We start from the raw sequence: 109,001 nt of genomic DNA on the forward strand, positions 1-109,001 counted from the left end.
CAATCGTGCCGATGTTGACGTGCGGCTTATTACGCTCAAACTTTTCCTTTGCCATTCCTCAGGCGCCCTTTTTGCAATTTGGGGGACCCTTGGTCCCGTGGTTACATCTGCGCGCGCGAGATATTTGGTTCAGGGGGGAAAATCAAGCACATCCTGAGGGAAATGCATCCATCACGCCGGATTTTGTGTGACAGCTTCAGTTTCAAGCGGCTGGATCAAGCTGGGACGCTTGTCAAACCAGCCATCATCCTTGTGCTCTTCGGCCAGCCACTCCTCAACCCGGTCGGCAACCTTCAAGGCCAGACCGTTCATCTGTTCTTCTCGGGTGCGCGCATTTCCTGATCCTGTAAGGGCGCTTTCACCGGTGGTATCTTCGAGCACCTGAAATTGCTTGCCTTTAGCAAGGAACTCTTTCTTTTCAACGTCATAGACGTTTACCAGAACGATGGCGGTGCTTTTGGGGTTGTAAATCACAGGAATTCCCGGAGGTGCCAACATGTAGCCCTCGAGACTGATGCCAATGTCGTATTCCTGTGAACCTTCATACCGGCCAAGCCTGATGTCCACTGCATTCTGGATCGCTTTGGTCCATTCATCCGGCGTAGCATCCCGCGAAACCGGTCCCTGAACGGCCTTTTCCGCAAAGGCATAATTCACGCGTAGCTTGAATTCACCCAGCGACTCGGGGTCTTCATAAACCTGCGTTTGGGTGCATGCGCCCATCAGGGCCAACCCGGTGATCAGTGTCAGAATGCGCAGCATGTCTCTCGTCTCGATAGGCCTGTTTTCTTTGGATGTAGCGCACCGATACGGGTTGTGCCAAGCCGTATCGGCAGATTTTCACCAAGCGGACAGCATATCACGAGAACTTGTAATCCCTCGGAAAGCCATAAGGTGCTTTTTTCCCAACACCCGCACGCTTGGCCAACCATTGGGACATATCCGCCTCGTGCCGGGTTTTGTCGCCGCCCATGGACCATTTCAGGCCCTCTTCCCAGTTGAAGGTGGTGATATCGGATAACCCACCATCCAATTCCAGTGTGCCCTGCCGCCCACGCGCCATGTTGTACTTCTGCAAGCGGACACCCTTACCACGGGTCATCTCGGGCAGTTCCTCTGTCGGGAACACTAGGAATTTCCCGTTCTGCGAGACAACAGCAACATGATCGCCCTCAACCGGCTTACAGATCATCGCCGTCTCGTCTCCTTTGACGTTCAGCACCTGTTTGCCATTCCGGGTCTGCGCCAGAACGTCATCTTCCGGCACCATAAAGCCGTTGCCCGCATCCGAGGCCACAAGCAGCTTGCGCCCCGGTTTGTGGATCAGGATGTCGATAATCTGCGCCTCGTTCGGCAGGTCGACCATCAGACGTAGCGGTTCGCCCATGCCACGCCCGCCAGGCAGGTTAGCGGCGCTGACGGTATAGAATCGGCCATTTGACGAAAAGACCAGAAGGCGGTCCGTAGTTTCCGCGTGGAAAATGAAACGCGGGCCGTCACCATCTTTGAACTTCAACTCGCGCTTCAGATCGATATGGCCGGTCATTGCCCTGATCCAACCCATCTGAGAGCAGACGACCGTGATCGGTTCCTTGTCGATCATCGCCTCAAGCGGCACTTCCTCGACCTGACCTGCCTCGGCAAATTGTGTCCGGCGCGCGCCGCCTTCATAGTCTTTGCCGAAGGTCTTCTTGGTCTCTTTGAGTTGCTCAGCGATCTTGGCCCATTGCAAGGCGGGATCAGCCAGCAGGTCTTCGAGATTGGCGCGTTCCAGCATCAGCTCGTCGCGTTCGCGGACTAGCTCCATCTCCTCCAGACGGCGTAAGCTACGCAGGCGCATGTTGAGGATGGCGTCGACCTGAACTTCGGACAACTCACCCTCACCCGGTTTGGGCGAGATATAGTCGGACTCATCGGTTGCGCGGACGTGATCGATGCCCCAATCTTCGCGCATCAGAGCGGCCTTGGGGTCGTCGTCGTAGCGGATGATATCGATCACCCGGTCGAGGTTCAGGAAGGCGACGATAAAGCCCTCCAATACCTCAAGGCGGTGGTCGATCTTGGCCATACGGTGACGCGACCGCCTGATCAGCACCTCTTGCCGGTGGTCAAGGAACGCGCGCAGCACTTCCTTCATCGAACAGACCTTAGGCGTCACCCCGTCGATCAGCACGTTCATGTTGAGGCTGAAGCGCACCTCAAGGTCCGAGTTGCGATAGAGCATGCCCATCAGCACCTCGGGGTCCACGTTCTTAGAACGTGGTTCAAGGATCAGGCGGATGTCATCAGCGGATTCGTCGCGGACATCGGCGAGGATCGGGATCTTCTTGGTCTGGATCAGTTCCGCGATCTTTTCGATCAGCTTGGATTTCTGAACCTGATAGGGAATCTCGGTGACGATGATCTGCCACTGGCCACGCCCCAGATCTTCAACCTCGTATTTACAGCGCAGCCGGAAGGATCCACGCCCGGTGCGGTAGGCCTGTGCGATATTTTCGGGCGGCTCGACAATGACGCCGCCGGTCGGAAAATCCGGGCCGGGAACATAATTCAATAGCGTATCGTCACGCGCATCCGGCGTCTTGATCAGATGCAGACAAGCGTCGCACAACTCAGAAATATTATGCGGCGGGATATTAGTCGCCATGCCCACCGCGATGCCGCTTGCGCCATTGGCCAGTAGATTCGGGAACTGTGCGGGCAACACGACCGGTTCGGTCAGTGTGCCGTCATAGTTGTCGCGGAAATCGACAGCGTCTTCGTTCAACCCTTCCAACAGGGCTTCGGCAACGATGGTCATCCGCGCCTCGGTGTATCGAGAGGCCGCCGGATTATCGCCGTCGATATTGCCAAAATTCCCCTGCCCGTCGACCAGTGGATATCGGACGTTGAAGTCCTGTGCCAAGCGCGCCATTGCGTCGTAAATCGCCGCGTCGCCATGAGGGTGATAGTTACCCATCACGTCGCCAGAGATTTTCGCTGACTTACGGAAACCGCCCGTCGCACTGAGTCGCAACTCGCGCATCGCGTAGAGGATTCGCCGGTGAACCGGCTTCAATCCATCGCGCGCATCTGGCAAAGCGCGGTGCATGATGGTGGAAAGCGCGTAGGTCAGGTAGCGCTCGCCAATTGCGCGGCGCAGCGGCTCGGCTACCTCGCCCCCATTGTCAGGGGTCTCCATATTGGGGTCGTCGATCGTATCGTTCATACATGATGTGATACGACGCAAGCGCGCGCGGGTAAAGCAATCGGCGCATAATTTGCTGGGGACAAGTCGGGCTTTTTGCAACAGGGGGAGGCAAGTATCGGATTTCCCCCGCTTTTCGACTCGAAGCTGAATCTATGGTAGGCTTTCGAACATTAAGACTGCTGCCTTTTATTGATGTTACGATTGCCAGGGGGTGCGCCATGAAGCGTGTTATTGTTATCACTTTCGCCATGCTTGGCTGGAGCTTCTATGTGATGAGCGGGGGCCCGGATTTCGAACCGCGCGGCACCCGCACCGAGCAACCGGTTCGCGTTGCCTCTGTGCCAGAACATGAGCCTGCATCCGACCACGCACCTCGGGCTAAAGACGACCACGCACCTCGGGCTGAAGACCTTGTGACCAACGTTGCCGCGCGCATTGTACAGGCGCGCGCTCAGCCCGAGCCACAAGTAGAGGAGGATGCCGCGGTCGTCCTGTCACAAGTCACCAACGATCCGCTGTCTCAGTTCTCTGCATTTGACGAGAACGGCGTCAGCTTTACTCTGGCTTCGCTTGAAGACGGAGCCGCCGGACTGTTGCAGGTCGAGGCCGAGGTGCAGGATGACATCACACCTGTGAATCAGGTCATCGAGCCCGAGAAAGATATCCGCGAAATCTCGGGCACGCGGGTCAATATGCGCGATGGGCCCGGAACGATTTACCCCATCATCGCCAAAGCCAAACTTGGCCAGCGCGTTGAGGTTCTCAGCGATTCCGGCACCGGCTGGCTGCGGTTGCGGTTATACCCTGATCAGCGGGTGGGTTGGATTTCTGCCTCACTGGTTCGGAAACCAACAAACTGACGCAACTGTGTCATTGTCCTGACCTAAAGCTCGCCATAGCTATGGGCGAAGTACACAGGCGGGGGCAATATGCAGAAATCGATTCTGATCACAGGCTGCTCATCCGGGATAGGTCTGGACGCGGCGCACGGGATGCGCGCGCGCGGTTGGCGCGTTTTTGCCTCATGCCGTCAACAGCGTGACTGTGATCGGCTACGGGCACAGGGTTTCGACAGCCCGCTGATCGACTATACCGATTCCGATAGCATTACCTCAGGCCTGCAGCAGGTTTTGGACGCGACCGGTGGCACGCTGGATGCGTTGTTCAACAATGGCGCTCACGGCCTTCCCGGCGCGGTTGAAGATGTCCCAATCGAAGGGCTTCGCCTAATTTTCGAGACCAACGTATTTGGCTGGCACGAACTGACCCGGCAAGTGATTCCCGTGATGCGGGCTCAGGGCCATGGGCGCATCGTGCAGAACTCATCAGTGTTGGGACTGGTCGCGTTTCCCTGGCGCGGGGCATACGTCGCCACCAAATACGCCATCGAAGGCCTGACCGATACCTTGCGCCTAGAGCTACGAGACACCGACATCAAGGTCATCCTGATCGAACCAGGCCCGGTCACCTCGAAGATCCGTGTGAACGCGATCCCTGTCTTCGAACGCTTTATTGACTGGAAAAGCTCAGCCCTGCGACAGAGATACGAGGATACGCTGCTGAAACGCCTCTACGAATCCTCCGGACCTGACAAGTTCGAACTGCCTGCCTCGGCTGTTACCGCCAAATTGGCGCATGCGGTTGAATCCAAGCGCCCACGTCCGCGATACTATGTGACGACGCCCACCTATATCGCCGGATATCTGCGCCGTATTCTGCCTACCCGGGCCATTGATCGCATCCTCTCGGACATATGAGGCGAAATTACCTGTTCGCTTTTGCCGCTATCAACGCTAGATGACGGCTCAACAACTGAACAAACACGGACGGTGAGCTATGGACCTGACGATGGTCATACTGCTTCTGGCCATGGCGGCGGTCGTCGTCGTGCTGGTGATGGGCATTGCCAATTTTGGAAAACCCGGCAAAGAAGCCGCGCTGAAAAGCAACAAGCTGATGCGCCTGCGTATCCTGTTTCAGTTCATTGCGGTGCTGCTGATCGTACTTTACGTCTATCTGCGTGGGCAGGGAGGGTAAGGCATGGTCGTTCTCAACAAGATTTACACGCGCACCGGCGATGATGGGAAAACCGCTCTGGGCAATGGTGAGCGCGTTGCCAAATATTCCGGGCGTGTCGCGGCCTATGGCACTGTGGATGAGCTTAATTCCTTTGTCGGCGTGGCACGGACCGAAGCAGACGGAGAAGTCGAAGCCGCCCTGTCCCGTATCCAGAATGACCTGTTTGATCTGGGTGCCGATTTCTGCCGCCCCGACATGGATAAGGATGCCGAGGCCGACTACCCGCCCCTGCGTATCGTTTCCGCTCAGATCGACCGGCTTGAAGCCGAGATCGATGCGATGAATGAAGCGCTCCAGCCCTTGCGCAGTTTCATCCTGCCCGGTGGCTCACGTTTGGCCGCGCATCTGCATGTGTGCAGAACAGTTTCGCGCAGGGCCGAGCGGTTGGCGGTTGAGCTGACAAACATGGAGCCGGTCAATGAGGTGGCTGTCAAATACCTCAACCGCCTGAGCGATTGGTTCTTTGTCGCCGCGCGCTGTGCCAACAACGGCGGGCACGATGATGTGCTCTGGATTCCCGGCGCAAACCGGTGATCGCGCCTGCCGTCGGGAAACTAAATTTCGTTTCTGGTCCAAAAAATGACAAAACGCGACGTCTCGAAACCATGACGTGACGATTTTGCTCTGTCGCAGAACATCACGACCCGCTATCTAAGCCAGCGAGAGCATTGGTGGAGTCGCTGCGCGGCTTGCCGTTTTTGTAAGGAGCATACGCAAAAATGAAGGTACTCGTGCCTGTCAAGCGCGTGATTGACTACAACGTGAAAGTTCGTGTGAAAGCGGATGGCAGCGGCGTTGATCTCGCCAATGTAAAAATGTCGATGAACCCGTTCGACGAAATTGCCGTGGAAGAGGCGATCCGCCTGAAAGAGGCGGGCAAGGCCGATGAGGTTGTTGCCGTTTCGATCGGTGTGAAACAGTCGCAGGAAACCCTGCGGACCGCACTGGCCATGGGCGCCGACCGTGCCATTCTGGTTGTCGCGGCGGATGACGTGCATCAGGACATCGAACCGCTTGCAGTTGCCAAGATCCTCGCCAAAGTGGTCGAAGAAGAGCAGCCCGGCATCGTTCTGGCGGGCAAGCAGGCGATCGACAATGACATGAACGCCACTGGTCAGATGCTGTCGGCCCTGCTGGGCTGGAGCCAAGGCACTTTCGCATCCGAGCTGGACATCGAAGGCGACACTGCCAAGATCACCCGTGAGGTTGACGGCGGTCTGCAGACCATCTCCGTCAAAATGCCAACCATCGTGACCGTCGACCTGCGCCTGAACGAGCCGCGCTACGCGTCGCTGCCGAACATCATGAAGGCGAAGAAAAAGCCGCTGGATGAAAAAACCGCCGCCGATTATGGCGTCGACGTCACTCCGCGTCTGGAAATCGTCAAGACCGAAGAGCCGCCGGCACGTGCTGCTGGTATCATCGTGGGCTCGGTTGATGAGCTGGTCGAGAAACTCAAAGAAGCGGGGGCTGTGTAATGGCTGTTCTTCTTCTCGCAGAGGTTAACAATGGTGAGCTGTCGGTTGACGCCACCGCCAAGACCGTAGCGGCTGTCAAATCGCTGGGCGACATCACCGTTCTGGCCGCAGGTGGTTCTGCCGCTGCTGCTAGTGAGGCCGCTGCCAAGATCGATGGCGTATCCAAGGTTCTAGTGGCCGAAGACGCCTCGCTGGGTCATCGCCTGGCGGAATCGACCGCAGCCCTGATCGTGGGTCTGGCCGATGGGTACGAGCATATCGTTGCCCCTGCCACCACCGACGCCAAGAACGTGATGCCGCGCGTTGCAGCCCTGCTGGACGTGATGGTGATCTCGGACGCGTCCGGCGTGGTCGATGCCACCACTTTCGAGCGTCCGATCTATGCGGGTAACGCGATCCAGACCGTGAAATCGAACGACGCCAAGAAAGTCGTGACCATCCGGACCGCCAGCTTCGATGCGGCGGGCGAAGGTGGTTCGGCGGCGGTCGAGACCATCTCGGTCGGCGAAAACCCCGGCCTGTCGTCGTGGGTCGAGGACAAGGTTGCTGAAAGCGACCGTCCTGAACTGACTTCGGCTGGTGTTGTTGTTTCAGGTGGCCGTGGTGTTGGCTCGGAAGACGACTTCAAACTGATCGAAGGCCTGGCCGATAAGCTGGGAGCCGCCGTTGGTGCCTCACGCGCCGCAGTTGACTCGGGCTACGCCCCGAACGACTGGCAGGTGGGTCAGACCGGCAAGGTTGTTGCCCCTGACCTTTACGTTGCAGTCGGCATCTCGGGTGCGATCCAGCACCTGGCGGGCATGAAGGACTCCAAGGTCATCGTTGCGATCAACAAGGACGAAGAAGCGCCGATCTTCCAGGTCGCAGACTTCGGTCTGGTCGCAGACCTGTTCCAGGCCGTGCCGGAACTCACCGAAAAACTCGGCTGATTTCCGACAAAGATTTTTCGACGAAAAATCTTAGAAGGTCCGCCACTGGCGGGCCTTTGCTGTTTATACGCCCAGGTCGTTGATCACTTGGGCAAGTGAGACAGCGATATTGCGATGTGTGGCTGGGCCGATCATATGCTCGGCAATCGGTTGTTGCAGTGTGCCAAACAACATGTCTTCAAGCTCATTCGATACGCCGGATACCTGAACCTGCAAGGACAAAATATCCGTACAATGGGGCCTCAAAGGCTCAATCATCTCGGGGTTGATTGCAAAGCCGTCACCCGGTGTCGAATCCAAATCGCTTCTCTCCACTTGCAGATGCAAAAGCAGGACGGGCGGGCCTACTTCTGCAAGAAACTTGCCGAGCTTTTCGATCCAGACATTGCGCAACTCTTGTTCCACAAGTTCAATACGGGCATCCGAGCGTGCCGACAGGCGGGTCAGCAAGTGCTGTACAAAATGGACATCCGTAAAATCTTCTTCGGGATACAGCGCAACCAGATCGGTATTTGGCGCAACGAAACGGTCATTGCGTCGTGGGTGCACCCGGTAGAATCGGTTCGATAGCCCCAGCATTCCGGGTAACTGCAGGACGCAGATATCAGATCGGTTTGCGATCTCCAGTAGCCCTTTGTCCTGCGTCAACGCTTCGACACCGCAGAACAGGCTGCCAAGGTTGAGGCATCGACGATCCAGACGACGTTCCAACTCATTGGGAAAGGGGGTTTCCACGAAACGGCCAAAAGTCTCTTCGCCCCCCAAACATGCCACATAGGGGTTGTTCAACGCCCTTTGGGGGCCCCTGAAACGTAGTTTCGAATTTTCATATTCGCACGTCGTTTCCGCGGAATGGACCGCATTGATCGATTGATAGCTCATCACACTCACCCAAATATTCACCCGACCGCCATTTTGCCGCCGCAAGTCTTGAGAAAATCCTAATGCGCGCATTTGAAGCGAAATTGACTGTCCCCGTCCCCTTGCCGCCCATAGGGAACTGCCGATAATGTCGCCATATTCTGCGAACAAGGGCATCGAACAAATGGACGTAAAATCAGTCGGAGTGATCGGCGCTGGACAGATGGGCAACGGGATTGCTCATGTTATGGCGTTGGCAGAGTATGATGTTCTACTGAACGATGTCAGCCAGGACGCGCTAAACAGCGCGATGGCAACCATTGAAACCAACCTGGCGCGTCAAGCGTCGCGCGGCAAAATCTCGGATGATGCAGTGAAATCCGCGTTGGGTCGGATCACGACGACGCTGAATCTGCCGGATTTGGGGCAGACCGATCTTGTAATCGAAGCCGCGACCGAGCGGGAAACGGTGAAACAGGCAATCTTTGAAGACCTGTTGCCGCACCTACAGCCACATACGATCCTGACATCGAACACTTCGTCGATCTCAATTACCCGGCTGGCCAGCCGCACCGACCGGCCCGAACGTTTCATGGGATTCCACTTCATGAACCCGGTCCCTGTGATGCAGCTCGTCGAGTTGATCCGGGGCATCGCCACCGATGAAGCAACCTTTAATTCCTGTAAAGCCGTAGTGGACCGGCTTGGCAAAACCTCAGCCAGCGCCGAAGATTTTCCGGCCTTTATCGTGAATCGCATTCTGATGCCCATGATCAATGAGGCGGTTTACACATTGTATGAAGGTGTCGGGAATGTGCAGTCCATTGACCAATCGATGAAACTAGGCGCAAACCACCCTATGGGCCCATTGGAACTGGCGGACTTCATCGGCTTGGATACCTGTCTGGCGATCATGAACGTGTTACATGACGGACTGGCAGACACCAAGTATCGTCCCTGCCCGCTGTTGACGAAATATGTCGAGGCCGGATGGCTGGGACGCAAAACCGAACGCGGGTTTTATGATTATCGAGGCGAGGTTCCGGTACCCACACGGTAGAATCTGAGAGGGCCAGCCCTCTCTTGAGCCTATGGCTCAATTCACTCCCGAGATATTTGTGGCCAGATGAAGGGGCGGATCAGGATTTGAGCGTCTTGCCCAGCGCCATGGTGTGATCACGGAGCCATGCCATGAAACCGCGGGGGTCGCGTTCCAGCAGGTCCATGTCTTTATCCGAAATCGGGTCACCGATCACCGGAGACTGGGGCCTGTTGCAGGATCGGACGATTTCGTGCAGCAGTAGGCCCTGGCGCAGGATGGGCGATATCCGGTTGGCAATTTGATACCAGCGCGAGTTGCTGCCGGGGAAGAAGATCGGCACGACCTTGGCACCCGACCTACGGATCATCTTCGCGGTGAAGACATTCCACTCCCGCTCGATGGCTGGTCCGAACCAATCATCCGAAGACATCACAACACCTGACGGGAATAACGCGACAACGCCCCCATCTGCCAGATGTTTCATCGTCTTGCTGCGCATCTCGAGCATCTTGGCCTGCGCTTCAGGATCATGCGGGAACGGCACCGGGATCATGAATGAGGTCGCAGCTTCATCCAACCCAGTCAGGACTGAGCGGGTCAGGATGCGATAGTCACTGCGGACCCGGCCGATGAGTTCAGCGAAGATCATGCCATCAACCATGCCGTGCGGATGGTTCGCGACGACCACTACGGGGCCTTCTTTTGGGATGCGGGCGATCTGTTCGGCTGGGGTTGTCAGCTCGATACCCATGGTCTTGAGCGCACCGCCCCAGAACTTCTGACCTCGATAGCGTTCGTTCTGCTTCTCGAACTTGTTGACCATGCGCAAGATGGTCAGCTTGCCTGTGCACCATTCGATGGCGCGAATGGCCGTAGACGTCCAGGCATCGTCAAACGAGTTGGCGTAGGTCAGGGTTCTGCGGTCGTAGATTTCACCCTGATCGGTGTCGTGATCCACTACAGGACCTGTCTTGGTATCGTGCGTGGTTTCCGCCAATTGCCTTGTCTTTCCGTCCTTGGTGTCGTGGCTGTCAGAACCCTTCGCCGAACTTATCGTTCACCAATGTTTCCAAAGCCTCTGCCAACGCCTCAGCATCCGGGCCGGACGTCTCGACGTCAATAGTGCTTCCGCGCGACGCTGCCAACATCAAAAGGCCCATGATACTGTCGCCCGAGGCAGAAAGCCCGTCTCGTGACACCTCGGCGCGCGCATCAAAGCCTTCGACCACCTCGACCAGCTTGGCAGAAGCGCGGGCGTGAAGGCCCTTTTCATTGATAATTTTCAAACTCTTGGTCGTCATATGAATCTATCCGGTGTCAATCCAATGTCACATTTTGCGCATTGATGTACTTTCGTCCAGCTTCCAAAGCCAAACGCACGGCCTCGGCCAGTGGCAAGTGGCGACTTTTGGCCAGTTTGATCAGCATGGGAAGGTTGGCCCCGTAAAGGATTCGCCGGTCTTGTGGCGCACATGCGCGCAGACTCAGATTCGAGGGGCTGCCGCCGAACAGATCGGTCACCACAACGACGCCATCGCCCATATCGACCTCGTCCGCCGCGCGGCAGATTTCAACTTGTTTCGCTTCGCGATCATGGTCGGCTTCTATCGGGATGGCCACCAGTCCGGGTTGCTTTCCAACCACATGCTGCGTGGCCGCAAGATACTCCTGAGCCAACCCACCATGTGCAACAATAACGATCCCGATCACTCCGGCCTCACATTCAACGCGCGTCGTTCCATTTCGCGATGCCTAATTGCCACCTGCTGCCCCCCTTCTGCAAGGGCCTTTGCAACTGCTTCAGCCACCGCGACCGAGCGGTGCTGCCCTCCGGTGCACCCAAATGCAACTGAAAGGTGCGCTTTGCCTTCCTCACGGAAGGCCGGAAGCAGTTCGATCAGCAGGTCGACCACCCGGTCAAAGAAGACGCCATAGTTTGCATCTGATTGAACATAGGCCGCCACATCCGAGTTTCGACCATCCGCATCCCGCAGTTCAGGCCGCCAGTATGGATTGGCCAGAAACCGGCAATCGAACACCATGTCCAAACCGCGCGGCAAGCCCCGCTTGTACGAGAAGGATTCGATCGACACCGCCAGATGCCGCCCGCCCTTTGGGGCGAACCAGCGTTCGACCTCTTCCCGCAGCTGATGCACATTCAACGCGCTGGTGTCGATCAGCGTGTCGGCAAACTCGCGAATTGGGGCTAACAGTTCCTTTTCCTGACAAATGCCGGTTTCCGGGCTGGCATCAGTCGCAACCGGGTGACGGCGGCGGGTCTCCGAGAAGCGACGCAGCAGCACCTCGTCCCGGCAATCCAGATAGAGGATCGTCAGGTCGACATTCTCCATCCGGCCCAGTTTGGCGGCAAGTTCGATAAACCCGGTGGTTGAAAAATCGCGGTTGCGCGCGTCGATACCCAAAGCCATTGGGCGCGCAGGCTCCGAATTGTCGACGAGGCGAGCCAGCAACCCCATCGGCAGGTTGTCAATCGCCTCGAACCCCAGATCTTCAAGCACATGAATTGCGGTCGATCGCCCTGCACCGGAAGGACCTGTTATCAGAACGACGCGCTGTTGTGCTGTCATGTATTCGGCCATTCCGGGGCTACGCGCCCCATTTTCACAAGTTGAATAAGTCCTGCAGCCAAATTGGGCACGCCAGCCCCCCGAAGCAAGGGAACAGTTTGCTTCAACACAAGAATTTCAGCGGGTTCAGGTAATCGCGCGGGCTCGGGTTGGTCCATATCCACAACAAATGCCAATCGGACCGGCCTCGCGGCTTCAGCTCGCAGTAACCCGATGCCGCGCGCTTCAATTAGGCCGCGGATCTGCGGAAGTCCAGCTGCCATCACGTGATCGGCCTGTCCAGTCAATTCGACCCGGTCATCCGCGACAAGCTGCGCCCCAAGCGCCATCATCTGTAGCGCCAAAGAAGATTTGCCCGTACCCGAGGCGCCAATGATCAATAAGCCCTTTTCCTGAACCGCAATACAGGTCCCATGAATGCAGGCCGACCCTTGATCCGCTATCTCAGAAAGTGGGGTGGTGCTCATAACTTAGACGGGAAGCCCGACAACAAACCGTGCACCTAGCGGGTCCGAGGTGATATCGGCTTCGGTCGGACGGATGTTTTCTGCCCAGATCACACCACCATGCGCCTCGACGATTTGTTTCGAAATCGCCAATCCAAGGCCCGAATTGTTGCCGAAATGCTCTTCGGGGCGTTCGGAGTAGAAACGCTTGAAGATCTTGGTCAGCGCCTGATCAGGAATGCCGGGACCGGTGTCTTCAACCACCACGAGCACGCGGTTGTCACGACGGCGGACCCAGACCCGGATGGCGTCTTTGTCCTCGCAGAACGAAATCGCATTGGTGATCAGGTTGACAAAGACCTGCGCCAGACGCGCCTCGAGCCCGTTGACCACGATGGGGTCCGAGGGAAGGTCTGTGATATATTCGATGCCTTTCGAACGGGCATCTTCACCCAGAAACTGGCTTATGTTCCCAAGCAGATTGAGCAGATCAAAGGGCTGCTCTTCTTCTTTCACCAGTTCCGCGTCCAGCCGCGATGCGTTCGAGATATCGCTGACCAGTCGATCCAATCGCCGCACATCATGCTCAATCACGCCCAATAGCTTTTCGCGCTGATCATCGCGTTTGACCATGCGCATGGTGCCCACGGCGGATTGCAGGCTCGCCAGTGGGTTCTTGATCTCATGCGCGACATCGGCCGCAAATTGTTCGTTCGCGTCAATGCGGTTATAAAGCGCCGTGACCATCCCGCGCAAAGCCTGGCTCAGACGGCCGATTTCATCCGGACGCGCACTGAGATCCGGGATGCGGATACGTCCGGGGTTCACTCCGGCTCCGCGGTCCTTGCCCATCTCGGCAGCGGCGGCCAGATCAGCAAGAGGATTGGCAATCGTTGAGGCCAAAACGAGGCTCAGACCGATCGAGACCAGCAGTGCCACCACAAACATCTGCAGGATCCGCTCTTGCTCCTTGCGGGCCAGCGCATCGATCTCGCCCGCCGGGCCCGCCATAGCAACGGCACCCACAGGCGTATCGTCCAATAGGATCGGGGCCACGGCGACAATCACCGTCTTGCCTTTATCGTCGTGCACGGCCTGTACTTGCAATCCGCCGTTCAGCGCCTGCGGGATCATTTCCTGCACCCGTTGCGCCAGCGTCGGAGCCTCGCTTTCGGAAGAACCGCTAAAGACCGCAGACACACCATTCCAAACCGCATTCAATGCGTCGCTGATCAAAGTGCTTCCAGTGGCGCTGTCGGCGTCCTGATGCAAAAGGCTGGGCAATTTGTCGGCCATGGACGCCCCGCGTGTCCAACCGATCAGAGTGCCCGTGCCGTCATAAACAAAAACCTCGCCGCCTTCGGGCAAGCTGAGACCCGCTAGCGTATCACGGACATCCAATGTGCCTGCACCATTGGCAGAGGGTTGACGCAGCTGGGTTTCAAAAACGTTGCTGACAAGTTGCGCATCACCGACCAGGTTCTGCGCGGTTTGTTGAACCCGTTCTTTTCGCGTGTCGTCCAGATACAGCAGCCCTGCCACCAAAATGACAAGGGCAATGAGGTTGAAGGTGATGATCCTGCGCGCCAGGGGCGAATAGCGCATAGAAAACAGGTTTCGTCGCGAACGCTTGGCCTGTAGCTCGGCAGCATCAGGGTCTTGGGGGATGACCCAGTCATCCCCAAGAACGACGTCTGCGTCGTGCACTTGGTTGGCTTGTTCAGTATCGCGCACGAGACCCCTTCGGCTTGATAAAACGGCCGCGCCTATTCTTCGTTATAACGATACCCGATACCGTACAGCGTTTCTATCGCCGAAAACTCGGGATCGGCTGCGCGCATCTTCTTACGCAGTCGCTTGATATGACTGTCAATGGTGCGGTCATCCACGTAGACCTGATCATCATAAGCCACATCCATCAGCTGATCGCGACTTTTGACAAAGCCCGGACGTTGCGCCAAGGCCTGCAGCAGCAGAAACTCGGTAACTGTCAGCGAGACATCATTGCCTTTCCAGCTGACTGCGTGGCGCAGCGGGTCCATCCGCAGCTCGCCCCGCTCCATCACTTTTGTATCGCCCGAGGCCGCGTTGGTCACATCGCCATCGACCGCTTCCTGACGGCGCAACAAGGCGCGAATCCGTTCGACCAGCAGCCGCTGAGAGAATGGTTTTTTGACGTAGTCATCTGCACCCATGCGCAGACCCAGAACCTCGTCAATCTCGTCATCTTTGGAGGTCAGAAAAATCACGGGCATCTGGGTTTTCTGCCGCAGCCTTTGCAGAAGATCCATGCCGTCCATCCGCGGCATCTTGATATCCAGTACGGCCATGTCTGGCAGCTTTTTGTTGAAAGCGTCCAGCGCAGCCTGACCATCGTTGTATGTTTCGACCTCAAACCCTTCGGCTTCGAGTGTCATGGACACGGACGTCAGGATATTTCTGTCGTCGTCCACCAGTGCAATCTTTGACATCGGGTTCACCCCTATTCCTGCTCACTCGCGCAATAATACGCTTTTTTGTAAGGCATTGTTGGCGGTTTTGAGCCACCGAATCAACTCGTAACCTCGAATCGTGCCATTCTTGCGGCAGGTATGCGGCAAATTTGCCTTGCTGCGCCCAAATAGCTGCCTTGATTTACGGCAGACAAATCGTGATGGCGCTAAACCTCAACTTGGTTGCGCTAACTACCCCCAACCCTCCTGTTCATGTCCCAAAATACCGTGATAAGAGGCGCTTGACCGCCGGCTCTTTCCGGTATCCGCCCCAATGGTGCACCCGGCCCAAGGCCCTCGCGCCGCCACAGGAGAAGACACACATGACATCTGGACGGGTTAACCCGCAATTCCGCCTCGAAGATCAGGGCATCGAGGGTCTGGGCAATGTCTATTACAACTTCATGGAACCGGCGCTGATCGAAGAAGCGCTGAAGCGCGGCGAAGGCACCCTTGGCAATGGCGGCGCCTTTCTGGTCACCACCGGCAAATTCACTGGCCGCTCGCCCAAGGACAAGCATGTCGTCAAGACAGACAGTGTTGCTGACAGCATCTGGTGGGAAAACAACGCCGCCATGAGCCCTGAAGGTTTTGACGCGCTCTATGAAGATATGCTGACCCATATGAAAGGCCGCGACTACTTCGTGCAGGACCTCGTGGGTGGGGCTGACCCCAGCTACTCGATCAATGTGCGCATGGTAACCGAGCTGGCGTGGCACAACCTGTTCATCCGTCACCTGCTGCGCCGCCCGGATCGTGAGGATCTGGATGATTTCACGGCTGACTTTACTATCATCAACTGTCCCAGCTTCCAGGCGGACCCCAAAAAGCATGGCTGCCGCAGCGAAACGGTGATTGCACTGAACTTTGACCGCAAGCTGATCCTGATCGGCGGCACCGAATACGCCGGCGAGAACAAGAAGTCCGTCTTCACCCTGCTGAACTACATGCTGCCCGAAAAAGGCGTGATGCCGATGCACTGTTCGGCCAACCACGCGGTAGGCAACCCGGTCGACACTGCCGTATTCTTCGGCCTTTCCGGCACCGGCAAGACCACCCTGTCTGCTGACCCGTCGCGCACCCTGATCGGTGATGACGAACACGGTTGGTCGGATCGAGGCACCTTCAACTTTGAAGGTGGTTGCTATGCCAAGACCATCAACCTGAACGCCGAGGCCGAACCAGAAATCTACGCCACCACCTCGAAATTTGGCACCGTGATCGAGAACATGGTTTTTGATCCCGAGACCAAAGAGCTGGATTTCAACGACGACTCTCTGACTGCGAATATGCGCTGCGCCTACCCGTTGGAATACATCTCCAACGCGTCGAAAACTGCATTGGGCGGGCATCCTAAGAACATCATCATGTTGACCTGCGATGCGTTCGGCGTTTTGCCTCCGATCGCTCGGTTGACGCCTGCGCAGGCGATGTATCACTTCCTTTCCGGCTTTACCTCGAAGGTCGCCGGGACCGAACGTGGCGTGACCGAACCGCAGCCCACCTTCTCGACCTGCTTTGGCGCGCCCTTTATGCCACGCCGCCCCGAGGCTTATGGCAACCTTCTACGCGATAAGATTGCTCAGCATGGTGCGACCTGCTGGTTGGTCAACACCGGCTGGACTGGAGGTGCCTACGGCGTGGGCAGTCGCATGCCAATCAAGGCCACCCGCGCGCTGCTGACGGCTGCGCTGGAAGGATCACTGACTGATGCGGAATTCCGCAAGGACGCCAATTTCGGCTTCGATGTGCCGGTCTCTGTCCCTGGTGTGCCCGAGGTCTTGCTGGATCCGCGCCGCACCTGGGACGATCAGGAAGCGTTCGACAGACAGGCGGAAAAGCTGGTGCACATGTTCGCGGAAAACTTCGAGCAGTACCTGCCCTTCATCGACGAAGACATCAAAGCTGTCGCGATCGGTTGATCGAATTCAGGGGCCATCATGGCCCCTGACCCACCAAAGCTTACGCTTCGGCACCTTGTGTGCACACAGACAAGTTCATTGCGATAACGTGCAACATGCGCTATCGCAATTTACCCAAGACGCTTCGAAGCCCGGCGTCCTTTGGCAGCGGCTTCTGTTAAATTTGAACATCGGGCGATCCGGGCTAGCTTACTCACATCATGTCTCGGGCCGTTCAACAAGGTAATGATTATTTCTACACGGGGATGGGTGTCGGCGTGATGTGTTCAAAAGGTCAGCCTTTCGAACTGCCTCGGTCCGTCACGGAAACTATAGGCAAGTAATGACTGAAATCTCAAAACTCACCGAACTGCGCAAACTGATGCAAAGCATGGAGCGCACTCTTGGGCTGGAAGAACTCTCACCGGTTGAGCGCGACATCTACTATGCCGCCGAAGAACTGTCGAAAGATGATCGCGAAGTACGCACCTTTGGTCTGATCGAACACACGCTGGTCAAAAGCGTATCTCGCCCGACATTTTTCCGCGCGCTGAAATCTCTGGTTCAAAAGGGTTATCTGTCGCAAAGCGGTAGCGCCAATCGCGGACGGTATCTGGTTCATGCGCCCAGGTGATCGCCACCCCAGATCTGTAATCGGCTGACCTCGTGCGCAGATGGGCCTCTGAAACATTCTATGCCTCTTTGGCCTATGTCGCTGCATCGTTCCTAACATTCCAGGTGCTGATGCCGCTTCAGAACGTGTTTTTTCCCGCATACCCCAGCTATGCCAGCTTATTGTTCCTGCCGCACGGCGTGCGGGTTCTGTCGGCTTGGTTATTGGGATGGAGGGCGATATTCGCACTGTTGCCCGGCGTTGCCATCGTCTTTGCCCTTGTGGGCGGTTGGGATGTTCTTCTGCCCAGCAGATTGCTGGCGATCACTATCGCGGTCACCACAGTTCCAGCGGTTTTTTATGTCTGCAAGGCGTTGGGCTGGGATTTGTTTCCGCGCGTCGATCGGAAGCCATGCTGGCTGTGCGTGATGGGCGTTGGAATCATCACATCGGTATTGGTGTCCGTTCTCACCAACATGGCCTTCGGCAGCGCAACGGCCGAGTATATCGCCTATCTGATCGGTGATATCTCAGGTCTTTTTTTCCTAATGTTGGGCCTCTATTTCGCCTTTCGATTTGCTGAAAGACGCAATTAACCCAAAAGACCCCTGCGCAGCAGGTTCAGCCCTGCAATCAGCAGTACAAGCAGAGTGAGTTTGCGGAACTGTGCCTGATCGATACGATCCTGCAGAAACTGACCCCCGCGCATTCCCACCAAGGCAGGGATAATCAGCAGCGCTGAGAACACCGCTGTGTCAGTCCTTAGAATACCCGAACCCAGATGCGCCACAATAAGCGCCACGGCGCCCAGACCGTATATCACGCCCTGTACCCGCATCTGATCCTTCTTCGGTGTATTCAAGGCTGTCAGATAGGCCACGGTTGGTGGTCCCCACACGCCCGAGATGCCGCCGACAGCACCGGCCACCGCACCCACCATAGCCTCAACCCGCATTGAGGGCGCTTGCAGCGTCAGTTTCAGCCCCAGTAGTTGCATCAGAGCGAAGAACGAAACTGGTGCGCCTAAGATCAGCAGAAATGCCTTGGGCGACAAGATGTTGATCAGCTGCGCGCTGGCCAATAGACAGACCAGTCCAACGCTCAGAAATACCTTGAACTTTCGAACTGAAGCCACCGCCGCAGGTAAACCTTCCCGCAAGGCCTGCACCCCATTGGTCACCAGCGTGGGCAAGATTAGACCTGCCAGCGCCAGCTCAGGCGGCAGCATCATGCTAAGACCAGAAACAAGCACCATTGGCATGGCAAAACCGACCATGCCTTTGACCCAGCCCGCGACGAAGGCAACGACCAAAGCCAGACAGAAATCCTGCGGCGACATAAGTGAAAACAGTCCCATCGACCCTTCATACCAGTCCAAAAAATTTCTGCACTGCAAAAGTCACTAAGCAATTTTTGAACTTTTTATGGATGATTTGCGTATTTTTGTTGCGCTGCACGTGCAGCATGATATGACCAGACAACCCAGCAGAGGACGTGATTCATGGCCCATGACGGACAGGATGTGACGAACATGACGCAGCCAGCGGTTTTGCCCGATCTTCTATCACTCAGCGCAGCAGCCCTGCCCGGCGTTCAAGCGGTATTCGATAAGGCGGTCGAATCGGTTCGCGCGCAGGTGACAAGCGAAGGTCGCATATCGGGCGCACTGATCGAGGCCAATCAGACAGCCGCACATGGGCTGGCTTGGCTGGCCACATACCACCAGTCGCTGCAGCAGATGCAGCGCTGGGCCGAGGCGCTTCAGGCCGAGGGTAAATTCGGCGAGATGGAGCAGCTGTTGCATCAGATCGCCTTTGGGGAATACTTGCATCAGATCGCCGGTGGTATTCCGATGAACCAGGGCGAGGTTGCACGTTTGCAGGATCTTGGCCTTGGCTGGGATGCTCTGTCGGGATTCCAATGCAGCGAAGTGCAGACACTGATGGCGCAAGCCAACTCTCAGGCCGCGCGCACGCGTCTGGTTGAGTTGATGCAGGACCAGTCCGGTGCCACCATGTTTGGTGCGTCTGGTCTGGACGAAGAACTGGAGATGATCCGAGACCAGTTTCGCCGCTATGCCGTTGAAAAGGTTGAGCCTAATGCCCACGAATGGCACCTGAAGGACGAACTGATCCCAATCGAGATTATCGAGGAACTGGCCGAGATGGGCGTGTTCGGTCTGACCATCCCCGAAGAATTCGGCGGGTTCGGCCTATCCAAAGCCTCAATGTGTGTGGTCTCGGAAGAGCTTTCGCGCGGGTACATCGGTGTGGGTTCTCTGGGCACACGGTCCGAAATCGCCGCAGAACTGATCATCGCGGGCGGTACGGATGAACAAAAGGCCAACTGGCTGCCAAAACTGGCCAGCGCCGAGATCCTGCCAACCGCTGTTTTCACTGAACCCAATACCGGATCGGATTTGGGCAGCCTGCGCACGCGGGCCGTCAAGGGTGAAGATGGTAACTATAAGATAACAGGAAATAAAACATGGATCACACACGCGGCGCGCACCCATGTTATGACCTTGTTGGCGCGGACTAATCCCGACAGTACCGATCATCGTGGGCTGTCCATGTTCCTGGCCGAAAAGACACCTGGAACCGACGAGAACCCCTTCCCCACGCCCGGCATGACTGGTGGTGAGATTGAGGTGTTGGGTTATCGTGGCATGAAGGAATACGAGCTGGGATTTGACGGCTTCGAAGTGAAGGGCGAAAACCTGCTGGGCGGCGAAGAAGGCAAAGGTTTCAAGCAGTTAATGGAAACCTTCGAGTCTGCCCGCATCCAAACGGCTGCCCGCGCCATCGGCGTAGCGCAGAGTGCATTGGACATTGCCATGCAATATGCACAGGACCGCAAGCAGTTCGGCAAATCTCTGATCAATTTCCCTCGCGTCTCGGGCAAGCTGGCGATGATGGCGGTCGAGATCATGATCGCGCGACAGCTAACTTATTATTCTGCTTGGGAAAAAGATCACGGTCAACGTTGCGACCTTGAGGCCGGGATGGCCAAGCTGCTGGGCGCTCGAGTTGCTTGGGCTGCGGCGGATAACGGGCTGCAGATTCATGGCGGCAACGGTTTCGCTCTGGAATACAAAATTAGCCGCGTGCTTTGTGACGCGCGCATCCTAAATATCTTTGAAGGCGCCGCAGAAATACAGGCGCAAGTCATCGCGCGTCGATTGCTGGGCTGACGCCCGAAGCGACGCGGTTTCCCCAACTGAACCCGGCCTTGCGCCGGGTTTTCTTTTTTCTTCCGTGTTGTACGGATCTTCAGGCCTATTTCTTCCGAGTTGTACAACTCGGTTTCAGGGCTTAATGGGCGAAACTTCCCCCTCGGATCGAGCGCAGAAATCGGGTAAAGGGCGTCAACCAAACCCAGCGCCCAAGCTGGCCAGAGGAGAATCGAGCGTGAAGATCATCATCGCAGTTTTGGCCACCTGCATGGCCCTTGCCGGATGCGCCATGGCACCAAACACCGGGCCCGATGATGTGGACCAGTTGGCACAAGCGATCCAGCAGCTTGACCCCAAGGTTGACCCTGCCGAGGCGCGGCGTGCAGCCGAGATATCTTATGCCTATTCCAATCAACTGAAACAGGACTGGAACGTCACCGATCCAGCCATCATCCACAACGCAAAGGTCATCAACGGATTTCGCGAAAAAGGTCTGTGCAATGATTGGGCGCAGGCCATGACCACGCGTTTGAAGCAAGAGAACTTTCGCACTCTGGATTTGCACTGGGCCACGTCGCCTCCAACTGCGTTCCGGATCATCCACCATTCGGCTCTGATCAGCGCTAAGGGAGATTCAATGTATGAAGGCATCATCCTTGACCCGTGGCGCAACAGCGGGGTGCTTTATTGGGATCAGGTGCGCGAGGACACCAAATACAACTGGCGCCCCCGCCTTGAAGTGCGCGAAGAGTTAATCAGCGGTGTGAACCCCTACTGACAGGATATTGCGATGTTACGTATGGCCTTGTTCCTGCCCCTTTTAACCCTGTTCCAATGCGACAAGGATGAGACTGTCGCCGCCTATGGCGCAGCGGATCAGACATGGGCTTTGCAAGAGATCGACGGGCAGCCTTTTGAGGCCAGCGCTCTTTTGCGATTCCCCGAAGAGGGTCGGATTGAGGGCAATGCCCCGTGCAACACCTATTCAGGTACACTGAATGCACCCTACCCGTGGTTTGAGATCACCGATCTTGCCGCCACCCGCGCGGCTTGCGCCGGGCTTGAAGCCGAGGGGTTTTATTTCGCCGCACTGATGGCGATGACCCAGTCCGAGGTGTCCGGCGATGTGCTGATCCTGCGCAATGAAGACGGGCACGAGATGGTGTTCAAAGCCGCCGAGTAAACTGCGCCACAAATCGCGCGCGTGCGTCCGGCAAAGGCGTATGACCCAGCGACGGAGCCAGATGGTTTTCCAGAAAATACCCGGTCGTGCGCAAGGCTTCAGCAATCTCGGTATCCGGAGCCGCGCCTTCGCCGCGCAGGCAGGGGGGCAAAGGCAGCAGCTTATCGGCCCAGTCCCCTGCCCCCGCCGCACTGACCGCGCGGCCGGTTTTCGGAGAGACATAGACCAACCCCTCGGTCGCCCCTGTCACTGCGCAGGCCGAAAGATCCAAGCCAAAGCCCAGCTCTTCCAGCAGCGCCAGTTCCCAGCGCAGATAGGCCAGTGGCCAGACCTCATCCTGACCCAGCAGGTCCATCAACTGTTCTGTTTGCTGATAGATCGCCGGATGAGGCTCGCGTTCGGGCAGGCAAAAGGACAGCAGCGCCACCACCGCATTTAATCCGGCGAGCGCCAGCCGCCCTGAAAACGCCGCTGCAGCGCGCGAACGCAGGGGTTCGACCTGAAAGGTGCCAAGATGTTCTTCGAGCCGCGCGCGCCAAAGCACGTCCAGTTGCGCGCCGGGTTGCAGGATCGGGGCGATCTTGCGGCTGGTGCCACCGCGCACAATTCCGGCGTGACGACCATGGGCTTCGGTAAAGACCTCGATGATCGCCGCTGTCTCACCATGACGGCGAGAAGTCAGAAGAATGCCGTGATCACGCCAGTCCAAGTTTGGCCTCGTCAGGTCACCAGATATATACGCAGGAAATCTTATGGCCGTTGCAGGTTCAAGATGGAAACGCGTTAGGTTGACCCTGTGGAACACCAAAAACACGTTGCGTGACATCTGTTCACGCAATAGTGTTCACTTTATGTTCTGCACGGAGGAATTTAAGAAATGTCACTTAACTATGTCATGATCGGTTCAAATGATGTCGTCAAAGCGCGAAGCTTTTACGATGCGGTTGTACCCAAAATCGGCGGCAAGGTTATTGCTGAATATATGCCCCACGCTGTTTGTTACGAGCTGCGGGGCGGTGGGTCCATGTGGGTCGCGACGCCCTTTGACAAAGAGGCCGCGACGGTTGGAAACGGCAACATGGTTGGCTTGCTTTGCGAAAGTGAAGCGGAAGTTCGCGAGGTGCATGCCGAGGCTCTTGCCAATGGCGGAACAAATGAAGGTGACCCCGGAGATCGACCTCAATATGGCCCGAACTTCTATGGCGCTTATGCGCGCGATCCTGATGGCAACAAGATGAGCTTTGTCTATTTTAGCGATGCAGGCTGATCGCGCGCCCTAGAACGTCATACCTGCGTGAATCAGAATGCCGATAACCATCAGCAGGTTCAGCACCATTGAGATACCGTTGCCCACATAGATGGGCAACTTGCCCACCACCAGCCCATAGGCGAACCACAAAAACGACAGCCCAGCATACAGAGACCAGGACAGCAGCGACTGTCCGGTCGCGTGTTCGGAGTGGGTGAAATAAAGCTTGATCAGTTGTGGAAGCGTGGCGAAGGGGCCAACGACGCCGATGAAGACCATGAACCCCTCGAACCGCTGCATCCAGTGACCGAGATTTGAGTTTTCCAGTTTCTGGGCAAGCGTTTCAGCCACTCAACCCCCTCCTGTTCCTGCGGCCCCCGGAAGATTGGGCCGTTTCATTCAGCCGGTTGCAAAGCAAAATAGTCGCTTTGCGCCGCACGTCCAAGATCATTTGGCGCGGGTTAGTCCAGACCTTCTTCACCCAGCAGGTGCCTGCCTTGGCGGTCTTCCACCTCGATTACCCAAAGGTCGGGGTCAAAACTGCGTTGGCGGGTGATGGCGGCATCTACGTCTGCCTCTTCGCCGGATGAGAGCTCCACCCATTTGCGCTCGCCGCTCATCAAATCAAAACTGCGCTGAAAGGCTGCGGCCCGCCCGTTGAGTGTGTTGAGTTTGATAAGCACCGCCCCAGCGGTGTCATCCCCATGCGCCACAACAAAAGCCGGTATTTCCTGAAACCGCAGCCGCGCCAGATAGGCATGCACCCAGAATTCAGCTGTCAGCCGGGTCATGGTTCTGACCTTTCCGTAGGGGTTGAGAATTTTCGACGAAAATTCTTGGCCCGGGTCATGCGTTGCCGTCTTTGAAATCCAGACCCATTTCCGAGTAGCGCTCGGACTCCTCCAGCCAGTTTGGCCGGACTTTCACCTGCAAGAACAGGTGGATCTTGCGGTCCAAAAACTCTTCCAGCTCGGCACGCGCCGCCTGACTGACGGCCTTTATGGTCTCACCACGTTTGCCCAGCACAATCCCTTTGTGGCCATCACGCATAACATAGATGACCTGATCGATCTTGGCCGAGCCGTCCTTGCGCTCTTCCCAGTTCTCGGTCTCGACGGTCAGCTGGTAGGGCAGTTCCTGATGCAGGCGCAGGGTCAGTTTCTCGCGCGTCATCTCAGCCGCGATCATGCGCAGAGGCAGATCCGCAATCTGGTCTTCTGGATAGAGCCACGGGCCTTCGGGCAGTTCCGAGGCGAGCCAATTGCGCAGGTCGTCGACACCGTGGCCTTTTTCGGCCGAGATCATGAAGGTCTCGGCAAAGGGATAACGCGCATTCAGGTCACTGGTCAGCGCCAGCAGCTTTTCCGAGGGCACCTTGTCGATCTTGTTGATCGCAAGTGCGATGGTGCGGCCCTGTCCGATCTCTTCCAGGCCTTCGAGGATGCGTTCGACACCTTCGGTGATACCGCGATGCGCCTCGATCATCAGCACGACCACATCCGCATCTGCAGCCCCGCCCCAAGCGGCGGCTACCATGGCACGGTCCAGACGGCGGCGCGGTTTGAAGAGGCCCGGCGTGTCCACAAAGACCAGTTGCGCATCGCCCTCCATCGCCACGCCACGGATGCGAGCACGCGTGGTTTGCACCTTATGTGTCACGATCGAGACCTTGGCCCCGACCATGCGGTTCAGAAGGGTGGATTTGCCTGCGTTGGGCTCTCCGATCAGGGCGATAAATCCGGCGCGTGTGCTCATGTGTCCTGCGATCCTGTTTGCAAGTGCGCACCCCTATAGCAGAATGCGCGGACGGGCCAGAGGGATTTGTCGCATCGCGGATATCTGTGAGCGAAGGCCAGTCTGCGGCCCATAGGGCGACGCTGCCCGGTCGGCCGGTGCCGGCATTGGCCGGGCTTGATCGCGCGATCAGGTTGTAGTGTTCAACGCCAGAACTTGGTTCGGATAGGCTTGGTCCCCGATCCGAAAATCTGTGACTCCGACCTGCCGGAACCCTTTGGCCAGATAGAAGTCGATTGCGGGCGTGTTCTCGGAATTGGTTGTCAGCCAAATCGACGGGCGCCCTTTTTCACGCATGTAGTCAATCGCGATATCAAGCAGCGCTGAGCCGATGCCTTTACCTTGATGGCGGTGCTGGACGTAGAACGTAACGATTTCTAGGTCAGAAAGCCCGTCCACAGGTGCGGCGCGACTTTCCGCAAGCCGAATATAGCCGTCGATCCCGTCTTCGTTTTCGGAAACCATCAAGAGGTCTTGGCCGTCCTCCAATATGGCTTCGAACCGGGCGGTCGTGAACTCGGACAGTGCGAACTCGGCAAAGAAGGCGTTCACACCACGCTTTAGATAGGTTCCGATCCAGACCTCAATCGACAGGGCCGCGAGGCTGGCGGCGTCGGCTTTCTGGGCGGGTCTGATTTTCATGATCTGGCTGCGCAGAGGATCAAGACAACTGTTCCAACAACGCCTTTGCCGCTGCCTGTTCGGCCTGTCGCTTGGAGCCTGCGGTGGCCTGAGCTTCGGTACCATTCTGCAGACGAGCGGCGATCGTGAAGATCGGGGCATGGTCAGGGCCGGTGCGTTTGACCTCGACATAGCTGGGTGGTTTCTGGCCGCGGGCCTGTGCCCATTCCTGCAGGGCGGTTTTTGCATCGCGGGCGTCGGCCTCGACCTTGTGGATGCGATCGCCCCAGAGGGCGAGGATCACGTCTCGGGCAGCCTCGAACCCTGCGTCGCGGTAGATGGCCGCGATGACCGCCTCCATCGCGTCGCCCAGCAAGGCCTGCTTGCGACGACCTCCGGACAGCATCTCGGACCGGCCCAGTTTCAGCACCGCACCCAGATCAATCTGGCGGGCCACATCGGCGCAGGCTTCCTTGCGCACCAGCGCGTTGAAACGGGGGGCCAGTTGGCCTTCGGAAGCTTTCTTGTCGGCCTCAAGCAAAGCAGTGGCCATGACGAGACCCAGGACGCGGTCGCCCAAAAATTCAAGACGCTGATTGTCGGGGCGCGTGGCAGAGGACACCGAGCCGTGGGTCAGCGCACGCACCAGCAGTTCAGGGTCGGAAAACTCATACCCCAAGCGCTGCTGGAACGCCCTTATCTCAGCCGATAGCTTCAATTGACCGCCTTGAAGAAGCGGTCACCGCGCCATGTCCAGAAGAACAGCATGGACCGGCCAGCGGAGGAGAACATGATCCTGTCGGCGCGACCGATCAGGTTTTCGTAAGGTACATAGCCCACGCCACCAGCGGATTGCGGTAAGCGGCTGTCGGCCGAGTTGTCGCGGTTGTCGCCCATGAAGAAATAGTGGCCCTCGGGTACGGTATAGACCCCGGTATTGTCGGAGCCCTGATTGCCGATGTTCAGCACGTCGTAGGACACGCCATTTGGCAGGGTCTCGATCAGGCGGTTCTTTTCGCAAACACCGCCGATCCCGACGGGACCGTTGGAACAGCGCGGGCGTAGGCCTTGTGGGCCCTGCGGTTCAGAAACTTCGGTGAACACACCGTCGGGTTGCTGCGGCACAGGAGTGTCGTTGAGGATGATTTGGCCTCCACGAATCTGGATACGATCACCCGGCAGGCCGATCAGTCGCTTGATATAGTCGCGCCCTGTGACCGGATGGCGGAAGACGATGACATCGCCGCGATCAGGGTCGCCGCCGATCAGACGCGAGTTGTCATCGCTCTGCATCCAGCCGCAGATGTCTTCGGCATCGATGTTGAGGCCAACGCTGGGGATGATAAGGCTGGGGCACGAGGCATAGGAATAGCCATAGGCCATCTTGTTGACGAAGAGGAAATCCCCGATCAGTAGGGTTTGCTTCATCGACCCGGAAGGAATCCAGAACGGCTGAAAGAACAGGGTGCGGAAAATGCCCGCGATCAGCAGGGCATAGACGATGGTTTTGATCGTCTCCCAAATGGCGTTTCCGGATTTGGCTTCCTCGGCCATACTGCTCTCTCCAGTCTCTGCGTGGTTGGGGTGCTACATGCGGGTCAGTTGGGGGCAAGTCAAGGCTGCTCGGGCGCTTCTTGAAGCGGGCGGGCCTCGATCACCACAAAGGCCTGCGCCCAGGGATGATCATCGGTCAGGGTGACGTGGATGATCGCCTCGTGGCCTTCGGGAGTCATTTCTTTCAGACGCTCGGCGGCCCAGCCGGTGACATGCATAACGGGCTGGCCGGTGCGCAGGTTGGTCACCGCCATGTCCTTCCACGCGATCCCCATCCGCAGGCCGGTGCCTAACGCCTTCGAGCACGCCTCTTTCGCGGCCCAGCGTTTGGCGTAGGTGCCCGCAGTATCGGCGCGACGCTCAGCCTTGCGCTGTTCGGTTTCAGTGAAGACACGGTTACGGAAGCGGTCGCCGAACCGGTCGAGCGTGCCCTGAATGCGATCAATATTTGCGAGGTCGGTGCCGATGCCGAGGATCATGTCAGACCTCCAACACAACGGTCCCGAGCTTTTGCCCCGCCTCGACCATTGCGTGTGCATTTGCCGCATCCATCAGCCCTCCGCCAGGGACGACGGCGTGGGACAGTGCGCCTTGTTCCAGCCACTGGCCCAACTGCGCCTCGCCGCGACGACGGGCCGCGGCGTCGAGTTGGTAGACGATCAGCATATGCAGGCGGATGTTCTTGAACATGAAGCCATAGAAATCCAGTTCGGGCTTCATTTGTGAAGCCGAGGCATAGCTGGCGATGGTGCCACCGGGGCGGATCATAGAAAGGGAAGCGGGTTGGTTGGCGGCGAAATCAACCTCGACAATGCGGTCTATGCCTGCGCCGTTGGTCATGTCCATCGCCGCCTCGGCCACGTCTTGCGTGCGGTAGTTGATCCATTCGGACGCGCCGGAATGGGCGGCTTTTTCATCTGAACTGACCGTTGTGATAACGCGCGCACCACCCAGCGCGGCCATCTGGCAGGCGTAGCGCCCAACCGTGCCTGCGCCGCCGGTCACAAGCACGGTCTGGTCAGTGATCGGTCCGTCACAATAGAGCGCGTACCATGCAGTCAAGGCTGGGATACCAAAACACGCGCCCTCGGCGAAGCGGGTCGTATCTGGAAGGAATACGGCCTGTTCGGAGGGTAGCGCAATGTATTCGGCCCCAGTGCCAAAAGCGCGTTGCCATTGGCCGTTCCAGATCCAGACACGTTCGCCGACGCGCGCGGGATCGACCCCTTCGCCTACGGCCTCAATCACTCCGGCCCCGTCCGAGTGGGGAACAACCATCGGGTATTGCATCACGGCGCCAGGGCGCGCGCCGCCGCGCAGCTTGACGTCTGAGGGGTTGATGCCGCTGGCGTGAACCCGGACAAGAACGTCGCCTGGGCCGGGGTTGGGCGTGGGCAGGTCGACCAACTCAAGGACATCCGCCGCCGCACCAAATCCGCGATAGGTGATTGCTTTCATGACAGTCCCTCGTCTCCTATTGGTCGGCCGCGTCGGGCGTTTCCAGATCGAACACCAAGACGCCCTCGGCCCCATCCACGCACAGCGCGACAAGCCGTGCGCCAAGTTGCCGGTGGGTTTCGTCACTGGCATAGCGCTGTAGGTCGGCCTGAGCCGCGAAATCCAGTGTGAAGCCGTAGGGATAGCTTGGGGATTTTGCCTCAAAATCGCGGTTGGGGCCGTGGATGAAGCCACCGCAGCCCGACAAACGGTCTGCGACCGCGCCCAGCCCATCCATCACAGCGGCAAGCTCTGCGGTGTCGTGATCGGGCTTGAGTCGCAGCATCACGCAATGTCGGATCATCCTTGCACCTCAGAGGTCATGACAGGCGCACCGTGAGAATCTTGTAGCTGGCCACGCCAAAGAAACCCGCGAAGGCAAAATCAAACCAGCGGCGGGCGCGGCGATAGGCGTTGACCATGCGCGCAGACGAAAACAAGAAGGCGTAGCCGATGAAGATCAGCAGTGAACCCGCATAGAGCATGGCGAAGTAACCCAGCAGCATAGCAAGGCTGGCGTCATTTGGCGCAACGATGGCGTAGATCGAGCCCCAGCTGAGGATCGCCTTGGGGTTGGTCAGGTGGATCGCTGCACCCTTGGCAAATATCGTGCCCAATGAGCCGGTGACCGGATTGCCCAGCGCGACCTCATCCGAAGTCAGCGCGCGACGTAGCGCCTTGAGCGCCAGCCAGCCCAGATAAGCGACGCCGATATAGCGGATCACCTCGAAAACCCAGACATTGGCCAGCATGATCGCCGACAGCCCCAGTGCGGCGGCGATGCCCCACGCGGCGGACCCGGCGCAGATGCCCAGCGCAAAGGCCAGACCGGCGGTGCGGCCTTCGTTCATGGCGGTTCCGGCGATGCCCATGGTGGCAGGGCCCGGAGAGCCCCCGGCCATGAGCCATGCAAACCAGATCGCCACAAAACCGGGTGTGATCATGCCCGCGCCTCGTCCATCAGGCGGCGCATTTCGTGAACCGCCGGGGTGAGGCCGCGAAAGATGGCCTCGCCGATCAGGAAGTGGCCGATATTCAGCTCTCGCACTTCAGGGAAGGCTGCCACCGGTTGTACGGTGTCGTAAGTCAGCCCGTGACCCGCATGAACTTCAAGACCCAGCGAATGGGCATAGGCGGACATCTCGCGCAGGGCTTCCAGTTCGCGCGCGGCGTCGTCCAGTTTGCCTTCGGCGTGGAAATCGCAATAGGCACCGGTGTGCAGTTCGATCACCTCGGCCCCAATGCGGTGGGCGGCGTCGATCTGGCGCTGGTCGGCGGCGATAAAGATGGACACGCGGCAGCCCACATCGCGCAAGGGCGCAATGAAATGGGCCAGCTTATTTTCCTCGCGCGCGACTTCTAACCCGCCCTCGGTTGTGCGTTCCTCGCGCTTTTCGGGAACGATGCAGACAGCGTGCGGCTTGTGGCGCAGGGCGATTTTCTGCATCTCGTCCGTTGCGGCCATCTCGAAGTTCAGCGGCACCGACAGGATCTCCATCAACCCGTCGATATCGGCGTCCGAGATGTGGCGGCGATCTTCGCGCAGATGTGCTGTGATGCCGTCGGCCCCGGCCTCTTCCGCGATCCGGGCGGCGCGTAGTGGGTCCGGATAGGCCCCGCCGCGCGCATTCCGCACGGTGGCTACGTGGTCGATATTCACGCCCAGACGCAAACGGTTGTCAGACATCTTTCGAATCCTTCATTGTCCCTGAGGTCGAGCCTAGTGGTTTTGTCGGGGGAACGTCAGCCTCTGCCTGAGCAAGGCGTTTGATTTGTTCAAACTTCGCTTTGATTCTGGCGCGGCGGCGTTGCTGATAAGTACGGATAAGCGGCAGGCTAAGATAGGCGCAGATCACTCCGGCCACGATGCCTGGAATGACGCCGCCGATCATATAAGGAAAGAACACATCGTCATAGAACCGGCTAAGCCCGTGCCAGTCCGCCTCGCGATGGGTGAACATGGCGATGCAATTGTCCTTGAGATCGCCCATCGCATCCGCAAATTTCCCCATCAACCCATCGGTATCGTCTTTGCGGAACTTGGTCCCCAGCAGGAAATGCCCGGTTTGCAGGCTGATGACCGCGATCGGCACATAGGTCAGGGGATTGCCAAAGAACGTGCCGCTGAGCGCGGCAAGAATGTTGCCGTTCAGCAGCCGCGCCAGCACGGCGGCGACCAGGAAATGCAAGCCATAGAAAGGCGTGAACGAGGCAAACACCCCTGCCCCGATGCCACGCGCGATGCGTTCCGGGCTGTCAGGCAGGCGCCGAACCCGATGTTTGACATAGTGAAAGGCACGGGTCCATCCGCCGCGCGGATAGACGAACTCTGACGCGACTTGGACAGGCGAGCGGCGATCTCGGCGCTTGAAAACCACTCGTGATCACCCCTTCTCAGCCAGCCGCAACGGCGGGTTTCGCACTTTCCCGGTACCGTTCGACCGCAGCAACGTCGCTTTCAGCCTCGAGCATCAGCATCAGCGAATGCAGCTGTTCAAGATCGCGAAGTTCGACATTGATCATCAGCCGATAAAAATCCGGTTTGCGGTCGACAAATTCGAGGTTCGAGATATTGGCCTTTTTCTCGCCGATCAATGTACAAATACGCCCCAGCACCCCGGCATCATTGCCGATGGTCAAATCCAGCGTCGCGCCATAGACGGCGGGGTGGGTGCCCGAATGCCAGTGCAGATCAACCCAGCGCTCGGGTTCATTTTCAAACTCGGTCAGGCGATCGCAGTCGATGGCGTGCACGACAACACCCTTGCCGCGATATGTAATTCCGACGATGCGCTCGCCCGGCAGTGGCTGGCAACAGGGGGCACGATCGAATTTCTGGCCCGGTTCAAGCCCGATCACAGCACGGCGGGGCGAGATCGCGTCGCCATCATCCTTGGTGAGTTCGGGATATACCGCTTCGACCACCTCATGGGCGGTCAACTCGGCACTGCCCAGACGGGCCAGCAACTCGTCCCGATCTTTTAAACGCAGGTGTTTGGCAGCGGTTTCCAGCGCCTTGTCGGTGGCTTTGCGGCCCAGGTTTTCGAACCCGGCGCGGGCCAGTTCCTTACCCAGCTTGATGAAGCGTTCCCGGTCGACCTCGCGCAAGGCGCGGCGGATCGAGGTGCGGGCTTTGCCGGTAACTGCGATCTCAAGCCAAGTGACCTGCGGGCTCTGGCCATCGGCGGTGATGATGTCCACCGATTGACCGTTCTTGAGCCGGGTCCAGAGCGGCACACGAATGCCATCAACCTTGGCCCCCACGCAGGCATGACCAATGCGGGTGTGGATTGCGTAAGCAAAATCAATCGGCGTCGCCCCACGCGGCAGTTTCACCACATCGCCCTTGGGGGTGAAGCAGAACACCTGGTCCGAATACATCTCGAGCTTCACAGCTTCGAGGAAATCCTCATGATCATCCTCGCTGTCGAATTGCTCGGTCAGGTTTGCAATCCACTTTGCCGGGTCAACCGCAAAGGGGTTTTCGGACCGCACACCGTCGCGATAGGACCAGTGCGCTGCAACGCCGGTTTCGGCCACGTCATGCATCTGGCGGGTGCGGATCTGAACCTCGACCCGTTTGCCGTCGCGCCCCGATACCGTTGTGTGGATCGAGCGATAACCGTTCGATTTCGGCTGGCTGATATAGTCCTTGAATCGCCCTGGCACCGCGCGCCAGCGCTGGTGGATGGCACCGAGTGTGCGATAGCAGTCTTCTTCGGTCTGGGTGATGATGCGGAACCCGTAGATGTCGGACAGACGTGAGAAACCCTGATCCTTTTCCTGCATCTTGCGCCAGATCGAATAGGGTTTCTTGGCACGGCCAAAGACTTCGGCTTCAATGCCCGCCTTTTCCAATTCGTGCCGCATGTCGCCGGTAATGCGATGGATCACGTCGCCGGTTTCGCGTTGCAGAGTGATAAAGCGGCGGATGATCGACTGGCGGCCTTCGGGGTTCAGGACGCGGAAGGCAAGGTCTTCAAGTTCCTCGCGCATCCATTGCATCCCCATCCGGCCCGCAAGCGGCGCGTAAATATCCATTGTCTCACGCGCTTTTTGCACCTGCTTTTCTGGGCGCATCGCCTTGATCGTGCGCATGTTGTGCAGGCGGTCGGCGAGTTTGACCAGAATAACCCGAAGGTCCTTGGACATGGCCATGAACAGCTTGCGGAAATTCTCGGCCTGTTTGGTCTCACGGCTGGACAGCTGCAGGTTGGTCAGCTTGGTGACGCCATCGACCAGCTTGGCGACCTCATCCCCGAACAGTTCGGTAACCTTGCCATAACTGGCTTTGGTGTCTTCGATCGTGTCGTGCAACAGGGCCGTTATAATGGTCGCATCATCCAGACGCTGTTCGGTCAGGATGGCGGCAACGGCAACGGGGTGCGAGAAATAGGGCTCGCCGGAATGGCGGAACTGGCCTTCATGCATCTGTTGGCCAAATTCATAGGCCCTTTCGATGCGGTCGGCATTTGTCTTGGGATTGTAATTGCGGACCAGCGCAATCAGGTCTTCTTCTGAAATCATCCGGTCCGCACCTTTGTCGCTTGGGTTACCCCTGGCCCTGGGCCTCCATCAGAGCGCGCAGGAGCTTTTCTTCCGACATGTCGTCATCCGCAGGCTTGTCAGATTCCGCACCCATCAGCAGGGCCATCTGATCTTCTTCGGGCTCATCAACCTCGATCTGGGTCTGGTTGGCTTCGATCAGACGCTCGCGCAGCTCATCAGCGCTTTGGGTTTCGTCGGCGATTTCGCGTAGCGAGACGACAGGGTTCTTGTCGTTATCGCGGTCAACGGTGATCGGGCCACCAGCAGAAATCTCGCGTGCCCGGTGGGCTGCAAGCATCACCAGTTCGAACCGGTTCGGGACCTTGTCTACACAATCTTCGACCGTAACGCGGGCCATGGGGCGCTCTCCGTAAATGAATCCGTGGCAGGAAGGGGTTTATCTAAGCGCGAATCCCCGCCTTGACAAGCAAGAAATGCCGCAAATGCGAGGATCACAGAGGCTTGACCTCTGCCACCTCATGGGGCGGCAAGGCTGCAACCATCTGCGTCACTGTCCGGTCCAGAACGGGATGGCGCCAATCGGGGGCGACATCCATCATGGGAACAAGCACAAAAGCGCGGTCCTGCAAGCGCGGATGGGGCAGGATTAGGTGTTCCGGCGCAGATTTGGTCTGATCTTCGGGGGGAAGGGTCAGCCAGCGCTGGTATTCGGCGTCATCCGGCAGCACAAGTTCATCCCAAAAGACCAGATCGAGGTCCAGAGTGCGCATGCCCCAACGCTGTTCACGGGCGCGCTCAAAATCATGTTCGATGCGGTGCAGCAGGTCCAGAACACCCTGTGGCGTGAGGTCCGATTCGATCAAAACCGCTGCGTTGACATAGTCCGGCCCTGCCCCTGCTGGAAAGCATGGGGTGGCAAAAAACCGGCTTGTCTTGCGAATCACCAAGCCCGCCTCGGTCATCGCGATCAGCGACCGCTCAAGTGTCACCTTGGGCCCACAACCTCTCAGACTGAGATTTGCCCCTAGGGCAATGACCGCTTTTGACAAGGTTTTGTCCACTTCAGACCCCATATTCGGACCAGAGAATACTTGCGATAAAGCCTAAAACACCTATTTTAAGGACACCATTGCACTGACCTATTACTTTATCACTCACGGAGCTCACGGTGCGGTGGCTTATACCGGAAGGACCATTTTATGTTTTACAAGGACGAACGGCTAGCGCTGTTCATCGACGGCTCGAATCTTTATGCAGCCGCCAAAGCACTGGGGTTTGACATCGACTACAAGTTGCTGCGTCAGGAATTTATGCGCAGAGGCAAACTGCTTAGAGCTTTCTACTACACAGCGCTACTGGAAAATGACGAGTATTCCCCGATCCGGCCTCTGGTGGACTGGCTGCACTATAATGGCTTCACCATGGTCACCAAACCGGCCAAGGAATACACCGACAGCATGGGGCGTCGGAAGGTCAAGGGAAACATGGATATCGAGCTTACCGTCGATGCCATGGAACTGGCACCACGCGTTGATCATATCGTACTGTTTTCGGGCGATGGGGATTTCCGCCCGCTGATCGCAAGCCTGCAACGGCAGGGCGTACGTGTTTCCGTTGTTTCGACCATCCGTAGCCAGCCGCCGATGATTTCGGACGAACTGCGCCGCCAGGCCGATAACTTCATCGAGTTGGAGGATCTGCGCGACGTGATCGGCCGCCCTCCGCGCGAGATGCCGACTGAACCCCGCAGCGTCGCAGCTGCAGGCGGGCACTGACCCCACCAAACCCCACCACTCACCAATGGGGGTTGGCAAGAATATGCGCGGCCAGGGCCAGAAGCCCTGGCCGCGCGACTTTAAAGGTATAGGTGCTGAAAACACCCTTGTGCTAACAGCGATTCATGTCAGTGAAATGACGCAGTGCTGTCTGGACCATGGCAATGAAAAGACCTAGGTGTTCGGTCCAGGAGATCGCCGAATGACAAAGCCGCCGCTGACATTATATCTGGCCGCCCCGCGCGGATTCTGCGCTGGTGTGGACCGTGCCATCAAGATTGTGGAAATGGCCCTTCAAAAATGGGGGGCGCCTGTCTATGTGCGCCATGAGATCGTTCACAACAAATTCGTCGTCGACGGTCTGCGCGCCAAGGGTGCCGTGTTTGTCGAGGAGCTGGACGAATGCCCTGATGATCGCCCCGTGATCTTCTCGGCCCACGGTGTGCCAAAATCGGTGCCCGCCACAGCAGCCCAGCGCGAGATGATATATGTCGACGCCACCTGCCCGCTTGTATCCAAGGTGCATGTCGAAGCGCAGCGCCACGCGGATGCCGGGCTGCAGATGATCATGATTGGTCACAAGGGCCATCCCGAAACAATCGGCACCATGGGACAGCTGCCCGATGGCGAGGTACTGCTGGTTGAAACGGTAGAAGATGTGGCGCAGGTCGCTGTGCGTAACCCCGAAAAGCTGGCCTTTGTCACCCAGACAACCCTATCGGTGGATGACACCAAGGACATTATTGCCGCGCTTGAGGCCCGCTTCCCCGCCATCGTCGGGCCGCACAAGGAAGACATTTGTTATGCCACCACCAACCGGCAGGAAGCGGTGAAAGCCGTCGCTCCGAAAGCCAATGCCTTGCTGGTGGTGGGTGCGCCGAACTCATCGAATTCACGTCGTCTGGTCGAGGTCGCCTCGCGCGCCGGATGCAGTTATGCGCAGCTGGTGCAACGCGCGACCGAGATCGACTGGCGTGCGCTGGAGGGGATTTCCAGCATTGCGGTCAGCGCCGGGGCATCCGCGCCCGAGGTGCTGGTGAACGAGGTGATCGATGCATTCCGCAACCACTACGATGTCACCGTCGAGCTAGTCGAAACCGCTGTCGAGAATGTCGAGTTCAAAGTTCCCCGCGTATTGCGGGAACCAGCATGAGCGGCATCCCCCGCGCGCCGTTATTCCTTGGTTTGGCTGGGCTGATCCCGTTTGTCTGGGGCGCGCTGACTTATCTGAACGGTGATTTGAACGATTGGGGTCGGCAGATGCTGGGGTCGCGCTTCGTGGGGCCGTATATTCAGCTATTTTATGGCTCGGTAATCCTGAGTTTCATGTCGGGCGTGCTGTGGGGCTTCGCCACCAAAACCTCAGGCAGCAAAGCTGCGGCCTGTTACACCTTGTCGGTGTTGCCTGCACTTTGGGCATTTTTCACGACCGGCGGCGGTCCGGTGAATGCGGGCACCAACCTGATGTATGGGTTTGCGGGCTTGCTTTTGCTGGACGCCATGTTCTCATATTGGCGGTTGACCCCGGTCTGGTGGATGCAGCTGCGCGTCCTGCTAACCGCTGTCGTGCTGACCTGTCTTGCTGTGGGAGTTTACCTGTGAGTGATGAACGGACCATCAAGGCCTACACGGATCGCGTTGCGGATTACCTAAGGATCCCCCTGCCCGCCGAGCAGCTAGAGGCGCGTCAGGCTTTTGTAGATGCGGTCCGCGAGGGTGGATATGTGCTGGATCTGGGCTCGGGTCCCGGATCAGACAGCGCGTTTCTGATGCGGCAAGGGCTGAAGGTACGGGCGCTGGATGCCACCCCTGCCTTTGTTGAACATGCGCGGAGCAACGGTGTTGACGCCCACCTTGGCACCTTCGATGACGTCACCGAGGTGGCAGAGTATGACGGCGTCTATGCCAGTTTCTGCCTGCTGCACGCCCCGCGCGCCGATTTCCCGCGTCATCTGAACGCGATCCACACCGCACTGAAGCCGGGCGGGCAGCTGTTCCTGGGAATGAAGCTGGGCACGGGCGAGCATCGTGATGATTTGGACCGTTACTATACCTATTATTCAGAGGCCCAGATCAAGGACGCCCTGACCTCGGCAGGTTTCACCATTGATCGTACCGTGCAGGGAATGGGGAAAGGTTTGGCCGGGTCTTACGACGGGTTCATTCTGGTATTCGCTCATGCCTGATCTCTTTGCCTATACCGATGGTGCCTGTTCCGGAAATCCCGGCCCCGGCGGCTGGGGCGTACTGCTGCGCGCGATGGATGGCGAGACCATCCTGAAAGAACGCGAGCTGAGCGGAGGCGAAGCCGAGACAACCAACAACCGGATGGAACTGCTGGCTGCAATCAGTGCTTTGGAGACGCTGGAGCGGCCCTCGAAACTGACTATCGTCACCGACAGCGCTTATGTGAAGAACGGCGTTACGGGATGGATTTTCGGGTGGAAGCGGAACGGCTGGAAGACGTCGAACAAGAAGCCGGTCAAAAATGTCGATCTGTGGCAGCGGCTGGATGAGGCGCAAGAGCGGCATCAGGTGACATGGGAATGGGTCAAGGGTCATGCGGGCCATCCCGAAAATGAACGCGCGGATGAGTTGGCACGCGCCGGCATGGCCCCGTTCAAACCTAAGAAGGCGCAGGCGTGAGCGGGCTTGCCCTGCTGGATTACGCCTCGGTTTTGGTCTTTGCGCTGACCGGTGCGCTGGTGGCCAGCCGAGCGCAGCTTGATCTGGTCGGGTTTGCCTTCATCGCCTGTCTGACGGCAGTGGGCGGTGGTACCGTACGCGACTTGCTGCTGGACCGACATCCGATCTTCTGGGTCGGTCAGCCCGCCTATATCCTGATCGCTTGCGGCGCTGCGGTGCTGGTATTTTTTACCGCTCACCTAGTGGAAAGCCGGTATAATTGGCTGGTCTGGTTGGACAGTTTCGCCCTGTCCATCGCGGTCGCTGCTGGCACGGGTGCAGCGTTGTCACTGGATCAATCCGGTATCATCGTAGTGCTGATGGGGGTGACCACGGGCTGTTTGGGCGGCTTGATGCGTGACGTGGTGTGCAACGAGGTGCCGCTGGTACTGAAACAGGGTGAGCTTTATGTATCCTGCGCCTTTATCGGAGCCTTGACCGCTGTGTTTGCCACCCGCCTCGGGCTGGAAGGCCTGCTGGCATTGGGCTTATGTGCATTGATTTGCTGGGCGTTGCGCGCCGGATCTCTGCTGTTCGGTTGGCAGTTGCCGGTTTACAAGGCCCGACCGCCTCGGCAATAGGGTAGAAACGGACAAGAGATCGCGATGACCTACAGACTTTCGTTTCTGGCCACGGCACTGCTGCTAACGGCATGTGCAGAGCAATACGCCCCGGTGAGCTTCACGGCAGTGGGCAATCAGATCGTCGCGTCCGGAACGATCGACCACACAACGCTCAGCGCGTTTGAAGAAGTGATGGACGAGAACCCCGAGATCAAGACGCTGGTGCTGCAAAATATCGAAGGTTCGGTCGATGATGACTCGAATGTGGTCTTCAGTCGCGTAGTGCGTGAGGAAGGGTTCGACACGGTGGTTCCGTCAAACGGGCTGGTGGCCTCGGGCGGCACCGATTTGTTTCTAGCGGGTAACCGACGCGTGCTGGAACCCGGCGCCTGCGTAGGCGTACACAGCTGGGGCGGCGGCGGCTATGTCGCTGCGGAGCTACCCGAAGATCACCCCGAGCATGACCGGTATTTGAACTATTTCGAAGATATCGGCGTCGATCCCGACTTCTACTGGTTCACGCTGGATGCAGCATCCGAGGAAGAGATGCACTGGATGACGGCGTCCGAAGCGAACCGGTTCGACATGACTACACGGTCCGCCCCTCGCCTTGGCACTGCCGCAATCTGCGACGAACGTTAGTGCGTCAGCAGTCGCGCGCCGATTTCCTTGACGAATTTCGCCGCCACCATGGCGGTCATGCCATAGGGGTCGCGGTGCGGGTTCAACTCGACAATATCCGCGCCGATCAACTGGCCTTTGAACCGGTGGATCAGGTCGATCACCTCGCGCGTGCTTAGTCCGCCGGGTTCGTGATGCGACACCCCGGGGGCAAAGGCTGGATCCAGCGCATCGAGGTCTAGTGACAGGTAAACCGGGCCGTCAAAGCTGATCTCAAGATCGGGGCTCCAGTTGCGCATGTCGATCACCTCGACCCCGAACTTGTCGGCCTGTTCCTGTTGGTGCTTGTTCATGGTGCGGATCCCGACCTGAACAAGACGTTTGATCTTGCCGGTCTCCATCACGCGGGCAAATGGACAGCCATGACCCAGCGGGCCAATCTGCTGGCTGTCATAAAGGTCGGGATGGCTATCGATATGCAGGACATTCAGCCCCTCATACCGGTTCGCGTGGGCCTTGATCAGCGGATAGGCGACCGAGTGATCGCCCCCCAACGACAATAATCGTGCACCGGCTTCGATCCGGGCGGCGGCCCCTGCCTCAATCCGGTCGATGGGTTCCTGCCCCATCATCTCGAACACATCCAGATCGCCGGTGTCTTTGAAGCGGTCGGTTGCGCCCAGATCAGTGCCATCCTCGGCGGTCAGGTTGGCCGCGCCGGAATGCAACGCCTCGCGGATGCGACCCGGGGCAAAGGCGGGGCCTTGCAGGAACGAGGAATGCAGGTCCAACGGCACACCCATCAGGGCGACGTCTCCGGCGGTCAGATCATGCGACATGAGAGGCCTTTCAACAAAGAATTGACGGGACATTGGTCGCAGATCACGGCCGGGTCAAGCGATCAGCGGCGGATATATGTCTGCCAAATCCATATCACCAAAAGCGCGCCCAGAACGGCGCCGATAAACCCTGAGAGCCATCCCATCACGGTGATGAGCGTGCGTAGGACCAAACCGCCTACCAAAGCGCCGACAATGCCGATCAGCATGGTGGTTGGAATATCGGCCTCGATCCGCATTAGGCGGGTGGCGAGGAAACCTGCAGCGGCTCCGACGATGATCAGGGCGATGATCGGCATATCATTTCCTCCAATGCGTGGGCACGATGATCAGCGCACCGATCGAGGACAGCACCGCGTCCAACCCCGGCGGGCCAAAGCTGATGCCGAACATGATGCGCACGAAATAGAACAGGAAAGCACCACCCACGCAGATGATGATCGACTGCAGATAGCCGTTATGGGTAAAGCCAGTCTGTTCAGACAGATAGCCTACGATCCCGGCAATCACGACCGTGCCCATCATGATCATGATCATGTACGCCTACTCCGATGACAGGCGGGTCCCGGCCGGCATGGGCCATCCCCGCAGAAAAGTTTCCCTATCCTGCGCGCCCTTGCCTGCCCGTTGCAAGCGCAGCAACTCAACTGCGCCTTCGCCGCAAGCCACGCGCAGGTGGTCGTCCAGCACCTCGCCCGGAGTGCCCCGTCCTTCGGCCAGCCGCGAAGCCAGCAGTTTGATCCGATTGCCCTCGACCTCGGTCCATGCGCCGGGAAACGGGGAGAGACCGCGGATTTTTCTGTCGACTTCGGACGCGAGGGCCGACCAGTCGATCCGCGCCTCGGATTTGTCGATCTTGGCGGCGTAGGTTACGCCGACCTCAGGCTGCGGTTCGGGGGTCAGGCTCGGCAGCGTGTTCAGCGCCTCAACGATCAGCGCCGCACCCATGCCCGACAGGCGGTCATGGAGTTGCGCGGTGGTTTCCTCAATCCCGATCTCGGTGGCCTCGCGCAGCAGAACGGGGCCTGTATCCAACCCGGCCTCCATCTGCATGATGCAAACACCGGTTTGCACATCGCCTGCCATGATCGCGCGGTGTATAGGCGCGGCCCCACGCCAGCGTGGCAGCAGGCTGGCGTGAATGTTCAGGCAGCCATGGGTTGGCGCGTCCAGAATAGGTTGTGGCAGGATCAGGCCATAGGCGACGACGACTGCGATATCGGCATTCAGCGCTGCAAAGCTGGCCTGTTCTTCGGGCGATTTCAGCGAGGTGGGGTGGCGAACGTCCAGACCCAGGGCCAAGGCACGCGCGTGCACCGAGGTTGGACGGTCTTTTTTACCGCGACCGGCGGGGCGTGGCGGTTGGCAATAGACGGCGGCGATTTCGTGCCCGGCACGGACCAGCGCATCCAGCACCGGCACCGAGAAATCTGGCGTTCCCATGAAGATGATACGCATCCGTCCCTCCGTAGGATGGGGTTTCACCCCATCTTCTGTGCTTTGCGCAGCAGCATGTCGCGTTTGACCTTGCTGAGGCGGTCAAAATACATCCGCCCGTTCAGGTGGTCGATCTGATGCTGCACGCTGGTGGCCTCGATGCCGACAAAATCACGGCGGTCGATCTGGCCCTGTTCGTTGAGAAATTTCACGGTCACTGCGCGTGGTCGCTTCACTTTGGCGGACACGCCGGGCAAGTTCGGGCTGGCCTCGTCATGTTCACGCAGCTCAACTGAGCTGTGCAGAATCTCGGGGTTGGCCAGTCGCACAGCTTTGCCCCGCTGGGTCGAGCCATCCACGACAGCCAGCCGCAGCATCACTCCGATCTGCGGCGCAGCGAGGCCAACGCCCGGCATCGCCTCCATCGTATCGATCATGTCATCCCAGACGGTGCGGATGTCGTCGGTGATCTCGGGGACGTCCTCGGCCTTGGTGCGCAGGCGCTTGTCGGGCCACGGCAGGCAGGTCCGCACCGTCATGTGCGGGCCTTTTCGCGCTTGAGCTTCTGCATTTTGCGCGTGATCATCTGACGCTTGAGCGGTTTGAGATAGTCGATGAAGAGCTTACCGTTCAGATGGTCGATCTCATGCTGCACACAAGTCGCCCAGAGATCATCAAAGGTTTCCTGCTGCAGATTACCGTCACGGTCCAGCCAGGTGACATCAACCGTCTTCGGGCGCGTGACTTCGGCATATTGCTCAGGTATCGACAGGCAGCCTTCTTCGTAGACGTTGGTCTCATCCGAGGAGGCGATGACCTCGGGGTTGAACATCACCAGTGGGCGTGGGGCCTCACCTTCTTCTTTGACGCAGTCCACCACGATCAGCCGGTCGAGCACACCGATCTGCGGCGCAGCAAGGCCAATACCGGGCGCGTCATACATCGTCTCCAGCATGTCATCGGCCAGTTTGCGCAGATCGTCGGTGATGTCGGCCACCGGCGCGCAGACCTTTTTCAGGCGAGGATCGGGATGGATCAGGATATTACGTTTCATGGGGCTGATTTAGGCCATCGCGCCCGCCACCGCAACGGCCCCCTTGCACCTGATGGATTTGTGGTTAGCTTTCGCCTCGACAGATGGAGATGACATGACTTTCAACGACCTGATCGACCGCCGGGGCACCAACTCATCAAAATGGGACAAGATGGAACAGCTTTATGGTGTCGCCCCCGAGGATGGGCTGGCCATGTGGACGGCTGATTCCGACTATGCCACGGCCCCTTGCGTGATCGAGGCGGTGCGGGAAGCGGCCGATCATGGCGCGTTTGGATATTCATGGATGCACCCGGATTATCTGAATGCAATCCAGTGGTGGATGAAGACACGCCACAACTGGGAGATCGACACCGATTGGATTCTGACCTCGCAAGGGTTGGGCAATGCGATTGCCCTGTGTCTGGATGTTTGGAGTGAACCGGGAGATGGCGTCGTGATCTTCACGCCCGTCTACCATGAGTTTGCCCATAAGGTGAACAAATCCGGCCGCCGCGTGGTGGAATGCCCGCTGGTACGCGATGGCGACAGCTATGGGCTTGATCTGGACGATGCGCAGTCGCGGTTGGACGGATCAGAAAAGCTGCTGCTGTGGTGCTCGCCGCAGAACCCGTCAGGTCGGGTCTGGACGCCGGATGAACTGCGCGCTGTGGCGGCGTTTGCAGAGCGCAACGGGCTGATCCTTGTGTCGGACGAGATTCACCATGATCTGGTTTATCCGGGCAATACCTTCGTACCGATGGATACGGCCGCCCCCCATGCGCGCCCGTGGACGGTGACACTGACCGCGGCGTCGAAAACATTCAACATCGCCGGTCAGCGTACCGGCAACATGATCATTCCCGACGCCAAGCTGCGGGCCGAGATGCGGCACCGGATCACCACGCTGGACTATGACCCCAGTGCGTTGGGTGTGGCGATGATCACTGCCGCCTATTCGCCGGAAGGTGCAAAATGGGTCGATGAACAAATTGCCCACCTGGACGCGAACCGGAAGCTGTTTGATGCTACCATAGCCGAGATACCGGGCCTGTGGTCGATGCCGCTTCAGGCGACCTATCTGGCATGGGTCGATTTTTCGGGCACGGGTATGAGCCACGATGAGTTTGTCCGCCGCCTACGCGAAGATGCGCGGATCGCGACATCCTCTGGCCCCGGTTTCGGCACCGGTGGAGAAACCTTCGAGCGCTTCAATCTGGCCACCCAACGCGAGCGGGTTGAAGAAGCCTGTGCGCGATTGAAGACAGCCTTTGGCGATTTACAATGAACCCCGTTCATAAATAAACGGAGGCACGTCATGCCCAACCACCTTTTTACGCTTCCGGACATCCCAAGCATCCCGGTGCAGGGGGAACAGGCGACCTATCCGATCGGACGGATTTTTTGCGTGGGCCGCAACTATGCCGCCCACGCTGCCGAGATGGGGCATGAGGTGGATCGTCAGGCGCCGTTTTACTTCACCAAATCCGCGCCCAACGCGGTTTTGACCGGAGCGCATGTGCCGTATCCGGCAGGCACCGAGGATTATCATCACGAAATGGAACTGGCCGTTGCAATCGGCAAACCGGTTTTTCGGGCCACAGCCACTGAGGCCCGCAACGCGATTTTTGGCTATGGCTGTGCGCTGGACATGACGCGCCGCGACCTGCAGATCCGCGAGCGCAACAAACAGCGCCCCTGGGATCTGGGCAAGGATGTGGAAAACGGCGCGGTCTTCGCTCCGCTGACCCGCGCCGATGACTGGAGCCCATCTGATGACAAGCGCATCTATCTGAGCATCAATGAGTGGGTCGTACAAGACGCCACATTGTCAGAGCTGGTCTGGAAGATCGATGAACTGATCTCCCATCTATCGGGTTTCTACCATTTGCGCCCCGGCGATCTGATCCTGACCGGCACACCCGCCGGGGTCGGGCCTGTGGTCGCCGGAGACCGAATTGAAGGCGGCATCGATGGTTTGGCTCCTGTGCACCTGACCCTGACGGCCTCCGACTAAACCGTCCGGCCTGATCCCTGAGAATCTTGAGGCCCCATTACCGCCCGAGCGCCGGTGGCGCGTCGGTGCCAAAGATCAAACGGTGCGCGCGTCAGTCGCGGTTTTCAAGCAATGCGATCGGTGCATCCGGGGCGCGGTAGAAATCCAGTGGAGCCTTGTCCGTCGCCACAGTGTTACGCTTGAACTCATAGCGCATTTCACCCACCGCTTCTTCGTCTGCGATTATCAGGCACTGATACATGTGGTTGGCACCGTCATAGATATCGACGAGCCCACGCAGGCGCGGCGTGGTTTCGGCCTCGACGGTGAAACCATCCTTCCACAATGTCAAAATTTTGAAGCTATTGTCGCCAACCTCCACCCGCAAACGGCTGGATTTCTTGAGGGTAGCGATTCGGGCCGCATCCAATTCGGCGCGAATTTCCTTGGAAACATAGGTACTCATAATAAACTTCCCCCCTTAACACTCATTAGTCTGACGCGATTCCTGTAAAAATCCAGTGAACGGCGTCACATAAGTTTTGGCATTGCGGTTCTGGTGCCCAGACACCGCATCCCACCTGTGCGCGCATGCAGGCCTGATGCGCGCCCGGTGAAATAGGATCGGGGCGCAAGACGGCCTATCTTTGACCCAATCGCAATGCGAAAGGAATAACGATGGGCCTGCTTGTCGACGGCGAATGGCATGACACCTGGTATGACACCAAATCCACAGGCGGGGCGTTCAAACGCTCGGCCGCACAGTTTCGCAACTGGATCACCGCCGATGGCGCGCCCGGCCCCTCGGGGCGCGGCGGGTTCGAGGCGGAATCTGGGCGCTATCACCTTTATGTCTCGCACGCCTGCCCTTGGGCGCACCGCACACTGATCTTTCGTGAGTTGAAAGGGCTGAGCGACCACATCTCGGTCTCGGTCGTGCATCCGGATATGCTGGATAAAGGTTGGACCTTTGAGACCGACGACCATGGCGCGACCGGCGACAAACTGTTCGGATCAGAATTTGCCCATCAAATCTACACCCGTGCCGACCCTCACTATTCGGGCCGCGTTACGGTTCCGATCCTGTGGGACAAAGTTGAGAAAACGATCGTGTCGAACGAAAGCTCGGAAATCATCCGCATGTTCAACTCGGCTTTCAACGGGATCACCGGCAACACAGACGACTACTGGCCCGAGGCAATGCGGGACGAGATCGAAGAGGTCAACGCGCGCATCTATTCCGATGTCAATAACGGGGTCTACAAATCCGGCTTTGCCACCTCGCAAGAAGCTTATGACGCCGCGGTTGGCCCTCTGTTCGACACGCTGGATTGGCTTGAGGATCGTCTGGCCCGGAACCGCTATCTTATGGGTGACCGCGTGACCGAGGCCGACTGGCGCCTGTTCACCACATTGATCCGGTTCGACCCGGTTTATCATTTACATTTCAAGTGCAACAAGCGTCGGTTGGTGGACTACCCGAACCTCTGGGCCTTTACGCGGGAGCTATATCAATGGCCCGGCGTGGCGCAGTCTGTGAACATGAACCACATCGTGCGCCACTATCACTTCAGCCATGACAGCATCAATCCGCACCGAATTATTCCGGTGAATCCAACGTTGGACTATTCAGAACCCCATGGGCGGGATCAGCGCCCCGCGGCGTAGTGTTCGACCATGGCCGCCAGATCCTCGGGCGGGGTCGAGCTTTGGACATAGGCGCAGGCATTGGCGCTATGGGCAAAGATTGATCCGTCCGAGAAGAATGTGGTGTTGGTGACGAAGATCACTCGCGCCTCGGGCCTGCGATAGCTTGCGAAATCGGCAACCGCCAAGGCGCTGCCGGTTTCCAGAACCAGATCCAGCACTATGATATCGAATGCGGTACCATACAGTGCCAGGATCGCGGCCTCTTGCGTTTCGACCAGCGTGACTTCGGCCTCCTGCCTTTGCAGATGCCGCTGCCAGACCCGACCTAGATCGGGGTTACTCTCAACAATCAGTACTTTCATTTGCAACAACCTCGGCACGTGATATGGGTGAGTGGTGCCGACCCCTGTTGTCCGTGATCACGCGATTTCCTTAACAAAGTGTTAACAAGGCCCGCACAGCGCCGTGATCGGGCGGATTCGCTTGTAAGAACGGCAAAAATCCGCTTGAAGCATGAGAAATAGGCGATTCCGGCTGGGGCAGATGGTTGGACAGGATGACAGATTGAACCCTCGGGCTGCGCGCGATCATGGCGGAGGGCTGGATGGCGCGATGACGCGGTTTGGGGGCACGCGCGCAGACTGGATCGATCTGTCCACGGGGATCAATCCGCATGCTTATGAGGTCTCGGGCCTGCAGCCTCCGGACTGGAAGGAACTGCCGGATCATGGCGCGTTCGAACGCCTCTCGGACGCGGCGCGGGTGTTTTGGAACGTGCCTGATGGGGCCGAGATTCTGCCATCGCCTGGTGCCTCTGCGGTGATTGCCCGCGTGCCCGCGCTGACCAAAGCCGGTCGCGTGCAGATCACGATGCCCACTTATAACGAACATGCCGCTGCATTCACCGCTCAGGGGTGGACGGTGCACGAGAGCGGCCCGGCTCAGGCACGTGTCATCGTACACCCCAACAATCCCGATGGGCGCATCTGGCAGGACGCGGATGTCGACGCGCCGCTGACGGTGATCGATGAAAGCTTCTGCGACGTAACGCCCGAAGCCTCGCTGATTCATCTGGCCCAGCGGCCCGGCATCGTGGTGCTGAAGAGCTTTGGCAAATTTTGGGGGTTGGCCGGGTTGCGACTGGGTTTTGCGATTGGCCATCCCGATCTGATTGCACGATTGAACGACCTGACCGGACCATGGGCCGTATCCGGCCCGGCACTGCGGATCGGCGCGCAAGCGTTGCACGATGTAAAATGGGCTGATGAAACGCGCATGCGTCTGGCAAATGAAGCAACACGGTTGGATCAGCTTGTAACGGCCAAGGATGCGCGGCTGATTGGCGGCACCAGCCTGTTCCGCCTCTACGACGTTGATAACGCGACCGTCTGGCAAGACCGATTGGCGCGGGCGCATATCTGGAGCCGTATTTTCCCCTATTCCCGGACCTACCTGCGCCTTGGATTACCGCCAGCAGATGGTTGGGCCCGGTTGGAAGCAGCGCTGTGAGCACCGCGTTCCTATTGGTCTGCGCTATGTGTCTGGACGCAGCATTGGGTGAGCCGGATTGGCTGTGGTCGCGGATTCGCCACCCTGCCGTGTTGATGGGCAACGCGATTGGCTGGCTGGACAACCGGCTGAACCATGGAGCGTATCGCCGCCTCAAAGGGGTTGCGACGGTACTCATCCTGGTTGCGGTGGCACTCATCCTTGGCCGGTTGCTGGCGCTGCTTGGTCCGATCGTCGAGATCGTGGTCTGCGCCATCCTTCTGGCCCAGAAATCCCTGATCACCCATGTTCGCGCAGTAGGTGAAGGCCTGTTGACCTCGCTTACCGAAGGGCGCGCGCAGGTCGCCATGATCGTCTCGCGCGATACGCGGGACATGACCGAGGCGCAGGTGGCGCGCTCGGCCATCGAAAGTGCCGCCGAAAACCTGAGCGACGGGGTTATTGCCCCAGCCTTCTGGTTTCTGGTCGCAGGTCTGCCGGGGCTGCTGGTTTACAAGGTCGTCAACACCGCCGACAGTATGATCGGTTATCGCAACGACAAATACCGCGCCTTCGGCTGGGCAGCGGCGCGGCTGGATGATGTGCTGAACCTTGTCCCGGCACGCCTGACCTTCGTAATGATCGTCGCGCTGTCCAGCCAATGGTCGCGCTGGGGAGAGATGGTTGAGGATGCACGCCGCCATATCTCACCCAACGCAGGCTGGCCCGAGGCCGCGATGGCACGTGCGCTTGATATCGCACTGGCCGGACCGCGCAGCTATGATGGCCAGATGCGGGATCTTGCTTGGGTGAACGGGAATGCGCGGCAGAATATCGACGCGGCGGAGGTTTTTCGCGCATCAGACATGCTCTGGCAGGTATGGGGGCTTGCGCTTGGGCTCGTGTCGGTGTGGGTTGGGTTCAACTTCATATTCTGACGGATCAGCCTTATGCGTTTCCTTTCCGGCCTTATTGCCGCCGCCCTCTTCGCCTCGCCTGCACTCGCCCAATGCGGCGGCGGGTTCAATACCTTCGTCAAAGGGCTGAAAGCCGAAGCCATTCAGCAGGGTTACGACAAATCCACCGTCAACAGCTTTTTCAAGGGCGTGCAGCAGGACGGAGCCGTTCTGAAAGCCGACCGCGCGCAGGGCGTATTCCAGAAACCATTCATCGACTTCTCGCGGCGCCTGATTTCACAGAACCGGATCGACCGGGGCAAGGCCATGTCGGGCAAATACGACGCGGTGTTTGACCGGATTGAGCAGGAATACGGCATTTCGCGGGGTGTGCTACTGGCATTTTGGGCGTTCGAGACCGACTACGGGTCCTTTCAGGGCGATTTCAACACTCGCAACGCGCTGGTGACACTGGCCCACGACTGCCGCCGCCCCGAGTTGTTCCGCCCGCAGATTTTCGCCGCGATCGAGCTGTACAGCCAGGGCAATTTTGACCCCGCCCGCACCACCGGGGCTTGGGCCGGTGAAATCGGCATGGTCCAGATGCTGCCCCGCGACATTCTGGAAAACGGCGTGGATGGGGACGGAGACGGCAAGGTTTCGCTAAAAACCTCGGCGCCGGATGCACTGATGTCCGGGGCCAAGATGCTGTCGCATCTGGGTTGGCAACCGGGTCAGCCATGGTTGCAAGAGGTCACCGTGCCCGCGCAGATGGACTGGTCACTATCAGGCCCCGGCAAGCCCCGCTCGGTGTCCGAATGGCAGGCGATGGGCGTGCAGGCGCGCAGTGGGTCGTTGGCAAATCTGCCTGCCTCGCTGATCCTGCCACAAGGGCATAAAGGCCCCGCCTTTCTGGCTTACCCGAATTTCGACGTATATTTCGAATGGAACCAGAGCTTCGTTTACGTCCTGACCGCCGCTTATTTCGGCACACGGCTGGAAGGCGCGCAGATTTACGATGCAGGTAATCCAGCGCCGGGGCTGACGGGCGCGCAAATGAAACAGTTGCAGAGCAAACTGCAGGCGCGCGGGCACGACGTAGGCAAGATCGACGGCATCCTTGGGGCCGGAACGCGTGCGGCTGTGCAGGCTGAACAACTGCGTATGGGTTTGCCAGCGGATGCGTGGCCAACGACACAGCTGCTGAAGCAGCTATAAGGGTCAGCGCCTAGGCAACCTTTGCAGGTTCACGTTTCACTGACGGATCAAACGCATGGATAGATACCAGCGAGCCTTCTGTGACGATGGCGGTATTGGGCTGTATTTCAACCCAGCCGTCACTGTCTGCATCAAGCGGCTCGGAAGATATCACTATCCCGTCTTCAGAGGCCCGGTAATGCAAACTGGGTGCATAACGATCAGACGCATAGCGCGCCGCAAATACACGGCTGCCATCTGACCAGCACGCAGCGAACCGCATATAAGGCGACGATCCGCATTGTCGGGACAGCGCTTCCACCCGCCCCACGGCCCGTGCCATTGCGTCGATCGGATTTGAATCCAGACCTTCGCCATGAGCAATCAAAAAGATCGCTTCACTTTCTGTCGCACCCATTCGGTGCCCGTATAAATGTGCCGGGATCATAGCATCGAGCTGCTGCCGGATTTGGTCATGCCCTCCAGCCTGGCCATTGTGCATGAAGCTCCATTTGCCAAATCCAAATGGGTGACAGTTGTTGCGCGAGGTCGCAGTGCCTGTCGACGCTCTTACATGGGCCAAAAACAGTCGTGATCGTGTGTGATGAGCCAGTTGTTTGAGATTTGCATCGGACCATGCGGGATGAGTGTCCTTGTAGAAACAAGGCGTTTCGCGATCAGAATACCAGGCCAGTCCAAACCCATCGGCATTGATTGGTGTCTTCCCGATCAACGCGTTGCGGCTTTGGATGACAAGCGATTGCTCTTGCTCCTGGATCAATTCATCCAGATATCGCTGCTCCCCAACCCAAGCCAAAAAACGGCACATTTGGCATCCCCATCAGTTTTTCGATCCAGGGCATTCTACAACTTGATTTGACGATGATTATCCCGTTTTCTTCCGTTTTTACTCAAAGGTTCTATCAAATTTACCAACTGATCGGGAAAAACAGATCAATTACTCGCTCTGACCGGATAGCGATCGCCTTTCTCGTCGATCAGGATCAACCGCTCACCACTGCGGACATATAGGTCGCATCGGCTGAACCCATTGCGATACGCGATGCAAACACTGCCGTCCCCGGCGATGGAATAGGTGCCAAAGGCGGATTCTCCGCTGGCATAGGTATAAGAATAGGCCCCTCCAGCCGAGTATTTGGACTGGCCGTCGTCGTAGAAAGTGAGAGTACGACCGGCCAAAGCCTCCAATTCTTCTGGCGTCAAGGGGACGTCACCGGGTTTCGTGGGCCATTCGGCAGCCCAGAGGGGGTTGGCCGCGAGCAATGCGAGGGTGAAATATCGGATCATGATGCTAGCCTACCCTCATACACGGGCGATGGCTCATAACGTTGCAGTGATCGATCAAGCGACCATCTGCTCGGCCTTTTTCAGATCGACCGAAACCAGTTGGCTGACACCCTGTTCCTGCATCGTCACACCGAACAGCCGATCCATCCGCGCCATGGTCACCGCGTGGTGGGTGATGATCAGGAAACGCGTATCGGTCTGGCGGCACATCTCGTCCAGCAAGTCGCAGAAGCGGGTGACGTTGGCATCGTCCAGCGGGGCGTCGACCTCGTCCAGCACACAGATTGGGGCCGGGTTGGCGAGGAAGACGCCAAAGATCAGAGCGGTGGCGGTCAGGGTCTGTTCGCCGCCCGAAAGCAGGCTGAGAGTCGAGAGCTTTTTGCCCGGCGGCTGGCACATGATCTCAAGGCCCGCATCCAGCGGATCGTCGCTTTCGACCATGACCAGATTGGCCTCACCGCCACCAAACAGGTGCTTGAACAGCATGGCGAAGTTGGAATTCACCTGTTCGAACGCGGTCAGCAGGCGTTCGCGACCCTCGCGGTTGAGGCTGGCGATGCCGCTGCGCAGGGCCTTGATCGCCTCTTCCAGATCGGCCTTTTCGCCGTTCAGCGTGTCGAATTCTTCCTGGACTTCTTTGCTGTCCTCTTCAGCCCGTAGGTTCACTGCGCCCATGGCGTCGCGCTGACGCTTGTGGCGGTTCACTTCGGCTTCAAGTGCGTCGGCGGCGGGCATCTGATCAGGGTTCACGTCCAGTTGGTTCAGCAGCTGGTTAGGCGTCAGTTGCTGATCCTCGGCAATGCGTTCTGCTGCGGCGACTACGCTTTCCTTGGCGGCGTCGCAACGCGCCTCAGCCGCCGCGCGGCTTTCGCGCGCCTCCGAGGCCAGACGTTCGGCTTCGCGCTCGGCAAGAACCACCTCGCGCTGCTGGGTCTCGGCCTCGGCCAACTTGTCGGCGGCTTCGGCGCGCCGAGCCTCAGCGGTTTCGATCAGCTCGTTCAGTTCTTCCCGTGCCTCGGCGATTTCGCTGGGGACCGCCATCGCCTCGGTCAGTTCTTCTTCCGAGCTTTCCTTGCGTTCGGCCAGTTCCGATATCCGCTTTTCCGCCGTTTCCAGACGATGCCGCCAACCGCTGAGGTCCTTAGTCACCTCCTGCGTGCGCCGGGTGCGCGCCTCGCCCTCGCGGCGCAATTCATCATGCGTCGAGCGGTGGGTCAGCATGGTGATCCGCGCCGCCTCGACAGTCTGCTTGATGTCCTCGACCTGCGCGCGGGCGCTGTCGAGATCGCCCAGGCCAGTCAACGCGCCTTCAGCCTCACGCAGTTGTGCGCGGGCGGACATGGCGTCTTCCTTATGACGGTCGACCGCGAGTGTCAGTGTTTCCAGCTTGCCCTGCGCCAGATTTCGATCCGCCTCAGCCCGGCTGAGCATCCGCGCGGTTTCCGCCATGCGCTGATCCGCGGCACGGCGGGCCTCGCGGGCGCGGCGGTCGGCTTCGGTGACGTCGGCCAGTTGCTGCGACAGCGCTTCATGCGCGGCGCGAGCACCTTCGGCCTGCGCCTCGGTGCGGGTCAGTTCCTGTTTCAGCGCCTCAAGCTTGTTGAGCTGTTCCAAACGCAGGGCGGCAGCGCTTGGTGCATCCTCGGCCCAGGCGCGGAATCCGTCCCAGCGCCACAAATCTCCCGAGCGTGAGACCAAGCGTTGACCCGGTTTCAACGACGCCTGCAGGCGCGCGCCCTGATCCGCATCGACCAGACCGATCTGCGCAATACGGCGACTTAGGCGGTCGGGGCCGGACACATGCAACGCCAGCGGCTCGGCCCCGTCGGGCAAGGGCTGGTCGCTGTCATAGCCCGCTACCTGCACCCAACCTGAAGGTCCGTCGCCCTCGACCAACGGTGCACGCAGGTCATCCGCCAGCGCAGCCCCCAATGCCTTTTCAAAGCCCGTTGCCACCCGCAGCATGTCGAGCACTTGCCCACCCTCAGCCGTGTCGCGTTCGACCAGCTTGGCCAGCGCGGTGGTCTCGGCCCTTATCGCGCCCAGTTCACCCTCGGCCTCGGAGCGTTTGGCGCGCGCCTCGGCCTCACGCGCCTGTGTATCGTTGCGCAGCTCGTCGGCGGCGGCCAGTGCTTCTTCCGCTGCCTCAGCAGCTTCGCGGGCTTCTTCCTCACCCTCTTGCGCGGTCTCGAACGCCTCGCTGGCACGGGAAAGGGCATTGCGCGCCTCGTCCACGGCGGCGCGGGCCTTTTCTTCCTCGCCCTCGGAACGAACCAGTGTCTTGCGGCTGTCTTCAACCAGTCGTTGCGCCGATTGGTGGCGAGCCACCAGACGGGCCATGTCTTCGGTTTCCTGCGACAGGTGATCTTCGCGATCCTGCAACACCGACGCGGCCTCGCGCGCAACTTCAGCAGCTTCAGCGACCTTTTCGTCATAGCCATCGGCGGCTTTTGCAAGCTCGCGGGCCTCCCATTCGAGCCGTTCGATCATCTCACCCGCGTCCCGGTTCAGACCGGATTCGCGTTCGATGTCGTTGCCCAATTGCTGGATACGGTTGGTCAGAGTCTCGATCGTCTGGCGTGCGCGGGTTTCCTGATCCGACAGCTGATCGCGCTGCACCTGCTGGCGCTGCAGGACGGCTGCGGCGATGGCCTCTTCCTCACGCAAGGGCGGCAGGGTTTCCTCGATCTCAGCGCGTTTGGCGGCGGATTCACGGGCGGATGCCTCGGCGCGAGAGGCTTCGGTGATCCGGTCGCGTAGCTTTTCCTCGGCCGCCTGATGGGCCATGTCGGCCTCTTTCCAACGGCGATAGAGCAGCATCCCTTCGGCCTGACGCAACAGCTCGCCGATCTCGCGATACCGCGCCGCCTGCCGGGCCTGACGGGCGAGTTGTGCCAACTGCCCGCCCAATTGTTCCAGCACGTCATCCACGCGGGTCAGGTTGGCCTCGGTGCCTTTCAGTTTCAGTTCTGCCTCGTGGCGGCGTTGATAAAGCCCGGAGATGCCGGCGGCCTCTTCCAGAATGCGACGTCGTGCGCGGGGTTTGGCGTTGATCAGTTCGGCAATGCGGTTTTGCCCCACCAGCGCAGGCGAATGCGCACCGGTCGAGGCGTCCGCGAACAGCATTTGAACGTCGCGGGCGCGCACGTCCTTGCCGTTGGTCTTGTAGGCACTGCCCACATCGCGGGTGATGCGGCGGACAATTTCCAACTGGTCGCTGTCGTTGAAGCCGGATGGCGCCAAACGTTCCGAGTTGTCCATCGTCAGGACCACCTCGGCAAAGTTGCGCGCAGGCCGAGTGGCAGCGCCCGCAAAGATCACATCTTCCATCGCGCCACCGCGCATGGATTTGGGACGGTTTTCACCCATCACCCAGCGCAACGCTTCCAGCAGATTGGACTTGCCGCAGCCATTCGGACCAACCACTCCGGTCAGCCCGTCCGCGATGATCAGATCGGTCGGGTCCACGAAGCTTTTGAAGCCGGTCAGTTTGAGTTTGCTAAAGCGCAATGGCTGCTCTTGGTATGATTCCTATGGGTAAGAAGTCTGCGCAACGGATGGGGGAGGTGTCAACGTGATTGCGCAGGATATGGGAGATTGGACCAAGTTATCCACAACATCTTGGCAAAACTGCGCGGAGTCCCGCGTATCTCAGTAAGGCGAGCATTCAAAGACCTGATATCCGTAGTCTTCGTAATATCCGTAATCAACGCATTCATAGGGACGGCGAAGGAGTGCGCCGAAAATCAGTTTTTCCCCCAGTTCCTGGTCGCAGCCCAGCACGCCCACAGTGACGGCCGCATCGCCAAGAACGTCCAGAAGCGGACAGCCCGAGACCTGCGCCATGGCCAGCGCAGCCCGATCGCGGATCGGACCCAGACGCGGCGCGTATTGCGGGTTCACGCGGACGGCCTCGGCCAGTTCATTGCGGACGCGGACGTCGAAGATACTGCCATTCACCGCGACGCGCGTTGCGGGCAAGTCGCGAAAATAGGGTGTACCACCCGAGCAGGCGGCGAGGCACAGGAAAGTGAGCACGCGGATCATGCTGCTTTATTAGCGACAATATGGTTAATGAAACCTTTCCCCGGTTCAGGCGCGCAACACTTCTCCTAACCGGCGTATACCCTCGCGGATCGTGTTCTCATCCGAGTTGGAAAAACTCAGTCGAATGGTATTGGACCCGGTGTCGTCGGGATAGAAAGCCTGACCAGGGACAAAGGCCAGCTTGACCGTTTCCAGCGCCCTCGCCAGCAGGTCAGCGCCGTTCATTCCCTTGGGCAGAGTGACCCAAATGAACATGCCGCCCTCGGGTCGGGTCCAGTCGACGCCATTGGGCATGTGCTCTTTGAGCGCCTCAAGCATCGCATCGCGGCGCGCGGCATAGGTCTGGCGTATCATGGGGACATGAGTGTCGAAGCGATCCCGTGCCACCTGATACACCGCCATCTGGTTGATCGTAGAAGAATGCAGATCAGCCGCCTGTTTCAGCAGCACCAGTTGCGAGATCACCGGTTTTGCTGCAACCACCCAACCCAGCCGCAACCCCGGTGAAAGAGTTTTCGAGAAGCTGCCGCAATAGATCGTCCGGCAGTTCTCGATCGATCCCTTGCGCGCCTGTTCTAACGCGAGGATCGGAGGGATCGGATCGCCGTCATAGCGCAGCGCCTGATAGGCTCCGTCCTCGATCACTGCGTAATCCAATTCATCTGCCAGATCGAGCAGCGCCTCCCTGCCCCGCAGATCGACCGTCTCACCAGTCGGATTTGCAAAATCGGCGGAGAGATAAGCGAATTTGATCGGGCTGTTGCCGGCGGCGGCCTGGTATTCGGCAGCCCCACGATTGCCATTGATGCTAAGCTGGTCAAAGCGCGGCTCATAAGCGTCAAACGCATTGAGCGCGCCCAGATATGTGGGCCACCCAACCAACGCTGTATCACCCGGTGACAAGAACAACTTACCCAAGTAATCCAGCGCTTGCTGCGAGCCTGAGGTGATCAGGATGTTGTCGATGCCGCACGTAACGCCGATCCCACGCATATGGTCGGCCAACCATTCACGCAGCGGGGCATAGCCCTCGCTGACCGAATATTGCAGCGCCTGCGCCTGTTGATCTGGGCTAAGCGCATTTTGAAACGCTTCGGCGAAAGCCTCTGCTGGAAACAAAGCGGGGTCGGGAATACCGCCTGCGAAGGAAATGATACCGGGCTCGCCCAGCAGTTTCAGCAATTCGCGGATTTCGGAAGCCTTCATCCGAGCGGTTCGGGTGGCGTAGAGCTGATCCATCGTAGGGGGCCTCCTCCGCCCTTGGGTCGCAGATTAGGCAATGCGCCTCTTATGTCAATAATTCTGACCTAATGTTTCAACCTCTGTGAGCGACTTGAACGCCCCTTACAAACGTGGTCAAGTGATTTGACCAATTCCAAGTGGTAGCCAGATGCCTTTTCAAAAAGTTCAAACCGAAAAACTGTCACTGGCTGTTGTGCGCCAGATCGAACTGCTGATCCTGCGCGGCATTCTGTGCCCCGGAGAACGCCTGCCCTCGGAACGGGAGCTGGCCGAGCGGATGGGCGTGTCGCGCCCGTCGCTGCGCGAGGCAATCTCGGACCTCCAGGAGCAGGGGTTGCTGACTGCCAAGGCCGGATCGGGCATCTATGTGGCCGAGGTGCTGGGCTCCGCCTTCGCGCCGGCTTTGATCCGGTTGTTCGGCAATCACGACGAGGCAGTGTTCGACTATCTCTCATTCCGGCGTGACATGGAGGGTCTAGCGGCTGAGCGTGCCGCCCGCATGGGCTCGGGCAGCGATCTGAAGGTGGTGCAGACCATACTGGACAAGATGGAAGACGCCCACGCCCGCAATGCAGCCGAAGAAGAGGCGCATCTGGACGCCCAGTTCCATATGGCGATCATCGAGGCCAGTCATAACGTGGTGATGCTGCATATGATGCGGTCGATGTTCGATCTGCTGCGGCAGGGCGTATTCTACAACCGACAGATCATGTTCCAGCAACGCACCACCCGCGACGCAATTCTGGACCAGCACCGAGCCATCAACACAGCGCTGCAGGACCGCGACCCGAAAGGGGCACGGAAGGCGGTCGAAGATCATCTGAACTTTGTCAAAAGCTGCATGGCCGATCAGCAGAAGGCCCTGCGCAATGAAGAGATCGCGCAACAGCGTTTGAAGCACGAGACTGGAGAGGTCTGATCCTTCAAACTGGAAGCCACGAAAAGAAAAAACCCGAGAGCCTGAAGCCCTCGGGTTTTTCAAATCATATGATCCAGGCGATCAGTGTAGCTTTTCACCCACATCCGCGATGGATGCATCGATCAGCTTGTTCGCCTGCGTTGCGGTCATCTGTTTGGCCAGCACGGCGTTGGCTGCCGAAACCGCTACGGTGATGGCCTGATCGCGGACTTCCTTGACAGCAGATGCCTCAGCCGATGCGATCTGATCCTGCGCTGCCGCGAGACGGCGCGCGATGGATTTTTCCAGATCCACCTTAGCCTGTTCAGCCGCCAGAACCGCGTCTTCCTTGGCCGCGGCAACGATAGCTTCGGCCTGACCCTGAACTTCGCGCTGCTTGCGCTCGTACGAGGCCAGCAGACTGCGTGCTTCTTCATGCAGGGCGCGGGCTTCGTCCAGCTCGGCTTGAATACCTTCGGCGCGATTGTCCAGCGCACCACCGATCATACCGGGGACCTTGAAGTAGAACAGGACCGCGATAAAGACGATGAAGCCCAGAGTGACGACAAAGTCAGTGTTGGCAAGCGAGAAGAACGGGCCGCTTGCGGCCAGCGCGGGGCTGGCGGCACCAACGGTCAGGATAAGGGCAAGAGTGTTCCGCATGTCACTTATCCTTTCGTCTGCGCATCTACTGCACTGTTGATGGCTTTGGCATCCGCCTCGCCGCCCAGTGCTGTGACCAGTTCAGCCGCCGTATCCTTGGCAACCACTTGAATGCTTTCCAGCGCACCTGCACGGATTTCGGCAATTGCCTTTTCCGATTCAGCCGCCTTTGCAGCGATTTCCGCATCCGCCTTGGCAATCGCGTCATCCAGACCGGCCTGGATTTCGGCGCGGGCTTCCGCTGCGATACGCTGAGCCTCAGAACGGGCATCGGCCAGCGCTTTGTTATAGGCCTCTTCGGCCTCGACCGCTTTGGCCTTCAGATCTTCGGCCGCAGCCAGGTCATTTGTAATGGTCCCCTGGCGTTCAGCCAGGATTGCCGCGATGCGGGGCAGAGCCACGCGGGACAGGACCAGAAAGATGACGACCAGCGTGATGACCAGCCAGAAAATCTGGTTGGGGAACCAATCGAAGCAGAGCTGCGGCATCCCGACGGCGTAGCCGCTGGAATCAACGCATGTGCCTACTACTTCTTCAGCAATGGGTTCAGTCGCCATGATGTCCTCCGTCGGAACGTTGTCTTTACAACAGATGGGCCGCTATGGCTTGGGCCCATCTGCGCGTAAGGATCAGGTTCCGCAGATTATACGGCGAACATCAGCAGCAGCGAGACCAGGAATGCGAAGATGCCCAGCGCTTCTGCGAACGCGATACCGATGAACAGGGTTGCGGTCTGCGAAGCAGCCGCCGAAGGGTTGCGCAGGGCGCCGGCCAGGAAGTTGCCTGCAACGTTGCCCACCCCGATTGCGGCTGCGCCGGAACCGATTGCTGCCAGGCCTGCGCCGATGTGTGCGAGATCGCCTTCCATGAGAATTCTCCTTACGATTTGGAAGTTTCGATGTTGGGGGTTCGGACCTTAGTGCGACGGATGCAGCGCATCTTTCAGATACACACAGGTCAGAATGGTGAAGACGTAGGCCTGAATGAAGGACACGAGGACCTCAAGGCCATACATTGCGGTGATCGCCAGAACCGACACGGGCGAGATCACGGCAATCGCGGCAAAGCCTGCGAACACCTTGATAACCGCGTGGCCTGCCATGACGTTACCGGCAAGACGAATGGAGTGGCTGACCGGGCGTACGAAGTACGAGATCAGCTCGATAATCGCCAGAACAGGGCGCAGCGCCAGCGGCGCGCTGGAGACCCAGAACAAGCCCAGGAACGCAGCGCCGTTCTTGACGAAACCCAAAACGGTCACGGTCAGGAACACGGCCAGCGCCAGCGGGATGGTCACGGCGAAATGCGATGTGGTGGTGAAGGACATGGGCAACATGCCCAGGAAGTTCGCGCAGACGATGAACATGAACAGGGTCATGACATAGGGGAAGTACTTTACGCCTTCCTTGCCGCAGATGTCTTCCAGCATCTTGTAGATGAAACCATAGGCCAGCTCGGCCACCGACTGCATCCGCGTCGGAACAATGGCGCGCTTGGACGTGCTGAGAACCAGCAGGGCAAAGATCGCCGCAATCGCCAGGAACAGCCACAGGGTCACGTTGGTGGGCGTGTACCAGGCAATCGCACCGTCGCCGAACAACGGCTTGACGATAAACTGGTCCATTGGATGGAAAGCCAGGCTGCTGCCTTTTTCTGCGGTGGTCTCGGTTGCCACGTTCAGTCCCTCTCGTCCTTCTCGGTCGCGCTTGCGGCCGCTTGTTTCTCTTGAACCTCTTTCGCGCTGCGGAGCATAACCTTCACGCCCGCGACAAGGCCCAGCAATGTGAACAGCACCAGAAAGATCGGGATCGTCCCGAGCAGGCTGTCCAGCCCGTATCCGATGCCAAATCCGATCCCCAGACCGGAAACCAATTCGATGACCATCCTCCAGGCAAGCTCGCCTCCGGATACGTCAGCATCCGCACGAGGTTTCGGCGCTTTGGCCTTTTTCGCCGCTTCGATCTTGGCCTCCAGCTGCGCCATACGCTGCTTTTGGTCATCTTCGGTCACGGGCGTTTCCCTCGCACAGTCTTGGGTAGGGTGCTAAGGGGCCGAAGGCGCAGAGTCAACGGCAATGAAGCCGCAGCATAAACGTCGCTAAGTATAAGATTTTCATAATAAAATCACAAACCACGTGAAACCTTCCGATGGCGTATAATTCGCTGACCGGGCGGATAAGCCTGAATCCGCATATTCAACCAAATGGTTGACCAAACTCACAGGCTATGGTTCAGCGGAACCATGTCCAACGACCTCGACACTGTCTTCGCAGCCCTCGCCGATCCCACCCGCCGTGCCATCTTAGCGATGCTGCTGGAAGATGACATGGCCGTCACCGACGTGGCCGAACCGTTCGAAATGTCGCTGGCCGCGATTTCAAAGCATCTGGTGATCCTGACCAAAGCAGGTCTGATTTCTCAGGAAAAACGCGGACGGGTGAAGTGGTGTAAACTAGAACCCGACGCGCTTCGAGCGGCCTCGGTTTGGATGCAGGGGTTCGGACAGTTCGAACCGGTCAATCTGGATGCGTTCGAGCGGTTTCTTGAAGTTGAACTGCCCCCGGATGAGGCCTAACGCACAACAAAAACCGACATGCTGGCGTGTTTGGCCAGATATCCCGCGTGGCTGGACAGGATATAGTCTGTGATCCGGGGTGCGTGGGTTCCCACAACAATCAGATCGGCCCCCATTTCCTCTGCTGCGTGGGTCAGGTCCTTGTCGATCTCGACCGCGACATCAACCGAGTGAATGTTGCGTGTGTCCACACGTGTGCCGCTTTGCATCGCAATTTCACTGGCGCAGGTCTGCAATTCTTGTTTGATCGCGTCTGTTGTCAGGTGGCTATCCCCAGGCTGCGGACCGGTGACGCTGACGATGGTCACTTTGGCGCCCTGCCATTTGGCCAATTGCGCGGCAACCTCGGTGGCTTTCTTGACCTCGGGCGGCAAGTGCAGGTCGACCGGGACCATGATGTGTTTGAACATATTGGCGTCCTCCTGATCCTGAGATATGTCGACCCGGGCGGTTCGCCAGTCTGACCCGTCGGGACGATCCAAACGGCAGGCTCAGCCCTCGCGGCTATACTCCACCCCGGTCACAACCCCCGTTGGGTCGGCACGACAGAGCCACGGAGCCTCGGCCCCCGCCACGAATACGCTGGTGACCGAGCCTGTCGGGCTGGACTGGGTCGACATCGCTTTGACACCATCAGGCCCTGTGCCGGTTTCGGCGCCCACCAGAGCTTCGCAGCTGGCTTGCAGGTCCGCCTCTGCAGCGTCTTTCGCGCCACCGGGGGCACAGGCGGACAGCGCCAGCAATGCGGGAATAAGTGACATTGTTTTCATGGCCCAGCTCCTTGGTGGTGACAGGCAGGCTGCCACATCAGGTAGATATCACAAGCTTCAATTCGAGCGCACCGGAGTGTTTGCAGGCGCGTCTTCTCCTTTCAGCAGCAACAACAGCGCAACAGCGGTGAGCCCGGCACCAACCAACACCAATGCAGTCGGCGCAGGACGTCCCAGGGCGATTTCCCACAGGATCACCCAGCTGGGCGTCAGGTAAGTGTAGGCCATGACCTTTGCCGCGGGCAAACGCAGGGCTGCAAACTGAACCAGTACAAAACTGGCGGCGGTCGCAAACAACGAGATATAAAGCAGCGTCACCCAGACAATCCCGGGAAGGTTGCCCCAATCTACTGCACGGATATCGGACCAGCCCCAGACCGTCAGGATCAAACACCCCGCAACCAACGTACCGAAGGTGAACACCACCGCAGGCTCGCCCCGGTTCAATCGCCGTATCATCGGCGTATAGACGGCGTGCGCGGCGCAACCCCAGAAATAGATGATCTCGCCGCCTCCGATCTCGAAGACCTGAAAGGCTTGCCAATCCGCTCTGAAGATCACCCACAGCGCACCGACCGCACCGACCGTCAGGGCCAGCGCCATGCGTGGGGTGGTGATCTGGCGCAGCAGCACCCACCCGGCCAGCGCCGACATGACCGGGGTCAGCGTAAAGACCGCCGCCGCGCTGACCGGGGGAGCGGTTTTCAATCCGTAGAACATCAGGACAAAGTAGGCTCCGAACAATCCGCCAAGCACCAGATAGCGCCATGGTGCCCGAGCCGCGCTGCGCGGAATGCCCGTTGTGGCAATCGCAGCGATGCCGATCACAACCGCCGCAATCGCAAAGCGCGCTGCCGTGATCGCCGACGGTGCGATCTCATTTGCCGCCATTGAGCCAAGCGAGAAACTGCCCGCCACCAAAGCCGAGAATGTCAGCATGGCCAGATGGCCGCGCGCCTGCGGTGTCACGGCAGCCAGCCCTTGGATTGATCTTTCAGGAAGGATAAGAAAGCCTGCACCTTAGTGGTCCGGTGCAGATCCACATGAGTCACCAGCCACAGCTTGCCAGACCACTCGGGCAACGGTGCCATCACCTCGACCAGATCGGGATCGCGCGCGGCCTCCCAACGGGCCATAAAGCCGATGCCTGCACCGGCCAGAACAGCCTCTCGCATACAGAAATTATTGGTGCAGCGGAAAGTGATCGCCTGCTCCGGCGCGTTGGCACGTAGCCAGCGGGAAAACGGCGCGCGGCTGTTTTCGTCATCATTGCCGACGAAGTGGTGATTGGCGAAATCTGCAACGTTTGCGGGTTTGCCGTGGCGCGCGAGATAGGCCTTGCTGGCGAATAGTCCGACCTCTTGTGGAATGAACGGCTGCACCACATTGTCCGGTTGATCCGGCGCAGCCCCGGCGCGGATCGCCACATGCGCCTCGCCATATTCCAACCGGAACAGGCGGTCGCCGGTCAGATAGCGCACGATCAATCCCGGGTGGGTCTGCTGGAACTCGGTCAGCGTCGGTACGATGAGCGGGGCCAGTGAGGCCAGTGAGGTGACCACGATCTCGCCCGAGACATCGTCTCCGCGCCCCTTCATGCGACCGACCAACTGGTTGAACTGATCTTCGGTTGCCTGCGCGACCCGCAACAGGTCCTCACCCGCTTCGGTTGGTGTGTACCCACGCGCGTGACGCTGGAATAGTTTGACGCCCAGCCGCGCCTCGATTGCATCGATATGGCGGATCACGGTGGCGTGGTGCACACCCAGCACATCCGCCGCGCCGCTGACCGTTCCCATGCGCGCCACCTGATAGGCGGTTCTCACTTCATCCCAATTGTCCATTGCATCTGATCCAATGTGCAAATTCTAACAATGCTTGTTGATATATCCGAGTTTTGTTCATGCACGCAACAGCCATATTGGGGCAACAGAAGCTAATTCCGCAACAAAGGACGCCCCGAAATGACCAAAACCATCCTGCATATCGACGCCTCGGCCCGCCGCACTGGATCTGCCACCCGCGATCTGTCCGACCGCGTGGTTCGCCACCTGAACGCCGGGCGTATCATCCGCCGCGATCTGGCCACTCCCCTGCCCCTGCTGACCGAAGACTGGATCGGCGCCAATTTCACCCCCGCCGACCAGCGTGACGCGGTACAGAAAGACCTGCTGGCCCTGTCGGACGAATTGGTGTCCGAGTTGCAAAAGGCCGACACGATCGTCATCGGCCTGCCGATCTACAACTTCTCAGTTCCCGCCGCGTTCAAGGCCTGGATTGATCTGGTCGCCCGTGCCGGTCTGACATTCTCCTATTCCGAAGAAGGACCGAAAGGTCTGCTGGAAGGCAAACGCGCCATCCTTGCTGTTGCATCGGGCGGTACGGCGGTGGGCTCCGAAATCGACTTTGCCACCACCTATGCGCGCCATGTTCTGGGCTTCATCGGCATCCATGATGTCGAGGTCATCGCCGCAGATCGCATGGCACTGGACCCCGAAACAACCCTGTCCAATGCGCAGAAAGCTGTCACCAAACTGGCAGCCTGATTGACCTGCCCCCCTTGAACCGTCCAGTCTGCGCCGAGGCAAATCGGCAGACTGGGCGTTTCACATGAAAAAGATTGGAATATTGGGCGGTGTTGGCTGGGCCTCAACTGTCGACTACTACCGGGCGATCGCTGAAGGCGCGGGTCGGTATTTTGCTGAACGCGGCCACGGATCGCCGCTGCCCATCCCACCCATGACCATCGAATCCGTCACCCAAGCCAAAACCCGCGCCTTGCGCGGCGTGGCCGGTGACGAAGACAGCTGGGCCGCTTTCGACGCGGTGTTCCGCGAAGCACTGCTGACTTTGGAACACGCAGGCTGCGATTTCGGCATCATCGCCTCCAATACGCCACACGCGCGGCTTCACACGATCCGCGAAGGCGTCTCCATGCCTATTCTCAGCATTTTTGACGCAACCGCCGACGCGACCGCCTCGACCGGCGCCACCAATGCTTTGGTCCTTGGAACCGCAGTCACCATGCAGGCCACAAACTATGCCGACCGGCTGGCCGCCGAGGGTATCACGGCAAACACACGCCTGCCCGAGCCTGAGATCGCCGAGATGCAGGCGATGATCGACAGTGATTTCTACGGCGGCGCATCCGACACCGCACATGCGCGCCTGCTGGCCTTCTGCAACAAACACGCCACACCCGGAACCGCGATCTTGCTGGCCTGTACCGAGTTGCCTCTGGCCTTCCCCGATCATCTGGACGATCCGGTGTTCGAGGCGGACGGTCACCTGTTCGTCAACCCCTCCGCCGCCCATGTCGCTGCCGCTTTGAACGAAGCGCTTGAGGGGTGATCACGGCAGCCAGTTTATCTCGCACCCGATCTTATCAAAGAACACCATCAGGTCTTCGCGCGACAAAACGACGGTTCGGTCGTTGACCAAAGGGTGCATGTTGATGACATCGGGCTGTTGCGCGGCGGCGTCCATGAAGAACTTAACGTTGTTCTCAACGCCGTTGATCATCGCCAGCGGACTGACCGCGCCAGGGCGGATGCCGAGGTTCTGGAACAGCCGATCCGCCGAGCCGAAGGACAGGTTGCCAACCCCCAACTCCGCGCCCAGCGCCTTGAGGTCGATCTCGCGGCTCTGTTCCAGCGTCACTAGATAATTCCGCTTTTTCTTGTCGCGCAGATACAGGTTCTTAAGCCGCAATGTGTTTTCACCCGGCACCATGAACTGGCCTTCCACCCCCTTTGCATCCTCAACCGTGCGCAGCGGGATATGTGTATGCAACCGATAGGGCAGCCCCCATTCATCCAACTGCGCCAAAAGCGCATCCGAGCTGAGCGGCAACGTATCCTGAAAGGCAGATGATGCGTCCATGGGAACCTCCTCGTATGGCGCGCTCATCGCCCAACCGACAGGTAAATTCAAGCCACGACAGGCGCGGCATTCGGTGCTAGCGTGCCGCCATGAAAGTCACGCGTAACACTCCGAGCCAACTGATCCTGTCCAATACGCCATGGTTCATCGGCATCACGCTGGTTTTCTTCATTCTGGCATTTGTCGGCGCGGGCGTCTTCTTGGCCAGTGAAGGTGGCGAGGGTATCTTGTTCGGCATTTTCTTCGCACTATTCGGCGGAGGCATGGGTTTTGGTGCATTTTGCGCCTTTGTCCGGCGCGTGCAGGTCATACTGGATCGCAATAATAACAGCATCCTGATCCGCAGACAGTCAGTCTTTGGATATGATGCCGTGGAACATGAGCTCTCGCACCTCTCGCACGCGGAAACCGAAAGCACGACCTCACGTAGCGACAATGGCACATCGACCCTCTATCGCCCTGTCCTAATACTGGATGAGGGCATGAGCGCCGGACGGCATCCCATTGTCGAGGCTTATTCCAGTGGGCGCGGCGCGCATCGGCTGGTGGATGCGGTCAACGATTGGCTTCCGGCACGCAAGGTTGACTCTGCCAGCCAATCGGCCTAAATCGCCGCCAACATCCGGAAGCGTTTGATCTTCCGGTCCCTTGAGTCGTTCAGGGATCGCCCCCCACCAGCGAGTTTCGCCCGTGGGGGCGTTTGTGCATTTAACCGACGCGTCCTATCTAGGGCACGCCACCAGATAACCGGCTAAGGAGGCCGAAGGCATGTTTGAAAATCTATCCGAACGCCTTTCCGGCGTCTTTGACCGGCTGACCAAACAGGGTGCCCTGTCTGAAGAAGACGTGAAAACCGCCCTGCGCGAAGTCCGCGTTGCCCTGCTTGAGGCCGACGTCTCGCTGCCGGTGGCGCGCGAGTTCGTCAAGAAAGTACAGGAACAAGCGACCGGTCAAGCTGTCACCAAATCGATCACGCCCGGCCAGCAGGTCGTTAAGATCGTGCACGACGCGTTGGTCGATACACTGCGCGGCGAAGAAGACCCCGGTGCGCTGAAGATCGACAACCCGCCTGCCCCGATCCTGATGGTCGGCCTGCAGGGTTCCGGTAAGACAACCACCACCGGTAAGCTGGCGAAACGCCTGAAAGAGAAAGAGGGCAAGAAGGTCCTGATGGCCTCGCTCGACGTCTATCGCCCAGCGGCGATGGATCAGCTTGCGGTTCTGGGCACGCAGGTTGGTGTAGATACGCTGCCGATCGTACCCGGTCAGACGCCGGTTGATATCGCCAAGCGCGCCAAGCAACAGGCAACGCTCGGCGGCTATGACGTCTATATGCTCGACACCGCGGGTCGTCTGCATATCGACGAAGTCCTGATGGACGAGGTCGAGCAGGTTCGTAACGTGGTCGACCCGCGCGAGACGCTGCTGGTGGTCGACGGCCTGACCGGTCAGGTCGCTGTTGAAGTGGCCGAAGAGTTTGATGCCAAGGTCGGCATCTCGGGCGTGGTCCTGACCCGGATGGACGGTGACGGACGTGGCGGTGCGGCGCTGTCGATGCGCGCAGTCACCGGCAAGCCGATCCGCTTTGTTGGTCTGGGCGAGAAGATGGACGCGCTTGAGACCTTCGAGCCGGACCGGATCGCCGGTCGTATTCTGGGCATGGGCGACATCGTTGCTCTGGTCGAAAAAGCCCAGGAAACGATGGAGATGGAACAGACCGAGCGCATGATGAAGCGCATGGTCAAAGGTCAGTTCAACATGAACGATCTGAAAATGCAGCTGGAGCAGATGATCCAGATGGGCGGCATGCAGGGCATGATGGGCATGATGCCGGGCATGAACAAGATGGCCAAGCAGATGGATCAGGCCGGTCTGGACGATAAAATCCTGCGCCAGCAAATCGCGCTGATCCAGTCGATGACCAAACGCGAACGCGCCAACCCGCAACTGCTGCAAGCCAGCCGCAAGAAACGCATCGCCGCCGGTTCGGGTATGGAGGTCAGCGATCTCAACAAGCTGCTCAAGATGCACCGGCAGATGTCCGACATGATGAAAAAGATGGGCAAAATGGGCAAAGGCAAGATGCTGAAACAGGCCATGAAAGGCATGTTCGGCAAAGGCGGCCCCTCGCCTGAGGAAATGGCTGCGGGCATGGACCCCAAGGCGCTGGAACAAGCCGCCAAAGCGATGGGCGGTAAGATGCCCGGCGGTCTGCCCGGACTGGGTGGCGGCATGGGCCTGCCCCCGGGGTTGAGCGGTTTTGGAAAGAAAAAGTGACGTCAGCACGCTGCACCCAGCCCCCGTCCGGAAAGGCGGCGATGGCAGCAGCGCAGTATCGCGCGGCCCTGCCGGTCATTGAGACCCGGCGGCTGGTTCTGCGTGCACCCACTCTGGACGACCTGCCGGTGTGGACATCGATCTGCAAGGACAGCTTTGGCGATACCGAGCAGGACGCCTGGACTGAGTTTTCCTACTACACATCAGGCTGGCTTTTGCATGGTCACGGCTTGTTCACCGTCACGTTTAAAGACGATGATCAGGTCATTGGCTTCGTCATTCTGGGCCTCGAATGGGACGATCACGAGCCCGAGCTTGGCTATATGTTCGATAGCAAGTTCCGCATGCAAGGTTACGCGACCGAAGCGTGCAGCGCCGTTCGCGATTTTGGGCTTGATCTGCTCGGATCCGGCCAGTTCGTAAGCTACGTTTCGCAGTCCAACGCTCGTTCGAACGCTTTGGCTCAGCGTCTGGGTGCAACGCGCGACGCCGTTGCCGAAAGCGCCTTTGGCCCAACCCAGCATGTCTGGCGATACGGCGAGGTGCAGGCATGACACTTGCCATGGCCATACCAACGCTGGAAACCGAACGCCTGATCATGCGGCCCCCCTGCGAGGCCGATTTTGAGGCTGAGGCAGAGTTTTTTGCCAGCGACGCCTCGAAATTCGTCGGCGGCCCGAAACGCCCGGATGAGACATGGCGCGCTGTTGCGATGCTATTAGGCCACTGGGCGATGCGGGGATATGGCTTCTGGGGTGTCGAGGAAAAAGACACCGGCACCTATGTAGGCCATGTTGGCTTGTGGAACCCTCACGGCTGGCCCGAGCCCGAAATTGGCTGGACGCTTATGAACCACGCCACCGGCAAGGGTTATGCGACCGAAGCGGCACTGGCTGCACGTGCACATGCCTATGACGTGCTGGGCTGGGAAACCGCAATCTCGCTGATCGATCCGGATAATCTGGGCAGCAAGGCTGTCGCGGAACGGCTGGGCGCGCAGTTTGAATATATGTTCGAACACCCGGCTTTCGGGGCGATGCAGGTCTGGCGTCATTCTGCGCCTGCCGATCTGGTAAATGGTGGCGTGGAGGCATATGCATGACCTCGTTCACTATACCCACCGTCGAAACCGATCGCCTGATCCTTCGCGCGCCGCATCTGGACGATCTGCCTGCGATGACCGCGTTCTACGCGACCGAGCGCAGCCATATGGTTGGTGGTCCCAAGGACGCGCTTGGAAGCTGGAGCTCTCTTTCGAACAGATTGGGTCATTGGGCGCTGCGCGGTTATGGTCTGTGGCATCTGACTGAAAAGGCCAGCGGCGCATTCGTGGGATGGGCAGGCATGATCTACGTACCCGGCTGGGCGGAGCCCGAGCTGGGCTGGACGCTGATGGCCGAGGCCGAAGGCAAAGGTCTGGGCTTTGAGGCCGCCGCGGCTGCACGCGACTATGCAGCGCGGCATCAGGGGCTTAACGGTGTGATTTCTTACATCGCCCATGCCAATGATCGCTCGCGCGCGCTGGCCGAACGGCTGGGCGCAACGCTGGAGATTGAGAGAGCCGAGCTTTTGGGCAAGCACGCTCAGATCTGGCGTCATCCGCAGATTGATTTGACCACCGAAAGGACCGGCCAATGAACAACCCCGTGACACAGGCTGCTGCGCTGTTGAAAGACCATCGAGAAAGCATCGACCGGCTGGATGCGATCCTGGTCTATACGCTGGGCGAGCGGTTCAAGCACACGCAGGCCGTTGGCAAGCTCAAGGCCGCACACGACCTTCCCCCGTCCGATCCGTCGCGCGAGGCTGCGCAGATCGCACGGTTAGAAGACCTGGCGAAAGAGGCCGATCTGGACCCCGATTTCGCCAAGGCTTTTCTGAATTTCATCATTCAGGAAGTCATCCGACACCACAAGAAACACCAGAACTAAGCCGGTCTAGCACCGGATACGCCATTCAAAGGAGATACCACCATGGCAATGAAAATTCGTCTCGCCCGCGGCGGCTCGAAAAAGCGTCCCTTCTATCGCATTGTTGCGGCTGACAGCCGTATGCCGCGCGATGGTCGTTTCATCGAAAAACTGGGCACCTACAACCCGCTGCTGCCGAAAGACAGCGAAGAGCGCGTGAAAATGAACATGGAGCGCATCCAGTACTGGCTGGATCAGGGCGCACAGCCCACCGACCGGATCGCACGTATGCTGGAAGCTGCCGGCGCCCGTGACAAGGCCGAGCGCAACAACCCCAACAAGGGTACTCCGGGCAAGAAAGCTCAGGAACGCGCGGAAGAGAAAGCTGCCAAGGCTGCTGAAGCTGCCGAAGCGGCTGCTGCACCGGCTGAAGAAGCTGCTGCAGAAGAATAAGCAGTCGGGCGCGTGCAGGATCAGGCCTTTTCCGACGATTTTCGCACGCAGTTCGATCTGTTGATGCGGCTCCGGCGTGATGTGCGCCGGTTTCGCACCGATGCAATTGACGAGGCAGTGCTTACGCGCTGCCTCGACGCGTTTCGACTGGCCCCTTCTGTTGGGCTCAGCGAACCCTGGCGTGTGATCCGCATCGAAAGTCAGGCCGCGCGCGACGCGGCGCTGAAGAATTTCCAAGCGACCAACGAGCGGGCGCTGAGCGGGTATTCCGGCGAAAAGGCGCAGCTGTACAGCCAGCTGAAACTGTCCGGGATGAAAGAAGCTCCGGTGCAGCTGGCCGTGTTCTGCGACGATGCCACCGACAAGGGTCAAGGTCTGGGCGCAGGTACTATGCCCGAGATGCGGCGCTATTCTGTGGTCTCTGCCATCACCCTGTTCTGGCTTGCCTTACGGGCAGAAGGGCTGGGGCTGGGTTGGGTCTCGATCCTCGACCCGGACCAGATGGTGCGCGATCTGGATGTCCCCGAGGACTGGCGGTTGATCGGATATTTCTGCTTGGGCTGGCCCGAGGCCCAATCCGATACGCCGGAACTGGAGCAGGTCGGCTGGGAATGCAGAGACACCTCTCTGCCCATCGAGGTGCGCTAGACATGTTCGGATTGTTACGTCTTCCCATCCTGCTGGCGATCGCATTTATTGTGGGCGTATTCTTCGAACGCTCGAACCAGCGCGAGGCGTGCGAGGTGATCGGACAATGGCGGGACGGGCTATGTGTGACGGATGGTCGAAATGAGTGATCTGATCTGCGTAGGCAGCATCGCGGGCTCGTATGGGGTGCGCGGCGAGGTGCGGCTGAAAAGTTTCTGTGCCGTCCCCGAGGATATCGAAGGCTATTCGCCGCTGACAGACGAAGAAGGTAAAGAGCGCTATCCCCTAGTCCTGACCCGCGCGATCAAGAACGGCTTTGCCGCCCGGCTGGGTGGCATTGAGACCAAGGAAGCGGCGGATGCGCTGAACGGTCTGCGCCTTTATGCGCGGCGCGATCAATTGCCGTCGCTGCCGGATGATGAGTTTTACCACACCGACCTTATCGGGCTTGAGGTTTATGACACCGGCGGCACGCTGCTGGGCCGAGTGAAATCGGTGCAAAATCACGGTGCGGCGGATCTGTTGGAACTGCATGGGCCGGGCTTAAAGGCCACCGTGCTGCTGCCGTTTACACTCGAATCCGTTCCGACCGTTGATCTGGACAAGGGCCGCATCATCGCTGATCCGCCCGAGGGCCTGCTGTAATGCGCCGCGTGTTGCTGCATCTGGGTCTGCACAAGACCGGGACAACGGCGGCACAGTCCTTTCTGTTCGAAAACCGCTCACTGATCTGGCCGCACCATGCTTTGGTCCTGCCCTATCGGACCCGCAAAACCGGCTTGTCCGAAGCAGCCACACGCTATTCCGTCTACGGCACCCCCGGCGCGATGAGCGATTTCAAGGATCAGATGCGTCACTTCCTGAATTCACTGGAATTCGGCCAGAAGCGCGGGCTGGTTCTGAGCGAAGAGAATTTCTCGGGCCTGCGCCCCAGCCGCAATGTCGCGGTGGGATATGAGGCCGCGCCCGAGCTCGCCTCGTGCCTTGTCGGCCTGATCCGCGACCGGTTTGCCGGGGAAGAGGTGCATATCACGATCTACTACTCGCTGCGCCAACGCGGAAGCTGGCTGCGCAGCCTGTGGGCACATGATCTTCAACGATCACGCCTAATTCAGGATTTTGAGACTTTCCGCGCAAGACTTGAACCGGTGCCGTCGCCTCAGATTGCTGCTGCGGCTGTGCGCGACCGTTTGCCCTCGGTCTCGGTCCGCACCGAATGGCTGGAAGACCTGCAGGGCCAGCGACATGGGCTTGGAAGCACTTTTGCTGAATTCCTTGACCTGCCTGCGGACAAAGCCGCCGAATTGGCAGGCCCGACCCGATCAAACCCACGCCTGCCCGAGGATGTCTTGCAGCAGATGCTGGAAATGAACCGATCCGATCTGGACGATGCTGCGCTGATCGATCAAAAGACGGCTTTGGTTCAAAGCACCCAGAATGATCTGATCGGCTCGAGATGACAGATAAACCCGGAAAGTCCCATGGCCGCAAAGCCATCCGTCCAACGTTGAAGCCGCGCGAGTTGATGACGCCGACGCCCGATCTGCACGGGGTGTGGAAGGCCAAGATCATCACGTTGTTCCCATCTGCCTTCCCCGGTGTTCTGGGCGAAAGCCTGACCGGCAAGGCCCTGCAAGAAGGGCTATGGCAGTTGGAAACTGTGGATTTGCGCCAATTCGGGATCGGCAAGCACCGCAATGTGGATGACACCCCGGCGGGCGGCGGTGCGGGCATGGTGCTGCGTGCCGATGTGCTGGGTGAGGCCATTGAGCATACAATGGCGGGCATCCAGGGCAACTGGCCGTTGATCTACCTCAGCCCGCGTGGGCGTCGGATGGATCAGAAAATGATGCAAAACCTGGCTCGCTGCGATGGCATGACCCTGTTATGTGGTCGTTTCGAAGGCGTCGATGAGCGCGTGCTGGAACATTACGGCGTGCAAGAGATTAGCTTGGGTGATTTTGTCATGACCGGGGGTGAAATCGCCGCGCAGGCCCTGATCGACGCCACCGTGCGGCTGATCCCGGGCGTTCTGGGCAATCAGGCCTCAGCCGAAGAGGAGAGCTTTTCCTCTGGCTTATTGGAGCATCCGCAATACACTCGCCCCGCCGACTGGAAAGGCCGCCCGATCCCCGAGATCCTGATGTCAGGCCACCATGGACGCATTGCGGATTGGCGTCATGAAATGTCGGAACAGATCACCCGCGAACGGCGGCCCGATCTGTGGGACGCCTATCGAAAATCAGAAGATAAGGGCTAAGACTAACGGGTTGCCTTCCACAACGCCCAGGTTTCCGGCGTGCCGTTGAAGGTGTTGATGTCCACCTTACCCTGAACCCCCGGCACCAGCCCGGTGCCGGTGTATTGCCAGAACCGCCAGACCGAGCCTGGATAAACGTTGCGCGGGTGGCCCGCGACCGAGCGCAGCCAGAACTCGGTTTTGGGAAGTCGTCCGATATCGGTGTCGCCGTAGAAATCTACCGTCGTGTAGACAATCGGGCGTCGGCCATAGTGGCGCTCGAGAATATCAAGGAACCGCTGCGCCTCGGCCCGAACGGTTCGGCCATCAGGGCGCAGGGTGCAGGTTTTGGAATGAGGCGTCCATTCCATATCCAGCACATGCGGCAGGTCGGCCCCTTTGGGCACGTTCTGGATGAACCAACGCGCCTGTTCATGGGCCGGACGGCAGAAATAGTAATAGTGATAGGCCCCCCACGGCACTCCGGCAGCTTGTGCGCCGCGTCGGTGCTCGTCGAACATCGGGTCGGTAAAATCTCCGCCCTCGGTGGCTTTGATGAAGGCAAAGCTGACACCGTTCTTCTGTGCGGTGCGCCAATCAATCGGCCCCTGCCAACGCGAGACATCCAGCCCGTGCACGGGGTACTGGCCGGGGTGGCGACCTTCCCACGGGTGCGGGTCAGCGTCACCAAAGGCGGGGTAGATGATCGAAGGCGGGGTCGTGTCCGCGAAGGCCTGCGGCTCAACCGCCTGTGGCTGCGGGCCGCGGCGGCCACATGAGACGAGTGCAAGTGCCAGAACGGCCAGCAGGATTGCTTTGCGCATCTTATGATCCTGTATCAAATATCTGCTCTTATAATTGATCCCAGAATGCCTGATCTGGCGGACAAGGCAACGGCGGATTTGACGGGCGGCAAAAACTCACCTGTTTCCCCACGAATAAGTCTTGATCCCCGCCCGCAAAGCCCGTAAAGCAGCGCAATCCGGTGTGGCGTTACGCGACTCCGGTGTTTTGGTTTGCATCCTGACGTGACGCCCGGCTTTCTTCGGCCACAGCGCGACAGGGCGGACCGGACCAAAAGGAACATTCGATCTGACCTCTGGCGGGCTGTACGCAGGACCCGGTGAAGACCAAGAGCTCTCAGGCCGTGCCCAAACTTCGTGGACCAACCACGAGCAGATAGGAGTAAATGCGATGGACCTGATCGCACAGCTTGAGGCGGAACAGATTGCCGCCCTGGGGAAAGACATCCCCGATTTCAAAGCCGGTGACACCATCCGTGTCGGCTTTAAAGTGACCGAAGGGTCGCGTACCCGTGTGCAGAACTACGAAGGCGTCTGCATCGCGCGCAAAGGTGGCAGCGGCATCGCCGGTTCGTTCACCGTTCGCAAGATTTCGTTTGGTGAAGGCGTGGAGCGTGTGTTCCCACTGCATTCGACCAACATCGACAGCATCACCGTTGTCCGCCGTGGCCGCGTTCGTCGCGCCAAACTGTACTATCTGCGTACCCGTCGTGGTAAATCCGCACGTATCGCAGAAGTCACCAACTACAAGCCCAAGGCTGGCGCCGAGGCGTAAGGAGCGGAAAGATGAAAAAAGACATCCATCCCGATTATCACCTCATCGACGTCAAAATGACCGATGGCACCGTGGTTCAGATGAAATCCACCTGGGGCGCCGAAGGCGACCAGCTGGCTCTGGAAATCGACCCCTCCGTGCACCCCGCATGGACCGGTGGCTCATCGCGCCTGATGGACGCTGGCGGCCGTGTGTCGAAGTTCAAGAAGAAATACGAAGGTCTGGGCTTCTAAGTCGGACTTTATTCAAGATGCGAAAGGCCGTCCTGTTTGGGCGGCCTTTTTTGTTCTCCTGCCGCGTTTACTGCAGGCTCAGAAATCAAACCCGGTCTGGACGGGCGGCGTGTAGGGCTCGATCATGTCCTCACCCTCGGCCCCGCGTTTAATGGGTTTAACGGTGTGATATTCGAACCGGCCTTCGTACTGCGTGCCCAACGACTGCTGCGCCACTTGCGCAGTTGTGACGCCCGATAGCCAGCTTTCGATCTCATCCGGGGTCAGGATCACCGGCATTCGGCTGTGAATATGCGCGATCTGAGGGCTGGGTGGCCGGGTCAGGATTGTACAGCTATGGCTGCCGTCATCCGTTCGGTAAAACCCCGCAAAGAACATCACCGGGGCATTGCGCTGAACCGTGATGTAAACCGGGCAATCATGGCCCTGATCCTTGGGCCATTCGTAATAGCCCAGCGCCGGAATAAGACAGCGCCCCTTGTTCCAGTACTCCTGCCAGAAGCTGACATTTTCGATCTTCGAGTTGATCATCGGCTTCTTGCTGCGCGGGTCCTTGATCTGCCAGCGCGCCGTCGCCAGCTCGGCCCGGTCGCCGTCCCAACGGACCATGCCAACCCGATTGGTCGGAGACACATTGTACCCACCCGAAGGCAGCTGTTCGGGCAGATCAGGCGAGACCTTGCCGTAGAGAAAATACTCGGTAATCGCCAGCATTTCCCGCTGCGTCAGGTGACCGGCTGCAAATTTTCCACACATGGCGAAAACCTAGGCCGATTGGGCGATGGTCACAAGGGACCCGCTGACAATCAGTCCTTGGTCAGATCAACGGCGCTGTGCGGTGGGGGTACGGGGCCTCGCAGCAGCACGGTAGCTAGGATCATCCCCAAAAACGTGGCCACGGCAGCGACGAACATGGCGCTGTTAAAGGCATCATCCTGAAGGTCCCGCAGGGCACGCGCCAGAGCCTCGCCCGTGCTCGGATCAAGCGCCGCGATCAGCTGCTGCACCTGACTGGCGGTGCCATGTGTTAGCGCATGGGCCAGATCAGCCCGTTGCTCGGACCCGGTGGGCAAGGCGTTGATCACTTCGGTCAGACCGCGCCGCGTGGTGATCGCTTCGGCCAACCCGCCGACCACCGCACCAAGCGTGGCCCCAAAATAAAGAAACGCATTCACCACGCCCGACCCCTGACCCACATGCTCCTCTGGCAACAAGCGCAAGCCCAGACGCGGCAGCAGCGAAAAGCCGATGCCCATCCCGATCCCGATGATGACCAGCTTCCACCAAATCGCACCCATTCCGGTTGTGTTCGTCGTTGTGGTCAACAGCAGGAACCCGCAAGCCATGAACCCCATGCCCAAAATCACCGGCCATCGAAAACTGTAAGGAGCCAGAAAGCGCGGGGCGACCACCGACACGACGAACATGCTGAGGCTTAGTGGCAGGATCGCCACCCCGGCCCCGACGGCAGACAGGCCGAATGCATCCGGCGATTGCACGAAGACGTTGAAATAGACGAAAAAGCTGAACAGCGCGAAGCCGGTGATGAACATCCCTGCCGCCGCCATGAAATAGCGGGGGTGGCGGAAATACCGCAGCTCGATCAGGGGGTCTGCGCTGCGGCGCGAGGTGATGACCAGCGCAATCACCGCCACAGCCGACACAGCAAGCGGGATCAGGGTCGATCTTGTGGCCCATCCGTGGCTTTCCCCATTGCTGAGCGCAAAGGACAACGGGCCAAGCAGCAGGACTAGTGCGACTGCCCCCGAAAGATCGAATTTTGCGCCTGCAAGACGGGTGTCGGGGACGTAATGCTCTTTACTGACCCGCAACCCGACCACAAAGGCCACGATCAGCAGCGCCAGATCGGTGGCAAACACGCCCCGCCAGCTGAGGTAATGCGCAAAAGCACCGCCGACGATCGGACCAACGCCGATTGCCAACCCGACGATTGCGCCCCAGGCTCCGGTGACGCTGGCCCGTTGCTCCTCGGGCGTGGCGGCGGTCAGCAGCGAAAGTGAGGTGCCAAACAGCGCCGCTGCGCCTGCGCCCTGTGCCCCGCGACCCGCGAGCAGCATGGCTGCATCTTGTGAGAACAGTACGAGAGCCGAGCCAAGACCGAACACGATCATTCCGGCAAAGAAGACGCCCATCTTGCCGGTGATATCGCCAAGTCGGCTGACGATGGTAACGAGGGTCGCGCTAACCACTGTATAGATCGCCATCACCCATTGCAGGCTGGAAGGCGACAGATCGAACTCGGCCTTCAGATTTGGCAGGATCGTCGCAACGGCGGTTGTGTTGAAGCCAACAACCATCATGCACAGCGCGGTCATCACCAGAACCAGACGTGCCCCTCCCGCGCCGGATATGTCCTCAGTGACGTCTTTTGGCATCTGCCTGTCCCCCGTTCAGGAATAGCGCGCTGGCCCTTCGGGCACCGTGTTGTGCCTATTATTAAACGGTTTTTTGCTGATAGATACTGTTTTTAGCGCGCTGCGCGCCCAGCGCCTATTAGATCCAGTAGGACAGCGCCAACGGCAGCACCAGGATCGTGGACAGAGTCGAAACTAGAATGAACCCGGCCACGTCTGGCCCGTATTCAGGCACATGCTGATCGATAAACAAATAGGTCGCGACGGAAGATGGCATCAAACAGCACAGGATCACCGCGCCTCGTTCGGCCCCGGTGAAACCGAAGGTCCAGACCAATGCGCTGGCAATCACCACAGCCATCAGCAGGTGTAGCGCTGTCAGTAAAACGGCGCGCCCAAGGCTTTTGATCCGCAGCGTCGCCAGCGTATGGCCCAGCGTCAGCAACATCAGCGGGATCGAAAGCCCGCCCAGAATATCAAAGGACTTGGCCACCGGCTGCGGCAGGCTGGTGCCCGTGGCCATCAGCACCAGCGACAACGCGACCGCGTAAATAATCGGCGATGTCGCCAGTTTCTTGGGTGAGAATTCTCCGGCCGGAATCCACATGCCGATTGTGAAGATGCTGATCAGCACAACCACCACAAATGCCATCGTATAGGCCATGCCCGCATCACCCAGCGCCAAAAGGGTAATGGGCAGACCGACATTGCCGACATTGCCGTGCATCAGTGGCGTCAGAAATGCCCGCACGGGCAGTCGCATCAGCTTGAGCGCGGCGAATCCCAACAGGCCAAAACCCGCAATCGCCAAAGCGGCGGCCGTCATGACATCAAGAAAGGTTCCCACCGCGATCTGGGTGGTCGACAAGTGCGAGATGATCAGAGTCGGATACCCGACCCGCGAGACGATCCCGCCAATGACCTTGTTATCAAATGGGGCCTTGATAATCGCCAGAACATAACCGATTCCAGCGCAGATCAGAACGGGCAGAACCACGTTCAGGACATTCAGAAACAGATGGTCCAACGGCTGCCCTCGATCACAAATCCATAGGATGGACAGTGAAACAGGGGTGTGTGTTTGGCAAGGATTTACCCTAACCCCCAAGTACCAAGCACTTTTCCAATTTGAGGCTTGATAATACCGCTCAAGACGGCCCGAGGTTCTTCCCTTCCCGGCCTACACAACATATAGTGGCTGCCAACAACGTGTAGGCAAACACGGCGGGACTTGGGAATACAGGCATGGCACATATCATTGTGGTCGGGAACGAAAAGGGCGGCGCAGGCAAATCAACCGTGTCGATGCATGTGGCCACTGCATTGGCACGGCTGGGGCACAAGGTCAGCACACTCGATCTTGACCTGCGGCAGCGCAGTCTGGGTCGTTATTTCGAGAACCGCTTGAACTTCCTGAACGGCTCGGACCTGTCTCTGCCCAGCCCACGCCACCACGACCTGCCCGAGATTGACGCCAGCGCTCTGCAACCCGGTGAAAACATCTATGACCACCGCCTTTCGGCCGCCGTGGCCGAACTGGAAAGCGATAGCGATTTCATCCTGATCGACTGCCCAGGTTCGCACACTCGACTCAGCCAGGTTGCACATTCGCTGGCCGATACGCTGATTACACCGCTGAACGACAGTTTCATCGATTTTGACCTGCTGGCGCGGATCGATTCCAAAGGTGAGAGAATCCTTGGCCCCTCAGTCTATTCCGAGATGGTCTGGAATGCCCGCCAACTGCGCGCCCAAGCTGGGCTGAAACCGATCGACTGGGTCGTCGTCCGCAACCGGGTCGGCACCCAGCGCATGGTCAACAAGGAAAAGATGCAACGCGCGATCGAGATGCTGTCACAGCGCATCGGCTTCCGCGTCGCCTCGGGCTTTTCCGAGCGAGTGATTTTCCGCGAGTTGTTCCCGCGCGGACTGACTTTGCTGGACCTCAAGGATATCGGGGTCAAGCAGCTCAATATCTCCAACATCGCCGCACGCCAGGAACTGCGCGACATGATGAAGGAACTGAGCTTGCCGGGTGTTGAGATCGATTTCTGAGCGACCACAGCTCGAATTACCCAACATATCCGCCCAAGACCCCGGAAAATTTAAAAGTTTCCGGATCGATTTCATTCTATGAAATCGTGCGCAGCAGCAGTCGCACGCGTTGGCACAGGTGTCGGTGATCGGTTAGCCCGCCGTTCTGTAAATCGTAAACAGCTCTTTCGGCTCTGCCACGCCCCGCAACATATAGCGACCGACCGAGATCAGATCCTGATCGCAGGGATGGGCCGCACGGGCTACATCGTCGGAAATCAGGATGCGCTGCCCCAGTGACCGATGCATCCCCGCAATTCTGGACGTCTGGTTGACCGCCGGACCAATTACCGTGAAATCCAGCCGACTTTCGGAGCCGATGTTTCCATAGAGGATCTCACCAGAGTGCAATGCCAGCGTATAGTTCGAAACCGGTTGTCCCCGTGAACTCCGCTGAGTGTTCAATTCGGCCATACGCTCTTGCAGCATGGTCGCCGCAGCCAGCGCAGCGCGGGCATCGGCATCGATCTCGCCGACATCAAACATCGCCATGACACCGTCGCCCATGAACTTCAGGATGTTGCCTTCGCATTGATGAACAACATCGACCACCACACCCAGGTAGTCATTCAGCATATCTATGACTTCGATCCCTGGCATCTCTTCTGACAGGCTGGTGAACCCTTCCAGATCGAAGTTCCAGATCACCGCATCAATCTGCTGCAGTGACCCGCGACGGATTTCACCGGACAAGACCCGACGACCGGCATCGCGCCCCAGATAAACCCGCATCAAATCTTTCGACACCCGCGCGTTCGAGGCTGACTTCAGAGCCAGCCCCAGATGCGGTAGCGCCGTATTGATCACGTCCAGATCATCGTCGCAGAATCCTTCCGGCGCATTGCTGGACCAGGACATCAAGACGCCGTCGATTGCCTCTTTCGCATCATAGGGGTTGCGTTGAGCCGGCACATCAAAGCTGATGCCAGTCGCGTAATAGTCCGTGGCTCCGTTTTCCCGCAACTCGTTTAGCAGGGGAAAGCGGCTGGGTTCGTTCTGGTCGACCAGCCGTTCACGGATAGCATCGATATCTTCGTGCAATACGGCATATAGCGGACTTTGTGTCCAAACTTCACTGGGCTCTTCGGAATACTCGAAGGTTTCCAGATTACTTCCTTTGCTGCGGTACCAGCTATAGCCCGTTCCGCCATAGACGGGATGCAAGGCCGGTTGCGCCGCATGAAAGCGCATCAAGGGCACACCAAGATCAACTAAACGGGTGCAATACCCGTCCAGAAGTTCTTGTTTGTCGGCCCCTTCCAGGCCTCGGGTCACCAACCAATCTATCAGATCATGGGATTTTGCCGTTGGGGAATCCGGCGCTGTCATGTGTCGTTCCTGTGTCCGTTATGACGTTGATCTGGGGGCAGCTGCACCGGATTACCAGTACCCTAATCCATTCCGGCCAGACGTCGCAGCATCATGCGCAGCAAAGCGGCCTCACCCGTGGTGAAACGCGATGCCAGTTTCTGATCATAATCCTGCGCGATACCGCTTAGCTCACGATAAACCTTCTGGCCAGCCGAGGTCAGCGATAGCCGCTCAACCCGCCGGTCATTTTCATCCCGCAACCTTTGCAAATATCGGCGCTGTTGCAATCGGCTGACCGCACGGCTGACCTTGGTTTTGTGGATTTTGGCACGCTCAACAATGTCGCGTGCGGTCATCTCACCATGATTGCCCAGATGAAACAGCACCCGCCATTCGGTGCGCAGCATTCCGTAGCGATCCTTGTAAACGCGCTGAAACTCAAGCGAACTTTCCTCGGCCGCCTGATTCAACAGGAACGGCAGGAAATTTCGCAAATCAAACTCATCTTTTTGGTCATTTTTAGGCTGGGTCATCCTTGTTAGTTACAAAATCAACTATTATTCGACAAGTGACAAGTTGAAGGATCACCGGAGACGAGATGAGTTTTGATATCTGGATCACCTATGTGGCGACGGTGTTGTTGCTGATGAGCACACCGGGGCCAAGCCAGTTGCTGATGCTGTCGAACTCGGCAACCAATGGGCTGCGGCGAGGTTTTTTTACCGCTGCGGGTGATTTGACGGCCAATTTCTTTCAAATGTTGGCCGCCGGTCTGGGTCTGGCTGCCCTGATCGCCACGTCCGGGACCGCCTTTACCGTGATCAAGTGGTTGGGCGTGGCCTATCTGGTCTATCTCGGCGTCAAGCAAATCGTGAAGGCACGCGTTGCCGAAACCAACGATGCGCCACTTGCCAGCCGCAAGACGCTCTGGATGCAGGGCTTCATCACCTCTGCCGCGAATCCCAAGGCAGTGGTGTTCTTCGCCGCTCTGTTTCCGCTGTTCATCGATGGCGCGCTGCCTTTCTGGCCGCAATTCGCCATCCTCTCGGCCACATATCTGATCATAGACGGGTTGTTTCTGATGGCCTATGGCTCCACTGCCAGTTGGCTGGCCCGGCGCCTGCAGGGGCCGGCAAGGCTTTGGCTCGACCGGATCGGTGGCAGCTTCATGATATTGGCGGCAGTCCTGCTGGGCTTCAAATCCCTGCGCGCCGCCTCGTAACCGAAAGACATAAGGACGCAATATGCCTTTGAAGAAATCCTGGGTCGCATCGGCCAATTCCGCCGACCACCCCTTCCCGCTGAACAACCTGCCTTATGGCGTGTTCTCGACCGAATCCACCGAGCCCCGCTGCGGCGTCGCCATCGGAGACATGATCTTCGACGTGACTGCTGCCGAAGCTGATGGATTAATCACGCTGTCGGATGAGCCGCTGTTCGATCTGCCCTTCTGGAATCCGCTGATGGAAGAAGGCCCTGCCGTATGGGCTGCATTGCGCGACCGCCTATCTACGCTATTGGCTGAAGATTCGGACGAACAGCACAAGATCGAAGGTCTGCTGATCCCGCAGGACGAGGCCGAGATGCACATGCCCTTTGCCGTCAGCGAGTACACCGATTTCTACGCGGGCCGCCACCATGCCCAGAACGTGGGCACCATGTTCCGCGGCCCGGAAAACGCGTTGCCGCCGAACTGGCTGCACATCCCCATCGGCTATAACGGCCGCGCTTCGTCTGTTGTCGTTTCAGGCACGGATATCCGTCGCCCCTGGGGTCAGTTGAAATCGCCCGATCAGGACCTGCCTGCTTTCCTGCCCAGCCGTCGATTTGATATCGAACTAGAGATGGGTGCAATCGTGGGCACACCGTCTGACGGCCCAATTTCAGTGCAGGAAGCCGATGACAACATCTTTGGCTATGTCCTGCTAAACGACTGGTCCGCGCGCGATATTCAGGCCTGGGAATACCAGCCGCTGGGGCCATTTCAGGCCAAGGCGACCGCGACCTCGATCAGCCCGTGGATCGTGACCAAAGCGGCGCTGGAACCGTTCCGCTGCGATACGCCCGACCGTGAGTTTGCCCTGCTGGACCACCTGAAGGATTGCGGCCCGATGCTCTATGACATCGATCTATCCGTAACGATGGCGCCAGAGAATAAAGACGCCACGACCATCGCACGAACCAATTATCGCGAGATGTACTACTCGGCGGCGCAGCAGTTAGCGCATCACTCGACGTCTGGGTGTCCGATGAACACGGGCGACCTGTTGGGGTCCGGCACCATTTCGGGGCCGAACAAGCCAGAGCGCGGATCACTTCTGGAACTCAGCTGGGGCGGGAAAGAGCCACTGACGCTGGACACAGGCGAGACCCGCACCTTCATCGAGAACGGCGACACGCTGACCCTGACCGGCGCAGCCAAGGGCGACGGCTATACCATCGGGTTCGGCGATTGCACCGGCACCGTGCTGCCCGCACTCGAAAATCCATTCGCCAGAGATTGATGCAGGTCCAGTCCGCATATTCAGAGCGCGCTCTGCCAGTCCTTAACGGCCTCGATGGGATAAAGCAGCATCAGCACGTTCAGCGTCAGACCATCGCGGATCAGCGTGGTGGTCAGGATCTCGAATCCCAGCGCAATGGTGACCGTCATCCAGATCGGCAGGCGACGCGCCAACCAGAACCCCAGCATCATCGCGCCAATATCGGCGATCGAGTTGACGACACTGTCGCCGTAGTAATCCAGCGAGATCGTGACCGCGCGGTAATGTTCGATCACGGCATTGGTGTTCTCGGAAATCTCCCACGCGACTTCTATCAAGGTGGCGATGAACAACCGCCAGCCAACGGCAAGGCGGCGCGCCACCAGCCACAGAAGACCGTAAAACAGAAAGCCATGAATGATGTGGCTGGGCGTGTACCAATCGGTCAGATGCTGCGAGCTTTCGGAACTGAAGGTTTCACCATGCCACAGCTTGACATAACCGCATTTGCAAATCGGTTCGCGGCCCATCCACAGCAGGATGATGGCGCAGGCAATGACAACACAAGCGGTTGCCCAATAAGGCAAAAATCGACGTTCAAACATATGGCGACAACATCATCAAAGCCAGTCGCTGTCCAGAAGGGAAATCACTGATATGGCCAAGGCATTTGCGTCCCAGGGGGACATGTCGGAAAAGAAAATCTCGTTCACCGAGGTGGGCGAAGGGCTCTATGCCTTCACCGCCGAAGGCGACCCGAACTCGGGCGTGATCATCGGCGATGACAGCGTGATGATTGTCGAGGCGCAGGCGACCCCGCGTCTGGCCAACAAGGTGATCGAATGCGTGCGGTCGGTGACTGACAAGCCGATCACCCATGTGGCGCTGACCCATTACCACGCAGTACGCGTGCTGGGCGCGAGCGCCTTTGGTGCGCAACAGATCCTGATGTCGGATATGGCGCGCGCCATGGTGGTTGAACGCGGTCAGGAAGACTGGGACAGCGAATTCCAACGCTTCCCGCGTCTCTTTGAAGGACACGAAAGCATCCCCGGCCTCACATGGCCCACCACCACCTTCAGCGACACAATGACGGTTTATCTGGGCAACCGCCGGATCGACCTGATGCATCTGGGCCGCGCGCACACTGCAGGCGATATCGTCATCCATGTGCCCGATCAGAACGTCATGTTCACGGGCGATATCGTCGAATACCACTCGGCCTGCTATTGCGGCGACGGGCATTTCAGCGACTGGGGCGATACACTGGATGAGATCAAGTGGTTTGACGTGGACGCCATCGCTCCGGGCCGTGGGGATGCCTTGGTCGGCAAGGACATGGTCAATGCCGCCATCGAAAACACCCGCAATTTCGTCGAAAGCACTTACCGCCCAACAGCAAAAGTCGCGGCGCGCGGCGGCAGTCTGAAAGAAGCCTGGGACGCCGTGCGCGCAGAATGCGACCCAAAATTCGCCGACTATGCGATCTACGAACACTGCCTGCCGTTCAACGTTGCCCGCGCCTATGACGAAGCGCGCGGCATCGACACGCCCCGCATCTGGACCGCCCAGCGCGATCTTGAGATGTGGGAGGCCCTGCAGGGCTAAGAATTCCGGGCCGGATTTGATCCAGATCGTGGCGGCCCGGATTTGACAGTGAAACGCTAAGACCAACCCTCCGGCGCTATCCCGCCGGAGAACAGATGAGTTGTGCCCGCTGCACCAGAACTGGGAGAGAGACCGTGAACAAGATTTTCGAAGTTCCACTTTATGCCTACGAGGCCAGCCCGGATCAATCCGCGCCAGCGCCCGTGCGTCACAAGGTCATCGTTGTTGGGGCCGGTCCGGTGGGTCTGGCCGCCGCCATCGATCTGGCCCAGCAAGGGGTTGAGGTGCTGGTGCTGGACGACAACGACAAGGTCAGCTTTGGCAGCCGCGCCATCTGTTTTGCCAAGCGCCCGCTGGAAATCCTCGACCGACTGGGTTGCGGGCAGCCGATGGTGGACAAGGGCGTTCTTTGGAACAAGGGCAAAGTGTTCTTCGACGAACGTCAGGTTTACGAGTTCGACCTGCAGCCCGACAGCGGCGATCAGCGCCCGGCCTTCATCAACCTGCAGCAATACTATTTCGAGCAGTTTCTGGTCGACCGCGTCCGCGAATTGCAAGCGCAGGGTGCACCGATCGAAATCCGCGGCCGCAACAAGGTCGAAGCCGTTGGAACCCACCCCGATCACGTCAAGCTTGAGGTCGAAACGCCTGAGGGTTCATACACCATCGAGGCGGATTGGGTCATCGCCTGCGACGGCGCGGGCTCACCCATGCGCGCCATGATGGGTAAGGATTTTGTGGGCCGCGTGTTCGAAGACAACTTCCTGATCGCTGATGTGATCATGGAGGCCGATTTCCCTTCGGAACGCTGGTTCTGGTTCGATCCGCCCTTCAACAAAGGCCAATCTGCGTTGCTGCATAAACAACCCGATGGCGTCTGGCGCATCGATCTGCAACTGGGATGGGATATCGACAAGGAACGCGAAAAGCGCCCGGAAAACGTGATCCCGCGCCTCAAGGCCATGCTGGGCGAGGAGGTAAATTTCGAGCTGGAATGGGTCAGCATCTACACCTTCCAGTGCCGCCGGATGGAGCAATTCCGCCATGGCCGCGTGATCTTTGCCGGTGACAGTGCCCATCAGGTCAGCCCGTTTGGCGCACGGGGCGCAAACTCGGGCGTGCAGGATACCGACAACCTGTGCTGGAAACTGAAACTGGTGATCGATGGCAGCGCACCTGAATCTTTGCTGGACAGCTATGATCAGGAACGCATTCACGGCGCGGACGAGAATATCCTGAACTCGACTCGCTCGACCGATTTCATCACCCCGAAATCGCAGATGTCACGCATCCTGCGCGATGCGGTGCTGGACTTGAGCGAGCACTATGACTTCGCCCGCCCGATGGTGAATTCTGGCCGCCTGAGCGTACCTTGCGTCTATGACGGTTCGTCGTTGAATTCGGCGGATGCGTTGAACGGGCCGACGCAGACGCGTCCCGGAGCGTCCTGTCCCGATGCGCCTTTGGGTGACGGCTTTCTACTGCCTAAACTGGCTGGACAGTTCACGCTGCTGACCATCGACGCCGATGCACCAGATGAGATCGAGGTCGATGGCATCATCGTCAAACGCCTGGCACTCTCGGTCAAAGACGACCCGACCCTGACGCTGAAGCGCCGCTATTTAGGCGATGCCAGCGGAGCGGTCTATCTGATCCGTCCCGATCAGCACGTGGCCGCCCGCCGCGACACCTACGAAGAAAATGCATTCCGGCACGCGGTGCGCCGCGCCACAGGCAAGGAGTAAGCGACATGGCTGATCTGATCCTCTCATCCAATCTGACCCAGGCAGACGATTTCTATGCCGATCTGGTGGCCGCCCATGAAGGGCTTGAGAAAGCCGAAAGCGATGCGTTCAACGCGCGCCTTGTGCTGGTTCTGGCAAACCACATCGGCGACAACGCGGTGCTGAAGCAGGCGTTGGACGCCGCAGCCCTGAAACAGGAGTAAGCCCATGAAAATCGAACAGATTCACCACGTCGCCTATCGCTGCAAGGACGCGAAAGAGACCGTTGAATGGTATGGCAAGATGCTGAACATGGATTTCATTCTGGCGATTGCCGAAGACCATGTGCCCTCCACCCATGAACCTGATCCCTACATGCACCTGTTTCTGGATGCCGGAAATGGCAATGTGCTGGCGTTTTTTGAGCTGCCTACCAAGCCGGAAATGGGGCGCGATCCCAACACGCCGATTTGGGTGCAGCACATCGCATTCAAGGTGAAGGACCGTGATGAGCTGATCGCATTCAAGGACCATCTCGAAGCCAACGGCGTCGAGGTTCTGGGTGTCACGGATCATTCGATCTTTCATTCGATCTATTTCTTCGATCCGAACGGTCACCGGGTGGAACTGGCTTGCCCCGACCCCGAGGAAGAGGCCATGCTGGCCCGGCTGGATTCGGTCAAATGGGATATGCTCGAAGAATGGTCGCGCACCAAACGAGCCCCTCAGCATGCCGACTGGCTGCATGCCAAGGAACTAAGCAAAGGCTAACCATCGTATGTCCGAAGTGGTTCTGTTTGATTACTGGCGTTCGTCCGCCAGTTACCGGGTGCGGATTGCACTGAATCTGGCTGGGATCACCTACCGCCCGGTCGTCGTGGATCTGGTGAATGGGGCGCATCGCGCCCCGGATCATTTGGACCGCAACCCGCAGGGTCTGGTCCCGGTGCTGGATATCGATGGGGTTCGGTTGACCCAATCGCTGGCGATCATCGATTATCTGGATGAGACCCGCGAACTGGGTCTGTTGCCAACCGATCCGGCCAAGCGAGCCGCGGCGCGGGCATTGGCGCACAGTATCGCGGTGGATATCCATCCGGTCTGCAATCTGTCGGTTGCCAAACATGCCACCGCGCTCACCCAAGGTGCAGGCGACATGCCCGGCGACTGGATGCGTCACTTCATCCGGCCGGGTCTGCTCGCGTTTGAATCGCTGCTGGGCGGCTTTGATCAATCCCCGTTCTGCACCGGTGAAACGCCGGGTCTGGCCGATATCTGCCTGATCCCACAGCTTTATAATGCGCGCCGGTGGGAAGTTGATCTATCCGATATGCCACGCCTGACAGCAGTCGAGGCCGTCTGCGCCGAGCATTCGGCCTTTGCCGCAGCCCATCCTGACCTGCACGCTTCGCTCTGAACCGGCGCACAGAGTCTGTGTGGCGGTGCGGGTGCACAAATCCTCGCGCCGTCCTTAGGTTTCTATGCAACGACAGATGGAGAACCCCATGCCCAAGATCACCGGCTACCACGCCCATGTCTATTTCGACGCCGACACTCAGGACACGGCACGGCAGGTCTGTGAAGAGGCCGCGCGTCTGTTTCCCGCTGTCCAGATGGGCCACATGCATGCGCGCAATGTTGGCCCGCATCCGCGATGGAGTTGCCAGCTGGGCTTTCCCGCCGAAGCCTTTGATCAGGTCTTTCCCTGGCTGATCCTAAACCGGCAAGGGCTGACCATCTTTACCCATCCAGAAACCGGCGATCACTTGGCCGATCATCGGGATCGCGCCATTTGGATGGGTGAGATGCTGGAGCTTGATCTGTCGATCTTTGATTAACCCAGCTCACGCGCGCGATCGCGCAAGATGAACTTTTGAATCTTCCCCGTCGACGTTTTCGGCAACGCCCCGAAGACAATCGTCTTGGGTGCTTTGAAATGGGCCATATGATCCCGGCAGAAAGCGATGATCTCCGCCTCATTCGCCTCTGCCTGCGGTTTCAATTCAACAAATGCACACGGCGTTTCACCCCATTTCTCATCCGGGCGGGCCACCACCGCCGCCTCCATCACGGCCGGGTGTTTATAAAGCGTGTCTTCGACCTCAACGGATGAGATATTCTCGCCGCCCGAGATGATGATGTCCTTGGACCGATCCTTCAGCGCGATATAGCCATCCGGATGCATCACGCCCAGATCTCCCGAGGCAAACCACCCGCCCTTGAAGGCTTTGTCTGTCGCCTCGGCGTTCTTGAGATAGCCCTTCATGACAATGTTGCCCTGCATGAATATCTCACCCATGGTTTCGCCATCCGAAGGAACAGGCTCCATGGTTTCAGGGTCTGCGACCATCAAGCCAGACAATGCCACGTATTTCACACCCTGACGCACCTTGAGCGCGGCGCGGTCCTCTGCACCCTTGTCGTTCCATTCGTCCTTCCAGGCGCAGACGACGGATGGACCATAAGTCTCGGTCAACCCATAGACATGGGTAACCTCGACACCCATCCCTTCCATCGCTTCGATCACCTTGGCCGGCGGTGGAGCGCCAGCGGTCATCGCCTTGATCTGCTGCGTGAAATCCTTGAGGTGATCCGGTGCATTGGCCAGCATGTTCAGCACGATCGGCGCGCCGCAGAAATGCGTTACGCCCTCTTCTCGGAAGGCGCGATAGATCGGTTCGTCCCGTACGGCGCGCAGGCAGACGGAGGTGCCCGCATTGGCCGCCATCGTCCACGGGAAACACCAGCCGTTGCAGTGGAACATCGGCAAGGTCCACAGATAGACCGAATGCTGCGGCATCCCCCATGTCAGAATGTTCGACGTCGCGTTCAGCGCCGCGCCGCGGTGGTGATAGACTACACCCTTGGGGTTGCCGGTGGTGCCCGAGGTATAGTTCAGCGTGATCGCATCCCATTCGTCTTCGGGCAAAGACCAGTCGAACTCCGGATCACCCTCGGCCAACAGACCCTCATAGGTCAGATCTCCCAATCGCTCGCCACCGTCAATACTGGCGTCTTCGATGTCGATCACCAGAATGTTGTGATCCACCTGTCCTAACGCCTGTTTCACGACGCCTGAAAACTCGGGATCGACCAGCAGAACCTTGGCTTCGGCATGGTTCAGAATGAAGGCGATGATCGGCGCATCCAACCGCGTGTTGATCGCGTTCAGCACCGCCCCTGCCATGGGCACGCCAAAATGCGCCTCATACAGCTCGGGGATATTGGCCGCGATGATCGAGACTGTATCGCCCACGCCTACGCCACGCGTAGTCAGCGCGCTGGCCAGACGTCGGCTCCGCGCATAGGTTTCTGCCCAGCTATACCGGCGCTCGCCATACACAACGGATGGGTAATCCGGATACACTGCCGCCGTCCGCTCAAGATAGCTCAGCGGAGACAACGGCGTGAAATTCGCCGGGGTTTTATCCAGATGTTGCTGGTAGATAGGTGTGGCTGTCATCCGGCGATCCTCCCAAACTCGTCAGATTGTCGTATTGAGCACAAAGTTTACGTCATAACAAACCCGTATTAATACGCGTTTGAGCTACACTGGAGATATCCTATGGGCTAATCTGGCCCTACTTCACGCGCACCATTCGCGTTGATCTGCAGTATCACGTCACTTTGCGCCCGCCGGGACCTACTGATTCCCCGCGCGCCCCACTTTTGAAAGGACATGTCATGGACGGCACGTTCAACGAAAACGATCTTTCCCGCGTCGTCGAAGCCGACCGCGCCCACCTCTGGCATCACCTGATCCAGCACAAGCCGTTTGAGACCAACGATCCCCGTATCATTGTCGAAGGCAAAGGCATGCGCGTGTGGGACCAAAAGGGCAAAGAGCACTTGGATGCCGTATCAGGCGGTGTCTGGACCGTGAACGTGGGCTATGGCCGCGAATCTATCTGTAAGGCGGTTTATGACCAGCTGATGAAGCTGTGCTACTTCGCCAACACCGCAGGCTCGATCCCCGGTTCGAATTTCGCGGAAATGCTGATCGACAAGATGCCGGGCATGAGCCGCGTGTACTACACCAACTCAGGTTCTGAGGCGAACGAGAAGGCGTTCAAGATGATCCGCCAGATCGCGCACAAGAAATATGGCGGCAAGAAAACCAAAATCCTGTATCGCGACCGCGACTATCACGGCTCCACCCTGGCGACCATGTCGGCAGGTGGTCAGGACGAGCGCACCGCGCAGTACGGTCCCTTTGCACCCGATTTCGTGCGCGTGCCTCACTGCATGGAGTACCGCAAGCACGAGCTGGACGGCGCACCGGAAGAGAACTTTGGCGAATGGGCTGCAGATCAGATCGAAGAGGTCATCCTGCGCGAAGGCCCCGACACCGTTGGCGCCCTGTGCCTTGAGCCCGTGACCGCAGGCGGTGGCGTCATCGAAGCGCCTGAAGGCTATTGGCCCCGCGTGCAGGAGATCTGTAAGAAATACGACATCCTGCTGCACATTGACGAGGTTGTCTGCGGCGTAGGTCGGACCGGCACGTGGTTCGGCTATCAGCAGTACGGCATCAAGCCGGACTTCGTGACCATGGCCAAGGGCGTTGCCTCGGGTTATGCCGCGATCGCCTGCATGGTCACCACCGAGGAAGTCTTTGACATGTTCAAAGACGACGCGGCAGACCCGATGAACTATTTCCGTGATATCTCGACCTTTGGTGGCTGCACTGCCGGTCCGGCGGCAGCGGTTGAAAACATGCGCATCATTCAGGATGAAAACCTGCTGCAGAACTGCGTCGACATGGGTGATCGCATGATGGGCAACCTGCAGGCGCTGATGGAAAAGCACAAAGTCATCGGCGACGTGCGCGGCAAGGGTCTGTTCCTTGGCGCCGAGCTGGTAACCGATCGGACCACCAAGGATCCGATGGACGAAAAGCGCGTTCAGGCCGTTGTCGCAGATTGTATGGCGCAGGGCGTCATCATCGGTGCCACCAACCGCTCGATCCCCAGCCGCAACAACACGCTGTGCTTCTCACCGGCGCTGATCGCGACAGCGGACGACATCGATCAGATCACCGACGCCGTAGACGGCGCGCTGGGGCGTGTGTTCGGCTGATCTAGGCAACGAACTACCATTGAACCACATGAAACCCGCCAAATTTCGGCGGGTTTCTTTTCATGAGGACATCAGCCAAGCGTATGAGCTGATGCCAAAGATACTCAATTTTCATTCAAATGGCGGGAAAGAGTCCAAATTGGCCCTGAGCGCCGACGTTTTCTGCTGATGAAACGTCCCAAAATATCCATCTCAAAACTTACCTGCGTCCTATGTTTCAGGAGGTTGGGAGGGAAATCGAATGGCGACGCACGGGTATTGTCTGTGTAAAAGAACGAGCTGGGCCTACCAGGGCAGTCAAACATGGGCATGCTATTGCCACTGCGATGATTGCCGTCGGAATTGTGCCGCGCCGGTGGTTGCCTGGTTAGGCGTGCCGATAGAGAACTTTGAGTGGACCGGTGATAAACCCGGCACTTATGAAAGTTCCAAAGGCGTTTTCAGGCACTTTTGCGGGACGTGCGGATCACCTATTGGATTTGAAGCCGATCATTATCCTGGTGGTATGCACCTTTACGCAGCGTCGCTCGAAAACCCGGAAGATTTCAAACCGACTTTTCACGTCAACAAGCAAAGCAAATTGCCTTGGCTGCAAATGACTGATGATCTCGACGCGTTTGAAGGCACATTGCTACACACCCCTAACGACCCAGACGGATATCGTTAGATGAGGAAGCCACCTGGTTTTCAAGTGGCTGCTTTGCGCTGCCCTGCAGTCATTGATCATGTGTCAAAGTAAACATACCCGCCACCGAACACACGCGCCCGGATGACAGCGGCACGTCGGACGCTCGGCTTCACCGTATCAGCTACCGGCGGGGGCGCGGAGAGCTTAGATTACTCACCAAAATTCGGATAGATAAACCCGTTCACCGGGTACGAACTGCCGTAACTGCCCGGCCGGCTTTCAACCCGAACAAGCGTCCAATCATTGTTTTTGGACACGTCCCTCACGCCCATCTGCAACGACACCTTATTCCGGAGCCAGTTTGCGTGGTTCACAATGACTTCCCGCTCGGTGACAATATCGGACACGACAGCCACATGTCCCAGGGGCATCCCTCTGGTGGCCCGAAACGACATCACCGCACCGACCTCCGGTTCATTACCCCGGTCAAACCCATTGCGGGCCTTGCCCCACCAATCCTTGGCGTTGCCACGAATTTCGATGCCGCTGAGGTTGCGTGCGTAGGGCACGCACCACACCCTTTGTCCCAGCGCATGTTTTCTTGAGACCTCTTGCAACGCCATGGCCTGACGTTCGGGATCCAAGTCCACCTCATTCGGATTCTTAGCACAGGCCGAGATCAGACTGAAAAGTCCCAAAACAACGGCAATTCGCGCGACGCCGGGCAGGCGCGACCAGATCGTATCGGTATTGCGTGCGTTGTACTGCAAGAAGGTTCTTTGCCGGTTTGAGTGGTGAAGCAGTTTTAATAATATCTTTAGGAAAAAGAAAAGAGCCCAGCTGCTCCCCGGCAGAATATTGCCAGTTCCTGCGCCACATTCCGACCGTTGGCCGAGCGTGCGGTCACTGATGCAACAGGTTTCCTCACTGTGCCGTCCTTGGGATTCCTGGCAGGCGAAGAGACCGGCACAATGTCATCGGACACATGAACGCCAACCCCTCATGATGGTCGACGATCAAGCATCCGCTGGACAGTCGGGTTAGGCAGAATTACTTTGACCGCAACCCAATCCAACAGGAGGTTTGTATCGGATGTCCAAGACACTCTCGATCGCGGCAACTTCAATTCTGTTTTTGTCAACAGCGGCCTATGCGCAAGAACAATGCGCTGCCGGCAAAACGCTGACAGACGGCAAATTCACCATCGCAACGGGCAACCCGGCCTACTATCCGTGGGTGATTGATGACGCGCCTGAAAGTGGCGAAGGGTTCGAGGCTGCTGTGGCTTACGCCGTCGCCGAAGAAATGGGGTTCGCGGCCGATGATGTGGTCTGGGTCCGATCCTCGTTCGATGAGGCGATCCAACCCGGCGCCAAGGAATTTGACGTCAACATGCAGCAATACTCGATCACGCCCGAACGGGATCAGGTGGTCGATTTCTCTACCCCTTACTACACCGCCCCGATGGCAGTTCTGGTCAGCCCCAATTCGACCGACACTGCCCCGACGCTTGAAGCGCTGAAAGGCCTGCAATGGGGGGCCGTCGGCTCGACCACGGCGGTGCCGAAACTGGCCAGCATCATCCAACCCGACAGCGACCCGTTGCTGTATGGCGACAATGCTGACGTTAACGCCGCCATGTCGGCCAACCAGATTGATGCGGCCCTGTTCGATCTGCCCACCGCCCTGTTCCTCAGCGCGGTGATGATCGAAGGCTCAAAGGTCATCGGTCAGTTCCCGGCGGATGAAAATGACAATCCGGATCATTTCGGCATGCTGATGGAAGAAGGCAACCCGCTGAAAGCCTGCGTGGACGAGGCGCTGGCGGCACTGGCAGCTAACGGCAAACTGGCCGAAATCGAAGCCGTATGGCTGCAGGACACCACTGGTGTCCCTCTGATCAAGTAACATGGCAGATCATAAGGCGGCGGGGATGACCCGCCGCGAACGGTACGAGGCGCACCAACGACGCAGGTCGTTGGTGATCGCCACGATAAGCACGGTCACAGTTGTGGCCGCGATTTACTTTCTGGTGCCGCTGGCTCCGGGCTGGTCGAAGGTTCAGCAGAGCTTTTTTAACGGCGAGACGCTTGTCAAAACCTTCCCGAAACTGCTTGAAGCGTTTCGGATCAACGTGATGATCTTTTTGTGGTCCGCACCGGCGATCGCCGTGCTTGGCCTGTTGATTGCCTTGGCGCGGGATGCCAAATCGCCCGCCCTGTTTCCGCTGCGCATCTTTGGCGCGGCGTTCACTGACATTTTTCGCGGCGTGCCTGTGATCCTGACGGTCTATCTGATCGGCTTCGGCATACCGGGGCTGGGCCTGCCGCGCCCGTGGAATTCGCCTTACATATGGGGCTCGCTGGCGCTGATCCTGACTTACTCGGCCTATGTGGCTGAAATCTTCCGCTCAGGCATCGACAGCGTCCACCACAGCCAGCGCGCCGCCGCATTGTCGCTGGGTCTGTCGGAACGGCAAGTGATGCGCGACGTGGTGTTGCCGCAGGCGATCCGCAACGTGGTGCCCTCACAGATGAACATGCTGATTGCGCTGCAAAAGGATGTCTCTCTGCTCAGCTTTATCGGCCCGGTCGAGATCTTCCGTCAGGCGGGGGTATTCAAATCGCTACTGGCGAATTTCACCCCCTATGTGGGCGCGGCGATCATCTTCCTGATCGTCACCATCCCCGCCACACGCTACGCCGATCACCTGATGGCCCGCCAAATGCGAGAGAGGCGCTGATGCCCAAACTAGAACTTCAGGGCGTGGTGAAACGCTTTGGCGACCGCACGGTCTGTGACGGGATTAATCTCACCGTTGATGAGGGCCAAATGGTTTGCTTGATCGGCGCATCCGGGTCGGGCAAGTCGACTCTGCTGCGTTGTATCAACCTGCTGGAACCCATCGAAGACGGCGCGATCTTTCTGGATGGCGAGGATATCTCGATCCCCGGTCTGAACCCGCAATCGGTGCGTGCCCGGATCGGGATCGTGTTCCAGAGCTTCAACCTGTTTCCGCATATGACCGCGCTTGAGAATGTCATGCTCGCGCCCCGCCGGGTGCGTGGGCTGACGCGCGCTGAATTGCAGCCCGAGGTCGAAGCGCTGTTCACCCGGTTCGGGTTGGCCGACCGGATGAACAACTATCCCGACCAATTGTCGGGCGGGCAGCAGCAGCGCGTCGCCATCGTGCGCGCCTTGGCCATGCAGCCTGAGGTCATGCTGTTTGATGAGATCACCTCGGCCCTCGATCCCCAACTTGTGGGCGAGGTGCTGGATGTTCTGCTGATGCTCAAGAAACAGGGCATGACGATGATGATGGCCACGCATGAAATGGGCTTTGCCCGCGAGGCCGCCGACAAGATCTGTTTCCTCGACAGCGGTCGGATCATCGAAGAAGGCCCGCCCGAAGCGGTGTTTGACCACCCTTCGCACCAGACCACACAAGCCTTTTTGGCGCGGGCGTTGAAGTAAGCGCCTGGGTTCTGAATCCCTGACAATCTGACCCTCAAGGACTCGACTCTTTGAGGGTCAAGAACATATAAGAACAAATATAGAACATTTGGGGGTTTTATATGTTCGGCGGGATGCAGCGCCGCATCGTTTCACTCTGGTTTCCCCGGCTGGCAAGTGACCGGGCTTTGCGTGTGCGCCCGGTCGATGGGCCGTTTGTTCTGACGCTGAAACAGAACAATGCAAACCGGGTGTATTGCCTGAATGTGCAGGCCCAGCGGCAAGGCCTGCACAGCGGCATGCCCTATTCCGATGCCCGCGCCTTTTGCCCCGATCTGCAAAGCCATCCTGCCGACCCGCAAGGAGATCAACGGTTTCTGCACGCCCTGCGCCGCTGGGCCACGCGCTATTGCCCCTGGGTCGGGCTCGAGGGTGAGGATGGGCTGGTTCTGGACATCACCGGATCGGCGCATCTTGCGGGCGGGGAAGAGATGATGCTGACCGACATGCGCAGGCGTCTGGCCCGGGCCGGGCTGGCGGTGCAGATCGGTCTGGCCCCGACACGCGGCGCGGCCTGGGCTTTGGCCCATTATGGCGAAGGGGTTGCGACCCAGGATACGCTGAAGGCCATCCGCGCCCTGCCGGTGGCAGCGCTGCGGCTGGATGAGGATACCTCGGTCGCGCTGCAACGGTTGGGCCTGCGCCGGATTGGTGAGCTGGCGCAAACCCCGCGCGCGCCATTGACACGCCGCTTTGGCCCCGAGGTGCTGATGCGTCTGGATCAGGCGCTGGGGGACCAACCCGAACAGATTACCCCGCTGGCCGACCCGCCCCATTACGGTGTGCGCATGACCCTGCCCGAGCCCATTGGGCTACTGTCCGACATGATGGCCGGGGCGGAACGGCTGCTGGAACGGCTCTGCGACAAGCTGAAAGCGCAGGAAATGGGCGCGCGCAAGCTGTGCATGACCTTGCGCCGGGTGGATCAGGATCATCAGCAGGTCGAGCTGCGGCTGGCCCGCCCTCTGCGTGATCCATATCGCATCCTGCCCCTGTTCGAGCGTGGATTGACCGAGGTGGATGCAGGCTTTGGCGTCGATCAACTGCGGCTGGAGGCTACGCTGGTGGAACCCCTGCCGGTGCGCCAGATCAGCCGCGCCGCAAGCCGGGGCAAAGATCAACTGGATGACCTGATCACCCGCATCGGCACCCGGATCGGGCTGGAACAAATCCACCGCCTACTGCCCGCGCAAAGCCATATCCCCGAGCGCAGCTTCATCATCTCGCCCGCCGCCTATTCCGACCCTGCAGGCGGTTGGGTCGCCCTGCGCCCTCGCCCTCTGCAGCTGTTTCCGCCAGAACCTATCGCCGGATCAGGCCCGCACCCGCCGCGCCGCTTTCGCTGGCGGCGGATGTCGCTGACCACAGGCCGCTCAACCGGCCCCGAACGCATCTGCCCCGAATGGTGGCTAGAAGATGAAAACTGGCGCACGGGCTTGCGTGATTACTGGCAGGTTGAAACCCGGCAGGGGCGGCGGTTGTGGCTGTATTACACGCCGCAAAATCCGGGATGGTTCGTGCATGGGGAATTCGCATGAGCAAACCGAACCCGCCCAGCTCGCACGCGCAGGACCCCGGCTATGCCGAGCTGGGCGTGACCACCAACTTTACCTTCCTGACCGGAGCCTCACACCCAGAAGAGCTGGTGACCCGCGCGGCAGAGCTGGGCCTGAAGGCCATCGCGATCACCGACCGGAACTCACTGGCCGGGGTGGTCCGGGGCTGGAGCGCGTTGAAAGAACTGCGGCGCGAGGCGGAAGGCGCGGTTCAAATCCGCTCGCAACACCGCCTTGATTCCTCGTCCCGGCAAGAGGTCGGTCATGTGCAGCCAATCGACAAACCGGACGTACCCGCCCTGCCCAAGCTGATCGTTGGCTGCCGTCTGGTTCTGCGCGACAGCGCGGTGCACTGGCTGGCCCTGCCCCGCGACCGCGCCGCCTATCAGCGGCTGACCCGGCTGCTGACGCTGGGCAAGCGACGGGCCGAGAAAGGCGACTGTCATCTGGATTTGAAAGACATGCTGGCGGCCTGTCAGGGGATGATCCTGATTGCGCTGCCTCAGGCAGGGTTGAAACAGGCCATCCCCGACATTCAGACCGTCCGGCGGCAGTTCCCCAATGCGGTGTTTCTGGGGGCCGTGCCGCGTTATGACGGCAGTGACCGGGCCTATCTGGCGGCCTGTGCGCAGGCGGCGCTGCGGGCCTCGGCCCCCATGGTGGCGGTAGGCGATGTGCTGATGCACCGTGGCAACCGCCGCCAACTGGCCGATGTGCTGACCTGCATGCGCGAACACATCACGATTGACCAGATCGGCACCCGCGCCCTGCCCAATGCGGAACGGCGGCTAAAAAGCTATGCGGATATGGCCCGGCTGTTTCAGGACCACCCCGGCGCGCTGCGCCGCACGCTGGAAATCGCCGACCGCTGCAGCTTTGACCTGAGCGAGCTGTCTTACGAATACCCAGACGAGATCGCCAGTTCTGAGACCCCGCTGGCGCGGCTAGAACGTCTGGCGCGCGAGGGGTTGAAACGGCGCTATCCCGATGGCCCGACCGAGAAGGCCATCAGTCTGATGAAAAAGGAACTGGCCCTGGTCGCCGATCTGGATTTCCCGGCCTATTTCCTGACCGTGCATGACATTGTGCAATTCGCCCGCTCGCAAGGCATTCTGTGTCAGGGGCGCGGCTCGGCCGCCAATTCGATCCTGTGTTATCTGCTGGGCATCACCGATGTCAGCCCCGACATGATCGCCATGGTGTTCGAGCGTTTTGTCTCGAAATACCGGGGTGAGCCGCCGGATATCGATGTGGATTTCGAACACGAGCGGCGCGAAGAGGTGATCCAATGGATTTACGAGCAATATGGCCGCCACCGCGCGGGCCTCTGTGCCACGGTCATCCATTTCCGATCCCGCGCGGCAATCCGCGAGGTGGGCAAGGTGATGGGCCTGTCTCAGGACGTGACCGCGGGCCTGTCCGGCCAGATCTGGGGGATGAGCAATGGCGGCGTTGATGCCGAGCGGCTGCAGGAACTGGGCCTCGACCTCAAAGACCGGCGCCTGATGCAGACGGTTCGCCTGATTGGCGAGATCATCGGCTTCCCGCGCCATCTGTCGCAGCATGTGGGTGGGTTCGTCATCACCAAAGGGCGGCTGGATGAGCTATGCCCGATCGAAAACGCCGCGATGGAAGACCGCACCGTGATCGAATGGGACAAGGATGACATCGACGCGCTTGGCATTCTGAAGGTGGATATATTGGGGCTGGGGATGCTCAGTTGCATCCGCAAGGCGTTTGACCTGATGCAACAGCACAACAGCGAAACCCTCAGCATCGCGACCGTCCCGCAAGAGGACGTGGCGACCTATGACATGCTGTGTGCCGCTGATGCGGTGGGCGTGTTTCAGGTCGAAAGCCGGGCACAAATGAATTTCCTGCCCCGGATGAGGCCGCGCGAATTCTACGATCTGGTGATCGAGGTTGCCATCGTCCGCCCCGGCCCTATCCAGGGCGATATGGTGCAGCCCTATATCCGGCGGCGCAACGGGCTGGAAAAGTCCGAACCCTTCGGCCCCGCTTTGGAAGAGGTGACACGGCGCACGCTGGGCGTGCCGCTGTTTCAGGAACAGGCCCTGCAAATCGCCGTGGTTGGTGCAGGGTTTTCGGCGGAAGAGGCGGATCACCTGCGCCGCTCGCTGGCCTCATTCCGGCGCATGGGGACCATTGGCACTTATCGCGACAAGTTCATCGCAGGGATGCTGAACAATGGCTATACGCCCGAAGTCGCCGACCGCTGCTTTGGCCAGATCGAAGGCTTTGCCGATTACGGCTTTCCCGAAAGCCACGCAGCGGCTTTTGCCATGCTGGCCTATGTCTCGGCCTGGATGAAATGCCACCACCCGGCGATCTTTGCCTGCGCGCTGCTGAATTCGCAGCCCATGGGGTTTTACGCGCCTGCCCAAATCGTGCGCGACGCGCGCGAGCATGGGGTCGAGATCCGCCCAGTCTGCGTAAACGCCTCGACCTGGGACAATCTGCTGGAACGTCGTGCTGACGGGGCGCTGGCCCTGCGGCTGGGCTTTCGCCAGATCAAAGGGTTCAAGCAGGAGGACGCAGATTGGATCGTGGCTGCGCGGGGCAATGGCTATCCGGACCCCGAAACGCTGTGGCTGCGCGCAGGGCTGCGCCCGGATGTTCTGACCCGTCTGGCCGAGGCGGATGCGTTCTCCGGCATGGACCTGACCCGGCGCGACGCCCTGTGGCATGTCAAAGCCATCCGCAGCCGAACCGCCCTGCCGCTGTTCAATGACCCCATCGATGGCGAGAGCATCAACGAGCCGCAGGTCAACCTGCCGGTGATGCATCTGGGCGAGGAGGTTGTCGAAGACTACGTCTCGACCCGTCTGACCCTACGCTCGCACCCGATGGAGCTGTTGCGCCCGTCCCTGCCCGGCCTTGTGCCGCATGCCACGCTGCAGGACATCCCGCTGGGCCGCTACAGCGTCTGCGGGTTGGTGATTACGCGCCAGCGACCGGGAACTGCCTCGGGCGTGATCTTTCTGACGCTCGAGGATGAAACCGGGGTCAGCAATGTGGTTGTCTGGCCCAAGGTCTATGAACGCTTTCGCCGCATCGTGATGGGCGGGCGGTTGCTGCAGGTCCGCGGGTATCTGCAGCGCGAGGGGATCGTCGTGCATCTGATCGCGCAGGAAATCACCGATATGTCGCATAAACTGTCCGAGCTTGGGCATCCGCTGGATGAGGCCATCGGCATCACCCAACCGCAAGCGGATGACACCCCGCGCCCCCGGCAGAACGGCCCAAGCGCCCGCCATCCGCGCGAACAGGCCAAGCGTCTGTTCCCAAGCCGGGATTTTCACTAGAACCCGCGCCAGCATAAGGCCAGTTTCAAAGAAACATCCGGCTAGCGTGATCCGGTCACCTCTTTCCCTTGCCCTTGCCCGCAATATGTTGCACCACACACGGGTTCAAACCCGGTGAACGGGCCAAAGGATAAGGACAAGGCGCATGGCTGACGGATCGATCGACATCAACGCAAAACCCACCGAGGACATTTCGGTTCGCGAGGTGTTTGGCATTGACAGCGATATGGCAGTCAAAGGCTTTGCCGAACGCAGCGACCGCGTGCCGGTGATCGACCCGACCTACAAGTTCGATCCCGAAACCACGTTGGCGATTCTTGCGGGCTTTACCCATAACCGCCGGGTGATGATTCAGGGCTATCACGGCACCGGGAAATCGACCCATATCGAACAGGTTGCCGCCCGTCTGAACTGGCCTGCCGTGCGCGTGAACCTCGACAGCCATATCAGCCGGATCGACCTGATTGGTAAGGACGCGATCAAACTGCGCGACGGCAAGCAGGTCACTGAATTCCACGAAGGCATCCTGCCCTGGGCGCTGCGCAACCCCGTTGCCATCGTCTTCGACGAATACGACGCGGGCCGTGCGGATGTGATGTTCGTGATCCAACGCGTGCTGGAGCATGACGGCAAGCTGACCTTGCTGGACCAGAACGAGATCATCACACCGAACCCGAACTTCCGCCTGTTTGCCACCGCCAACACCGTGGGTCTGGGCGACACCACCGGCCTCTATCATGGCACGCAGCAGATCAACCAGGCGCAGATGGACCGCTGGTCGCTGGTTTCGACGCTGAACTATCTCAGCCACGATGCGGAAACGATGATCGTTCTGTCGAAAGCGCCGCATTACAACACCGCCGAGGGCCGCAAGACCGTCAGCCAGATGGTCACCGTCGCCGACCTGACCCGGACCGCCTTCATGAACGGTGATCTGTCGACTGTAATGAGCCCCCGGACCGTGATCAACTGGGCGCAAAACGCCGAGATTTTCCGAAACATCGGCTATGCTTTCCGCCTGTCCTTCCTGAACAAATGCGACGAGCTGGAACGCCAGACGGTTGCCGAGTTCTATCAGCGCTGCTTTGATGAGGAACTGCCGGAAAGCGCGGCGAGCGCGAGCTTGGGCTAAGCAATATGAATTGCGCCCTGCGGGGCGCAATGCCTCCGGCGGAGGTATTTTTGGCCAGATGAAGGGGGATCCGGTTTCGCATTGATGCGGCGGGTCACTGCAACACAAAGGGCGATTGAACATGGTGCAGAAGAACGACAATCCTGCTGATCCGTTCAAGAAGGCTCTGGCCGAGGCTACTAAAGTTATGGCCGACGACCCCGAATTGTCGGTGAGCTACACTGTTGATCCATCGGGCCTGTCGGGCGAGTCGATGCGTTTGCCGCAGGTCTCACGCCGGATGACGCGCGAAGAGGTTCTTTTGGCGCGCGGGACGGCAGACGCATTAGCTTTACAACGCAAATATCATGATGACGCGACCCATGCGCGATATGCCCCTCCGGGTGATATGGCACGGGATCTTTATGAGGCGATGGAGACCGCCCGGTGCGAGGCGATGGGTGCGCGGGACATGCCCGGCACCGCGTCGAATATCGACGTCAAGATCGGGCATGAGGCGATCCGGCGTGGCTATGATCAGTGCAAACAGCCTGCGGATGCGCCATTGGCTGTGGCGGCGGGTTATCTGATCCGGCATCTGGCCACCGGGCGCGACATGCCGCCTGCCGCCGAGAATGTCATGAACCTGTGGCGCGGATTTATCGAGGAACAGGCCGGCGGGACGCTGGAAAACCTTGACGAAATCCTTTCGGACCAGGCCGAATTTGCCAAGTTCGCCCGACAGATGATCAAAGATCTGGGTTACGGCGATCAGCTGGGTGATGACCCGGATGAACTGGACGACGAACAGGAAGATCAGGCCGAAGAAGACGCCGAAGAGCAGCCCGATCCCGACAGCACCGGGCAGGATGATCAGGACGAACAGGACGCCGATGCAACCCCTGAACAAACTCAGGAAGAACAGCAGGACCAGTCTCAGGCCCAGGTCTCGATGGACGAGATGGCCGAGGATGAGATGGGCGATGAGGCTGAAATGCCCGAGGGCGAGGCTCCGCTCGAGCCGCCAGCCCCGCCACCTGCGTCCGAGGCGGACCCGGATTACAAGGTCTATCTGAACACCCACGACGAAGAGATCGCAGCTGAAGACTTGGCGGAACCCGCCGAACTGGAACGGTTGCGTGCCTATCTGGACCAGCAGCTTGAGCCGCTGAAAGGCGCAGTGAGCCGTCTGGCCAACAAGCTGCAGCGTCGCTTGCAGGCACAGCAGAACCGGTCTTGGGAGTTCGACCGCGAGGAAGGCATTCTGGATGCCGGACGTCTGGCGCGTGTCGTGGCCAACCCGACCACGCCGCTAAGCTTCAAGGTCGAAAAAGATACCGAATTCCGCGATACAGTGGTGACGCTGCTTCTGGACAATTCCGGCTCGATGCGGGGGCGTCCGATCTCGATTGCCGCGATCTGTGCAGATGTCCTGGCGCGGACGCTGGAACGTTGCAACGTCAAGGTCGAGATCCTGGGCTTTACCACCCGGGCCTGGAAAGGCGGTCAGGCGCGCGAGGCGTGGCTGAACGATGGCCGCCCGCAGCAACCGGGGCGTCTGAACGATCTGCGCCACATCATCTACAAAGGCGCCGATGCCCCATGGCGTCGCGCGCGACCCAATCTGGGTCTGATGATGAAAGAGGGCCTGCTGAAGGAAAACATCGACGGTGAGGCGTTGGAATGGGCGCATCGCCGGATGCTCGCGCGGCGTGAGGCCCGCAAGATCCTGATGGTGATCTCGGATGGCGCGCCGGTCGATGATTCAACGCTCAGCGTGAACCCGGCGAACTATCTGGAAAAACACCTGCGCGACGTGATTGCGATGGTGGAAAAACGCAAGATGGTGGAATTGCTGGCCATCGGGATCGGCCATGACGTGACCCGCTATTATGATCGCGCCGTCACGATCACCGATGTCGAGCAGCTTGCGGGTGCTATGACCGAGCAGTTGGCCGCACTGTTCGACAGCGACCCGCGCGCCCGCGCGCGCGTGATGGGGATGAAGCGGGCCAGTTGACGGCCCTGCTTCGACAGTGCAGACTTAGTGCCATCCAAGCCAGTTTTTGCACCGCTGAAGGCGACTTTGCTTATGGTGGCGTAACGGATAGCGCATAAGCGCTATATCGAAGGGCAGGAACATCATTCGTTCTCCTGTTTATCTGCTTGGATAGTGTCCCAACCCTGTCCGGCCTGCTTGTAGCTGGTCCTGAGATACGCCCTAGAAACCCTTGAGATTGTTGTTGAACCTTGTCGTTCCGCGAGAAACGGAGTGTATTTGCCCCATGCGCTATGAGTTTGCAGACTGTATTCTGGATGTGGATCGACACGTCCTGACCCGCCGGGGTGAGCCCGTCGCAATCGAACCTCAGGTATTCGATCTGTTGGTCCTCTTGGCTCAGCACCCAGGTAAGCTGGTGCCCCGGGACGAGATCATTGCGCGTGTATGGAGTGGCCGCTTTGTCTCGGATTCTACCATCAGCGCACGAATTGCAGCGGCGCGTAAAGCAGTCGGCGACGATGGCAAAGCGCAGCGGATCATTCGGACAGTCGTACGGCGCGGGTTGCAAATGGCGGCGGATGTGACCTGTGACGCCGACACCGATTCAGGCGTAGACAACCATACGCAACGGCTGCGTTACGCGCGCGGTGCGAAGGGCCGCGCTGTTCCATACACGCTTTCCGGTGATGGGTTGCCGGTGCTGCGCATCGGTTCGGTCGTGCACGATCTGGAGGCGGAATGGCGCATCCCGTCCGAGCGTACCCGGTTACAGGACATGGCAAACCGTTTCCGCCTGTTACGCTACAACAAGGACAATGACGTCAGCTCAAACATCGACCATCAGGCAGTGTATGACCGCAGAATAGAAGAAATCCTGACCGTCGTGAATGCAGCGGGGTTTGACCGCTTTTCCATTCTCGGTGAAATGGGCGGCACCTTCCCTGCCCTACACTTCGCCGCAAGGCACCCCGAGCGGATTGACAAGCTGATTATCTCCGGCGGATGGGCAGAAGGGCGAGATTACCGGGAAGATACCAAACAACCCGACTCGATCCGGTCACTGATCGCGGAAGGCTGGAACACGCCGGGCAGCGGCTATGCTATGGGCGCTGAATTCAGCTATTTTCCAGAAGGTCCGCTGGATAGCGTTCGGCACATGGTCAATGAATTGCAGACACTTTATTCAAGCGAGGAAAGACTTCACTACCGTGACATCGCCAATAGCACCTCGGTGCTGCAACTTCTTCCGATGGTGCAATGCCCCACGCTGGTTCTGCACGGGCGGCACACAGCCGTTCACCCCCTGTCCGAGGCGCGCAAACTGGCGGCTGGAATCCCCAATGCCTCGCTTGTGATCCTTGAGACCGGCAACCAGATACCATTGCCTGGAAATGAGGCCTACAACCCGTATATCCAGGCCATTCAACGCTTTCTTGAGACAGAAGAATAGTCTGCGCCGGGGCGCTGGACATTTCCTACCGCAGGCCGCAGGTTTGCGCGCAGCAAGACCGACGAATGAGGCCGCCCATGTTCCAGAGTTTCGAAGTGACCGCACGCCCCGAGCAAGGCCCACCACGACTGGCCGCTTTGCGGGACGAGCTGGCGCGCGAAGGCCTGCAGGGCTTCCTGATCCCGCGTGCGGATGCGCATCAGGGTGAATATGTGGCCCCTCGGGACGAAAGGCTGGCCTGGCTTACCGGATTCACCGGTTCTGCGGGGTTTTGCGCGGCGCTCACGGACATTGCCGGGGTTTTCATCGACGGGCGCTATCGCACTCAGGTAAAGGCCCAGGTCGCACAGGATTACGCTCCGGTCCCATGGCCAGATGTCAGCCTGAGCGCGTGGTTGAAAGAGCAATTGCCAAATGGCGGCAAAGTCGGGTTTGATCCGTGGCTCCACGCTGCAGGACAGATTTCGTCTGCACAGAAAGAGCTTGAAGGCAGCGGCGTCGAACTGGTGCGCTGTGATAACCTTGTAGACCGAATTTGGGCGGATCAGCCCGACCCTCCGATGAATCCTGTCAGGGCACATCCGATTGAATTTGCAGGTGAAAGCGCCGAGAGCAAAATCAAGCGCCTCGCGAGTGACCTGCAGAGCGCAGATCGTGCGGCAGCGGTGATCACCTTGCCGGATTCGATCATGTGGTTGTTGAATATCCGAGGCGCGGACATCGCATACAACCCTGTGGCCCATGGCTTTGCCATCCTGCACGGTGATGGGCGGGTGGATCTGTTCATGGCCGCTGCCAAACTGAACGGGCTGAAGGATCATCTGGGCCCGCAGGTCACCCAACACCAACCCGACGCGTTCCTGACAGCGGTTGAGGCACTTGAAGGCAAGGTACAGGTCGATCCGGGAACGGTTCCGCAGATCGTAGCGGATGCGTTGGGGGACCGTATGGTCGATGGCGGCGATCCCTGCGCCCTGCCCAAAGCCCGCAAGAACCCGGCCGAAATCGCAGGCACTGCCGAGGCACATCTGCGAGATGCCGCAGCGGTGATCGAACTGCTGTGTTGGTTGGACGCGCAGAAGCCCGGCACCCTGACCGAGACACAGGTAGTAACGCGGCTGGAAGAAAGCCGCCGCCGGGACAACGCGCTGCAGGATATCTCATTCGACACCATCGCGGGCACCGGGCCGAACGGGGCCATCATGCATTATCGCGTGACCGAGGAAACCGACAGCAGGCTGGAAAACGGTCACCTGCTGGTGCTGGACAGCGGTGGGCAATATCTGGACGGCACCACCGATATCACCCGCACAATTGCAATCGGCGATGTTGGGGATGAGGAGAAGGCCTGCTTTACACGCGTCCTCAAAGGCATGATCGCCATGTCGATGCTACGCTGGCCTGTTGGCTTGGCAGGACGCGATATCGAATGCGTAGCACGCCTGCCGCTGTGGCTGGCCGGGCAGGATTTCAACCATGGGGTCGGTCATGGGGTCGGTACCTATCTCAGCGTGCATGAGGGCCCTCAGCGCCTATCTCGGGTCAGCCATGTCCCGCTTGAGCCGGGTATGATCCTGTCGAACGAGCCGGGATATTACCGCGAGGGTGCTTTTGGCATCCGGCTTGAGAACCTTGTCGTAGTGGAAGAGGCCCCAAACCTGCCCAGCGGTGACGACGAACGCGCCATGCTGAACTGGCGTACGCTGACTTATGTCCCAATCGACAGGCGTTTGATTGTAGTCGATATGCTGTCACGAGAGGAACGTGCTTGGCTGAACGCCTATCACCGCGACGTGGCGGAAAAAGTCCGGCCAAGGCTGGGCGACGCCGCTCAACTGTGGTTGGATGCCGCAACCGCACCGGTCTGACACCGGATTGATACATAGTTTGGGCAGAGGAGAAGCCCTGACACGACGAGGGAAGGAACAGGAATGACAGACACCATCACGATCCGCAAAGCACCGGGCAAATGGAGCGTCCGTTCAGGCGGCGCGATTTTGGGTGAAACCAACAACGCGCTGGAACTTCTGGAAGGCGACAAAGACCCGGTTATCTACTTCCCGCGTGCGGACATTGCGATGGCCTTTCTGGATCGGACCAACAAAGTCACCCAATGCGCAGGCAAGGGAGACGCCACGCATTTCTCGATCGTAAACAAATCCTCAGTCACCGAAAACGCCGCTTGGAGTTATGAAAACCCGATCGACGCGGTGGCCGAAATCAAGGATCACTTGGCCTTTTATCCCGCAGACTCGATCAAGGTGGAACAACTCTGATCCAAGTATCCGCGCAGGACCGGATCGATCTGCAAAACGGCGAAAATCCTCAGAACCTGCCCTGTCCACAATGTTGCGAGGTGACCATGACAAAGCGTCTATTGAATTCCGCAGGCCCGATTGCGGCCCTGACGATGGCCTTTTCAATGGCCCTGCCCGCCGCAAGCTCTGCCAACACTGGTCTGGCCAATCCCGCGGCAACATATTGCATCGCGCAAGGCGGGCTCTACGGTATACATGACGGCCCGGACGGTCAGAGCGGTATCTGCCAATTGCCCGACGGCACCCGGATCGATGCCTGGACCTATTTTCGCGAACACCATGCGGGCACGGATGGCAGCAAGCCGGTCGGCCTTGCAAATCCCGCCGCCGTGTACTGTGGCTCAATTGGAGGCGAATATGACCTGACCACGTCTCGCTGCGCACTGAGCGACGGTACGTCCGCCGATGCATGGGAGCTGTACCGCAAGGCACATGAAAAAACGCATCAGGTGGTGAACCCAGCAGCAGCCTACTGCCTTGAGATCGGCGGCAGCTACAAGATCAAAGACACTGGTTCGGGTCAGGTAGGCATATGCACCAAGCCGGACGGCACCTCGCAGGACGCATGGGCCCTGTTCCGTGCGGAAAATCCCGAGTGATCCGATCCGGTAATCAAGCCCGACATCCACACCCAAAATGAACTTGAAGCCCCGATTGAGCCGCAGTTTACTGACGATCAGAGCGCGTGTTAGTGACCGTTTTGCGACAGCCTGATCGCGTCCATTAAGTCGCCTTGGCTAATTTTCAGGTTTTCCTGCGACGGAAGCACATCATCTGGCTGTAGATTTCACTAGGATTTGCCTTCCTCGCTTTCGATGAAGGGTTCGAGATTCACGAAAGTCTGGACAGGGCATTTCACCGCTTTTTCGGGATTGCACAAACCAGCCTGACCGACCGGATCGACGACATACCTGATCTCCGGATTTGCCCTTCAGACCGCATCCTTGGTGCTCGATGCCGTTACAAATGACAGCGCCTTGTTTCCGTGAGCCGATATCCCCGGGGCCAATGTTCTTGATGTAAAACTGCCCCTTCGCACGCTTGAAGAACTTGAAAAACTGATGCCCGAGGTGGAGTTCCTTGCCTGTTTCGTTCAGGTTCTTCGATAGGTCAAATCGACCTCTGATCAGCCATTCGATGCAATCTCTGCACCGGCGGCCGAGAAAACCTGCCAATAAACACACACCCGCATCGAAACAGTAAGTCGCAACATAGGTTTCAGAATCACCCGTGCCGCGATTGCAGTAGCCCTGGACGATCTGCTGTTCTAGTGTCGCGCAGCGACCAGACATAGGACTTGGGAATGAAAATCGCCACCGCCGCCTACGACCTCGATTGGCTCGATAGTTGGGCTCAATATGAAGACAAGCTTGAGGCATGGGTTTCCGAGGCCGCAGGACAAGGTGCCGACCTTCTGGTCTTTCCCGAATACGGCGCAATGGAGTTGTCGACGCTCGACGGCCCTAAGGTGGCCGGCGATCTCGAACGCTCAATCCGGGCGGTTTCCGACCGGATGGAAGATGTACAAGTTGTGCATTCGCGCCTTGCAAAGATGTATAACACATACATTCTGGGGGCTTCCGCCCCGGTCATCGACGGACCAGGGCGCCCGGTGAACCGCGCAGTGTTCTACGCTCCTGACGGTCGTCTCGATCATCAGGACAAGCAGATCATGACACGGTTTGAACGCGAGGCCTGGGACATCGCCCCGGGCGGTTCGTTGAAACTGTTTGATACCGCATTGGGTAAAATCGGCGTTCTGATCTGCTATGACAGTGAGTTCCCTCTCTTGGGTCGGGCCCTGAGCGAGGCCGACTTGATCCTCGTACCATCCTGCACCGAAGCCCTGTCCGGGTATTGGCGTGTGCGGATCGGCGCCATGTCTCGTGCCCTTGAAAATCAATGCGTTACGGTAATGTCATCGTTAGTTGGCGGCAATGAATGGTCCGAAGCAGTCGACATGAATACCGGCATGGGTGGCGTGTTTGGCCCGCCCGATATCGGGTTCCCACCGACGGGAGTGCTTGCCGAGGGCACGCTGAATACCGCCGGCTGGACCTATGCCGAGGCCGACCTGTCCACAATTGCAAACGTCCGCGCAGACGGGTGGGTGTTGAACCGCACGCACTGGACCGAGCAAGACGCTCGGGTCGATTCAGTCACAATATCACCCCTTTAGGTGACTTCGCCCTTGAAATAAGGCCGAAATAGGCTCATTTAAGCGCACGATCTGCAGATTCTGCAGGTGCAACCTAATGATGGAGACAACATGGCCAAGGAAGATACGCTCGAATTTCCCGGTGTCGTGAAGGAACTCCTGCCT

129 protein-coding genes (1 of these 129 running past the window's edge) are annotated in these 109,001 nt (G+C 58.9%); 70 read left to right on the forward strand and 59 right to left on the reverse strand.

Annotated elements, in window-relative coordinates; all coding sequences use genetic code 11:
- A partial coding sequence (locus tag AC2TEM_RS15000; RefSeq protein ID WP_480856284.1) for a hypothetical protein occupies positions 1-191 on the forward strand: 191 nt, incomplete at its 5' end.
- Here AC2TEM_RS15000 and AC2TEM_RS15005 read toward each other — a convergent pair.
- Positions 172-762 carry a hypothetical protein gene (locus AC2TEM_RS15005; protein ID WP_170392584.1) on the reverse strand — a complete coding sequence of 197 codons (591 nt, stop codon included), beginning with the start codon at positions 760-762 and terminating at the stop codon, positions 172-174. The genes AC2TEM_RS15000 and AC2TEM_RS15005 overlap by 20 nt on opposite strands.
- 97 nt (positions 763-859) lie before the next feature.
- A complete protein-coding gene (gene parC, locus AC2TEM_RS15010; RefSeq protein ID WP_480856285.1) occupies positions 860-3,208 on the reverse strand; it encodes a DNA topoisomerase IV subunit A in 2,349 nt (782 codons plus the stop codon).
- A 200-nt stretch (positions 3,209-3,408) separates the two neighbouring features.
- Between parC and AC2TEM_RS15015 the strand changes: the two genes are divergently transcribed.
- The 6 genes from AC2TEM_RS15015 (at position 3,409) to AC2TEM_RS15040 (ending at position 7,676) form a co-directional block, all read left to right on the forward strand.
- Entirely contained in the window at positions 3,409-4,050 is a 642-nt protein-coding gene (locus tag AC2TEM_RS15015) for an SH3 domain-containing protein (protein ID WP_480454364.1), read from the forward strand.
- 69 nt (positions 4,051-4,119) lie between these two features.
- Positions 4,120-4,947 (forward strand): SDR family NAD(P)-dependent oxidoreductase, encoded by an 828-nt coding sequence (locus tag AC2TEM_RS15020; protein ID WP_170392586.1) that lies wholly within the window; start codon positions 4,120-4,122, stop codon positions 4,945-4,947.
- Between the two features lie 79 nt (positions 4,948-5,026).
- Positions 5,027-5,227 (forward strand): twin transmembrane helix small protein, encoded by a 201-nt coding sequence (locus AC2TEM_RS15025; RefSeq protein WP_170392587.1) that lies wholly within the window; start codon positions 5,027-5,029, stop codon positions 5,225-5,227.
- 3 nt (positions 5,228-5,230) lie between these two features.
- Entirely contained in the window at positions 5,231-5,803 is a 573-nt protein-coding gene (locus tag AC2TEM_RS15030) for a cob(I)yrinic acid a,c-diamide adenosyltransferase (protein WP_170425243.1), read from the forward strand.
- 185 nt (positions 5,804-5,988) lie between these two features.
- Positions 5,989-6,747, forward strand: coding sequence for an electron transfer flavoprotein subunit beta/FixA family protein (locus tag AC2TEM_RS15035; protein ID WP_170425241.1), 759 nt, complete (start codon positions 5,989-5,991; stop codon positions 6,745-6,747).
- Positions 6,747-7,676 carry an electron transfer flavoprotein subunit alpha/FixB family protein gene (locus tag AC2TEM_RS15040; RefSeq protein ID WP_480856286.1) on the forward strand — a complete coding sequence of 310 codons (930 nt, stop codon included), beginning with the start codon at positions 6,747-6,749 and terminating at the stop codon, positions 7,674-7,676. Before AC2TEM_RS15035 ends, AC2TEM_RS15040 begins: the two co-directional genes overlap by 1 nt.
- 63 nt (positions 7,677-7,739) lie before the next feature.
- Here the strand turns inward: AC2TEM_RS15040 and AC2TEM_RS15045 are convergent, their stop codons facing one another.
- Positions 7,740-8,558, reverse strand: a complete 819-nt coding sequence (locus AC2TEM_RS15045) for a DUF6473 family protein (RefSeq protein ID WP_480790572.1) — start codon at positions 8,556-8,558, stop codon at positions 7,740-7,742.
- A gap of 163 nt (positions 8,559-8,721) precedes the next feature.
- On the opposite strand from AC2TEM_RS15045, the gene AC2TEM_RS15050 reads away from it, so the two are divergent.
- Positions 8,722-9,597 carry a 3-hydroxybutyryl-CoA dehydrogenase gene (locus AC2TEM_RS15050; RefSeq protein WP_170392931.1) on the forward strand — a complete coding sequence of 292 codons (876 nt, stop codon included), beginning with the start codon at positions 8,722-8,724 and terminating at the stop codon, positions 9,595-9,597.
- Positions 9,598-9,676: 79 nt separating this feature from the next.
- Here the strand turns inward: AC2TEM_RS15050 and AC2TEM_RS15055 are convergent, their stop codons facing one another.
- Genes AC2TEM_RS15055 through AC2TEM_RS15085 form a run of 7 tightly spaced genes read right to left on the reverse strand, consistent with a single transcriptional unit; the run spans position 9,677 to position 15,084 of the window.
- Complete coding sequence (locus AC2TEM_RS15055; protein ID WP_170392592.1) at positions 9,677-10,576, reverse strand: lysophospholipid acyltransferase family protein; 900 nt, start codon at positions 10,574-10,576, stop codon at positions 9,677-9,679.
- Positions 10,577-10,610: 34 nt separating this feature from the next.
- Positions 10,611-10,880, reverse strand: a complete 270-nt coding sequence (locus AC2TEM_RS15060; RefSeq protein ID WP_170392593.1) for an HPr family phosphocarrier protein — start codon at positions 10,878-10,880, stop codon at positions 10,611-10,613.
- A gap of 16 nt (positions 10,881-10,896) precedes the next feature.
- On the reverse strand, positions 10,897-11,289 hold the full coding sequence (locus AC2TEM_RS15065; RefSeq protein ID WP_170392594.1) for a PTS sugar transporter subunit IIA: 393 nt from the start codon (positions 11,287-11,289) through the stop codon (positions 10,897-10,899).
- A complete protein-coding gene (rapZ, locus tag AC2TEM_RS15070; RefSeq protein WP_170425235.1) occupies positions 11,286-12,179 on the reverse strand; it encodes an RNase adapter RapZ in 894 nt (297 codons plus the stop codon). The genes AC2TEM_RS15065 and rapZ overlap by 4 nt, the downstream gene beginning before the upstream one ends.
- Positions 12,164-12,634, reverse strand: coding sequence for a phosphoenolpyruvate carboxykinase (ATP) (locus tag AC2TEM_RS15075; RefSeq protein ID WP_170392596.1), 471 nt, complete (start codon positions 12,632-12,634; stop codon positions 12,164-12,166). Before AC2TEM_RS15075 ends, rapZ begins: the two co-directional genes overlap by 16 nt.
- 3 nt (positions 12,635-12,637) lie before the next feature.
- A complete protein-coding gene (locus tag AC2TEM_RS15080) occupies positions 12,638-14,347 on the reverse strand; it encodes a sensor histidine kinase (protein ID WP_170392597.1) in 1,710 nt (569 codons plus the stop codon).
- Between the two features lie 32 nt (positions 14,348-14,379).
- Positions 14,380-15,084, reverse strand: a complete 705-nt coding sequence (locus AC2TEM_RS15085; protein ID WP_170392598.1) for a response regulator transcription factor — start codon at positions 15,082-15,084, stop codon at positions 14,380-14,382.
- A 344-nt stretch (positions 15,085-15,428) separates the two neighbouring features.
- On the opposite strand from AC2TEM_RS15085, the gene AC2TEM_RS15090 reads away from it, so the two are divergent.
- The 3 genes from AC2TEM_RS15090 to AC2TEM_RS15100 all read left to right on the forward strand — a co-directional run bounded on the left by AC2TEM_RS15090 (position 15,429) and on the right by AC2TEM_RS15100 (position 18,215).
- On the forward strand, positions 15,429-17,027 hold the full coding sequence (locus AC2TEM_RS15090) for a phosphoenolpyruvate carboxykinase (RefSeq protein WP_170392599.1): 1,599 nt from the start codon (positions 15,429-15,431) through the stop codon (positions 17,025-17,027).
- A gap of 322 nt (positions 17,028-17,349) precedes the next feature.
- Positions 17,350-17,640: a hypothetical protein gene (locus AC2TEM_RS15095; protein WP_170392600.1), complete on the forward strand. Its 291-nt coding sequence runs from the start codon at positions 17,350-17,352 to the stop codon at positions 17,638-17,640.
- 32 nt (positions 17,641-17,672) lie between these two features.
- On the forward strand, positions 17,673-18,215 hold the full coding sequence (locus AC2TEM_RS15100; RefSeq protein ID WP_255611805.1) for a hypothetical protein: 543 nt from the start codon (positions 17,673-17,675) through the stop codon (positions 18,213-18,215).
- Here the strand turns inward: AC2TEM_RS15100 and AC2TEM_RS15105 are convergent.
- Positions 18,212-18,976, reverse strand: coding sequence for a sulfite exporter TauE/SafE family protein (locus AC2TEM_RS15105; protein ID WP_170425229.1), 765 nt, complete (start codon positions 18,974-18,976; stop codon positions 18,212-18,214). The genes AC2TEM_RS15100 and AC2TEM_RS15105 overlap by 4 nt on opposite strands.
- A 144-nt stretch (positions 18,977-19,120) precedes the next feature.
- Here AC2TEM_RS15105 and AC2TEM_RS15110 point away from each other — a divergent pair, with 144 nt between their 5' ends.
- The 3 genes from AC2TEM_RS15110 to AC2TEM_RS15120 all read left to right on the forward strand — a co-directional run bounded on the left by AC2TEM_RS15110 (position 19,121) and on the right by AC2TEM_RS15120 (position 21,977).
- A complete protein-coding gene (locus AC2TEM_RS15110) occupies positions 19,121-20,812 on the forward strand; it encodes an acyl-CoA dehydrogenase family protein (RefSeq protein WP_170425226.1) in 1,692 nt (563 codons plus the stop codon).
- Positions 20,813-21,029: 217 nt separating this feature from the next.
- Positions 21,030-21,572: a hypothetical protein gene (locus tag AC2TEM_RS15115; protein ID WP_170402284.1), complete on the forward strand. Its 543-nt coding sequence runs from the start codon at positions 21,030-21,032 to the stop codon at positions 21,570-21,572.
- A gap of 12 nt (positions 21,573-21,584) precedes the next feature.
- Positions 21,585-21,977 (forward strand): META domain-containing protein, encoded by a 393-nt coding sequence (locus AC2TEM_RS15120; RefSeq protein WP_170425223.1) that lies wholly within the window; start codon positions 21,585-21,587, stop codon positions 21,975-21,977.
- Here the strand turns inward: AC2TEM_RS15120 and recO are convergent.
- On the reverse strand, positions 21,961-22,686 hold the full coding sequence (recO, locus tag AC2TEM_RS15125) for a DNA repair protein RecO (RefSeq protein WP_170392605.1): 726 nt from the start codon (positions 22,684-22,686) through the stop codon (positions 21,961-21,963). The genes AC2TEM_RS15120 and recO overlap by 17 nt on opposite strands.
- A 168-nt stretch (positions 22,687-22,854) precedes the next feature.
- Between recO and AC2TEM_RS15130 the strand changes: the two genes are divergently transcribed.
- Positions 22,855-23,244, forward strand: a complete 390-nt coding sequence (locus AC2TEM_RS15130; protein WP_170402289.1) for a VOC family protein — start codon at positions 22,855-22,857, stop codon at positions 23,242-23,244.
- A 9-nt stretch (positions 23,245-23,253) separates the two neighbouring features.
- Here AC2TEM_RS15130 and AC2TEM_RS15135 read toward each other — a convergent pair whose 3' ends face one another.
- From AC2TEM_RS15135 to folK, 15 genes are all read right to left on the reverse strand, one after another.
- Positions 23,254-23,577: a SemiSWEET transporter gene (locus AC2TEM_RS15135; protein WP_170392607.1), complete on the reverse strand. Its 324-nt coding sequence runs from the start codon at positions 23,575-23,577 to the stop codon at positions 23,254-23,256.
- A 110-nt stretch (positions 23,578-23,687) separates the two neighbouring features.
- On the reverse strand, positions 23,688-24,017 hold the full coding sequence (locus AC2TEM_RS15140) for a DUF1491 family protein (RefSeq protein WP_170402292.1): 330 nt from the start codon (positions 24,015-24,017) through the stop codon (positions 23,688-23,690).
- 55 nt (positions 24,018-24,072) lie between these two features.
- Positions 24,073-24,981, reverse strand: coding sequence for a GTPase Era (gene era, locus AC2TEM_RS15145; protein WP_170425220.1), 909 nt, complete (start codon positions 24,979-24,981; stop codon positions 24,073-24,075).
- Between the two features lie 168 nt (positions 24,982-25,149).
- Positions 25,150-25,662: a GNAT family N-acetyltransferase gene (locus AC2TEM_RS15150; protein ID WP_170425217.1), complete on the reverse strand. Its 513-nt coding sequence runs from the start codon at positions 25,660-25,662 to the stop codon at positions 25,150-25,152.
- A 19-nt stretch (positions 25,663-25,681) separates the two neighbouring features.
- Positions 25,682-26,359, reverse strand: coding sequence for a ribonuclease III (rnc, locus tag AC2TEM_RS15155; protein WP_170402298.1), 678 nt, complete (start codon positions 26,357-26,359; stop codon positions 25,682-25,684).
- A complete protein-coding gene (gene lepB, locus AC2TEM_RS15160; protein WP_170425214.1) occupies positions 26,356-27,195 on the reverse strand; it encodes a signal peptidase I in 840 nt (279 codons plus the stop codon). Before lepB ends, rnc begins: the two co-directional genes overlap by 4 nt.
- Before the next feature lie 59 nt (positions 27,196-27,254).
- Positions 27,255-27,674 (reverse strand): holo-ACP synthase, encoded by a 420-nt coding sequence (gene acpS, locus AC2TEM_RS15165; RefSeq protein ID WP_170425211.1) that lies wholly within the window; start codon positions 27,672-27,674, stop codon positions 27,255-27,257.
- Position 27,675: 1 nt separating this feature from the next.
- On the reverse strand, positions 27,676-28,653 hold the full coding sequence (locus AC2TEM_RS15170) for an NADPH:quinone reductase (RefSeq protein ID WP_170425208.1): 978 nt from the start codon (positions 28,651-28,653) through the stop codon (positions 27,676-27,678).
- Positions 28,654-28,669: 16 nt separating this feature from the next.
- Entirely contained in the window at positions 28,670-28,996 is a 327-nt protein-coding gene (locus AC2TEM_RS15175; protein WP_170425205.1) for a Dabb family protein, read from the reverse strand.
- Between the two features lie 16 nt (positions 28,997-29,012).
- Positions 29,013-29,636: a LysE family translocator gene (locus AC2TEM_RS15180; protein ID WP_170425202.1), complete on the reverse strand. Its 624-nt coding sequence runs from the start codon at positions 29,634-29,636 to the stop codon at positions 29,013-29,015.
- Positions 29,633-30,379 (reverse strand): pyridoxine 5'-phosphate synthase, encoded by a 747-nt coding sequence (locus AC2TEM_RS15185; RefSeq protein WP_170392617.1) that lies wholly within the window; start codon positions 30,377-30,379, stop codon positions 29,633-29,635. Before AC2TEM_RS15185 ends, AC2TEM_RS15180 begins: the two co-directional genes overlap by 4 nt.
- The gene (locus AC2TEM_RS15190) at positions 30,372-31,070 is read right to left on the reverse strand and encodes a DUF2062 domain-containing protein (protein ID WP_170392618.1); all 699 of its coding nucleotides are present in this window, start codon (positions 31,068-31,070) and stop codon (positions 30,372-30,374) included. The genes AC2TEM_RS15185 and AC2TEM_RS15190 overlap by 8 nt, the downstream gene beginning before the upstream one ends.
- 16 nt (positions 31,071-31,086) lie before the next feature.
- Positions 31,087-33,219: a RelA/SpoT family protein gene (locus AC2TEM_RS15195; RefSeq protein WP_170392619.1), complete on the reverse strand. Its 2,133-nt coding sequence runs from the start codon at positions 33,217-33,219 to the stop codon at positions 31,087-31,089.
- Positions 33,220-33,244: 25 nt separating this feature from the next.
- Positions 33,245-33,598, reverse strand: a complete 354-nt coding sequence (gene rpoZ / locus AC2TEM_RS15200) for a DNA-directed RNA polymerase subunit omega (RefSeq protein WP_010437681.1) — start codon at positions 33,596-33,598, stop codon at positions 33,245-33,247.
- 94 nt (positions 33,599-33,692) lie between these two features.
- Positions 33,693-34,274, reverse strand: a complete 582-nt coding sequence (gene folK / locus AC2TEM_RS15205; protein WP_480856287.1) for a 2-amino-4-hydroxy-6-hydroxymethyldihydropteridine diphosphokinase — start codon at positions 34,272-34,274, stop codon at positions 33,693-33,695.
- Between the two features lie 126 nt (positions 34,275-34,400).
- Between folK and AC2TEM_RS15210 the strand changes: the two genes are divergently transcribed.
- The 7 genes from AC2TEM_RS15210 to AC2TEM_RS15240 all read left to right on the forward strand — a co-directional run bounded on the left by AC2TEM_RS15210 (position 34,401) and on the right by AC2TEM_RS15240 (position 38,866).
- The gene (locus AC2TEM_RS15210; protein WP_039541714.1) at positions 34,401-34,976 is read left to right on the forward strand and encodes a LabA-like NYN domain-containing protein; all 576 of its coding nucleotides are present in this window, start codon (positions 34,401-34,403) and stop codon (positions 34,974-34,976) included.
- 202 nt (positions 34,977-35,178) lie between these two features.
- Positions 35,179-36,129 carry a 4-hydroxy-3-methylbut-2-enyl diphosphate reductase gene (gene ispH, locus AC2TEM_RS15215; protein ID WP_170425196.1) on the forward strand — a complete coding sequence of 317 codons (951 nt, stop codon included), beginning with the start codon at positions 35,179-35,181 and terminating at the stop codon, positions 36,127-36,129.
- A complete protein-coding gene (locus AC2TEM_RS15220; RefSeq protein WP_170425193.1) occupies positions 36,126-36,578 on the forward strand; it encodes a DUF3429 domain-containing protein in 453 nt (150 codons plus the stop codon). The genes ispH and AC2TEM_RS15220 overlap by 4 nt, the downstream gene beginning before the upstream one ends.
- On the forward strand, positions 36,575-37,162 hold the full coding sequence (locus AC2TEM_RS15225; protein ID WP_170425190.1) for a class I SAM-dependent methyltransferase: 588 nt from the start codon (positions 36,575-36,577) through the stop codon (positions 37,160-37,162). The genes AC2TEM_RS15220 and AC2TEM_RS15225 overlap by 4 nt, the downstream gene beginning before the upstream one ends.
- Positions 37,155-37,622 carry a ribonuclease HI gene (gene rnhA, locus AC2TEM_RS15230; RefSeq protein ID WP_170402325.1) on the forward strand — a complete coding sequence of 156 codons (468 nt, stop codon included), beginning with the start codon at positions 37,155-37,157 and terminating at the stop codon, positions 37,620-37,622. Before AC2TEM_RS15225 ends, rnhA begins: the two co-directional genes overlap by 8 nt.
- Positions 37,619-38,242 (forward strand): trimeric intracellular cation channel family protein, encoded by a 624-nt coding sequence (locus AC2TEM_RS15235; protein ID WP_170392625.1) that lies wholly within the window; start codon positions 37,619-37,621, stop codon positions 38,240-38,242. Before rnhA ends, AC2TEM_RS15235 begins: the two co-directional genes overlap by 4 nt.
- Before the next feature lie 24 nt (positions 38,243-38,266).
- The gene (locus AC2TEM_RS15240; RefSeq protein WP_170392626.1) at positions 38,267-38,866 is read left to right on the forward strand and encodes a COG3904 family protein; all 600 of its coding nucleotides are present in this window, start codon (positions 38,267-38,269) and stop codon (positions 38,864-38,866) included.
- Here the strand turns inward: AC2TEM_RS15240 and speB are convergent.
- The 6 genes from speB to def (AC2TEM_RS15270) form a co-directional block, all read right to left on the reverse strand.
- Positions 38,863-39,684, reverse strand: a complete 822-nt coding sequence (gene speB / locus AC2TEM_RS15245; protein ID WP_170425323.1) for an agmatinase — start codon at positions 39,682-39,684, stop codon at positions 38,863-38,865. The genes AC2TEM_RS15240 and speB overlap by 4 nt on opposite strands.
- Positions 39,685-39,746: 62 nt before the next feature.
- The gene (locus AC2TEM_RS15250; protein WP_170392628.1) at positions 39,747-39,983 is read right to left on the reverse strand and encodes a GlsB/YeaQ/YmgE family stress response membrane protein; all 237 of its coding nucleotides are present in this window, start codon (positions 39,981-39,983) and stop codon (positions 39,747-39,749) included.
- Between the two features lies 1 nt (position 39,984).
- On the reverse strand, positions 39,985-40,221 hold the full coding sequence (locus AC2TEM_RS15255; protein WP_170392629.1) for a hypothetical protein: 237 nt from the start codon (positions 40,219-40,221) through the stop codon (positions 39,985-39,987).
- Between the two features lie 6 nt (positions 40,222-40,227).
- Entirely contained in the window at positions 40,228-41,142 is a 915-nt protein-coding gene (gene fmt / locus AC2TEM_RS15260) for a methionyl-tRNA formyltransferase (RefSeq protein ID WP_170425187.1), read from the reverse strand.
- 23 nt (positions 41,143-41,165) lie between these two features.
- Positions 41,166-41,660: a peptide deformylase gene (gene def / locus AC2TEM_RS15265; RefSeq protein WP_170425183.1), complete on the reverse strand. Its 495-nt coding sequence runs from the start codon at positions 41,658-41,660 to the stop codon at positions 41,166-41,168.
- Positions 41,657-42,175, reverse strand: a complete 519-nt coding sequence (gene def / locus AC2TEM_RS15270) for a peptide deformylase (RefSeq protein WP_170392632.1) — start codon at positions 42,173-42,175, stop codon at positions 41,657-41,659. The genes def (AC2TEM_RS15265) and def (AC2TEM_RS15270) overlap by 4 nt, the downstream gene beginning before the upstream one ends.
- Before the next feature lie 94 nt (positions 42,176-42,269).
- Here def (AC2TEM_RS15270) and AC2TEM_RS15275 point away from each other — a divergent pair, with 94 nt between their 5' ends.
- Together AC2TEM_RS15275 and AC2TEM_RS15280 are read left to right on the forward strand one after the other, a co-directional pair.
- Positions 42,270-43,442: a MalY/PatB family protein gene (locus AC2TEM_RS15275; protein WP_170425320.1), complete on the forward strand. Its 1,173-nt coding sequence runs from the start codon at positions 42,270-42,272 to the stop codon at positions 43,440-43,442.
- Positions 43,443-43,472: 30 nt separating this feature from the next.
- On the forward strand, positions 43,473-44,171 hold the full coding sequence (locus tag AC2TEM_RS15280) for a fumarylacetoacetate hydrolase family protein (RefSeq protein WP_170425180.1): 699 nt from the start codon (positions 43,473-43,475) through the stop codon (positions 44,169-44,171).
- A 91-nt stretch (positions 44,172-44,262) separates the two neighbouring features.
- Here the strand turns inward: AC2TEM_RS15280 and AC2TEM_RS15285 are convergent, their stop codons facing one another.
- Positions 44,263-44,616: a hypothetical protein gene (locus AC2TEM_RS15285; protein ID WP_170392635.1), complete on the reverse strand. Its 354-nt coding sequence runs from the start codon at positions 44,614-44,616 to the stop codon at positions 44,263-44,265.
- A 212-nt stretch (positions 44,617-44,828) separates the two neighbouring features.
- Here AC2TEM_RS15285 and AC2TEM_RS15290 point away from each other — a divergent pair, with 212 nt between their 5' ends.
- Positions 44,829-45,818 (forward strand): glutathione S-transferase family protein, encoded by a 990-nt coding sequence (locus AC2TEM_RS15290; RefSeq protein ID WP_170392636.1) that lies wholly within the window; start codon positions 44,829-44,831, stop codon positions 45,816-45,818.
- Here AC2TEM_RS15290 and AC2TEM_RS15295 read toward each other — a convergent pair.
- Positions 45,800-46,162 carry a response regulator transcription factor gene (locus AC2TEM_RS15295; RefSeq protein ID WP_008756687.1) on the reverse strand — a complete coding sequence of 121 codons (363 nt, stop codon included), beginning with the start codon at positions 46,160-46,162 and terminating at the stop codon, positions 45,800-45,802. The genes AC2TEM_RS15290 and AC2TEM_RS15295 overlap by 19 nt on opposite strands.
- A 181-nt stretch (positions 46,163-46,343) precedes the next feature.
- Between AC2TEM_RS15295 and AC2TEM_RS15300 the strand changes: the two genes are divergently transcribed.
- The 3 genes from AC2TEM_RS15300 to AC2TEM_RS15310 are packed head-to-tail and all read left to right on the forward strand — an operon-like array spanning position 46,344 to position 49,402.
- Complete coding sequence (locus AC2TEM_RS15300) at positions 46,344-47,309, forward strand: threonine-phosphate decarboxylase (RefSeq protein WP_170425317.1); 966 nt, start codon at positions 46,344-46,346, stop codon at positions 47,307-47,309.
- A complete protein-coding gene (gene cbiB, locus AC2TEM_RS15305; protein WP_170425177.1) occupies positions 47,306-48,226 on the forward strand; it encodes an adenosylcobinamide-phosphate synthase CbiB in 921 nt (306 codons plus the stop codon). Before AC2TEM_RS15300 ends, cbiB begins: the two co-directional genes overlap by 4 nt.
- Positions 48,227-48,238: 12 nt before the next feature.
- Complete coding sequence (locus AC2TEM_RS15310) at positions 48,239-49,402, forward strand: lytic murein transglycosylase (RefSeq protein ID WP_170425173.1); 1,164 nt, start codon at positions 48,239-48,241, stop codon at positions 49,400-49,402.
- A gap of 10 nt (positions 49,403-49,412) precedes the next feature.
- Here the strand turns inward: AC2TEM_RS15310 and AC2TEM_RS15315 are convergent, their stop codons facing one another.
- The 5 genes from AC2TEM_RS15315 to AC2TEM_RS15335 all read right to left on the reverse strand — a co-directional run bounded on the left by AC2TEM_RS15315 (position 49,413) and on the right by AC2TEM_RS15335 (position 55,975).
- The gene (locus AC2TEM_RS15315; protein ID WP_170425170.1) at positions 49,413-50,210 is read right to left on the reverse strand and encodes a class II glutamine amidotransferase; all 798 of its coding nucleotides are present in this window, start codon (positions 50,208-50,210) and stop codon (positions 49,413-49,415) included.
- 125 nt (positions 50,211-50,335) lie between these two features.
- Positions 50,336-50,689, reverse strand: a complete 354-nt coding sequence (locus AC2TEM_RS15320; RefSeq protein WP_170392640.1) for a hypothetical protein — start codon at positions 50,687-50,689, stop codon at positions 50,336-50,338.
- A 54-nt stretch (positions 50,690-50,743) separates the two neighbouring features.
- Complete coding sequence (locus AC2TEM_RS15325) at positions 50,744-54,199, reverse strand: AAA family ATPase (RefSeq protein ID WP_170609169.1); 3,456 nt, start codon at positions 54,197-54,199, stop codon at positions 50,744-50,746.
- Positions 54,200-54,340: 141 nt separating this feature from the next.
- Positions 54,341-54,736 carry a hypothetical protein gene (locus tag AC2TEM_RS15330; RefSeq protein ID WP_480856288.1) on the reverse strand — a complete coding sequence of 132 codons (396 nt, stop codon included), beginning with the start codon at positions 54,734-54,736 and terminating at the stop codon, positions 54,341-54,343.
- Between the two features lie 45 nt (positions 54,737-54,781).
- Positions 54,782-55,975: an aminotransferase-like domain-containing protein gene (locus AC2TEM_RS15335; RefSeq protein WP_480856290.1), complete on the reverse strand. Its 1,194-nt coding sequence runs from the start codon at positions 55,973-55,975 to the stop codon at positions 54,782-54,784.
- 151 nt (positions 55,976-56,126) lie between these two features.
- Between AC2TEM_RS15335 and AC2TEM_RS15340 the strand changes: the two genes are divergently transcribed.
- Positions 56,127-56,897 (forward strand): FadR/GntR family transcriptional regulator, encoded by a 771-nt coding sequence (locus tag AC2TEM_RS15340; RefSeq protein WP_480856291.1) that lies wholly within the window; start codon positions 56,127-56,129, stop codon positions 56,895-56,897.
- Between the two features lie 81 nt (positions 56,898-56,978).
- On the opposite strand, the gene AC2TEM_RS15345 is transcribed toward AC2TEM_RS15340, so the two are convergent.
- From AC2TEM_RS15345 to AC2TEM_RS15365, 5 genes are all read right to left on the reverse strand, one after another.
- Positions 56,979-57,539, reverse strand: coding sequence for a F0F1 ATP synthase subunit B (locus AC2TEM_RS15345; protein WP_170392645.1), 561 nt, complete (start codon positions 57,537-57,539; stop codon positions 56,979-56,981).
- Between the two features lie 5 nt (positions 57,540-57,544).
- Entirely contained in the window at positions 57,545-58,096 is a 552-nt protein-coding gene (locus AC2TEM_RS15350) for a F0F1 ATP synthase subunit B' (protein ID WP_170402362.1), read from the reverse strand.
- An 86-nt stretch (positions 58,097-58,182) separates the two neighbouring features.
- Positions 58,183-58,407: a F0F1 ATP synthase subunit C gene (locus AC2TEM_RS15355; protein WP_005981269.1), complete on the reverse strand. Its 225-nt coding sequence runs from the start codon at positions 58,405-58,407 to the stop codon at positions 58,183-58,185.
- Positions 58,408-58,455: 48 nt separating this feature from the next.
- Positions 58,456-59,214 carry a F0F1 ATP synthase subunit A gene (locus AC2TEM_RS15360; protein ID WP_170392647.1) on the reverse strand — a complete coding sequence of 253 codons (759 nt, stop codon included), beginning with the start codon at positions 59,212-59,214 and terminating at the stop codon, positions 58,456-58,458.
- Between the two features lie 2 nt (positions 59,215-59,216).
- The gene (locus tag AC2TEM_RS15365) at positions 59,217-59,549 is read right to left on the reverse strand and encodes an AtpZ/AtpI family protein (RefSeq protein WP_170425155.1); all 333 of its coding nucleotides are present in this window, start codon (positions 59,547-59,549) and stop codon (positions 59,217-59,219) included.
- A 231-nt stretch (positions 59,550-59,780) separates the two neighbouring features.
- Between AC2TEM_RS15365 and AC2TEM_RS15370 the strand changes: the two genes are divergently transcribed.
- The gene (locus AC2TEM_RS15370; RefSeq protein ID WP_170392649.1) at positions 59,781-60,113 is read left to right on the forward strand and encodes an ArsR/SmtB family transcription factor; all 333 of its coding nucleotides are present in this window, start codon (positions 59,781-59,783) and stop codon (positions 60,111-60,113) included.
- On the opposite strand, the gene AC2TEM_RS15375 is transcribed toward AC2TEM_RS15370, so the two are convergent.
- The 4 genes from AC2TEM_RS15375 to AC2TEM_RS15390 all read right to left on the reverse strand — a co-directional run bounded on the left by AC2TEM_RS15375 (position 60,110) and on the right by AC2TEM_RS15390 (position 62,727).
- Positions 60,110-60,523 carry a universal stress protein gene (locus tag AC2TEM_RS15375; protein ID WP_170425153.1) on the reverse strand — a complete coding sequence of 138 codons (414 nt, stop codon included), beginning with the start codon at positions 60,521-60,523 and terminating at the stop codon, positions 60,110-60,112. The genes AC2TEM_RS15370 and AC2TEM_RS15375 overlap by 4 nt on opposite strands.
- Positions 60,524-60,604: 81 nt before the next feature.
- Positions 60,605-60,883, reverse strand: a complete 279-nt coding sequence (locus tag AC2TEM_RS15380; protein WP_170425150.1) for a hypothetical protein — start codon at positions 60,881-60,883, stop codon at positions 60,605-60,607.
- A gap of 57 nt (positions 60,884-60,940) precedes the next feature.
- Positions 60,941-61,852, reverse strand: a complete 912-nt coding sequence (locus AC2TEM_RS15385; protein ID WP_170392652.1) for a DMT family transporter — start codon at positions 61,850-61,852, stop codon at positions 60,941-60,943.
- Positions 61,849-62,727 (reverse strand): LysR family transcriptional regulator, encoded by an 879-nt coding sequence (locus tag AC2TEM_RS15390; RefSeq protein WP_170802237.1) that lies wholly within the window; start codon positions 62,725-62,727, stop codon positions 61,849-61,851. Before AC2TEM_RS15390 ends, AC2TEM_RS15385 begins: the two co-directional genes overlap by 4 nt.
- A 120-nt stretch (positions 62,728-62,847) precedes the next feature.
- Here AC2TEM_RS15390 and AC2TEM_RS15395 point away from each other — a divergent pair, with 120 nt between their 5' ends.
- Entirely contained in the window at positions 62,848-63,429 is a 582-nt protein-coding gene (locus AC2TEM_RS15395) for an FMN-dependent NADH-azoreductase (protein ID WP_170392654.1), read from the forward strand.
- A 64-nt stretch (positions 63,430-63,493) separates the two neighbouring features.
- Positions 63,494-64,234, forward strand: a complete 741-nt coding sequence (locus tag AC2TEM_RS15400) for an aspartate/glutamate racemase family protein (RefSeq protein ID WP_170465150.1) — start codon at positions 63,494-63,496, stop codon at positions 64,232-64,234.
- Here AC2TEM_RS15400 and AC2TEM_RS15405 read toward each other — a convergent pair whose 3' ends face one another.
- A complete protein-coding gene (locus tag AC2TEM_RS15405) occupies positions 64,235-64,765 on the reverse strand; it encodes a prolyl-tRNA synthetase associated domain-containing protein (RefSeq protein WP_480856292.1) in 531 nt (176 codons plus the stop codon).
- Positions 64,766-64,854: 89 nt separating this feature from the next.
- Between AC2TEM_RS15405 and AC2TEM_RS15410 the strand changes: the two genes are divergently transcribed.
- From AC2TEM_RS15410 to trmD, 12 genes are all read left to right on the forward strand, one after another.
- On the forward strand, positions 64,855-65,373 hold the full coding sequence (locus AC2TEM_RS15410) for a hypothetical protein (RefSeq protein ID WP_170392657.1): 519 nt from the start codon (positions 64,855-64,857) through the stop codon (positions 65,371-65,373).
- A 160-nt stretch (positions 65,374-65,533) separates the two neighbouring features.
- A complete protein-coding gene (ffh, locus tag AC2TEM_RS15415) occupies positions 65,534-67,042 on the forward strand; it encodes a signal recognition particle protein (RefSeq protein WP_170402391.1) in 1,509 nt (502 codons plus the stop codon).
- Positions 67,043-67,083: 41 nt separating this feature from the next.
- Positions 67,084-67,596 carry a GNAT family N-acetyltransferase gene (locus AC2TEM_RS15420; protein ID WP_170776226.1) on the forward strand — a complete coding sequence of 171 codons (513 nt, stop codon included), beginning with the start codon at positions 67,084-67,086 and terminating at the stop codon, positions 67,594-67,596.
- On the forward strand, positions 67,593-68,144 hold the full coding sequence (locus AC2TEM_RS15425) for a GNAT family N-acetyltransferase (RefSeq protein ID WP_480761409.1): 552 nt from the start codon (positions 67,593-67,595) through the stop codon (positions 68,142-68,144). The genes AC2TEM_RS15420 and AC2TEM_RS15425 overlap by 4 nt, the downstream gene beginning before the upstream one ends.
- Entirely contained in the window at positions 68,141-68,680 is a 540-nt protein-coding gene (locus AC2TEM_RS15430) for a GNAT family N-acetyltransferase (protein ID WP_170513361.1), read from the forward strand. The genes AC2TEM_RS15425 and AC2TEM_RS15430 overlap by 4 nt, the downstream gene beginning before the upstream one ends.
- Positions 68,677-68,973 (forward strand): chorismate mutase, encoded by a 297-nt coding sequence (locus AC2TEM_RS15435; RefSeq protein ID WP_170392662.1) that lies wholly within the window; start codon positions 68,677-68,679, stop codon positions 68,971-68,973. Before AC2TEM_RS15430 ends, AC2TEM_RS15435 begins: the two co-directional genes overlap by 4 nt.
- 42 nt (positions 68,974-69,015) lie before the next feature.
- Entirely contained in the window at positions 69,016-69,405 is a 390-nt protein-coding gene (gene rpsP / locus AC2TEM_RS15440; RefSeq protein ID WP_010437590.1) for a 30S ribosomal protein S16, read from the forward strand.
- Positions 69,406-69,417: 12 nt separating this feature from the next.
- Complete coding sequence (gene bluB / locus AC2TEM_RS15445) at positions 69,418-70,053, forward strand: 5,6-dimethylbenzimidazole synthase (RefSeq protein WP_480856293.1); 636 nt, start codon at positions 69,418-69,420, stop codon at positions 70,051-70,053.
- Between the two features lie 2 nt (positions 70,054-70,055).
- Positions 70,056-70,202, forward strand: a complete 147-nt coding sequence (locus AC2TEM_RS15450; protein ID WP_170392664.1) for a hypothetical protein — start codon at positions 70,056-70,058, stop codon at positions 70,200-70,202.
- The gene (gene rimM / locus AC2TEM_RS15455) at positions 70,195-70,698 is read left to right on the forward strand and encodes a ribosome maturation factor RimM (RefSeq protein WP_170425120.1); all 504 of its coding nucleotides are present in this window, start codon (positions 70,195-70,197) and stop codon (positions 70,696-70,698) included. Before AC2TEM_RS15450 ends, rimM begins: the two co-directional genes overlap by 8 nt.
- Complete coding sequence (locus AC2TEM_RS15460) at positions 70,698-71,513, forward strand: hypothetical protein (protein WP_480856294.1); 816 nt, start codon at positions 70,698-70,700, stop codon at positions 71,511-71,513. Before rimM ends, AC2TEM_RS15460 begins: the two co-directional genes overlap by 1 nt.
- Positions 71,510-72,313, forward strand: a complete 804-nt coding sequence (gene trmD, locus AC2TEM_RS15465; protein ID WP_170425114.1) for a tRNA (guanosine(37)-N1)-methyltransferase TrmD — start codon at positions 71,510-71,512, stop codon at positions 72,311-72,313. Before AC2TEM_RS15460 ends, trmD begins: the two co-directional genes overlap by 4 nt.
- Positions 72,314-72,315: 2 nt before the next feature.
- Here trmD and AC2TEM_RS15470 read toward each other — a convergent pair whose 3' ends face one another.
- Positions 72,316-73,116, reverse strand: a complete 801-nt coding sequence (locus AC2TEM_RS15470; RefSeq protein WP_170425111.1) for a glycoside hydrolase family 25 protein — start codon at positions 73,114-73,116, stop codon at positions 72,316-72,318.
- A 370-nt stretch (positions 73,117-73,486) separates the two neighbouring features.
- On the opposite strand from AC2TEM_RS15470, the gene rplS reads away from it, so the two are divergent.
- Together rplS and rpmE are read left to right on the forward strand one after the other, a co-directional pair.
- Positions 73,487-73,870, forward strand: a complete 384-nt coding sequence (gene rplS / locus AC2TEM_RS15475; protein ID WP_039541573.1) for a 50S ribosomal protein L19 — start codon at positions 73,487-73,489, stop codon at positions 73,868-73,870.
- An 11-nt stretch (positions 73,871-73,881) separates the two neighbouring features.
- The gene (gene rpmE, locus AC2TEM_RS15480; RefSeq protein ID WP_170542971.1) at positions 73,882-74,103 is read left to right on the forward strand and encodes a 50S ribosomal protein L31; all 222 of its coding nucleotides are present in this window, start codon (positions 73,882-73,884) and stop codon (positions 74,101-74,103) included.
- 78 nt (positions 74,104-74,181) lie between these two features.
- On the opposite strand, the gene AC2TEM_RS15485 is transcribed toward rpmE, so the two are convergent.
- The 3 genes from AC2TEM_RS15485 to AC2TEM_RS15495 form a co-directional block, all read right to left on the reverse strand.
- Complete coding sequence (locus AC2TEM_RS15485) at positions 74,182-74,859, reverse strand: SOS response-associated peptidase (protein ID WP_480856295.1); 678 nt, start codon at positions 74,857-74,859, stop codon at positions 74,182-74,184.
- Positions 74,860-74,909: 50 nt separating this feature from the next.
- Positions 74,910-76,499 carry an MFS transporter gene (locus tag AC2TEM_RS15490; RefSeq protein ID WP_480856296.1) on the reverse strand — a complete coding sequence of 530 codons (1,590 nt, stop codon included), beginning with the start codon at positions 76,497-76,499 and terminating at the stop codon, positions 74,910-74,912.
- Between the two features lie 118 nt (positions 76,500-76,617).
- A complete protein-coding gene (locus tag AC2TEM_RS15495) occupies positions 76,618-77,505 on the reverse strand; it encodes an AEC family transporter (protein ID WP_480856297.1) in 888 nt (295 codons plus the stop codon).
- Positions 77,506-77,723: 218 nt separating this feature from the next.
- On the opposite strand from AC2TEM_RS15495, the gene AC2TEM_RS15500 reads away from it, so the two are divergent.
- Positions 77,724-78,533 carry a division plane positioning ATPase MipZ gene (locus tag AC2TEM_RS15500; protein WP_170402416.1) on the forward strand — a complete coding sequence of 270 codons (810 nt, stop codon included), beginning with the start codon at positions 77,724-77,726 and terminating at the stop codon, positions 78,531-78,533.
- A 132-nt stretch (positions 78,534-78,665) separates the two neighbouring features.
- Here AC2TEM_RS15500 and AC2TEM_RS15505 read toward each other — a convergent pair whose 3' ends face one another.
- Together AC2TEM_RS15505 and AC2TEM_RS15510 are read right to left on the reverse strand one after the other, a co-directional pair.
- Positions 78,666-79,901 (reverse strand): adenylate/guanylate cyclase domain-containing protein, encoded by a 1,236-nt coding sequence (locus AC2TEM_RS15505; RefSeq protein ID WP_170392675.1) that lies wholly within the window; start codon positions 79,899-79,901, stop codon positions 78,666-78,668.
- Between the two features lie 62 nt (positions 79,902-79,963).
- Positions 79,964-80,416, reverse strand: coding sequence for a MarR family winged helix-turn-helix transcriptional regulator (locus AC2TEM_RS15510; RefSeq protein WP_170392676.1), 453 nt, complete (start codon positions 80,414-80,416; stop codon positions 79,964-79,966).
- Between the two features lie 65 nt (positions 80,417-80,481).
- Here AC2TEM_RS15510 and AC2TEM_RS15515 point away from each other — a divergent pair, with 65 nt between their 5' ends.
- Entirely contained in the window at positions 80,482-81,105 is a 624-nt protein-coding gene (locus tag AC2TEM_RS15515) for a LysE family translocator (RefSeq protein WP_170425099.1), read from the forward strand.
- Between the two features lie 22 nt (positions 81,106-81,127).
- Positions 81,128-82,387, forward strand: coding sequence for a fumarylacetoacetase (fahA, locus tag AC2TEM_RS15520; protein WP_170425096.1), 1,260 nt, complete (start codon positions 81,128-81,130; stop codon positions 82,385-82,387).
- 20 nt (positions 82,388-82,407) lie between these two features.
- Here the strand turns inward: fahA and AC2TEM_RS15525 are convergent, their stop codons facing one another.
- The gene (locus tag AC2TEM_RS15525; protein WP_170402422.1) at positions 82,408-82,971 is read right to left on the reverse strand and encodes a DUF2585 domain-containing protein; all 564 of its coding nucleotides are present in this window, start codon (positions 82,969-82,971) and stop codon (positions 82,408-82,410) included.
- Positions 82,972-83,023: 52 nt separating this feature from the next.
- On the opposite strand from AC2TEM_RS15525, the gene AC2TEM_RS15530 reads away from it, so the two are divergent.
- From AC2TEM_RS15530 to AC2TEM_RS15555, 6 genes are all read left to right on the forward strand, one after another.
- The gene (locus AC2TEM_RS15530) at positions 83,024-83,974 is read left to right on the forward strand and encodes an MBL fold metallo-hydrolase (RefSeq protein ID WP_170425090.1); all 951 of its coding nucleotides are present in this window, start codon (positions 83,024-83,026) and stop codon (positions 83,972-83,974) included.
- Between the two features lie 134 nt (positions 83,975-84,108).
- Complete coding sequence (locus AC2TEM_RS15535; RefSeq protein ID WP_170402424.1) at positions 84,109-85,719, forward strand: FAD-dependent oxidoreductase; 1,611 nt, start codon at positions 84,109-84,111, stop codon at positions 85,717-85,719.
- A 5-nt stretch (positions 85,720-85,724) separates the two neighbouring features.
- Positions 85,725-85,922 carry a DUF2783 domain-containing protein gene (locus AC2TEM_RS15540; RefSeq protein WP_170392682.1) on the forward strand — a complete coding sequence of 66 codons (198 nt, stop codon included), beginning with the start codon at positions 85,725-85,727 and terminating at the stop codon, positions 85,920-85,922.
- A 4-nt stretch (positions 85,923-85,926) separates the two neighbouring features.
- Positions 85,927-86,469 (forward strand): VOC family protein, encoded by a 543-nt coding sequence (locus AC2TEM_RS15545; RefSeq protein ID WP_170392683.1) that lies wholly within the window; start codon positions 85,927-85,929, stop codon positions 86,467-86,469.
- A 7-nt stretch (positions 86,470-86,476) separates the two neighbouring features.
- Complete coding sequence (gene maiA, locus AC2TEM_RS15550) at positions 86,477-87,115, forward strand: maleylacetoacetate isomerase (RefSeq protein ID WP_170425088.1); 639 nt, start codon at positions 86,477-86,479, stop codon at positions 87,113-87,115.
- A gap of 88 nt (positions 87,116-87,203) precedes the next feature.
- Positions 87,204-87,536, forward strand: a complete 333-nt coding sequence (locus AC2TEM_RS15555) for a DOPA 4,5-dioxygenase family protein (RefSeq protein WP_170425086.1) — start codon at positions 87,204-87,206, stop codon at positions 87,534-87,536.
- On the opposite strand, the gene AC2TEM_RS15560 is transcribed toward AC2TEM_RS15555, so the two are convergent.
- Positions 87,533-89,161 (reverse strand): acyl-CoA synthetase, encoded by a 1,629-nt coding sequence (locus tag AC2TEM_RS15560; protein ID WP_170425084.1) that lies wholly within the window; start codon positions 89,159-89,161, stop codon positions 87,533-87,535. The two genes, AC2TEM_RS15555 and AC2TEM_RS15560, sit on opposite strands and share 4 nt — an antisense overlap.
- Before the next feature lie 221 nt (positions 89,162-89,382).
- Here AC2TEM_RS15560 and AC2TEM_RS15565 point away from each other — a divergent pair, with 221 nt between their 5' ends.
- Entirely contained in the window at positions 89,383-90,774 is a 1,392-nt protein-coding gene (locus AC2TEM_RS15565; protein WP_170392687.1) for an aminotransferase class III-fold pyridoxal phosphate-dependent enzyme, read from the forward strand.
- A gap of 241 nt (positions 90,775-91,015) precedes the next feature.
- Positions 91,016-91,441: a GFA family protein gene (locus AC2TEM_RS15570; protein ID WP_223116959.1), complete on the forward strand. Its 426-nt coding sequence runs from the start codon at positions 91,016-91,018 to the stop codon at positions 91,439-91,441.
- Positions 91,442-91,611: 170 nt separating this feature from the next.
- Here AC2TEM_RS15570 and AC2TEM_RS15575 read toward each other — a convergent pair whose 3' ends face one another.
- Positions 91,612-92,172, reverse strand: coding sequence for a CHAP domain-containing protein (locus tag AC2TEM_RS15575; RefSeq protein WP_170392689.1), 561 nt, complete (start codon positions 92,170-92,172; stop codon positions 91,612-91,614).
- Positions 92,173-92,494: 322 nt separating this feature from the next.
- Between AC2TEM_RS15575 and AC2TEM_RS15580 the strand changes: the two genes are divergently transcribed.
- The 13 genes from AC2TEM_RS15580 to infA form a co-directional block, all read left to right on the forward strand.
- The gene (locus AC2TEM_RS15580; protein ID WP_170402438.1) at positions 92,495-93,310 is read left to right on the forward strand and encodes an ABC transporter substrate-binding protein; all 816 of its coding nucleotides are present in this window, start codon (positions 92,495-92,497) and stop codon (positions 93,308-93,310) included.
- A 1-nt stretch (position 93,311) separates the two neighbouring features.
- On the forward strand, positions 93,312-94,145 hold the full coding sequence (locus tag AC2TEM_RS15585; RefSeq protein ID WP_010437538.1) for an amino acid ABC transporter permease: 834 nt from the start codon (positions 93,312-93,314) through the stop codon (positions 94,143-94,145).
- Entirely contained in the window at positions 94,145-94,876 is a 732-nt protein-coding gene (locus tag AC2TEM_RS15590; RefSeq protein ID WP_170425080.1) for an amino acid ABC transporter ATP-binding protein, read from the forward strand. Before AC2TEM_RS15585 ends, AC2TEM_RS15590 begins: the two co-directional genes overlap by 1 nt.
- A gap of 101 nt (positions 94,877-94,977) precedes the next feature.
- Entirely contained in the window at positions 94,978-96,453 is a 1,476-nt protein-coding gene (locus tag AC2TEM_RS15595; protein ID WP_480856299.1) for a Y-family DNA polymerase, read from the forward strand.
- Positions 96,450-99,797 (forward strand): error-prone DNA polymerase, encoded by a 3,348-nt coding sequence (locus tag AC2TEM_RS15600; RefSeq protein WP_170425075.1) that lies wholly within the window; start codon positions 96,450-96,452, stop codon positions 99,795-99,797. The genes AC2TEM_RS15595 and AC2TEM_RS15600 overlap by 4 nt, the downstream gene beginning before the upstream one ends.
- A 145-nt stretch (positions 99,798-99,942) precedes the next feature.
- Positions 99,943-100,929 carry a cobaltochelatase subunit CobS gene (gene cobS, locus AC2TEM_RS15605; RefSeq protein WP_010437533.1) on the forward strand — a complete coding sequence of 329 codons (987 nt, stop codon included), beginning with the start codon at positions 99,943-99,945 and terminating at the stop codon, positions 100,927-100,929.
- Between the two features lie 121 nt (positions 100,930-101,050).
- Positions 101,051-102,928 carry a cobaltochelatase subunit CobT gene (cobT, locus tag AC2TEM_RS15610; RefSeq protein ID WP_170392695.1) on the forward strand — a complete coding sequence of 626 codons (1,878 nt, stop codon included), beginning with the start codon at positions 101,051-101,053 and terminating at the stop codon, positions 102,926-102,928.
- A gap of 265 nt (positions 102,929-103,193) precedes the next feature.
- Complete coding sequence (locus tag AC2TEM_RS15615; protein ID WP_170392696.1) at positions 103,194-104,360, forward strand: alpha/beta hydrolase; 1,167 nt, start codon at positions 103,194-103,196, stop codon at positions 104,358-104,360.
- Between the two features lie 77 nt (positions 104,361-104,437).
- Positions 104,438-106,228, forward strand: coding sequence for an aminopeptidase P family protein (locus AC2TEM_RS15620; protein ID WP_170425069.1), 1,791 nt, complete (start codon positions 104,438-104,440; stop codon positions 106,226-106,228).
- A gap of 63 nt (positions 106,229-106,291) precedes the next feature.
- Positions 106,292-106,636 (forward strand): DUF427 domain-containing protein, encoded by a 345-nt coding sequence (locus AC2TEM_RS15625; protein ID WP_170392698.1) that lies wholly within the window; start codon positions 106,292-106,294, stop codon positions 106,634-106,636.
- An 86-nt stretch (positions 106,637-106,722) separates the two neighbouring features.
- Positions 106,723-107,277, forward strand: coding sequence for a DUF333 domain-containing protein (locus AC2TEM_RS15630; RefSeq protein ID WP_170425066.1), 555 nt, complete (start codon positions 106,723-106,725; stop codon positions 107,275-107,277).
- A 704-nt stretch (positions 107,278-107,981) separates the two neighbouring features.
- Positions 107,982-108,857, forward strand: a complete 876-nt coding sequence (locus AC2TEM_RS15635; RefSeq protein WP_170402459.1) for a carbon-nitrogen hydrolase family protein — start codon at positions 107,982-107,984, stop codon at positions 108,855-108,857.
- Between the two features lie 90 nt (positions 108,858-108,947).
- A protein-coding gene (gene infA, locus AC2TEM_RS15640) for a translation initiation factor IF-1 (RefSeq protein ID WP_005978431.1) crosses the window boundary here: on the forward strand, positions 108,948-109,001 show its start. 165 nt of this gene lie beyond the right edge of the window; 54 of the gene's 219 nt are visible here — the first part of the coding sequence; the start codon lies at positions 108,948-108,950; its stop codon lies beyond the right edge, outside the window.

Source organism: Ruegeria sp. HKCCD3925, from assembly GCF_057221175.1.

What these genes read in the sequence shown, in the direction of transcription:
- AC2TEM_RS15450 (WP_170392664.1), top strand. Translation starts at nt 70,056, where the DNA reads ATGTTCGGATTGTTACGTCTTCCCATCCTGCTGGCGATCGCATTTATT.
- AC2TEM_RS15540 (WP_170392682.1), top strand. Translation starts at nt 85,725, where the DNA reads ATGGCTGATCTGATCCTCTCATCCAATCTGACCCAGGCAGACGATTTC.
- fmt (WP_170425187.1), bottom strand. Translation starts at nt 41,142, where the DNA reads ATGCGTATCATCTTCATGGGAACGCCAGATTTCTCGGTGCCGGTGCTG.
- cobT (WP_170392695.1), top strand. Translation starts at nt 101,051, where the DNA reads ATGGTGCAGAAGAACGACAATCCTGCTGATCCGTTCAAGAAGGCTCTG.
- AC2TEM_RS15420 (WP_170776226.1), top strand. Translation starts at nt 67,084, where the DNA reads ATGGCAGCAGCGCAGTATCGCGCGGCCCTGCCGGTCATTGAGACCCGG.
- AC2TEM_RS15515 (WP_170425099.1), top strand. Translation starts at nt 80,482, where the DNA reads ATGAGTTTTGATATCTGGATCACCTATGTGGCGACGGTGTTGTTGCTG.
- fahA (WP_170425096.1), top strand. Translation starts at nt 81,128, where the DNA reads ATGCCTTTGAAGAAATCCTGGGTCGCATCGGCCAATTCCGCCGACCAC.
- AC2TEM_RS15375 (WP_170425153.1), bottom strand. Translation starts at nt 60,523, where the DNA reads ATGTTCAAACACATCATGGTCCCGGTCGACCTGCACTTGCCGCCCGAG.
- AC2TEM_RS15505 (WP_170392675.1), bottom strand. Translation starts at nt 79,901, where the DNA reads ATGACAGCGCCGGATTCCCCAACGGCAAAATCCCATGATCTGATAGAT.
- AC2TEM_RS15560 (WP_170425084.1), bottom strand. Translation starts at nt 89,161, where the DNA reads ATGACAGCCACACCTATCTACCAGCAACATCTGGATAAAACCCCGGCG.
- rimM (WP_170425120.1), top strand. Translation starts at nt 70,195, where the DNA reads ATGAGTGATCTGATCTGCGTAGGCAGCATCGCGGGCTCGTATGGGGTG.
- AC2TEM_RS15195 (WP_170392619.1), bottom strand. Translation starts at nt 33,219, where the DNA reads ATGATTTCAGAAGAAGACCTGATTGCGCTGGTCCGCAATTACAATCCC.
- AC2TEM_RS15600 (WP_170425075.1), top strand. Translation starts at nt 96,450, where the DNA reads ATGAGCAAACCGAACCCGCCCAGCTCGCACGCGCAGGACCCCGGCTAT.
- AC2TEM_RS15075 (WP_170392596.1), bottom strand. Translation starts at nt 12,634, where the DNA reads ATGAGCACCACCCCACTTTCTGAGATAGCGGATCAAGGGTCGGCCTGC.
- AC2TEM_RS15180 (WP_170425202.1), bottom strand. Translation starts at nt 29,636, where the DNA reads ATGATCACACCCGGTTTTGTGGCGATCTGGTTTGCATGGCTCATGGCC.
- AC2TEM_RS15170 (WP_170425208.1), bottom strand. Translation starts at nt 28,653, where the DNA reads ATGAAAGCAATCACCTATCGCGGATTTGGTGCGGCGGCGGATGTCCTT.
- AC2TEM_RS15400 (WP_170465150.1), top strand. Translation starts at nt 63,494, where the DNA reads ATGAAAAAGATTGGAATATTGGGCGGTGTTGGCTGGGCCTCAACTGTC.
- speB (WP_170425323.1), bottom strand. Translation starts at nt 39,684, where the DNA reads ATGTCGCATGATCTGACCGCCGGAGACGTCGCCCTGATGGGTGTGCCG.
- AC2TEM_RS15630 (WP_170425066.1), top strand. Translation starts at nt 106,723, where the DNA reads ATGACAAAGCGTCTATTGAATTCCGCAGGCCCGATTGCGGCCCTGACG.
- AC2TEM_RS15425 (WP_480761409.1), top strand. Translation starts at nt 67,593, where the DNA reads ATGACACTTGCCATGGCCATACCAACGCTGGAAACCGAACGCCTGATC.
- lepB (WP_170425214.1), bottom strand. Translation starts at nt 27,195, where the DNA reads ATGGCCGAGGAAGCCAAATCCGGAAACGCCATTTGGGAGACGATCAAA.
- AC2TEM_RS15005 (WP_170392584.1), bottom strand. Translation starts at nt 762, where the DNA reads ATGCTGCGCATTCTGACACTGATCACCGGGTTGGCCCTGATGGGCGCA.
- AC2TEM_RS15105 (WP_170425229.1), bottom strand. Translation starts at nt 18,976, where the DNA reads ATGGGACTGTTTTCACTTATGTCGCCGCAGGATTTCTGTCTGGCTTTG.
- AC2TEM_RS15525 (WP_170402422.1), bottom strand. Translation starts at nt 82,971, where the DNA reads ATGTTTGAACGTCGATTTTTGCCTTATTGGGCAACCGCTTGTGTTGTC.
- AC2TEM_RS15035 (WP_170425241.1), top strand. Translation starts at nt 5,989, where the DNA reads ATGAAGGTACTCGTGCCTGTCAAGCGCGTGATTGACTACAACGTGAAA.
- AC2TEM_RS15410 (WP_170392657.1), top strand. Translation starts at nt 64,855, where the DNA reads ATGAAAGTCACGCGTAACACTCCGAGCCAACTGATCCTGTCCAATACG.
- AC2TEM_RS15330 (WP_480856288.1), bottom strand. Translation starts at nt 54,736, where the DNA reads ATGATCCGCGTGCTCACTTTCCTGTGCCTCGCCGCCTGCTCGGGTGGT.
- AC2TEM_RS15295 (WP_008756687.1), bottom strand. Translation starts at nt 46,162, where the DNA reads ATGAAAGTACTGATTGTTGAGAGTAACCCCGATCTAGGTCGGGTCTGG.
- AC2TEM_RS15150 (WP_170425217.1), bottom strand. Translation starts at nt 25,662, where the DNA reads ATGAAAATCAGACCCGCCCAGAAAGCCGACGCCGCCAGCCTCGCGGCC.
- AC2TEM_RS15220 (WP_170425193.1), top strand. Translation starts at nt 36,126, where the DNA reads ATGAGCGGCATCCCCCGCGCGCCGTTATTCCTTGGTTTGGCTGGGCTG.
- AC2TEM_RS15500 (WP_170402416.1), top strand. Translation starts at nt 77,724, where the DNA reads ATGGCACATATCATTGTGGTCGGGAACGAAAAGGGCGGCGCAGGCAAA.
- ispH (WP_170425196.1), top strand. Translation starts at nt 35,179, where the DNA reads ATGACAAAGCCGCCGCTGACATTATATCTGGCCGCCCCGCGCGGATTC.
- AC2TEM_RS15280 (WP_170425180.1), top strand. Translation starts at nt 43,473, where the DNA reads ATGCCCAACCACCTTTTTACGCTTCCGGACATCCCAAGCATCCCGGTG.
- AC2TEM_RS15300 (WP_170425317.1), top strand. Translation starts at nt 46,344, where the DNA reads ATGGTTGGACAGGATGACAGATTGAACCCTCGGGCTGCGCGCGATCAT.
- AC2TEM_RS15250 (WP_170392628.1), bottom strand. Translation starts at nt 39,983, where the DNA reads ATGCCGATCATCGCCCTGATCATCGTCGGAGCCGCTGCAGGTTTCCTC.
- AC2TEM_RS15110 (WP_170425226.1), top strand. Translation starts at nt 19,121, where the DNA reads ATGGCCCATGACGGACAGGATGTGACGAACATGACGCAGCCAGCGGTT.
- era (WP_170425220.1), bottom strand. Translation starts at nt 24,981, where the DNA reads ATGAGCACACGCGCCGGATTTATCGCCCTGATCGGAGAGCCCAACGCA.
- AC2TEM_RS15345 (WP_170392645.1), bottom strand. Translation starts at nt 57,539, where the DNA reads ATGCGGAACACTCTTGCCCTTATCCTGACCGTTGGTGCCGCCAGCCCC.
- AC2TEM_RS15595 (WP_480856299.1), top strand. Translation starts at nt 94,978, where the DNA reads ATGTTCGGCGGGATGCAGCGCCGCATCGTTTCACTCTGGTTTCCCCGG.
- AC2TEM_RS15620 (WP_170425069.1), top strand. Translation starts at nt 104,438, where the DNA reads ATGTTCCAGAGTTTCGAAGTGACCGCACGCCCCGAGCAAGGCCCACCA.
- def (WP_170392632.1), bottom strand. Translation starts at nt 42,175, where the DNA reads ATGAAACGTAATATCCTGATCCATCCCGATCCTCGCCTGAAAAAGGTC.
- AC2TEM_RS15015 (WP_480454364.1), top strand. Translation starts at nt 3,409, where the DNA reads ATGAAGCGTGTTATTGTTATCACTTTCGCCATGCTTGGCTGGAGCTTC.
- acpS (WP_170425211.1), bottom strand. Translation starts at nt 27,674, where the DNA reads ATGATCCTCGGCATCGGCACCGACCTCGCAAATATTGATCGCATTCAG.
- AC2TEM_RS15570 (WP_223116959.1), top strand. Translation starts at nt 91,016, where the DNA reads ATGGCGACGCACGGGTATTGTCTGTGTAAAAGAACGAGCTGGGCCTAC.
- parC (WP_480856285.1), bottom strand. Translation starts at nt 3,208, where the DNA reads ATGAACGATACGATCGACGACCCCAATATGGAGACCCCTGACAATGGG.
- rpsP (WP_010437590.1), top strand. Translation starts at nt 69,016, where the DNA reads ATGGCAATGAAAATTCGTCTCGCCCGCGGCGGCTCGAAAAAGCGTCCC.
- AC2TEM_RS15355 (WP_005981269.1), bottom strand. Translation starts at nt 58,407, where the DNA reads ATGGAAGGCGATCTCGCACACATCGGCGCAGGCCTGGCAGCAATCGGT.
- AC2TEM_RS15350 (WP_170402362.1), bottom strand. Translation starts at nt 58,096, where the DNA reads ATGGCGACTGAACCCATTGCTGAAGAAGTAGTAGGCACATGCGTTGAT.
- AC2TEM_RS15025 (WP_170392587.1), top strand. Translation starts at nt 5,027, where the DNA reads ATGGACCTGACGATGGTCATACTGCTTCTGGCCATGGCGGCGGTCGTC.
- AC2TEM_RS15120 (WP_170425223.1), top strand. Translation starts at nt 21,585, where the DNA reads ATGTTACGTATGGCCTTGTTCCTGCCCCTTTTAACCCTGTTCCAATGC.
- AC2TEM_RS15390 (WP_170802237.1), bottom strand. Translation starts at nt 62,727, where the DNA reads ATGGACAATTGGGATGAAGTGAGAACCGCCTATCAGGTGGCGCGCATG.
- AC2TEM_RS15405 (WP_480856292.1), bottom strand. Translation starts at nt 64,765, where the DNA reads ATGGACGCATCATCTGCCTTTCAGGATACGTTGCCGCTCAGCTCGGAT.
- ffh (WP_170402391.1), top strand. Translation starts at nt 65,534, where the DNA reads ATGTTTGAAAATCTATCCGAACGCCTTTCCGGCGTCTTTGACCGGCTG.
- AC2TEM_RS15095 (WP_170392600.1), top strand. Translation starts at nt 17,350, where the DNA reads ATGACTGAAATCTCAAAACTCACCGAACTGCGCAAACTGATGCAAAGC.
- AC2TEM_RS15530 (WP_170425090.1), top strand. Translation starts at nt 83,024, where the DNA reads ATGGCCAAGGCATTTGCGTCCCAGGGGGACATGTCGGAAAAGAAAATC.
- AC2TEM_RS15030 (WP_170425243.1), top strand. Translation starts at nt 5,231, where the DNA reads ATGGTCGTTCTCAACAAGATTTACACGCGCACCGGCGATGATGGGAAA.
- AC2TEM_RS15460 (WP_480856294.1), top strand. Translation starts at nt 70,698, where the DNA reads ATGCGCCGCGTGTTGCTGCATCTGGGTCTGCACAAGACCGGGACAACG.
- AC2TEM_RS15490 (WP_480856296.1), bottom strand. Translation starts at nt 76,499, where the DNA reads ATGCCAAAAGACGTCACTGAGGACATATCCGGCGCGGGAGGGGCACGT.
- AC2TEM_RS15615 (WP_170392696.1), top strand. Translation starts at nt 103,194, where the DNA reads ATGCGCTATGAGTTTGCAGACTGTATTCTGGATGTGGATCGACACGTC.
- AC2TEM_RS15470 (WP_170425111.1), bottom strand. Translation starts at nt 73,116, where the DNA reads ATGCGCAAAGCAATCCTGCTGGCCGTTCTGGCACTTGCACTCGTCTCA.
- AC2TEM_RS15050 (WP_170392931.1), top strand. Translation starts at nt 8,722, where the DNA reads ATGGACGTAAAATCAGTCGGAGTGATCGGCGCTGGACAGATGGGCAAC.
- cobS (WP_010437533.1), top strand. Translation starts at nt 99,943, where the DNA reads ATGGCTGACGGATCGATCGACATCAACGCAAAACCCACCGAGGACATT.
- folK (WP_480856287.1), bottom strand. Translation starts at nt 34,274, where the DNA reads ATGGGGTCTGAAGTGGACAAAACCTTGTCAAAAGCGGTCATTGCCCTA.
- AC2TEM_RS15565 (WP_170392687.1), top strand. Translation starts at nt 89,383, where the DNA reads ATGGACGGCACGTTCAACGAAAACGATCTTTCCCGCGTCGTCGAAGCC.
- AC2TEM_RS15555 (WP_170425086.1), top strand. Translation starts at nt 87,204, where the DNA reads ATGCCCAAGATCACCGGCTACCACGCCCATGTCTATTTCGACGCCGAC.
- AC2TEM_RS15045 (WP_480790572.1), bottom strand. Translation starts at nt 8,558, where the DNA reads ATGAGCTATCAATCGATCAATGCGGTCCATTCCGCGGAAACGACGTGC.
- AC2TEM_RS15130 (WP_170402289.1), top strand. Translation starts at nt 22,855, where the DNA reads ATGTCACTTAACTATGTCATGATCGGTTCAAATGATGTCGTCAAAGCG.
- rnhA (WP_170402325.1), top strand. Translation starts at nt 37,155, where the DNA reads ATGCCTGATCTCTTTGCCTATACCGATGGTGCCTGTTCCGGAAATCCC.
- AC2TEM_RS15240 (WP_170392626.1), top strand. Translation starts at nt 38,267, where the DNA reads ATGACCTACAGACTTTCGTTTCTGGCCACGGCACTGCTGCTAACGGCA.
- rapZ (WP_170425235.1), bottom strand. Translation starts at nt 12,179, where the DNA reads ATGGCCGAATACATGACAGCACAACAGCGCGTCGTTCTGATAACAGGT.
- AC2TEM_RS15580 (WP_170402438.1), top strand. Translation starts at nt 92,495, where the DNA reads ATGTCCAAGACACTCTCGATCGCGGCAACTTCAATTCTGTTTTTGTCA.
- AC2TEM_RS15140 (WP_170402292.1), bottom strand. Translation starts at nt 24,017, where the DNA reads ATGACCCGGCTGACAGCTGAATTCTGGGTGCATGCCTATCTGGCGCGG.
- AC2TEM_RS15275 (WP_170425320.1), top strand. Translation starts at nt 42,270, where the DNA reads ATGACTTTCAACGACCTGATCGACCGCCGGGGCACCAACTCATCAAAA.
- AC2TEM_RS15175 (WP_170425205.1), bottom strand. Translation starts at nt 28,996, where the DNA reads ATGATCCGACATTGCGTGATGCTGCGACTCAAGCCCGATCACGACACC.
- AC2TEM_RS15545 (WP_170392683.1), top strand. Translation starts at nt 85,927, where the DNA reads ATGAAAATCGAACAGATTCACCACGTCGCCTATCGCTGCAAGGACGCG.
- AC2TEM_RS15625 (WP_170392698.1), top strand. Translation starts at nt 106,292, where the DNA reads ATGACAGACACCATCACGATCCGCAAAGCACCGGGCAAATGGAGCGTC.
- AC2TEM_RS15255 (WP_170392629.1), bottom strand. Translation starts at nt 40,221, where the DNA reads ATGATCATGATCATGATGGGCACGGTCGTGATTGCCGGGATCGTAGGC.
- AC2TEM_RS15040 (WP_480856286.1), top strand. Translation starts at nt 6,747, where the DNA reads ATGGCTGTTCTTCTTCTCGCAGAGGTTAACAATGGTGAGCTGTCGGTT.
- AC2TEM_RS15020 (WP_170392586.1), top strand. Translation starts at nt 4,120, where the DNA reads ATGCAGAAATCGATTCTGATCACAGGCTGCTCATCCGGGATAGGTCTG.
- rpoZ (WP_010437681.1), bottom strand. Translation starts at nt 33,598, where the DNA reads ATGGCCCGCGTTACGGTCGAAGATTGTGTAGACAAGGTCCCGAACCGG.
- AC2TEM_RS15380 (WP_170425150.1), bottom strand. Translation starts at nt 60,883, where the DNA reads ATGAAAACAATGTCACTTATTCCCGCATTGCTGGCGCTGTCCGCCTGT.
- AC2TEM_RS15430 (WP_170513361.1), top strand. Translation starts at nt 68,141, where the DNA reads ATGACCTCGTTCACTATACCCACCGTCGAAACCGATCGCCTGATCCTT.
- AC2TEM_RS15510 (WP_170392676.1), bottom strand. Translation starts at nt 80,416, where the DNA reads ATGACCCAGCCTAAAAATGACCAAAAAGATGAGTTTGATTTGCGAAAT.
- rplS (WP_039541573.1), top strand. Translation starts at nt 73,487, where the DNA reads ATGGACCTGATCGCACAGCTTGAGGCGGAACAGATTGCCGCCCTGGGG.
- AC2TEM_RS15320 (WP_170392640.1), bottom strand. Translation starts at nt 50,689, where the DNA reads ATGATCCGATATTTCACCCTCGCATTGCTCGCGGCCAACCCCCTCTGG.
- AC2TEM_RS15315 (WP_170425170.1), bottom strand. Translation starts at nt 50,210, where the DNA reads ATGTGCCGTTTTTTGGCTTGGGTTGGGGAGCAGCGATATCTGGATGAA.
- def (WP_170425183.1), bottom strand. Translation starts at nt 41,660, where the DNA reads ATGACGGTGCGGACCTGCCTGCCGTGGCCCGACAAGCGCCTGCGCACC.
- rpmE (WP_170542971.1), top strand. Translation starts at nt 73,882, where the DNA reads ATGAAAAAAGACATCCATCCCGATTATCACCTCATCGACGTCAAAATG.
- AC2TEM_RS15590 (WP_170425080.1), top strand. Translation starts at nt 94,145, where the DNA reads ATGCCCAAACTAGAACTTCAGGGCGTGGTGAAACGCTTTGGCGACCGC.
- AC2TEM_RS15185 (WP_170392617.1), bottom strand. Translation starts at nt 30,379, where the DNA reads ATGTCTGACAACCGTTTGCGTCTGGGCGTGAATATCGACCACGTAGCC.
- AC2TEM_RS15285 (WP_170392635.1), bottom strand. Translation starts at nt 44,616, where the DNA reads ATGAGTACCTATGTTTCCAAGGAAATTCGCGCCGAATTGGATGCGGCC.
- AC2TEM_RS15370 (WP_170392649.1), top strand. Translation starts at nt 59,781, where the DNA reads ATGTCCAACGACCTCGACACTGTCTTCGCAGCCCTCGCCGATCCCACC.
- AC2TEM_RS15210 (WP_039541714.1), top strand. Translation starts at nt 34,401, where the DNA reads ATGTTTTACAAGGACGAACGGCTAGCGCTGTTCATCGACGGCTCGAAT.
- maiA (WP_170425088.1), top strand. Translation starts at nt 86,477, where the DNA reads ATGTCCGAAGTGGTTCTGTTTGATTACTGGCGTTCGTCCGCCAGTTAC.
- AC2TEM_RS15395 (WP_170392654.1), top strand. Translation starts at nt 62,848, where the DNA reads ATGACCAAAACCATCCTGCATATCGACGCCTCGGCCCGCCGCACTGGA.
- trmD (WP_170425114.1), top strand. Translation starts at nt 71,510, where the DNA reads ATGACAGATAAACCCGGAAAGTCCCATGGCCGCAAAGCCATCCGTCCA.
- AC2TEM_RS15635 (WP_170402459.1), top strand. Translation starts at nt 107,982, where the DNA reads ATGAAAATCGCCACCGCCGCCTACGACCTCGATTGGCTCGATAGTTGG.
- AC2TEM_RS15335 (WP_480856290.1), bottom strand. Translation starts at nt 55,975, where the DNA reads ATGGATCAGCTCTACGCCACCCGAACCGCTCGGATGAAGGCTTCCGAA.
- AC2TEM_RS15485 (WP_480856295.1), bottom strand. Translation starts at nt 74,859, where the DNA reads ATGTGTGGAAAATTTGCAGCCGGTCACCTGACGCAGCGGGAAATGCTG.
- AC2TEM_RS15310 (WP_170425173.1), top strand. Translation starts at nt 48,239, where the DNA reads ATGCGTTTCCTTTCCGGCCTTATTGCCGCCGCCCTCTTCGCCTCGCCT.
- AC2TEM_RS15340 (WP_480856291.1), top strand. Translation starts at nt 56,127, where the DNA reads ATGCCTTTTCAAAAAGTTCAAACCGAAAAACTGTCACTGGCTGTTGTG.
- AC2TEM_RS15435 (WP_170392662.1), top strand. Translation starts at nt 68,677, where the DNA reads ATGAACAACCCCGTGACACAGGCTGCTGCGCTGTTGAAAGACCATCGA.
- AC2TEM_RS15090 (WP_170392599.1), top strand. Translation starts at nt 15,429, where the DNA reads ATGACATCTGGACGGGTTAACCCGCAATTCCGCCTCGAAGATCAGGGC.
- AC2TEM_RS15585 (WP_010437538.1), top strand. Translation starts at nt 93,312, where the DNA reads ATGGCAGATCATAAGGCGGCGGGGATGACCCGCCGCGAACGGTACGAG.
- AC2TEM_RS15290 (WP_170392636.1), top strand. Translation starts at nt 44,829, where the DNA reads ATGGGCCTGCTTGTCGACGGCGAATGGCATGACACCTGGTATGACACC.
- AC2TEM_RS15085 (WP_170392598.1), bottom strand. Translation starts at nt 15,084, where the DNA reads ATGTCAAAGATTGCACTGGTGGACGACGACAGAAATATCCTGACGTCC.
- AC2TEM_RS15060 (WP_170392593.1), bottom strand. Translation starts at nt 10,880, where the DNA reads ATGACGACCAAGAGTTTGAAAATTATCAATGAAAAGGGCCTTCACGCC.